The organism is Streptomyces xylophagus (assembly GCF_000716435.1).
Lineage (GTDB): Bacteria > Actinomycetota > Actinomycetes > Streptomycetales > Streptomycetaceae > Streptomyces > Streptomyces xylophagus.
The window spans coordinates 1-92,251 of the sequence record NZ_JNWO01000030.1 but is presented as its reverse complement, the minus strand read 5'-3'; the positions used below and the strand labels follow the sequence as shown (position 1 = coordinate 92,251).

86 protein-coding genes and 4 pseudogenes are annotated in these 92,251 nt (G+C 68.7%); 66 read left to right on the top strand and 24 right to left on the bottom strand.

The features are described 5' to 3' along the window. From OO70_RS42795 to OO70_RS42660, 29 genes are all read left to right on the top strand, one after another. Positions 1 to 1,123: amino acid permease (locus tag OO70_RS42795; RefSeq protein WP_043684382.1), on the top strand; the 1,123-nt coding region annotated here is incomplete at its 5' end. Continuing rightward, complete coding sequence (locus tag OO70_RS51495) at positions 1,120 to 2,205, top strand: type I glutamate--ammonia ligase (RefSeq protein ID WP_051742139.1); 1,086 nt, start codon at positions 1,120 to 1,122, stop codon at positions 2,203 to 2,205. The genes OO70_RS42795 and OO70_RS51495, both read left to right, overlap by 4 nt. A 363-nt stretch (positions 2,206 to 2,568) precedes the next feature. Beyond that, a complete protein-coding gene (locus tag OO70_RS54140; protein ID WP_106971870.1) occupies positions 2,569 to 3,066 on the top strand; it encodes a zinc-dependent metalloprotease in 498 nt (165 codons plus the stop codon). Next, positions 3,059 to 3,256 (top strand): hypothetical protein, encoded by a 198-nt coding sequence (locus OO70_RS42785; RefSeq protein ID WP_043684379.1) that lies wholly within the window; start codon positions 3,059 to 3,061, stop codon positions 3,254 to 3,256. Before OO70_RS54140 ends, OO70_RS42785 begins: the two co-directional genes overlap by 8 nt. Then, positions 3,253 to 4,383: a hypothetical protein gene (locus tag OO70_RS42780; RefSeq protein ID WP_043684376.1), complete on the top strand. Its 1,131-nt coding sequence runs from the start codon at positions 3,253 to 3,255 to the stop codon at positions 4,381 to 4,383. The genes OO70_RS42785 and OO70_RS42780 overlap by 4 nt, the downstream gene beginning before the upstream one ends. Before the next feature lie 264 nt (positions 4,384 to 4,647). Beyond that, entirely contained in the window at positions 4,648 to 5,670 is a 1,023-nt protein-coding gene (locus OO70_RS42775; protein WP_043684373.1) for a thymidylate synthase, read from the top strand. Then, positions 5,628 to 6,716 carry a nucleoside-diphosphate kinase gene (locus OO70_RS42770; RefSeq protein WP_234337072.1) on the top strand — a complete coding sequence of 363 codons (1,089 nt, stop codon included), beginning with the start codon at positions 5,628 to 5,630 and terminating at the stop codon, positions 6,714 to 6,716. The genes OO70_RS42775 and OO70_RS42770 overlap by 43 nt, the downstream gene beginning before the upstream one ends. Before the next feature lie 22 nt (positions 6,717 to 6,738). Next, a complete protein-coding gene (locus tag OO70_RS42765; protein ID WP_043684421.1) occupies positions 6,739 to 7,932 on the top strand; it encodes a hypothetical protein in 1,194 nt (397 codons plus the stop codon). Further along, on the top strand, positions 7,929 to 8,534 hold the full coding sequence (locus tag OO70_RS42760; RefSeq protein ID WP_043684367.1) for a 3'-5' exonuclease: 606 nt from the start codon (positions 7,929 to 7,931) through the stop codon (positions 8,532 to 8,534). The genes OO70_RS42765 and OO70_RS42760 overlap by 4 nt, the downstream gene beginning before the upstream one ends. Next, positions 8,531 to 9,127, top strand: coding sequence for an AAA family ATPase (locus OO70_RS42755; RefSeq protein WP_234337071.1), 597 nt, complete (start codon positions 8,531 to 8,533; stop codon positions 9,125 to 9,127). The genes OO70_RS42760 and OO70_RS42755 overlap by 4 nt, the downstream gene beginning before the upstream one ends. Continuing rightward, positions 9,124 to 9,903: an aldo/keto reductase gene (locus tag OO70_RS42750; protein WP_043684361.1), complete on the top strand. Its 780-nt coding sequence runs from the start codon at positions 9,124 to 9,126 to the stop codon at positions 9,901 to 9,903. Before OO70_RS42755 ends, OO70_RS42750 begins: the two co-directional genes overlap by 4 nt. After that, positions 9,900 to 10,469, top strand: a complete 570-nt coding sequence (locus tag OO70_RS42745; RefSeq protein WP_043684358.1) for a hypothetical protein — start codon at positions 9,900 to 9,902, stop codon at positions 10,467 to 10,469. The genes OO70_RS42750 and OO70_RS42745 overlap by 4 nt, the downstream gene beginning before the upstream one ends. A 55-nt stretch (positions 10,470 to 10,524) precedes the next feature. Then, positions 10,525 to 11,235 (top strand): class I SAM-dependent methyltransferase, encoded by a 711-nt coding sequence (locus OO70_RS42740; protein ID WP_043684356.1) that lies wholly within the window; start codon positions 10,525 to 10,527, stop codon positions 11,233 to 11,235. Between the two features lie 12 nt (positions 11,236 to 11,247). Beyond that, complete coding sequence (locus OO70_RS42735) at positions 11,248 to 11,586, top strand: MazG-like family protein (protein WP_043684355.1); 339 nt, start codon at positions 11,248 to 11,250, stop codon at positions 11,584 to 11,586. 263 nt (positions 11,587 to 11,849) lie between these two features. After that, positions 11,850 to 12,086 (top strand): helix-turn-helix domain-containing protein, encoded by a 237-nt coding sequence (locus tag OO70_RS42730; RefSeq protein ID WP_051742137.1) that lies wholly within the window; start codon positions 11,850 to 11,852, stop codon positions 12,084 to 12,086. Between the two features lie 493 nt (positions 12,087 to 12,579). Further along, a complete protein-coding gene (locus OO70_RS42725; protein WP_043684350.1) occupies positions 12,580 to 12,777 on the top strand; it encodes a hypothetical protein in 198 nt (65 codons plus the stop codon). Positions 12,778 to 12,887: 110 nt separating this feature from the next. Next, positions 12,888 to 13,331, top strand: a complete 444-nt coding sequence (locus tag OO70_RS42720) for a DUF6093 family protein (RefSeq protein ID WP_158711590.1) — start codon at positions 12,888 to 12,890, stop codon at positions 13,329 to 13,331. Continuing rightward, the gene (locus OO70_RS42715; RefSeq protein ID WP_043684345.1) at positions 13,328 to 13,750 is read left to right on the top strand and encodes a DUF6093 family protein; all 423 of its coding nucleotides are present in this window, start codon (positions 13,328 to 13,330) and stop codon (positions 13,748 to 13,750) included. Before OO70_RS42720 ends, OO70_RS42715 begins: the two co-directional genes overlap by 4 nt. A gap of 101 nt (positions 13,751 to 13,851) precedes the next feature. Continuing rightward, positions 13,852 to 14,229: a hypothetical protein gene (locus tag OO70_RS54905; RefSeq protein WP_043684342.1), complete on the top strand. Its 378-nt coding sequence runs from the start codon at positions 13,852 to 13,854 to the stop codon at positions 14,227 to 14,229. Positions 14,230 to 14,233: 4 nt separating this feature from the next. Next, positions 14,234 to 14,671, top strand: coding sequence for an HK97 gp10 family phage protein (locus OO70_RS54900; RefSeq protein ID WP_043684339.1), 438 nt, complete (start codon positions 14,234 to 14,236; stop codon positions 14,669 to 14,671). Between the two features lie 58 nt (positions 14,672 to 14,729). Next, entirely contained in the window at positions 14,730 to 15,164 is a 435-nt protein-coding gene (locus OO70_RS42700; RefSeq protein WP_043684336.1) for a hypothetical protein, read from the top strand. A 131-nt stretch (positions 15,165 to 15,295) separates the two neighbouring features. Continuing rightward, positions 15,296 to 15,781 (top strand): phage tail tube protein, encoded by a 486-nt coding sequence (locus tag OO70_RS42695; protein ID WP_043684333.1) that lies wholly within the window; start codon positions 15,296 to 15,298, stop codon positions 15,779 to 15,781. 16 nt (positions 15,782 to 15,797) lie between these two features. Further along, positions 15,798 to 16,379, top strand: coding sequence for a hypothetical protein (locus OO70_RS42690; protein ID WP_043684331.1), 582 nt, complete (start codon positions 15,798 to 15,800; stop codon positions 16,377 to 16,379). 26 nt (positions 16,380 to 16,405) lie between these two features. Continuing rightward, positions 16,406 to 16,711 (top strand): hypothetical protein, encoded by a 306-nt coding sequence (locus tag OO70_RS42685; RefSeq protein ID WP_043684329.1) that lies wholly within the window; start codon positions 16,406 to 16,408, stop codon positions 16,709 to 16,711. Position 16,712: 1 nt separating this feature from the next. Further along, complete coding sequence (locus OO70_RS42680; RefSeq protein WP_043684327.1) at positions 16,713 to 21,542, top strand: phage tail tape measure protein; 4,830 nt, start codon at positions 16,713 to 16,715, stop codon at positions 21,540 to 21,542. Next, a complete protein-coding gene (locus tag OO70_RS42675; protein WP_043684325.1) occupies positions 21,542 to 22,441 on the top strand; it encodes a phage distal tail protein in 900 nt (299 codons plus the stop codon). The genes OO70_RS42680 and OO70_RS42675 overlap by 1 nt, the downstream gene beginning before the upstream one ends. A 15-nt stretch (positions 22,442 to 22,456) precedes the next feature. Further along, positions 22,457 to 23,386: a hypothetical protein gene (locus OO70_RS42670; protein WP_051742135.1), complete on the top strand. Its 930-nt coding sequence runs from the start codon at positions 22,457 to 22,459 to the stop codon at positions 23,384 to 23,386. A 55-nt stretch (positions 23,387 to 23,441) separates the two neighbouring features. After that, positions 23,442 to 24,545, top strand: coding sequence for a hypothetical protein (locus tag OO70_RS42665; protein ID WP_043684323.1), 1,104 nt, complete (start codon positions 23,442 to 23,444; stop codon positions 24,543 to 24,545). Then, positions 24,542 to 27,040: a hypothetical protein gene (locus OO70_RS42660; protein WP_043684321.1), complete on the top strand. Its 2,499-nt coding sequence runs from the start codon at positions 24,542 to 24,544 to the stop codon at positions 27,038 to 27,040. Before OO70_RS42665 ends, OO70_RS42660 begins: the two co-directional genes overlap by 4 nt. 277 nt (positions 27,041 to 27,317) lie before the next feature. Here OO70_RS42660 and OO70_RS42655 read toward each other — a convergent pair whose 3' ends face one another. From OO70_RS42655 to OO70_RS42650, 3 genes are all read right to left on the bottom strand, one after another. After that, positions 27,318 to 27,779 carry a hypothetical protein gene (locus OO70_RS42655; RefSeq protein ID WP_043684320.1) on the bottom strand — a complete coding sequence of 154 codons (462 nt, stop codon included), beginning with the start codon at positions 27,777 to 27,779 and terminating at the stop codon, positions 27,318 to 27,320. Between the two features lie 581 nt (positions 27,780 to 28,360). Continuing rightward, entirely contained in the window at positions 28,361 to 28,789 is a 429-nt protein-coding gene (locus OO70_RS54895; protein WP_158711589.1) for a hypothetical protein, read from the bottom strand. A 617-nt stretch (positions 28,790 to 29,406) separates the two neighbouring features. Next, positions 29,407 to 30,384, bottom strand: a complete 978-nt coding sequence (locus tag OO70_RS42650; RefSeq protein ID WP_043684318.1) for an ArsR/SmtB family transcription factor — start codon at positions 30,382 to 30,384, stop codon at positions 29,407 to 29,409. 285 nt (positions 30,385 to 30,669) lie between these two features. On the opposite strand from OO70_RS42650, the gene OO70_RS42645 reads away from it, so the two are divergent. The 29 genes from OO70_RS42645 to OO70_RS56340 all read left to right on the top strand — a co-directional run bounded on the left by OO70_RS42645 (position 30,670) and on the right by OO70_RS56340 (position 48,450). Further along, positions 30,670 to 30,993 carry a hypothetical protein gene (locus OO70_RS42645; protein ID WP_043684316.1) on the top strand — a complete coding sequence of 108 codons (324 nt, stop codon included), beginning with the start codon at positions 30,670 to 30,672 and terminating at the stop codon, positions 30,991 to 30,993. Positions 30,994 to 31,033: 40 nt separating this feature from the next. Beyond that, positions 31,034 to 31,882 carry a peptidoglycan-binding protein gene (locus OO70_RS42640; RefSeq protein WP_043684314.1) on the top strand — a complete coding sequence of 283 codons (849 nt, stop codon included), beginning with the start codon at positions 31,034 to 31,036 and terminating at the stop codon, positions 31,880 to 31,882. 31 nt (positions 31,883 to 31,913) lie between these two features. Beyond that, complete coding sequence (locus tag OO70_RS42635; RefSeq protein WP_051742134.1) at positions 31,914 to 32,168, top strand: hypothetical protein; 255 nt, start codon at positions 31,914 to 31,916, stop codon at positions 32,166 to 32,168. A gap of 179 nt (positions 32,169 to 32,347) precedes the next feature. After that, positions 32,348 to 32,935: a hypothetical protein gene (locus OO70_RS42630; RefSeq protein WP_043684312.1), complete on the top strand. Its 588-nt coding sequence runs from the start codon at positions 32,348 to 32,350 to the stop codon at positions 32,933 to 32,935. Positions 32,936 to 33,152: 217 nt separating this feature from the next. Beyond that, positions 33,153 to 33,497 (top strand): hypothetical protein, encoded by a 345-nt coding sequence (locus OO70_RS42625; protein ID WP_051742132.1) that lies wholly within the window; start codon positions 33,153 to 33,155, stop codon positions 33,495 to 33,497. A 23-nt stretch (positions 33,498 to 33,520) separates the two neighbouring features. Next, a complete protein-coding gene (locus tag OO70_RS42620) occupies positions 33,521 to 34,612 on the top strand; it encodes an AAA family ATPase (protein ID WP_051742130.1) in 1,092 nt (363 codons plus the stop codon). A gap of 277 nt (positions 34,613 to 34,889) precedes the next feature. Further along, positions 34,890 to 35,771, top strand: coding sequence for a PD-(D/E)XK nuclease family protein (locus OO70_RS42615; protein WP_234337070.1), 882 nt, complete (start codon positions 34,890 to 34,892; stop codon positions 35,769 to 35,771). An 89-nt stretch (positions 35,772 to 35,860) separates the two neighbouring features. Further along, positions 35,861 to 36,841: a helix-turn-helix domain-containing protein gene (locus tag OO70_RS54890; protein ID WP_158711588.1), complete on the top strand. Its 981-nt coding sequence runs from the start codon at positions 35,861 to 35,863 to the stop codon at positions 36,839 to 36,841. Between the two features lie 103 nt (positions 36,842 to 36,944). Continuing rightward, on the top strand, positions 36,945 to 37,394 hold the full coding sequence (locus tag OO70_RS42610) for a hypothetical protein (protein ID WP_043684308.1): 450 nt from the start codon (positions 36,945 to 36,947) through the stop codon (positions 37,392 to 37,394). Positions 37,395 to 37,475: 81 nt separating this feature from the next. After that, positions 37,476 to 38,126: a hypothetical protein gene (locus tag OO70_RS51490; RefSeq protein WP_051742127.1), complete on the top strand. Its 651-nt coding sequence runs from the start codon at positions 37,476 to 37,478 to the stop codon at positions 38,124 to 38,126. Continuing rightward, complete coding sequence (locus OO70_RS42600; RefSeq protein WP_043684306.1) at positions 38,126 to 38,344, top strand: hypothetical protein; 219 nt, start codon at positions 38,126 to 38,128, stop codon at positions 38,342 to 38,344. The genes OO70_RS51490 and OO70_RS42600 overlap by 1 nt, the downstream gene beginning before the upstream one ends. Beyond that, a complete protein-coding gene (locus tag OO70_RS54885; RefSeq protein ID WP_158711587.1) occupies positions 38,341 to 38,505 on the top strand; it encodes a hypothetical protein in 165 nt (54 codons plus the stop codon). The genes OO70_RS42600 and OO70_RS54885 overlap by 4 nt, the downstream gene beginning before the upstream one ends. A gap of 60 nt (positions 38,506 to 38,565) precedes the next feature. Further along, a complete protein-coding gene (locus OO70_RS42595) occupies positions 38,566 to 39,048 on the top strand; it encodes a hypothetical protein (RefSeq protein WP_043684305.1) in 483 nt (160 codons plus the stop codon). 69 nt (positions 39,049 to 39,117) lie between these two features. Then, complete coding sequence (locus tag OO70_RS42590) at positions 39,118 to 40,623, top strand: DNA cytosine methyltransferase (RefSeq protein ID WP_043684303.1); 1,506 nt, start codon at positions 39,118 to 39,120, stop codon at positions 40,621 to 40,623. Further along, positions 40,620 to 41,072 (top strand): hypothetical protein, encoded by a 453-nt coding sequence (locus OO70_RS42585; RefSeq protein WP_043684302.1) that lies wholly within the window; start codon positions 40,620 to 40,622, stop codon positions 41,070 to 41,072. Before OO70_RS42590 ends, OO70_RS42585 begins: the two co-directional genes overlap by 4 nt. A gap of 19 nt (positions 41,073 to 41,091) precedes the next feature. Next, complete coding sequence (locus OO70_RS42580; protein WP_043684300.1) at positions 41,092 to 41,796, top strand: hypothetical protein; 705 nt, start codon at positions 41,092 to 41,094, stop codon at positions 41,794 to 41,796. Continuing rightward, positions 41,793 to 42,140 (top strand): hypothetical protein, encoded by a 348-nt coding sequence (locus tag OO70_RS54880; protein ID WP_158711586.1) that lies wholly within the window; start codon positions 41,793 to 41,795, stop codon positions 42,138 to 42,140. The genes OO70_RS42580 and OO70_RS54880 overlap by 4 nt, the downstream gene beginning before the upstream one ends. Continuing rightward, on the top strand, positions 42,137 to 42,361 hold the full coding sequence (locus tag OO70_RS42570) for a hypothetical protein (protein ID WP_043684296.1): 225 nt from the start codon (positions 42,137 to 42,139) through the stop codon (positions 42,359 to 42,361). Before OO70_RS54880 ends, OO70_RS42570 begins: the two co-directional genes overlap by 4 nt. Beyond that, entirely contained in the window at positions 42,358 to 43,041 is a 684-nt protein-coding gene (locus tag OO70_RS51485; protein WP_051742125.1) for a hypothetical protein, read from the top strand. Before OO70_RS42570 ends, OO70_RS51485 begins: the two co-directional genes overlap by 4 nt. Before the next feature lie 115 nt (positions 43,042 to 43,156). Further along, a complete protein-coding gene (locus OO70_RS42560) occupies positions 43,157 to 43,459 on the top strand; it encodes a hypothetical protein (protein ID WP_043684294.1) in 303 nt (100 codons plus the stop codon). A gap of 81 nt (positions 43,460 to 43,540) precedes the next feature. After that, a complete protein-coding gene (locus OO70_RS42555) occupies positions 43,541 to 43,939 on the top strand; it encodes a hypothetical protein (protein ID WP_043684292.1) in 399 nt (132 codons plus the stop codon). A 158-nt stretch (positions 43,940 to 44,097) separates the two neighbouring features. Beyond that, positions 44,098 to 44,445 (top strand): hypothetical protein, encoded by a 348-nt coding sequence (locus tag OO70_RS42550; RefSeq protein ID WP_043684290.1) that lies wholly within the window; start codon positions 44,098 to 44,100, stop codon positions 44,443 to 44,445. Between the two features lie 29 nt (positions 44,446 to 44,474). Next, positions 44,475 to 44,759: a hypothetical protein gene (locus OO70_RS42545; protein ID WP_043684288.1), complete on the top strand. Its 285-nt coding sequence runs from the start codon at positions 44,475 to 44,477 to the stop codon at positions 44,757 to 44,759. A gap of 17 nt (positions 44,760 to 44,776) precedes the next feature. Further along, entirely contained in the window at positions 44,777 to 45,376 is a 600-nt protein-coding gene (locus OO70_RS42540) for a hypothetical protein (protein ID WP_043684285.1), read from the top strand. Positions 45,377 to 45,442: 66 nt separating this feature from the next. Next, the gene (locus OO70_RS51480; protein WP_051742123.1) at positions 45,443 to 46,501 is read left to right on the top strand and encodes a DNA methyltransferase family protein; all 1,059 of its coding nucleotides are present in this window, start codon (positions 45,443 to 45,445) and stop codon (positions 46,499 to 46,501) included. Between the two features lie 259 nt (positions 46,502 to 46,760). Then, positions 46,761 to 46,949: a DUF4314 domain-containing protein gene (locus tag OO70_RS42530; RefSeq protein WP_043684282.1), complete on the top strand. Its 189-nt coding sequence runs from the start codon at positions 46,761 to 46,763 to the stop codon at positions 46,947 to 46,949. Between the two features lie 66 nt (positions 46,950 to 47,015). Beyond that, entirely contained in the window at positions 47,016 to 47,864 is an 849-nt protein-coding gene (locus tag OO70_RS42525) for a hypothetical protein (RefSeq protein WP_043684280.1), read from the top strand. Between the two features lie 149 nt (positions 47,865 to 48,013). Further along, the gene (locus OO70_RS42520) at positions 48,014 to 48,307 is read left to right on the top strand and encodes a transposase (RefSeq protein WP_234337069.1); all 294 of its coding nucleotides are present in this window, start codon (positions 48,014 to 48,016) and stop codon (positions 48,305 to 48,307) included. Beyond that, positions 48,235 to 48,450 (top strand): transposase, encoded by a 216-nt coding sequence (locus OO70_RS56340; protein WP_234337073.1) that lies wholly within the window; start codon positions 48,235 to 48,237, stop codon positions 48,448 to 48,450. The genes OO70_RS42520 and OO70_RS56340 overlap by 73 nt, the downstream gene beginning before the upstream one ends. A gap of 4 nt (positions 48,451 to 48,454) precedes the next feature. Here OO70_RS56340 and OO70_RS42515 read toward each other — a convergent pair whose 3' ends face one another. The 4 genes and pseudogenes from OO70_RS42515 to OO70_RS42500 form a co-directional block, all read right to left on the bottom strand. Continuing rightward, positions 48,455 to 53,809 (bottom strand): ATP-binding protein, encoded by a 5,355-nt coding sequence (locus OO70_RS42515; RefSeq protein WP_043684278.1) that lies wholly within the window; start codon positions 53,807 to 53,809, stop codon positions 48,455 to 48,457. Beyond that, a complete protein-coding gene (locus tag OO70_RS42510) occupies positions 53,806 to 55,245 on the bottom strand; it encodes an esterase/lipase family protein (RefSeq protein ID WP_043684276.1) in 1,440 nt (479 codons plus the stop codon). Before OO70_RS42510 ends, OO70_RS42515 begins: the two co-directional genes overlap by 4 nt. Positions 55,246 to 55,838: 593 nt before the next feature. Beyond that, a pseudogene (locus OO70_RS56940) lies at positions 55,839 to 56,127 on the bottom strand (PIN domain nuclease); the annotation flags it as partial. Positions 56,128 to 56,804: 677 nt separating this feature from the next. After that, complete coding sequence (locus tag OO70_RS42500; RefSeq protein ID WP_043684272.1) at positions 56,805 to 58,916, bottom strand: LamG domain-containing protein; 2,112 nt, start codon at positions 58,914 to 58,916, stop codon at positions 56,805 to 56,807. Between the two features lie 570 nt (positions 58,917 to 59,486). Here OO70_RS42500 and OO70_RS42495 point away from each other — a divergent pair. Further along, positions 59,487 to 61,073, top strand: coding sequence for a COG1361 family protein (locus tag OO70_RS42495; RefSeq protein ID WP_234337068.1), 1,587 nt, complete (start codon positions 59,487 to 59,489; stop codon positions 61,071 to 61,073). 80 nt (positions 61,074 to 61,153) lie between these two features. Here the strand turns inward: OO70_RS42495 and OO70_RS42490 are convergent, their stop codons facing one another. Next, complete coding sequence (locus OO70_RS42490) at positions 61,154 to 61,723, bottom strand: zinc-binding dehydrogenase (RefSeq protein WP_234337067.1); 570 nt, start codon at positions 61,721 to 61,723, stop codon at positions 61,154 to 61,156. Between OO70_RS42490 and OO70_RS42485 the strand changes: the two genes are divergently transcribed. Then, a complete protein-coding gene (locus OO70_RS42485; protein ID WP_043684268.1) occupies positions 61,722 to 62,009 on the top strand; it encodes an amidohydrolase family protein in 288 nt (95 codons plus the stop codon). The two genes, OO70_RS42490 and OO70_RS42485, sit on opposite strands and share 2 nt — an antisense overlap. 55 nt (positions 62,010 to 62,064) lie before the next feature. On the opposite strand, the gene OO70_RS42480 is transcribed toward OO70_RS42485, so the two are convergent. Then, positions 62,065 to 66,069 (bottom strand): LamG domain-containing protein, encoded by a 4,005-nt coding sequence (locus OO70_RS42480; RefSeq protein WP_043684266.1) that lies wholly within the window; start codon positions 66,067 to 66,069, stop codon positions 62,065 to 62,067. Between the two features lie 252 nt (positions 66,070 to 66,321). Here OO70_RS42480 and OO70_RS42475 point away from each other — a divergent pair, with 252 nt between their 5' ends. The 4 genes from OO70_RS42475 to OO70_RS42460 are packed head-to-tail and all read left to right on the top strand — an operon-like array spanning position 66,322 to position 76,105. Then, entirely contained in the window at positions 66,322 to 74,952 is an 8,631-nt protein-coding gene (locus OO70_RS42475; RefSeq protein WP_158711585.1) for a ricin-type beta-trefoil lectin domain protein, read from the top strand. A gap of 11 nt (positions 74,953 to 74,963) precedes the next feature. Continuing rightward, a complete protein-coding gene (locus OO70_RS42470; protein ID WP_043684263.1) occupies positions 74,964 to 75,371 on the top strand; it encodes a hypothetical protein in 408 nt (135 codons plus the stop codon). 4 nt (positions 75,372 to 75,375) lie between these two features. Then, positions 75,376 to 75,579, top strand: a complete 204-nt coding sequence (locus tag OO70_RS42465; protein WP_043684261.1) for a hypothetical protein — start codon at positions 75,376 to 75,378, stop codon at positions 75,577 to 75,579. A 46-nt stretch (positions 75,580 to 75,625) separates the two neighbouring features. Further along, positions 75,626 to 76,105: a hypothetical protein gene (locus OO70_RS42460; RefSeq protein ID WP_043684259.1), complete on the top strand. Its 480-nt coding sequence runs from the start codon at positions 75,626 to 75,628 to the stop codon at positions 76,103 to 76,105. A gap of 1 nt (position 76,106) precedes the next feature. On the opposite strand, the gene OO70_RS42455 is transcribed toward OO70_RS42460, so the two are convergent. Next, the gene (locus tag OO70_RS42455) at positions 76,107 to 76,946 is read right to left on the bottom strand and encodes an NAD(P)-dependent oxidoreductase (RefSeq protein ID WP_043684257.1); all 840 of its coding nucleotides are present in this window, start codon (positions 76,944 to 76,946) and stop codon (positions 76,107 to 76,109) included. A 219-nt stretch (positions 76,947 to 77,165) separates the two neighbouring features. On the opposite strand from OO70_RS42455, the gene OO70_RS42450 reads away from it, so the two are divergent. Then, the gene (locus tag OO70_RS42450; protein ID WP_043684255.1) at positions 77,166 to 77,690 is read left to right on the top strand and encodes a hypothetical protein; all 525 of its coding nucleotides are present in this window, start codon (positions 77,166 to 77,168) and stop codon (positions 77,688 to 77,690) included. Positions 77,691 to 77,985: 295 nt separating this feature from the next. Here OO70_RS42450 and OO70_RS42445 read toward each other — a convergent pair whose 3' ends face one another. The 6 genes and pseudogenes from OO70_RS42445 to OO70_RS42425 form a co-directional block, all read right to left on the bottom strand. Next, positions 77,986 to 79,431: a GAF domain-containing protein gene (locus OO70_RS42445; RefSeq protein WP_043684394.1), complete on the bottom strand. Its 1,446-nt coding sequence runs from the start codon at positions 79,429 to 79,431 to the stop codon at positions 77,986 to 77,988. After that, positions 79,428 to 80,468, bottom strand: a complete 1,041-nt coding sequence (locus OO70_RS42440) for a rod shape-determining protein (protein ID WP_043684254.1) — start codon at positions 80,466 to 80,468, stop codon at positions 79,428 to 79,430. Before OO70_RS42440 ends, OO70_RS42445 begins: the two co-directional genes overlap by 4 nt. A 209-nt stretch (positions 80,469 to 80,677) precedes the next feature. Further along, positions 80,678 to 81,295 (bottom strand): annotated as a pseudogene (locus OO70_RS51895) (carboxyl transferase domain-containing protein); the annotation flags it as partial. 603 nt (positions 81,296 to 81,898) lie between these two features. Next, positions 81,899 to 82,642: pseudogene (locus OO70_RS51890) on the bottom strand (carboxyl transferase domain-containing protein); the annotation flags it as partial. Then, positions 82,635 to 84,080, bottom strand: a complete 1,446-nt coding sequence (locus tag OO70_RS42430) for an acyl-CoA synthetase (protein WP_043684391.1) — start codon at positions 84,078 to 84,080, stop codon at positions 82,635 to 82,637. The gene OO70_RS42430 and the pseudogene OO70_RS51890, both read right to left, overlap by 8 nt. 66 nt (positions 84,081 to 84,146) lie before the next feature. Further along, positions 84,147 to 85,193, bottom strand: a complete 1,047-nt coding sequence (locus OO70_RS42425) for a MerR family transcriptional regulator (protein WP_043684249.1) — start codon at positions 85,191 to 85,193, stop codon at positions 84,147 to 84,149. A 137-nt stretch (positions 85,194 to 85,330) separates the two neighbouring features. On the opposite strand from OO70_RS42425, the gene OO70_RS42420 reads away from it, so the two are divergent. Further along, positions 85,331 to 86,209 (top strand): ATP-grasp domain-containing protein, encoded by an 879-nt coding sequence (locus tag OO70_RS42420; RefSeq protein ID WP_043684247.1) that lies wholly within the window; start codon positions 85,331 to 85,333, stop codon positions 86,207 to 86,209. On the opposite strand, the gene OO70_RS42415 is transcribed toward OO70_RS42420, so the two are convergent. From OO70_RS42415 to OO70_RS42380, 8 genes and pseudogenes are all read right to left on the bottom strand, one after another. Continuing rightward, a complete protein-coding gene (locus tag OO70_RS42415; RefSeq protein ID WP_078651769.1) occupies positions 86,199 to 86,789 on the bottom strand; it encodes a hypothetical protein in 591 nt (196 codons plus the stop codon). The genes OO70_RS42420 and OO70_RS42415 overlap by 11 nt on opposite strands. Next, positions 86,677 to 87,636: an FkbM family methyltransferase gene (locus tag OO70_RS42410; protein WP_043684243.1), complete on the bottom strand. Its 960-nt coding sequence runs from the start codon at positions 87,634 to 87,636 to the stop codon at positions 86,677 to 86,679. The genes OO70_RS42415 and OO70_RS42410 overlap by 113 nt, the downstream gene beginning before the upstream one ends. After that, positions 87,633 to 87,842, bottom strand: a complete 210-nt coding sequence (locus tag OO70_RS42405) for a Trm112 family protein (protein ID WP_043684241.1) — start codon at positions 87,840 to 87,842, stop codon at positions 87,633 to 87,635. The genes OO70_RS42410 and OO70_RS42405 overlap by 4 nt, the downstream gene beginning before the upstream one ends. Further along, positions 87,839 to 89,266 carry a zinc ribbon domain-containing protein gene (locus tag OO70_RS42400; protein WP_234337066.1) on the bottom strand — a complete coding sequence of 476 codons (1,428 nt, stop codon included), beginning with the start codon at positions 89,264 to 89,266 and terminating at the stop codon, positions 87,839 to 87,841. Before OO70_RS42400 ends, OO70_RS42405 begins: the two co-directional genes overlap by 4 nt. 2 nt (positions 89,267 to 89,268) lie before the next feature. Then, positions 89,269 to 89,880, bottom strand: coding sequence for an IS607 family transposase (locus OO70_RS42395; protein ID WP_051742115.1), 612 nt, complete (start codon positions 89,878 to 89,880; stop codon positions 89,269 to 89,271). A gap of 33 nt (positions 89,881 to 89,913) precedes the next feature. Beyond that, positions 89,914 to 90,822 carry a DMT family protein gene (locus OO70_RS42390; RefSeq protein WP_043684239.1) on the bottom strand — a complete coding sequence of 303 codons (909 nt, stop codon included), beginning with the start codon at positions 90,820 to 90,822 and terminating at the stop codon, positions 89,914 to 89,916. 23 nt (positions 90,823 to 90,845) lie between these two features. Next, complete coding sequence (locus OO70_RS42385; RefSeq protein ID WP_043684238.1) at positions 90,846 to 91,595, bottom strand: class I SAM-dependent methyltransferase; 750 nt, start codon at positions 91,593 to 91,595, stop codon at positions 90,846 to 90,848. After that, a pseudogene (locus OO70_RS42380) lies at positions 91,592 to 92,251 on the bottom strand (condensation protein); the annotation flags it as partial. The gene OO70_RS42385 and the pseudogene OO70_RS42380, both read right to left, overlap by 4 nt.

Below are 92,251 nucleotides of genomic sequence, written 5' to 3'. Positions count from 1 at the left end.
CATGTCGCTGTTCGTCGGCGCCTGGCTCAACCTTCAGTGGGGCTTCACCCCCACCCCCGGCCGGACGCTGGCCATCTGCGGCGCCATCCTCCTGCTGCTCGCCGTGCTCAACCTGTTCGGGGTGCGGCTGGTGTCCGTGCTGAACTCGATCAGCGTGTGGTGGCACATCGGCGGCGTCGCGGCGATCGTCGGCGCCCTGGCCCTCGTCCCCTCCCGCCACCAGTCGGCGAGCTTCGTGTTCACCCACTTCGCCAACACCACCGGATGGGGCAACCCGCTCTACGTGATCGCCCTTGGCCTGCTGCTCGCGCAGTACACCTTCTGCGGCTACGACGCCTCCGCCCACCTGTCGGAGGAGACCGTCCACGCCCAGACATCGGCCGCCAAGGGCATCGTGTACTCCATCTTCTGGTCCTGGATCGTGGGCTTCGGGCTGCTCGCGGGGATGCTCTTCGCGATCCAGGACTACGCCGGCACCGTCGGCAGTGCGACCGGGGTGCCGCCCGCGCAGATCTTCCTCGACGCGCTCGGCCTGACCGGCGCCAAGATCCTCCTGCTGGTCGTGATCGTCGCCCAGTTGTTCTGCGCGAACGCGGGCCTCGCTTCCGCCTCACGGATGGTGTTCGCGTTCTCCCGCGACGGTGCCCTGCCCTTCTCCAAGACCTGGCGGCGGTTGAGCCCCCGCACGAAGACCCCAGTCCCGGCGGTGTGGCTCACGGTGGGCGTCGCATTCTGCCTGGCCCTGCCGTCGCTGTATTCGCTGACCGCGTACTACGCGGTCACCGCGATCAACGTCATCGGGATCACCCCCGCCTACGCCATCCCCGTCTACCTGCGCCTGCGCGCCGGAGACCGCTTCACCCCGGGCCCCTGGCATCTGGGCCGCTGGAGCAAACCCATCGGCTGGATCGCCGTGATCTGGGTCGCCTTCATCACCGTGGTGTTCTGCCTCCCGCAGGTCTCCCCGGTCACCGAGGACTCCTTCAACTACGCCCCCGTCGCGCTCGCGGCCGTCCTGCTCCTGGCCACCGTCGGATGGGCCACCCGCGGGCGGCGCAGCTACGGCATCCCCGAGTACGGGACCGCCAAGGAGCGCGCACAGATAGGGGAGGAGCTCGTATGAGCCAGACCCCCAACCAGCCGGAGGACGCCGCATTCGAGCTCCTGCGTGATCTGGTGGACCGCAGGATGGTGGACACCGTGCTGCTGGCCGTGCCCGACATGCTGGGCCGGCTGAAGGGCAAGCGGATCGACGCGGACCATTTCGTCGACCGTGTCGTGGCAGGCGGCGGCGACATATGCGCCTACATCCTGGCCACCGACGTCGACATGCGCGCGCTGGACGGCTTCGCCCTGGCCTCCGCCGACACCGGCTACGGCGACGTGAGCCTGCTCCCCGACCCGGACGCCGTCTACCGGCTGGCCTGGATGCGGCGCACCGCTCTGGTCTTCGCCGACGCTATTGGCCACGACGGACAGCCCGTCAGCGTAGCCCCGAGGCAGATCCTGCAACGCCAGCTCGACCGGCTCGCCGCCCGCGGCATCACCGCCCAGGTCGGCCTGGAAACCGAGTTCGTACTCAGCTACGCCGACGCCACAGTCCCTCACCACCACCCGCTGCGGCCGGTGTTCGACCGCAACCTCGACTACTCCCTCGACCACCCTCAGGTGCTCACCCGCTTCTTCGAGGAATTGCAGGGCGGGCTCGGGAGCCGGCGCGGACCCTCGCCGAACGGGCCGGGCTGGTGGCGAACTTCATGGCCGCACCCGCGACCGGCATCGGCAGCCGTCCCGGGAACCTTCGCGCCGACGACCTTCACCTGGGGCCGCGACAACCGCACCTGCGCCATCCGGGTCGTCGGCCGGGGCGAGAACCTCCACCTGGAAAACCGACTCCCCGGCGCCGACACCAACCCCTACCTCGCGCTCGCCGCAACCCTCGCCGCCGTCCTGGTCGGCTTGGACCACAAGTCCGAACCGCCCCAGCCCTACGTCGGCAGCGCCTTCGACGACCCTGAGGCACCGCCGGTACTCGGCTCGCTGCAGGAGGCGCTCGACGCCCTCCCCAACTGCCCCCTGCCTGCAGAGGACTTGCTCACCGCGGATGTGGCTGCGCATTACGCGACCGCCGCCGGCCATGAACTCGACGTCCACCGCATCACCGTGACCGACTTCGACCTGCTCAGAGGGCTCACCTCAGCCTGAGCGGCACCCAACTCCCCTGTGAAGCAGTCGAGTTAGGGCTCGCCACCTACGGGCCACCTCCCTGTGCTGGGTGCGCAGCTCTGGCTCCGTACTCGGCGCCGGGGAGCCGAACCCCCTTCGTTCCCCGGGACCAGACGGTGGCCCGGGGGACGAAGGGCCCCACGAAACCGACCAAACCGATTACGTCTCGACAGGACCATCTGTGACCCACACCCGTTTCACCGTGCTGGATGACACCCAGCGCCATCCCGACCTGGCCGAGCGCATCGGCCAGATCCTTCGCCAGGTGGCACCGACGGTGAACGAGATAACCGGCCTCCCGCTCCCCGCGGTGGTCCGTTTCCGCCTGCTGCCACCCAGGGCATGGCGACAAGAGCTCCGGCAGAACCACCACCGCATCCTCACCCGCGACATCGCCGACCTGGACCTGACCCCGGCAGAGATCAGTGCCACCCGACTCGGGCTCAAGATCGCGGCTTTCCCGCCGTCTGGGCCAGTCTCTTCCTGCCGAAACGGGGAGTCCTCGCGCCACCGAAGAGTGTCTCGACCATCCTGGAGGGGCACGCCACCTGGGCCGAACGGCAGACACTCAAGCGGCTGTTCGGCACAGCGGCCGATTTCCGGGAAGGACCCAAGTCCTGGCGTTACCGCCTGCACAACCGGGACATCGTCCGCCGCTTCGGCCCCAGGCGCGAAGCGTATGAGCAAGGCTCCCGCCTCATCGCACAGGCCGTCGCCGAACTCGGCACTGGCCTGGTCAACCAGATCTGGAAAGACCTGAGTCTCCTTCCCACCGAGAAGGAGACCACCGACCCCGCCGCCTGGATCCACCGCATCGAGCGGGGGCTGACCAGTGCGTGATCACCTGCCCCCTCTCACCAGCCTCGACGGCTCAGGCCGCATGGAGCGCATCACCGTCGTCGTGCTGGACCTGCTGTTCGACCTGGCCCAGCAATCCGCCCGCTTCGGCTCCGGCCCGCAGCCGTGGGAGTCACTGGCTGCGTACGACGGCGACGCGTTCGCGTCCTTTACCGCTGGAGGGCCGCGATGACGTCACTTCGTACCGAGCTCCTCGACCTCATGCCGAACCGTCCGGCCCCTGAGCCCTCAGAGCTCACCGACGCGCCCGCCCGCCGCGTGATACGGCACGTCATCGGGCTGATGCTCCTGGCCTGCTGCTTCCCCCTGATCGGCACGGTGCTGACATCCGGCCACCTGTACGGCCTGCCGTCGTCGTTGTCTGCACGGGCCAGATACCCAGTGATCTGCACCGAGTTCGCTGTCGCGGCCATCGTGTTCTGGTGGCTGTGCTGGCTGGTCTTCGCCCGGACCCCGCTCAGCCGGGTCACCCCCCGCCAGCGCCTCCTGCAGCGCGGAGCCGCTGTCCTGGCCGGGGCAGCGGGCATGTTCGCCAGCGCGCCGTTCCCCATCGCGCTCGCGCAGGTCGCCGGTCACGCCGTGTCCGGGTGCGTCCTGGCGTGGCTGGCCCTCGAAGTGTGCCGCTCCCACCGTGTCTCCTTGCGAACCGCCCTTCCCCGCACGGCAGTTGAGCGGCTGCGTGACTGGCAGGTCACGATCATGGTCTTCGGCGTATGTGTCGTCAGCGGCGCTCTCTCCTTCCTCCTGCTCCAGCTCATCCGCTGGACAGGGGCCGGCGTACCGGTCATGAAGGGCAGCCAGATGGCCACCGTCGGCGAAAACGACGTCGGGACCCTCGCCTTCGGAGTGGTGTCGACGGTGGCGCTGGAGGACGTGGTGATCGTCGCCGCCACGACCGCTCTGCTGACCGCGATACGCCGGCCCGCGTGGCAGATCTACACCCTGGTCTGCATACCCGAAGTCCTCCTGCACGCCTACCTCGGGCTTCCCGCCATCGGCATGCTCGTGTTCGCCGCAGGCCGTGTCTGGCTGTACCGGCAGTACGGACGCCTCCTCCCCTTCACGGCCGCCCACTTCACCCTCGACTTCGGTGGCGGCGGCCTCATGCTCATGCAGCGGTTCCCCTTCTGGTACCGGCCCGCCCTGGTTTACCTCTTCGGCGTGCTGGTCTTCTTGATCGGGAACCGTCTGGGGAAGGCGGCGAAGGCGGCTCGTGCAGATGAACAGCCCCCGCCCGTCACGCCGGACGCTGACACCCCGCAGTCTGACGAGCATCCGGACCGGGTGAGTATCCGATGACCCCTGCCCCCGGTGTTCGCGAGGCCAGCGGCCGTGGTGCCGGGGTGGGGTCCAACTCCCGCTGCCGGGCGGCGGGTTCACCTTCGCCCGGCCGTGCGGCAGCACCAGCCCGTCGCGCGCCCGCCCCTCGGCGATCCGGCAGCGGCGGACGACAGACCGGCAACTGCACAGGCACCCCTCCCGGTGCTCGCGGCGTGTGGTGCCGCTCGGGCTGGGACGGGAGCGCCCACCTCACTATCCGTTTCCTCATTTTGGGAGAGTGCCTTGCTCACAGCGCCGCCATTCGACAGCGTCGAGGGTGCCTACCTTGCTCTGCTGCGTCTCACAACCGAGCAGCCGGACTACCGGATTGACGCACGCGGCAATGCCGCCCGTGAAGTGATCGGGGTCAGCTTCCGACTCGCGGATCCCCGTCAGCGCCTGACGTATCTGGCCGAGCGCCGGGCGAATCCGGTGTTCCAGTTCGCCGAGGCTCTGTGGTACCTCGCCGGCCGCCGGGACCTGGAGATGATCGGCTACTACTCGACGTCCATGCGCGCCAGCAGCGCCGACGGCGTCCGTCTCGGCGGATCCGCCTACGGGCACACGCTGTTCAGCCCGATCCGCGGCGGCCGGTCCCAGTTCGACCAGGTGGCGGAGTTGCTGCTGAACGAGACCGACAGCAAACGCGGCTACCTGCCAGTGTTCGCGGCGAAGGAACTCGCCAACCTCAACAACCCCGACGTGGCGTGCCTGGCCGGGCTGCACCTGCTGCTGCGCGAGGGGCGGCTGCACATGGTGTGCAACATGCGGGCGAACGACCTCGACTGCGGACTGCTGTCCGACGTCTTCTCCTTCACGATGATCCACGAGTACGCCGCGATCCAACTCGGCCTGGAGCTGGGGACGTACACGCACACGATCGGGTCCGCCCACGTCAACGACACCGACGCCGAGCGCGTCACACGCGTCCTGAAGGAGGCGGACTCCCGGTCGGCGCCGCAGTCCTTCCCGTTCCCGGCGATGCCCCGCAACACCACAACCTCCACCATCGCGGACGTCCTGCACCACGAACACGTGCTCCGTACGAACCGGCGAGGCTACAGCGCCGGGCACATTGCGGGCCTGGACCTGGATCCGTACTGGCAGCAGGCGGTGCTGCTGTTCGAGCTGTACCGGCAGATCCAGTACGGCCAGACCGAAGCATGCGACCCCGACGTCCTGGCCGCACTCGATCCCGGCCTGCGCTGGCTGATGGAGCACAAGTGGCCTCAATTCATGGTGAGTTCGGACGGCGGTTCGCGGTGAGCGGCGGCCGGCCGATGAGCGGCGCGGTGGTCGAGGGCATCGACTTCGACCGCTGGGCGGTCATCCTGTGCAAACCCGACGCCGTGGCGCGCGGCCTGGTCGACCAGATCCTCAAGCGGATCTCCGCTGCGGGCGTCGCGATCTCGGGCCGTCTGGACCTGATCGCCGAGCCGTGGCAGCCGCACGTCGTCTACCGGGATCTCCTCGCCGACACCGGGCGCCGTCATCTCCCCGATCTGCCGGTGTGGATCGATGCCGCGTTCGCGGGCCAACAGGTCACCGTGGCGCTCGCGCACGGTGAACCCAATCTTCATGCCCGGCTGCGGCAGCTGGTCGGGCACACCGATCCGGCCCGGGCGGCCATCGGCACGATCCGCGGTGACCTGGGCGACGACAGCCTCACCGCGGCCGGGGAGGAGAGACGTCTCGTACGCAACCTCATCCACACCAGCCACGACGCGGCCAGCGCCCGCCGGGAGTACGGGACCTGGTACGGGCCGGGCCGCCGCCTGCAGATCGCCGACTTCGACCGCTGCTCGGTCATCCTGTGCAAGCCGGATGCCGTCGAGCGCGGCCTCACGGACGCCGTCCTGGCGCGGATCGAGGCCGCCGGCTGCACGATCGCCAGCCGCCGCACCGTCCTCGTGCAGCCGTGGCAGGTCCATGTGCACTACTGGGATCTCCTCGTCGACGCGGACCACTTCCCCGACCGGGACATCCCCGCCTGCCTGGACGACGCCTACGCGGGCAAGGCCGTGACCATCGCCCTCGCCTACGGCGAGCCCGGCATCCACCTCCAACTGCGGCAGCTGATCGGCCACTTCGACCCACTGCGGGCGGCACCCGGGACGATCCGCGGCGACCTGGGCCACGACAGCCTGGAGCGCGCCCTCGAAGAGAAACGCCTCGTCCACAACCTCGTGCACACCTCGGACGACGCCGGCGCCGCCCGCCGCGACTTCGGCACCTGGTTCGGCGCCGACCACCGCACCCTGCTCACCGCCCCCGCCTCTATTCCTGCTCAACCCCTGGCCGCCGACCGCTGAACACGCCTATGTGGAGGTCCTGATGACCGTTCCCGTCGTACCGCGCCGCCGCCTGCTCCCGCTCCTGACGGAGGAGCAGATCGGTGAGTTGAAGCCCGCGCTCGCCGACGCGATCGAGTACCGCAAGTCGGGGTTGTCGCTGAACCACATCGTCGGCTGCCCCCTGGAGTGCGGCTACTGCGTCCGCCACCTCTTCGACAACTTCGGCATGAAGACGCCCAAGCGCCTGATGAGCGACGAAGCCGCCGTGGCCGCCCTGGTCGGCCACCCCTACTTCCGGCCCCACCGGACACCGATCCAGCTGTTCAACCGGGCCACGGACCCGATGCTGCCCGTGGTCAAGCAGCACCTGTTCGCCGTGCTGCGTGACCTCGACGACCGCGGCCTGACCAACCACGTCCTGGTCATCACCCGGTGGCGCGTAAGCGCCGAGGACTGCGCGCTCCTCAACTCCTACATGAACCTGCGCCTGACCATTCTGGTGACGCACTCCGGCATAGACGATCCGGCCATCGAGCCGGTCAACTCCACCTACGCCGCCGACAGCCTGCGCATGCTCTACGAGCACGCGGACCGCTACCGGACCGTCCTGTATTGGCGGCCGATCGTGCCGGGCCTCAACGACTCCGACGAGCACCTGGAGCGGGCCCGCGAACTGTCCCTGCACGCCCACGCCACCGTGTTCACGGGCTTGTTCTTCCGCGACGAGATCAAGGCCTACTACGAGGCGAACGGCCTGCCGACACCGTACGGCGGGACGGCACGGCGCAAGATCATGCCGGAGCTGGCCGAGCAGCGGATCATGGCAGCGTACGCGTCCAGGAATGAGCCCGGCGGCGCACCGTGGGGGACCTTGTTCCTCAAGACGAGCTGTGGTGTCGCCTACGCGCACGGTGAGGCCGACTACAACGGCCACTTCGGAATCAAGGAGCTGTGCCGCATCTGCCCGCCCGCGCAGATCGCCTTGTGCAAGGGGGCTTGGATCACGCCGGATCTGGCGGAGGTCACCCGGCAGGCGCGCGCCCTGGGGGCGATCGGCGACGTTGAGATCAACGAGCGTGCCATCGTCGTGGAGGGACTGGACGAGCCGCCCCGCTACTACCTCCAGCACGGCTTCGGCTACCAGTGTCACGACCGCAACAAGCCTCATCGCTACCGCCAGCATGGCCGGGCCCCCATCGGCTGGGAGGCGGAGAACGGATCCACCACGCCATGAACTTCGCCTCCTGGCCCACGCTGCTGGTCGTCGACGTCGAGGGCAACGGCACCAACCCGCCCGACCTCGTCGAGATCGCCGCCCTGCCCGTCCGCGCCGGCATCCCCGACACCTCCACGGCCGGAGCCTGGCTGATTCGCCCCGAACGGCCGGTCACCGCGCGCGCGGCCGGCATCCACGGGCTGACCAACGAGTTCCTCGCCGACAAGCCCGTCTGGGCCCAACTCACCGTCGAGGTGGGCGAGTTCCTCGGGCAGGACTGGATCTGCGCCCACAACGCCTACGTCGACTACCGGGAGTTGCACCGCCACCTCCCCACGTGGCAGCCGGCCGGGGTCGTGGACACCCTGCGCCTGGCCAGGGCGACGTACACCGACCTGCCGTCCTACACCCTCGATGCCTTGATCAAGCACGTGGGGCCGGACCTGTCGCAGGTCCCGCGGGTCGGTCGGCACCGCGCGACCTACGACGCGTATGTCACCGCTCAGCTCTTGCTCGCCATGGCCGAGCACTACGGGAGTTGGGACCAGTTGATCGCCGTGGCCGTGCCGCCCTCCCTGCCCGGCGCTCCCCAACCAGAAGAGGACCCCACCCTGTGGTGACCACCCACCAGCCCATCCGTATCGGCGTGCTCGGCACCCACTCCACCGGCAAGACCACGCTCCTGAAGCGCATCGAGATGGAACTGCGCGCCGAAGGAATCACCGTGGGACGCACCGGTCGTCTCGGCAAACGTGCCGCGGCGGCCGGCCTGCCCAAGATGGAGCGTCACACCGCCTTATCCACCGAGTGGATCATCACGCAGGGGGTTGCCGACGAGATCGCCGCCATCGCCCAGGGCGCCGAGGTCGTCCTCCTCGACCGGGCCGCCCATGACGCCCTCGCCTACTTCCACGCCGCGCTCGAATACCGCGGTGAGACCGCTCCCCGCACGGAGCATGAGCGCCTCAATGTGCTGGCCGCCACCCAACTCCCCAAGTACCACCTGCTGTTGGCGACCGTCCTCGACGAGAGCGTGCCCGTTGATGCCCGCCATGCCTACGACCCCCGCTACCGGCGCCTCGTCGACCAGCAGGTGCACGAGCTCCTGGACCGCGACGACATCCCCCACCTTCGGGTCCACAGCGACCCCGACAGCCAGGCCCACATCGTCGACGAAGCCGTACGCAGCTGCCTGACGGAGGCCCTCGTATGACATCCGCGCTGCCCGGGGGCACCATTGCCCTCGCCGGGAAGACCGTCTCCCGCCTCGGCCTCGGGACGATGCGCCTGACCGGTCCAGGCACCTGGGGCGAGCCCGCAGACCGCGAGAGCGCGCTCAGCGTCCTGCGCCAGGCCGTCCACACGTACGGCATCAGCCACATCGACACCGCCGACGCCTACGGTCCCCACACCGCCGAACAGCTGATCCGCGACTCCCTCTACCCCTACCCCGAGCACGTACTGATCGCTACGAAGGTCGGTTTGGTGCGTCCCGGGGCGGGCCAGTGGATGCCCCTCGGCAACCCCTACTACCTGCGGGCCTGCGCGGAGGCCAGCCTGCGCCGCCTTCGCGTGGAGCGGCTGGAGCTGTGCTACCTGCACCGCATCGATCCCGAGGTGGCCCTCGACGACCAACTCGCCGTCCTGAACGCTCTCCAGGACGAGGGCAAGATCGGGCACATCGGCCTGTCGAAGGTCACCCCCGAGACCATCCGCCTGGCGGGCAAGAGCCTGCCCGTCGCCGCTGTGCAGAACGTCCTCAACACCACCGACCGCTTCGACGACGCGGTGGAGCTGTGCGGCGACCTCGGTATTCCCTACGTCGCCTACCGACCCCTCGACGCCGGCCTCCTCGCCCGTACGAACGGCCCCGCCGCACCCCTGCAATGGCTCCTCGACCACGGCAGCCACATCGCCCCCATCCCCAGCACCAGCCGGCCACACCACCTCGCTGAGATCGCGGCAGCAGTACAAGGAGGCCCCCAGTGACGCCCGCCACTGCCGCGATACCCGCACGGCGCAGCGTCGCCTACGAGGACTGGAGGCCACCGGTCGTCGGCGTCGCACTCCTGATACCGGTCGGCGTCGCCGGCCTCGCCGTCGCCGACCTGCACGGACTGCTCATGCTGCCCGTCGGCGACATCCGCACAGGGCAGTCCCCACGGGAGGCGGCTGAGCGGATTCTTACTTCCGGCGACGTCCTCCCGCACCTGCGCCGAGTCCTGGTGGACCAGGTCCAGATGCGACGGCGGAAGGTCATCACCCACGTGCTGGCCCCCACTCCGACGACCTGCGCGGCCATAGACCGCCTGGTCTACCGCGACCCCCGGGCCACCCTGCGTGTCATGCCCACCGTCCAGTTCATCGGCGAGGTGCGGCCCGAGGCCAGGCTGAGGACTCTCGTTGCCCTGCAAGCTCTCGCCACGGGGACGACAGCCTGGATTGACGGCGGCGTGGTGCGGGCCGGACTCTCCGCGAAACAGGGCGGGTACAAGGACCTGGTGCACGCCGGCGGCCCGTACACCGAGCTCGTCGCCCTCGACAAGGACGGGTGAGCCCGTACCTTCCCACTGCTGCCGCAGCCCTCAACACGACCAGGAGAAGCCAGAGTTGACCGCGCAACCGGTGAACAAGGAGAGCTGGGCCCGCTACGGCCAGATGCAGTTGGACCGCGGATACGTGCCACCCGTCCCCGACCGCATCAGGTGGGGATTCTGGGACGGCGTCGGACCGGGCGACGGCGTACTGGGACCACTGCGCGGAAAGCGGGTACTGGCCGTCGGATCCGGCCCCGGCCACGACGCCGTACACCTCGCACGCGCGTACGGGGCCCTCGTCGACGCGGTCGAGCTCTCACCCACTCAACACCAGCGGGCCGTCCGGTACTTCGGAGACGAACCCGGCGTCCGTTTCGTACAGAGCGATGTCGTCGAGCACCTGCGCACCGCCAAACCGTACGACGCGGCCTACGCGACCGGCACCCTCGCGTGCGACGATCCCCACTACCTTCTACCGGCCCTGCGCGACGGCCTCGGCACCGGCGCGCCGCTGGTCTTCTCCGCTCTGCACACCAACCTGCACGGACACGGCCCGTCCCCCGCCGTCACACCCCGGCAGGAGATGATCCGCATCCGCGATCAGGAGCCCATCCCCCTGCAGATGTGGGTGCTCACTCCGCAGCTCTGGGAGGACGTCCTGGTCGACTACGGCTTCCGCGTGGAGGCGATCGATCTGCTGCACGCTCCCGACGCCGACGACCCCGTCGTCGTACAGCTCGTCCGCGCCCACCGGACCTCGCCCAGCCTGTCCCCACGAGACTGAATCGAGACCCACATGACGGACACCTGGCAGACGATCGAACAGCTCGCCCAGCGTCTGGAAGACCACTCCACACTCCCGAGGGAACAGCGCATCCTCCTCCAACTCCTCAAGATCCAGGAGGAGGCGGGCGAGGTCGCCGAAGCCGTGATCGGGGCCATGGCACAGAACCCCCGCAAAGGCCACTCCCACACCTGGGAGGACGTCGAGTCCGAGGTCTGCGATGTCATCGTCACGGGCATGGTCGCACTCGCCCGCATGAACCCCGAGGCCCCTGCCGTCTTCGCACGGCACATGGAACGCATCATCGCTCGGGATCTGAGCCGGGCCAACGACGCGACGACCGCCCAATAGCCACACGAACCGCAGGTGTAACAGATGGTGGCGGTTGACGTTCCGGCAGTGAAGGGGTTGGCCATTCGGTGAACCCCGCAGCGCCCCGGAGGAACGGTGACGACAGGTACTGATCCGGTCGGCTGGAAGGCGGCCAGCCCCTCATCATCGACTCGTAGAGGCGGCCTCCAACCTGCACACGAACTGGGCGTGCGGGCCCCGATCAAGGCGAAGTAGCCGCCGATGCGAGCTACGTCGAGCACTTCAAGACCGAGCTGGCACGCGTGCTTCTCGAACTGCGCAAGAAGCGCGGCTGGTCGGTGTACGACCTTGAAGAGTGCGCCGACGTCAGCCGTTCAACGCTGTCGCGGATTGAGCGAGCGGAAGACAGTCCGACGATGACGGTTTTGGTCAAGGTGTGCTTAGCGTACGGCTGCTCGGTGTCGCACCTCATGGCGGAAGTCGAGGCCCGACAGCCCGTGCCCGAGTGCCCCGCAACCTCCGTTCCCTTGTCCCAGTGAAGGCGGCGAACGTCCAGCGCACCTTGGCGAACTTCCCCCGGAGAGAGCCCACTTACCGCACAGTCGTCCTATGCCGACGTTCTATACGGAGGTCGCCGCCGCAGAGGGGGCGTGGACTCGATCGCTGCGACTGCCCGCCCCTGCCCCGGTTATGCGAGTCCGGCACGCGCTTGTCGAGCTGGCTCGCACCTGGCCGGTAGCGGCCTTCCTGCCAGGTGCGGCCGACGACCCCGTGGCCGAGATGGTGCTGTACAGGGACCCGAGCCACACGCACGGCACGCCGGATGCGCGGGCATGCGCCGCCGCCGTGCGCCGACTCGTCGCGGCGACTGGATGGACCCCGGTCCCCGGGCGCGTACTTGACGGTGTCCTTGTCGGTCGCGGCCTGCGTGAGGGATATACCGCCGGCGCGACCGAACACCCGCCCGGAGAAGTCGCTGACCGGCTTCTTGCCGCCAGCGCGACGGGATGGCAATGCCGTACGGCCCGGCTTGTGTCCGCGCGCCTCGTCGGCCACGCCGTCCACTGGTACGCGGAAGACGGCGTCGTCGTCCACGCGGAGGACCGGCTGTTACCCGCAGTCGAGAACGTCGCCCTCAACTGCGCCCAGCACCGGTACGTCGTAACCCACCTGACCGAGCAGCGCACGTACGCACTCCAACAGCATGCCGACCGCGGTTCGTCAACTTGAGCGGACGGTTGGTCGTCTCCACGGGACCGGCATCCAGTGAAAGCTCGGGCAGTGGTGAAGTGCCCTTGGGGCAACCGGAGTTGTCGGCGCGGCCCAATAGAGTCATGACCATGAGTACACCCACTGAAGGGCTGACGCTGGGGGCCGTCAGCGCCCTGGTCGAACGCAAGATTCTTACCGACACCGTACGTATCAGCAGAGCGGGCGAGCCGATCTTCAACCCGGACACAGGCCAGTACGAGCCCGGCCCGCCCATCATCATCTACGAAGGACATGGCGGGATCTTCCCCAACGGTGATCCAGGGATCGTCCTGCACCTGGAAGGCCAGGCGTACGTCGACGACTCCACGTCGAAGTACAAACTGATCACGCCTCTCGACGCCCCAGTGGCGTCGCGTGAGGACACAGTGAGCGTTGTCAACGCCGCCGACCCGGCAGCGATCGGCCGTACGTGGCGGGTCCTCGACGTCGGGCAGACCTCCACTCTGGCCGTGGTCCGCACGACGTTCCTGGACCAGAACACCCAGTCCAGCACGTCGGGCAGCACCTCGTGAGCACGCCGATCGACACCGAGGCGGAGCGGGAGAAGCTGGAGTCGACACTGCTGGTGGACACGGTACGGATCACCCGCCCAACGGGAACTCCCCAACTCGACCTCTCGACCGGCCTCCTGGGTTCTGTGCCGACGGAGTCGGTCTACGAGGGACCGGGAGCTGTCCTGTCCGGCCACGGACAGGTCACCGCGCAGCATGTTCTCGGGCGGGAATGGCTGGACGACACGGTCAGCTGGTATCGGCTCCTCACACCGATCTCGGCGCCCGTTCCCGTGCGGTACGACCGCGTGGAAGTTGTCGCCGCAGCGGGCGAGCACGCGGCGACAGCGAATCGGGTGTGGCAGGTCCTCGACCCGTCGGAGGCGTCCACGGTCGAGATCGTTCGGGTGACCCGTCTCGACGAGATCACCCCTCCGTAGACGGTCGGCGAACTGGGCTGTCACCGGATACCCGTAAGCTCAGATAGGTGCCAACACATCAGATTTCAAAACCTATCTCTTCCGAGGGTGAGCCCCTGTCGGTGCGCGTCACCGGGCAGGGGCATACCGCCGTCGTGGCGATCGGCGGTCACGACGTCTCCCGGGACCTCGCTGCATACTCACTGGCCCACCGCGCGGGCGACGTACCGCAGATGGTCATCGAACTCTCCCCGAGATCCACGGCCACCGGTGTGTTCGAGGGCCTGGCGCACGTCGTCATCGGAGACCCGCCGGACCCTGGCCCGGCAGCGGCTGCCTTCCTGTCCGCGATCAGTCCCACCGAACTGGAGAAGGCTGCGCTCGACCGTCACGACCTCATGGACGGCCGCCCGCACGAGCTCACCCGCGCCATGCTCGCCCTCCTGCGGGAATGGGCCCTCGGTCAGTGGGGCGAGCCGGAACCGGAAGACGGGCAGTGAGTCAGTGGCGTCCTCACTGAATCCGCACCCCAACGCCCATACTCTTGCGGGCGCCTACTCGAACGCGTTCCAGATCGCCGCCCAACTCGACGCCAGGGCCGCGCGCACTCTGCCCGAGGCCACCGCCGTCGTCCAGCACTACGCGATGTTGCTGGAGACCAGGATCAAGGCCAAGGCCAGCGGCAGGCCGGGACCCAACGCACCCACGGGCGACTACCGGCGCTCCTGGACGCACGAGGTGTCTACGGACGGGCTCTCCGTCACGGCGGTCGTCGGCACGAACAAGCCCCAGGCCGGGCGCCTGGAGTACGGCTTCGTAGGGGCCGACAGCCTGGGGCGCGTCTTCAACCAGCCGCCCTATCCGCATGTCGGGCCAGCTGTCGAGGAGATCCGGCCGCTGTTCATCGCCGCGCTCGGCGACACGATCGACGACGACTCGTGAGTGGCCGCCACGCCGCCTGGCGATAGATCACCACCCCCGAAGGAGAAGAGGAGGAGTAGTGCCCGTCTCCGGCAGAGAGGTGTCCCTCGCGATCCAGAAGACGCTGGCCACAGCAACCGCCCGGAGCTGTGGATACGGGACCGCCCCCACGGCATCAAGTACGCCTACCGGCGCCACGATTCCCTACAGCGTCCTCTACCCGCTGGGCGTGACTACGAGCGGCCCGCCGTACGGTGACGGCGACGCTGACGCCCGCGTGCTCGTCCAGGTCACCTCGGTCGCCTCAACCGCCGAACAGGTCGAGTGGATGGCCGACAAGGTCCGTACCGCGCTCCTCGCGCGCTTGAGCGGGACCTACGTCAACACCATCACCATCACCGGCTACATCGTGATCGACCGCGAGCTGGACAAGGAGGAAGGGATGTCTGTCAGCGGTGGCGTATACAGTTATGTGCAGCGGTACGTCCTCACTGTGACCACTCTCGGGTCCTGACGTTCCAGCTACCTCACCGCGGAGGCATCTCGCGGACGCCCGGCCACCCGGCACGGGCCGATTCCCCCTTCATGGGGACCGGCCCGGCGTGTGCGCGCTCCGGAACACCGGTTCCCGGAGAGCGAGAATCAGTGTCACAGCAGCGGTTCACCCGTCGCGGCACCACGAAGTTCTTCTTCCTGAGGGACATCGTCTCGAAGGAACTGATCCCGATCCGTCCGGAGCTCGGCGGCACCAACGGGACCGACCTGTCCCCGGCCATCAGCGACATCGAGGGCTTCGCCGTCGAGAACACCCCCATCGATACACCGGACTTGGCCACCGAGTTCACCGGCAACATCCCCGGTGAGGACAAGGCCGACAACTCCAGCCTCACCTTCTACGAGGACAAGGTCGACAACGCCCTGGAGACGCTCCTCGCCAAGGGGACCGAGGGCTACGTGGTCATCCTCCGAAAGGGCGACATCCCGGCCTCGCAGTCCATGGACATCTTCCCGGTACGCGTCGGCTCCCGGTCGAGCACGTACACCACCGCCTCCGAACCGGCGAAGTTCAAGGTCAGCTTCAACGTGACCGGCAAGCCCGTCCAGGACGTAGCCGTCCCGGCCGCGGCCTGATCGGCGGGGGTGCTGCATGACTACGACTTTCGTTGAACCGCCGGCCGATGCCGTCGCCCGCGATCCGCACTGGGCAGCCAAGATGGCCCGCCTGCGGGCCCGTCGACTTCCCGAGCGCGCCGTCTCCTTCCTCGACGACCAGGACCTGAAGCAGCGCGTGACCGACGCGGCGCTCGACATGGCCAAGGCCCGCACCAGCGCCGTCGGCAGGGCCTCCGAGATGGAGGTACCAGGCGACGCGCGTGAGAAGTGGGCGCTCGCACAGCCGGAAGTGCTGGCCGCCCAGGCCGCGCTGGACGAGGCCCGGCGAGCCCTGGGAGCCGGGACCCTCACGCTCACCTTCCGGGCTCTGCCGCGACCCGCCTGGGAGCAACTGCTTCGTGAACACGCCCCCACGGAGGAACAGGCGGATCTCGGCCACGAGTACAACGTCGAGACCTTCCCCGCCGCTCTCGTCTCGGCCTCCTCGGTGGACGGTATGAGCGAGGCGGAGGCGCAGGAACTCCTCGACAGCTGGAGCGACGCGGACGCCAAGGCCCTGTTCACGGCCGCGCTGCTGGTCAACCAGACGATGAGGGCCGACCTGGGAAAAGGCTGATCGCCGACGCCCAGTTCAGGGCCGAGATGGAGCTGTGCCACGCCTACGGACTCCCGCACTCGCAGTTCACGGGTGCGGGGGACGGCCGGTGGACGGCTTTGGACCGGGCGAAGGCGATGGCCTACCTCGCGTACCAGCGCAGCGTTTGCGAGACCTGCGGGACCCGGGCGGCGGAGTGGGACGAGAGCCAGGGCGGCGACCGCTTCGCGTACGTGGCCGAGCCCTACCGCTGTGTGGGCTGCGAGGTCATCGAGATGGAGCGCGAACACATTCCTGATGGACCAGATGCGCGGGGGCTCAAGATCGGGCTGAGGCCCAGAGAGGCATCCTGACGTGGCTGGTGCCTACACCCTGTACGTCAACCTGCTCGCATCCACCGGTGGACTGTCCACCGGCCTGCGACAGGGAGCCACCCAACTCCGGGCATTTGATGGGCAGTTGGACGGCACGGCCGCCCGGCTGAACCAGGTACGCGTGGCCGGTGACAATCTGGCCCGCGCCCAAGTGGCCGCGTCCGCGCAGATGGTTCGCTCTCAGGCGCAGGTGGCTCAGGCCGTGCAGCGGACCACCGTGCTCCAGGAACGCGCCGGCCGTGCACAGGCGGTGGCGGCGACAGCTGCTCGTCGTACGGCAGCGGAACAGGCTGCGGTGGCGGCGACGGGAGAGCGAGCCGCACGGGCGCGGGCCCTGGCGCAGACGATGAACGCCCGTGCCCAGGCCACGGCGGGCGCCGGGGCCGCAGCCGCCGCACGTACCGCCGCTGCGGCTGAGACGGCCGCCGCCCGCGCTGCCCAGGAGCACGCCGAAGCCCAACGGCGTGCGGCTGCGGCCCAGGCCACGGCGACGCGCGCCACTGGCGTCGCGGCGTCGGCCGATGCCCGTGCTCTGTCCGCAGCCCGGATGCGGGACGAGGTGCAGACCACCGCCGCACGCAACGCGCAGCGACAGGCTCAGCAAGTCGCGCGGGCCGAAGCCCAGTTGGCCGCCGCGCGGAGCGCCCAGGCTGCACGAACCGCGAAGAACGGCCTGCTCATCGGTGCCGCGCTTGGTGTCGGCGTGGCTCAGGCGATCTCGCTGGAGCGGGCGATGGCCAACGTGCTGACGATCTCCCAGCAGATCACCTCCGAGAACGTCGGAGCCTTCACCGACCAGATCGTCGAGTTGTCCACCGAGCTGCCACAGACAGCCGACCAACTCGCCGACGGCCTCTACCAGATCGTCTCGTCGGGCTTCGACGGCGCGGACGCCATGGAGATCCTCCAGGTCGCCGCTCGGGGCGCGTCGGCTGGCCTGACCACTACGGAGACTTCTGCCCGCGCTGTTCTCGGGGTGCTGAACGCGTACGGCATGTCGGCGTCCGACGCCAACGACGTCATGGACGTGATGTTCCAGACCGTCAACTACGGCGTCATCTCCTTCGAGGAACTCGCCCAGCAGCTCGGTGACGTCGTACCGATGGCGGCGGCGGCCGGCGTCGGGTTCGACGACATGAGCGCCGCGCTCGCCGCGATCACGCTGACCGGCATCCCCGCGGCCGAGGCCGTGACGGCCCTGAACATGCTCCTCACCCGCGTCATGAAGCCGACGCAGGATCTCAAGCAGGCCATCAAGGACCTGGGCTACGAGTCGGCCGCCTCCGCCGTCGAGCAGGACGGCTTGTACGTGGTCGTGAACAAGCTGAATGGGGCGGCGGGCAACACCGCCGAGGGCATCTCGAACATGTGGAAGGACATCCGCGCCACACGTGCCGCCCTTGCCCTGGCCTCCGCCGGGGGAGAGAACTACGCCAACACCTACGCGGGCATCGCGAACGAAGTGTCGCGCGCCGAAGCCACGCAGAAGGCGTACGCCCTCCAGACCGACACCGTCACCGGCCAGTGGCAGTTGGCCTCCAACCAGGCCCGCGCGCTCGCCATCGACGTCGGCCGAGCCCTGCTCCCGGTGCTCAAGAGTGTTGGGTCCGTCGTCCACACCGTCGTCGGCAGTATCGAGGACCTGCCCGGACCGATGAAGTCCGTCCTGGCGATGGTCGCCGCGTCCGTTGTGGGACTGCTTCTCCTCCGGGCTGCCTACACGAAGGTCACCGTACAGATCGCCGCGTTCCGGGCCGCCCTGGCCGCCGCTCAGGCGGGCGGGGCCGTGATGCCCGCCGTGCTGGCGGGTACTAGCCTCGCGGTCACCGGCCTGGCCGCTGTCCTCACCCTTGGCATCGCCGGATACGCCGCCTATACCGCCTCCAAGCAGAAGGCGAAGGACGCGACCAACGAACTGGTCCAAGCCTTGCAGCAGGAGCGCGAGGAGGCGACGACCGGTGCCAGCATCAACAAGCTGTACGACCAGCTCACCGCCGACGGCGCGCTGGAGGACCTGGAGAAGGTCGGCATCGGCACCACCGAGGCGATCGACGCGATCACCTCCGGCGGGGCCAAGCTCGCCATCCTCCAGAGCCGCCTTCAGCAGGACTCCTACGAATACTCGCGTAAGGCGAAGTCCGGCGATGCACCCGGCGACTACGAGAGCATCACCGAGTACTCCAAAGCGGAGAAGACCCTCGAAGACCGCCACAAGATGTGGTCCGAGGCGGTCAAGAAGGAAGCCGAGATCGCCCAGCAGAAGGCGATCGTCGAGGCGAAGATCAAGCAGCAGGCCAAGACCAACGGCGGCATCTTCGACCTGTTCTCCCTCGCGGACATCGACCGCACCGGTGCGCCCGAGATCACCGACGAGATGAAGGCCCTCGCCGAGGCCGTCGGTGACGCCGTCGACCCGTCCCGAGCCTTCAGAGACGCACAGACCGCCGCGGCCGAGGCGATGCGCAAAGCCGGGAAGGACGCCGACACCGCCAAGGTCAAGCTGTCCGACTACATGAAGGAGCTGCACAAGCAGCTCCAGGCGCAACGCGACTTCCAGGGCAACCTGTCCGAACTCGCGGTGTTCGGCTACGACGACCTGGCCGACCACTTCGCGGAACTCGGCGTGGACGCCGCACCGATGCTCAACGAACTCGTCGGACAGCTGAAGAAGGGCAAGACGAAGGTCGCCGACGAACTGCGCGACATCGTGACCGAGGACGCAGAACGGTCCACGGAGGCGTACCGGCTCGGCCTGCAGAAGACCGCCGAGATCACCGAGAAGTACGGCAAGGAAATCGGCCGCGCCTGGGCCAAGGCGTCGGAGCGCAACGACCCGGCCGCCTTCCAGAAGGTCACAGAGCAGATGGCCCTGATCGATCTGCGCAAGGCCGTGAAGAAGTCCGTGGGCGACGCGCGCAGCGAGTTCGACCGAGGCATGGACCTCCTCGCAGACGTCGCCAAGAGGAAGGGGAAGGACGCCGCCGGAGCCTTCCAGGACGCCCTTCTCTCGGGCGACACCGAACGAGCCATGGACACCCTGAAGAGCATCTGGGGAGCGGACGTGCCGATCGACGCCCCCGACCTGTCGAAGGTCGTGGCCGCGTTCTCCAAGGCAGGAAAGGACGCGAACGCCGAATGGTCCGGGGCCCTGGACCTCATCCGGCAAGTCGCGGACACCAAGGGCACCGACGCCGCCGCGGCGTTGACGTCCGCCCTGCTCTCCGGCGATATGGCCGCGGTCAAGGCGCAGCTCGACGCCATCGGGCTGTCGGTCCAGAACATCCCCGGCACCAAGTCGGTCACCGTCAGCGTTTCCACGAACCAACCGCCGCCCGTGGTCATCCCTCTCGTACTCAAACGGCAGGCCACGTCCTGGGACCGCGACGGCAACGGTGTCCCCGACTCCATCCAGGCCCCGAGCAAGCAGGCCAACGGCTCCGTGCTGGAGTTCTACGCTGGCGGAGGTGTCCGTGAACGCGAGAGACACGTCGCTCAGATCGCGCGGCAGGGAACCTGGCGGGTATGGGCCGAAGAGGCCGCGGGCCCCGAGGCGTACATACCGCTCGCCCACAACAAGCGCACCCGGTCACGGGCAATCACCGAGGAGGTCGTCCGGCGCCTCGGCGGCAAGAACGTCGACTGGTACGCCGACGGAGGACTGACCGGCTGGTCCTACAGCTCCTCGGGCTCGACAGAGCTGGTCTCGATCTCGTCGGTCCGCGCGGACTCCATGCGGACGGTGAAGAAGGGCGGCAAAGAGTCCGAGGTCTTCGACCTGAAGCTCTTCGAGAAGAACCTCGACAAGGCGGTCAAGAGCGCCCAGCGGTGGCGCAAGGACCTCGCCACCGTCGCCCGGCGCGCTGGCCAGGATGTCGCTGACGCCCTGGAGGACATGGGCGAGGACGGCGTGGAGCTCACCCACAAGATGGCCACCGGCAGCTCCAGGTACGTCACGGAGATGACCAAGGACCTGGAGAAGCTGGGCGTGGTCGCACGAGCCACGCTGTCCGACTACACCACCCAGCTCAAGCAGGCCATCAAGGACCAGGCCGCGTTCGAGAAGAACCTCTCCAAGCTCGCCGCCCTGGGCTACGGCGACCTGGCGACGATGCTCGCCGAGCAGGGAGATAAGGACGCGGAGGACATCGCCGCCGAGGCCGCCAAGTCCCCGAGCAAGGCCAAGAAGGCCAACACCCAGGCCAAGGCCGCCTCGAAGGCCATCCCCGACGACGACCTACCGGACCTCGTGGCGATCATCTCCGCGATCACCTCCAGCAAGGTCGGCATCCACGCCGTCGCCGAGAAGACCGAGCTGGACGAGGACCGCATCATCGAGATCGCCACGCTCGGCCGGACCCGGATAAAGGACGAGCTGGGGAAGAAGGCCACGCGCTTCCTGTCCGACCTGGACAAGGCCAACAAGCAACTCGCGTACGAGGACGGTGGCATCCGTACCGGCCTGTACGCCACCAGCAACGGGATCATCCGCTTCGCCGAGCCGTCCACCGGAGGAGAGGCGTACGTACCGCTCGGCGTGAACAAGCGGCGATCGGCGACGGCCGTCGTGGCGGACGTGGCGAACCGGTTCGGCTACCAGCTGACCCCCGCGGGCGACAGCGGCCTCGTACGACTCGTCGACGCCCGGCCCGCCCCGGTCCAAGTCGTCGTCGTCCGGGAAGAGCGACCTGCCGCGCTCGTCGGGTCCATGCCCGTGACCGTCAACGGCGGCGCCGACGCCAAAGCGGCCGACCAGGTCGGCACGGAGATCATGCGGCGGCTGCGGAACGCCCAGAGAGGAGGCCGTATCTGATGGCCACGATCACCCAGGAGTGGCAAGTCGACTTCGCAGGCGTCCTCATGGGCCCCGGAACGCCGTACCCGATCAGCGAGATCACCGGACTGGGCACGCCCGAAGTCCGCGTCCAGGACGTCGAGTTGCCCACCGAGGACGGCTCATTCCCCGGCGTGGACTACTACAGCCCGCGCACGGTGACGATCGAGGCCGGCATCCGGACGCAGGGTGACCCGCAAGCCGCTGCCGACGCGCTCGCCGCGCTCGACCAGGCCGCCGCCGACCCGGCCGTGCGGAAGACAGCAGGTGCCTTGCAGACACTACGGCTGCTGTGGCCCGGACGCGCGAGTGCCAAGCAGCTCTACGGCAGGGTCCGCCGAGTCGAGGCCGTGTCCATGGCCCAGGCCGTCTACGGCTGGATACCCGTGACCCTGGAGTTCGCGGCCACCGACCCGCGATGGCACGGAGAGCTGGAACAGCAGACCACGATTCCTCTCGCGCGCGACGACGATGAGGAAGGCTTCACCGCTCCCGTGACCGCGCCCATCACGACCGGCGTGGCCAACCCCGAGGAACGGCCCGGCTGGGTCACCAACGCCGGGGACCTTCCCGCCTGGCCCTCCCTGAAGATCAAGGGCCCGGTCGTGAACCCCCGCATATGGATCACCGAGACAGGTCGCGTCCTCGACCTGTCGCTGACCATCGGCGAGAACGACACCCTCCAGATCAACACGCGCCCCGGTACGCGCTGGGTGCTGCGCAACGGCGCCAACGCCGCGTACGCCCTGTCTGCCGTGTCCCGTCTGGACCTGTTCCAGATCCCGCCCGGAACGAGCGAAGTCCGCTGGACCGGCGCCGACTACACCAACTCCACCCGACTCGCGGTGTCGTGGCGCGACGCCCACACCGCCTTGTAAGGAGAGCACTCTCAGATGGCACTGATCCAGCCGCCCATGCTGACGCACGGCGGCACCCACCCCGCACGCGCCTTCCGGATGATGGTGCGCGATCTCGCGTCCGGGAACCAGGGCGTGACCGAAGGCAACGACTTGAAGGTCAGAGAGTGGTCCACCTCCGGTGCCGGCGTCCGCGTCGGCGACGGCTCGGCCGTCGTGACCGGAGCCGCCTGGGGACAGGGCTCCTACACGCAGTACAACGTGGGCGACGCCATCGTGCCGATCGCCCCCACCGGTTCCTCAGCCCGATCCGACCTCGTGTGCCTGCGAGTTGAGGACCCGGAGTATGAGGGCAACCGCGATCCGGCGGCCGACGAGATCGGCTACTTCCACGTCGTGTCCGGCGTCTCCGCCACCGCGAAGGCAGTCCCGGCCGGGATGACGGCGATTCCGCTCGCGCGCCTCGACATCCCGGCGAACACGGCCACCATCACCAACGCCATGGTCACGGACCTGCGGCTGATCGCGAACCCCCGACGCGAACGGACGCTCTACACCGCCTACCCGAGCACGCTGAACCGGCTGGTCGCGCAGAACGGCCAGTGGTACAACTGGCCGGCCGCCGCTCGCTGGAAGGTCCCGATCCCGAGCTGGGCGACGAGCGCCAAACTGCTGGTGACGCTCGCGGGCCTGCGCCTTTCGGAATCCGACGTGTTCGCCAACATGCAGACCTCCTTGGGCACCGACACGGGGCAGACCACCGCCATCGACGACGACCAGGGCGCCAACATCCGCCGCAACACCGTCGTCCTCGCCGACACCATCACCCTTGCTACGGCCTTGCGCGGCACCACCCAGGAACTCTTCGTGCGCACCCAGCCCTCCAAATCCGAGTGGGGCAACCTCGGCGTCGACGCCGCGACGTCCCTGATCGCCGACATCGAATTCACCGAAGGCGTCGTCTGACCCGACACCGGCACCACCCACATCACGGCGCGGGGGAGAAGTAGGAACGCGCCTGATGGCGTCGCCGTCGTACCGCTACCTCACCACCGACGCACTCACCAACAAGGTCCTCGCCTGGGACCTGCCCCTGACCGGCGTCGAGTTCGGGCCCGCACTGTCCGCGACCGGCAGCCTCACCGGCGCGGTCGAACCCCGCCTGGCCCACCTCGTCCGCTCCCAGCTCGACCCCGGCAACACCAAGATCTATGCCGAGCGTGACGGCCGACTGCTGTGGGGCGGCCTGATCTGGCGAGCCGACCCCCAGGGCCAGAAGCTCACCATCGAGGCCTCCGGCTGGGGTTCCTACCCCTACCGGCGCTACGACCTCCACGGTCAGCTGAACGCGCGCGGCCCCTACACGTACGCGGACCCGTGCAAGGTCATCCGCGACGTGTGGGCGTACTGCCAGGAGACGCCGGACGGCCAGCTCGGTATCCAGGTCGACGACACCACCTCGAAGGTCACCGTCGGGACTCCGGAGGACCCCTACCGGATCGACTGGTGGGACACCCCCTCGCTCGGGGACGTCGTCTCGGACATGGTCGCCGTCGAGGGCGGCCCCGAGTGGACCGAGGAAGCCACCTGGCAGAACGGCACGCCGCAGGGCCGCGTCCGCATCGGCTGGCCCCGCCTCGGACGGCGCCGCACGGACATCCACTTCGAGTCCGGCGTGAACGTCGTCAAGGCGGTCCCGGTCGAGTACGACGCCGACAACCTGGCCCAGGTCGTCATCGCGCTGGGCGCCGGCGAGGGCCGCAACCGTCGACGGGCCGTCGACGCCGTACGGGATGGGCGGCTGCGCCTGGAGCATCTCCTCGAGGTACCGGAGGAGAAGGCGAACGACCGGCTGGCCGCACGCGCCCGCCAGGAGCGCATCTCCCGCCAGGTCATCGGCGAGGTCACCGAGATCACCGTTCGCGACCATCCCGCGGCCCGCTTCGGTTCCTGGCAGATCGGCGACGACGTGCGGGCCCGGGTCCACGACCAGTGGACCGACTTCGACGCCTGGTCCCGCATCGTCGGCTGGCAGATCCAGCCTGCTTCCGGTGACACCCCCGAGCAGGCCGTCATCCAGCTCCAGCGTGCGGACCGCTTCACCTACGGGGGAGGCACCGCGTGAGCAGCGACATCGCACGCCTGGCCGCCCGAGTCGCCGTCCTGGAACGGCAGTTGGCCCGCACGACCCGCACCGCCCGCATGGCGTACTCGTCCGTCGAGGACGGCGCGATCGAGGTCTACGACCAGGACGGCACCCTGCGCGGCAGCATGGGCCTCCAGGACGACGGCACCGTCGCCTTCGTCGCCCACAACGGGCCGCCGCCCCCGACCCCCACGCCGCCCGTCGTGGAGTCCGCGCTGTCCGGGCTCACCGTGACCTGGCCCGGAACGTGGTCGGACGCCGAGACCGCTCCGCTCGATCTGGCCGAAGTCCAGGTCTACCTGTCGACGACTGCTGACGCCGAACCGGACACCACCAGCCCCGTGGCCGCCTTCCACACGGCCGCCGGCGGAAGCATCACCCTCGCCAACGACACCTACACCCCGCTGTGGGTGCGCCTGATCGCGGTCAACACCTCCGGCACGGCCGGACAGCCCTCGACCGCTGTGCAGGGCCAGGCCCGCAAGGCCGTCCCCGACGACCTCGTCAACGCGATCATCGACGAAACCAAGCTCGCCCGTGGCGCGGTCACCGACGCGGCGCTCGCCCTCGGGGCCGTCAACTCCACCGCGCTCGCGGACGGCGCGGTGCTCGCCGAGAAGCTCGCCGCCAACTCCGTGACGCTGGGCAAGGTCGCGAGCGGCGCGGTGACCGCCGACGCGCTGGCGGCCGACTCGGTGATCGCGGGCAAGGTCGCGGCCGATGCCATCACGGGCCGGGAGATCGCGGCGAACTCGGTCACGGCGAACGAGATCGCCGCCGCATCGATCGCCACGGACAAGCTGGTCGTCGCGGGCGGTACGAACGTGCTCAGCGACCCTTCGTTCGAGGGCGCCTACACCGCGGCGATCGCCACGACCGTATGGTCCGTCGTCTCCGGCGGCAACGGCTCATCGAAGGCCCTGCGCGTCGACGCCACGGCGACGGCCGCCACGACACGGTCCCTGAACCTCACGTCGATGCCGATCCTGAGCGGAGAACAGCTCTACCTCGCCATCGACGCCAACGCCTCCGCCGACTGGGCGGGAGGCGCGCTCAAGTTCTACGCCCGGTGGCAGGACGGCACCGGCGCGACCGTCGGCTTCGGTGTCGCTCAGGTGGACGTCCCGGCTCGCGGCACGTGGCAGCGGCTTGCCGCCACGGTCACGGCGCCGGCCAACACCACTGCGGCCACGGTCTGGGTGGAGACGTACCAGTCGACCGCCGGATCCGTGCTGTGGGACAACGCAGTCGTCCGGCCAGTGGTACCGGGCGTGCAGATCGCCGACGGCGCCATCACCGCGCCCAAGATCCTCGCCGGAGCGGTGACCGCCGAGAAGATCGCGGCCCTGGCCATCACGGCCGAGAAGATTGCTGGACTGTCCATCACCACGGACAAGCTGAACGCGTTGTCCGTCACGGCGGACAAGATCGCGGCCAACGCCGTGACGGCAACGAAGATCTCGGCGGGCGCAGTTGAGGCGACCCACATCAAGGCCGGGGCGATCACGGCGGACAAGTTGGACGCCGACGCCATCAACGGCAAGACGATCAACGGGGCCGTCCTCACCGGCAGCACCCTCCAAACTGCCGCGAGCGGACAGCGAGTTGTCATCAGCCCCGGAAACACCAATCCGGAGACCGGATCGATTGAGTTCTACTCCGGCAGCGCCGATGAGTCAGCACCGGCAGAACTCAACACCGCGATCGGGTACGCCTCGGACTCCTCCGGTACCTACGAAGTCCCGAGCGTCTCGCTCAGTGCCCCCAAGGTGACTGGTTCGAGCCAGGAAACAGGGGTTTTCCTCCAAAGCCACGTGCCGGGCTACTCGGGAGGAGTCTTCAACCTCTACGCAAACGAGCTGAGCGGCAACGGAGTTGCCTACATCAACGGGTACGGCGCTGATACATCGGCCGCCGGATCATCCATCGAGCTGCACGTCCGTGATGCTCCGTCTGCATCCGCCCAGGCCACCGCCAAGCTCACAACCAACGGACTCGCGATCGACCGAGACCTCAGCGTCTACGGCAAATACCAGGGACGCGGATTCGTCGCACAGAAGACTCTCGCCGCGAACGTCACGTTCTCCAGCACGGAGACAGCCCTCATCACCACCGGCAGCATCACGTTCAAGACCGGCCGCGCCTACCGTGTCTCCCTCTGGGCACTGCACAACGCGGCCAGCGACAGTTACGCGCTCTACCGAATCCGCAAGAACGCCGTGTCCGGCACGATCTACAAGGACCAGATACGGGTCAACAACCTGCAAGCCTCCACAGCGAACGCAGCCGTTTCCGTCCAGACCATCCTGACCAACACCACCGGCAGCGACGTCACAACGGCACTGTGCTGGACCGGAGTTCAGGGTGGAGTCGCACAGACGTGGACGCTCGCCGCGAGCAGCAGCAACGTCGCCTATCTCTTGGTGGAGGACTGCGGGTCCGCCGATGACTACGTCGGCCAGGCCATCACGTAACTTGATCAGCAATCCATTCCAACCTCACGCCAGGAACCGCCAGGTGCGGTTCGGCAGCGGTCGTGGACAGGCCGACTTCAACGATAAGACACTGGATGGCCTGGCGCCGCCACCATCAAGCCATCGCACGAGCCTGCCACCAGCGCCGACACACTCTTCAGACCAGCCATGACCAGAACTACAGCTGCCGTGACTGAACCCCAAATTCGATCAGATACATGTCTGGTGACGAGGACAGCGCAGACGGTCTCCGAGCGAGCCGGGGCCGTCGGCGCGTTCATTGGATCGAGACGGGCGGACTGCAATGAACGGCCCCGAGCGAGGATCCCCAATTGAACTGGAAACAGACCTCCGCCTGGTAACCGCTGCCGTTCCATACATTGCCGTTGTTGCTGACCACACCGGATGCGAGGGGGACGATGCTGGTGGCGCGATACCACCCCGTGTTGTTGACGTTCCGCTCGGTCCAGAAGTCGCAGGTGTAGCCGCTGTTGCCGTTAATGTAGGACGCGTAGGCAAAATTGCCGGCCGGGTCAACGTCCAAGTTGGCGTCCGACTGGTAGATCTTGCCCTCGCAGTAACCGACGCCCATGCCTTCATAGACGTAGCAAACACTTCCAGTGGTCGAACAGTCGGAGATGATGGCCGCGTTGGCCGTTCCGGACAGACCGATGAGGGCCGAGCCCGCGAGCAGGACCGGGGTCGCGAATACGACGATTTGGCGAATTCTCTTCCGCATGATTTCCCCACCTTAGCTTCTCGCTTATTACCTCGGCCGGTCATGGGACTCTGCCGGCCACCGGCACAGCAAGAAGCCTGCCGCTACGATAGCCGCACCGCCATACTTTTTCGGCTGTACTTAAAAGACCAGGTCAACGGACGGAATCCGGCGTTCCGGCGTGATCGATAGTGCCGGCCCGTCCTTGGAGGGGATGTCCCGGTTCGGCAGATTGGCGCCTTCCTCACCCCCCGCCCGCGGCTGGCGAAGGCCCCTGGCTACCCTCGGACTCACCGGATAAATTCGGACAGACCCCGATCATGCAAGGGACCCTGACCTGACCGCCCGAACGCGGCGATTCGAGCGGAGGGTGGTGGAGCCGCGTGATTACACGCCGACGCACGAAGTTCCGCTAGGAACTGTCCTGTTATCCCCCGTGGATCAGTGTGCGGTGCAGCTGCGGTTCCTCACGGGTGGAGGGCATCCAAATACCGCCGGGAGTTTGGGGAAACCCCAAGCTGTCCTGGCGTGTTCGCACGCGCCGACAATGCGGCGATGTGTCGGAGCTGGCATCGTGCGCCCTCAGGAATTACGGAAAGCCCCTAGTTGAAGAAAGTCAAGGCTGGGCTCGGGATCGACGATGCATCGCCGTCAGACAGGTAGATTACGGTGATGTTGCGATAGACGTGGCCGTTGGTTCCTTTGATGGGGAACGGCCCTTGGTGTCCTGTGGCGCAGCTAATGGGATGGATGGTCAATGTACTTGCCGTGTAGTCGATCAAGTGCAGTTCTGCTGCGGTGCAGCCCGGGTCTTTGGTGATGTAGGTGTCGGGTTCCAGGTTCGCGCCGGACGCGCTGATGCAGGACGACACCACGACGCCTTCGGTCCCTCCCTGGGCGCACCCGCCGCCGGAGGAGGCAGGGGTTATGGCGGCATTGGCCGCAACTGGCGTCGCGGCTACACCGACCAGGGACCCGGCGAGTACGGTCAGTGTGGTGAGGGCGGGACGGAGGCTACGGCTGTAGACCATGATCTGAACTCCTTTGGGTGGGATCCCGGAAACGGCGCGCTTCACAGGGTTTCGCTTCTCGCGCGACCTTGCGTCCGGGACAGGCATCGACAGAGGAACTGCGCAGAATGCACGGGAAAAGCCTCCGCGGCACCCGCCATGGGGAGCTGTCTGAATTCACCTTGCCGCCGGTGGGTCAGGCTGTCCATGCTGTTTACCCAGAAGGAAAAGGCCGAGTTCACGCGTGCGGAATCACATACTCCACATTCATGTTACTCGGCTGTTCCGGCGCGGAGGCTGCCGTGTCGGCCCGTTCTCCGAAGAGGGCTTTGGCGTGGCCTAGTGGTCCCCGGTTCGTGTTCCTCCGAGGCCGGCGTGTGTGGGGGCGTGAGGGGCGCTGGCATTGCGACGGAGGCTGGCCTTGATGCCCTTCGCTCCCGCCGTGGGAAGGGCTCTCGTGACGCGGTTGCGCCGGGTGGTCATGGCCAGGGGTGTCACCGACCTGACAGGCCGCCACGAACCGTGCCGCACATGACAACGTCAGCCCTGCATCGTCCGCCCGTTGAAGCGCCGCTGACTTAGCCGCATCGGGGTAGCCGATCGAGCTCATCAGTCGCCGCGACCTCTCCTGGACGCATTCATCTTGGGGCAGCGCGCAGTAGGGATGCACCGAGAGGTGTGAGGGTGTGCAGGACCGATGGACCGTGCCGGTGGCTGCTGATGAGGCCCGCGTCGCGCAGGGCGGTCGTGTGCTTGCTGGCGGCCGGCGCCGAGACGCCGGCCGCGCGTGCGAGTTCCCCGGTGGTGGCTCCAGCTGCCGTGGCCCGCAGCACGAGGGCCCGGGTCCGGCCCAGCAGTACGGTGAGGGGTGCGGTGTTCGTGTCCCTGGGGGCGGGCTCCTCGTGGAGGAGGGGGTAGACGAGTACTGGCGGCAGCAGGGGGTCCGCCAGCGCGATCGGCCATCCCCAGCAGAAGTACGACGGCACGAGCAGCAGCCCGCGTCCGCCGAGGTGGAGATCGCAGTCATCGGCGGGATATTCGACATGCAGTACGGGGGCCCGCCATCGCATGGTGGGTCCGAGGCCGCGCAGAAGTGCCTCTGCGCCGCCGTGCAGAAGTGCTCGGGCCCGGATCGACCGCTCCGCGTCGATCCGGGCCTGGGCGTGTTCGCGGTAGGGCGCGATGGCCGTGTCGTAGTACCGCCGTAGGCAGTCGGCTATGTCTTCGCGTACGTCCCGTTCCACCAGGCGCTCCGCCCAGGAGGGCGCGGTCGTGACGTCGGCGAAGTGCCTCACTTCACGCCGGATCCGGTCCGGCGGAGTCGTCACGATGGCCGCGAGTCCCGCGTCGAGGCCGTCCGCCGCCTCGGCGGGATTGAGGAAGTCTGGGTAGTACGTGGCTCTGGGGAACAGCGGTATGAGCGTGGTGCGCACCATGCGGTCCAGCCCGGTCTCGGCCAGCCGCTGCCTGGTGTCCCGGTACCACCCGGCGTACGCCCACCGCCCCTGCCGGGTCTGGAACCTGCACAGGCTCAACCCGATCTCCCACAGGGGATCCGGCTCGGCCGCCATGCGTGTACGCGCCAGGTCCGCGTCGGTGAAATGGATACGGAGCATCAGATTCCCCTCCGACCTGGTTTTTGACAGCCAGTTGGATCAGCATGCTCATGCCCACGCTGCGTCGGCAGCCTGCTTTACGGGTCATTGGCCTGTCCTGCACCTGGACAAGAGGTAGTCGCGGTGCGCGATCAACCCGGTGAGCATGAGCGCCGTGAAAGAGGGCGGTGAGTCTTGGGTAACGGCTCGGCTTCCGCTGGTGTCTCGCGCCTTCGCCGTCCACAGGCAGTTACTCGTCCCGCATAGACTGATCTTCAGCGGCGCGGGGCTGCCGAAGGGAGCGCCGTGACCGCGCCGCCGGGACAGGACCCCACGCCGTGGGAACTGCTGCGGGCCATGCAGCAGATGCGCGACGACCTGCGCGCCGACTTCGCTGCCTTTAGCGCGCGGCTCGCCGAGATGGTGACGAAGATCCAGTACGACGCCGACCGGCGGACTGACGAGGTACGGCTCAAAGCCGTCGAGGACGACATCGCCCAGATGCGGCGCGAGCGCGAGACGGAGCGCCAAGAGGCCCGCGGTGTACGGCGGTTGGCTCTTACCGCCCTCGTGGCCCCGATCGTGGTGGGCGTGATCGTCGCGATCGTGACCGGCAAGCTCGGACTGTAGGCTCAGAACAGCAGGCGCGGGGGAGAACAAGGAACGCGCCATGCCTGATCTCTGGCTGCCTGGAGCTGAGCGGCATCCGCTCAGCGACACCGCACCCACCGATACGCAGTACGACCCACGCGTCATCTGGCACATCACGTGGGACAAGAACGCCACGCTGGCCAAGCCCGCCGATCTCGTGTCGTTCGACAAGCTCGTGCAGTACTTCACCGGCAGCGGCAAGGGAGTCGCGCCGCATCTGCTCTGGGATCCCTTCACGGGCAGGACCGCCCAGTTCTATCCGGCGAACAGCCGGTCCAAGTCGGTCGTCGACACCGCCGGCGGCACCCGTACCAACCGCACCGGGAAGGTGTGCCTCCAAGTCGAGACGCTGTTCTTCCCGTACTGCCGCGTGAAGGGGAAGGCATACGCGACCGTCCGGGACACTCCGGCCACGGGACTCGACAAGATCCTGGCCTGGGCTCGGAGTTGGGGGGTGCCGGACGTCTGGCCGATGGGCGCCCCGACCTGGAAGGCGAACCGCAGCGAGCATGTCTGGGAGACGGAGGGCGGGCACTACGGCCACGGCCAGACGCCCGAGAACACGCACACGGACCCGGGCCCGATGCCGAAGTGGCCGACCACGACGTCGACGACGCCCAAGCCGGGTCCGCCGGTGTTCCCCGGCCGAAGCGCCTTCGGGCCCGGCAAGTCGAACGTGTCGATTCTCCTGCTGGGCCAGCAGCTCGTGCGCAAGGGCTACGGCAAGCACTACCGCGTCGGCCCGTCCCGCGACTGGGGCGAGGCGGACCGCCTCAACGTCGTCGACTTCCAGCACGCCCAGAAGTGGACCGGCTCCGACGCCGACGGCTACCCCGGCCCCGAGACCTGGCGCCGACTCTTCGCCTGATCCCTCTGACCAGCCCAAGGAGCACATCCCCATGAACCTCTACGCTTCGCTGCTGCGCACGGGAGTTCCGGCCGCGGTCGGCTGGCTCGTCGCGGTGGTTCTCCGCCACGGACTCGATCTCGACGCCACGGCCGTCACGGGAGTCCTGACCCCGGTCGCCATCTTCTCCTACTACGGCGTCTTCCGGTTCGCCGAGGTGCATCTGTCGCCGCGGTTCGGCTGGCTGCTCGGCTACGCCCGTCCGCCGAAGTACGAGAACACGACGCTGACCCTGCCGCGTACCTGACCCACGATGGGTGACGTCGAGCAGTCCGAGAGCCCAGCATGGAAGAAGACCCCCGTCTTGCGACGGGGGTCTTCGACCTCTTGGAGACTCCACCCTATCGTCTCTTTGGCGGGGGCGGACTCTGCTTCCACGTTGGTTACAATCTATATGCAGATGTGACGTGAGCTGGAGGCGATGGAGTGGCAGAGGACAAGGCGCCGGCGGGAAGGAAGCCGTACCTGGCCGGCAGGGTCGAGTTCGCCGCGCTGTACGACGTGAGGCCGCTCCAGGTCAGCCAGTGGATCAGCCGGGATCACACCCTCGACTACCGCCACGCCAAGATCATCAGCGGGTCGCCGTACTGGCTCCTCCAGTTCGTGAAGGGCTTCGGAGAGACGACCCCGCGCCCGAAGCACCTCAATTGGACGGAGCTTGAGCGGCTGACCAAGGGGCAGGACCCGGGCTACTGGGTGAGAGAGGTTGAGCAACTTCCCCCGCTGGTGGGTCAGGCCGAGTTGGTGGCCCTGTTCCGACTGCCGTCCGGCGAACTCCTGCGCAGGGCAATCAGCACAGGCCGCTTCCGGCCCGCCGACTACACCCTGTCCGGATCGCCGATCTGGCTCTTGGAGCCGGTCGTTGCAGATGCACCCGCACTACAGGCGGGCGCGCGCGCGGTGGACTGGGCGATCGACGACAAGGTCTTGGCTGCCCTGCGTGAAGGCACCTACGACGGGCCCGGATCCAGGATCGTGCCGCGCGGCAAGGCTGCCAGAAAGGCCGCTGAATAATCGCAGGTCAGAGGCTTGCAATTCTTGATTCAACCCCTGATTGCATATAGAATAGAAGCGCACCTGAGGGGGTGCGCTTCATTCATTCAGGGGGGATCATGTGTCGACCCAGGGGGCCACCGAGGGGGCCTCGGTGATGTTGTCGATCGACAATCCCTCCACCCAGAGATAGATTCCAACACTCCAATGTGTTAGGTCTATCTCTGAGGGGGGAGCCTTGCTGATCGAACAGCCGCCGTTGTTCGGCACCATCCAGCCCGTTCGCCACCCCGCCGATGTCGGCAGCCTGACCATCCAGCAGCGATTCGAGGCGTTCCACGCGCTCAACCCCTGGGTTCTCAGGGCGCTGGTCCGGATGACCGCCGACTGTGCGGAGAAGGGGTTCGGCCGCATCGGTATCGGGATGCTCTTCGAGCTCCTGCGCTACCAGTACGGCGCGGCGACCCGAGGCGACGAGTTCGCGCTGAACAACGACTACCGCTCCCGGTACGTACGGCTCCTGCTGGCCGAACACCCGGAGTGGGCAGCCCTCTTCGAAGTCCGGGCCCTGCGCACGGACTGACCACGACCTCTTGGAGCCAGATCGTGAACGCACCGGCGGGCACCGCAAAGCCGCCCGCAGTCCAGCTGAAAACACGCAAGCCGACGGGGATCGTCCCCTGGCCTCTCCTCCTCATCGAGGGCGAGGAGGGCGCGGGCAAGACCTACTCGGCAGCACAGTTCTCCAGCAGCGACCGCATCGGCCAGATGTACTGGATCGACCTCGACGAGGGATCCGCCGACGAGTACGCGGCCATCGACGGCGCCAACTATCTGATCATCGAGCACGACGGCACCTACCGAGACATCCTCGAACAGGTCGAGGCCGTGCACGCCGAGGCCAGGCGCGCGGCGGCAGCCGGAGAGGCCCCGGTCGTCCTGACCATCGACTCGGGATCCGCGCTGTGGCGGATGCTCACCAACTGGACCTACGAACGCGGTCGCCGGACGCGCAAGAACCGTGCGCTGCTCCAGGAGGACCCGGACGCCGCGTTCGACATCGGCCGGAACCTGTGGAACGACGCCACGGAGCGGTGGAACAGGATCATCTACCTGCTGCGCACGTTGCCCGGCATCGCCATCGTGTTGGCCCGAGGCAAGCAGGTCAGCGCCACGGACGACAACGGCCAGCCGATCCAGAACAAGAGCGAGTGGAAGGTCTCGGCCCAGAAGGACCTTGGCTTCGACTCGTCGTGCTGGGTGCGCATGATGCGCAACGCCGACCCGCAGGTCATCAAGGTCCGATCGCTGCGGATGCGCGTCGAGCGGAACAAGCCGCTGCCGCTGCGGGACTTCAGCATCGAGGACCTGGTCTTCAACAAGCTGGGCTGCTCCGTTGAGTCCCAGCCGCGCATCATGCCCGCGCTCGTCGGCGATCTCGTACAGCCCTGGCTCGCCCGCATCGCCGGCCTGGCGGACAAGAAGCTCCTGGAGGCGCTGTGGCGGGCCGTCCCGGATCCGGTGAACCGCCTGAGCCACGACGAGATCCTCACCGTCCGGGCCGCCGCCGAGCAGCGCGCCGCCGAACTCGACAGCCCCCGGCGGGAGATGGGGGAGGGACCACTGTCCGACGCCGACAAGCTCCGTGCCGCCGCACAGCGCAAGGCCGCCGAGCAGGACGCGGATGCCGAGCAGTGACCGCCCACGCTGACCTCTTGGAGAACTCCCCATGTCCGTAGCCACAGTTGACGGCATCGCACCTTCCATCTGGGATGCCGCACACGACGTGGACGCACGCCGTCCTCGCTCGCGTCAGACACAGCTCGGCGCGTCCGACACCGTGTGCGGCCGACGCGCCGCCTACATCCTGCACGGCATCACACCGACAGATCATCCCGACAAGCGAGCGGCGATCCTCGGAACGTTCATTCACCATGGGCTGCTTGAGTCTGCGCGCACGGAGTACGGATGGCTGGTGGAACGCAGTGTCCAGGACAACCTGATCCGAGGACATGTCGACGTCGTGCAGCTCGACGCGGCGACCGCTGCTCGTCTGCCTGCTCGTCATCGGCCAGCGATACCCGCCGACGTCCTCACTGTGGAGGACGTGAAGACCAAGTCCACATACCTGTGGGACCGCGTTCTTCGCTACGGTGCCACGGCCGCCGAGCTGCGGCAGGTCCAGCTGTACGCGGGCGCGCTGTTCGAGGTCGGGTTCGAGGACGTTCCCGGCCAGCGGTACCTGTCCCGCCTGGGGCCACTGAACATCGGTCGTATTCGCTTCCGGTTCATCAACCGGGACTCCGGCGCGGAGCACGTCCAGGAGATCGACTTCGACCCGCAGCGCGCGGCGGAGGCCCAGTGGTGGGTGGAACGTGTGCGCGAGACCGGCAACCCCGAAGAGATGCCCCGCGACTTCAACGGCCCTGGTCTGGACGCCATCTGCGACTACTGCCCGTTCCGCTCCCTGTGCTGGTCCGGGACAGCTCCGGGCGTGCCCGAGCAGACCGCGCTCATCCGCAACGACGCCGACCGCGAACAGGCGCTCATCGACTACGTGAAGGGACACGAACTCGCCAGCGAGGGCGACAGGGTCAAGAAGTTCGCGCGCAAGAAGCTCGATCAATCCCCGGAGGGGATCTACGGCCCCAACAAGCTGTCCTGGCGCGGAGGCAACGACGAGGAGAAGGACGACGTGGAGGCGATGGTCGACCTGCATGAGGTCGCCGGAATCCCGGTTCCGATGACGCCGGACGTCAACCGCATGGTCAAGAACCTCAAGGACGCAGGGCTGGCGATCCCCCGGCGGAAGACCGGCAAGAGGACGCCCGCGGTCATCAACGTCGCGCCGGCCTGACTCGACTCCGATGAGTCTCAGCCCCGCCCGGGAGCGACCGGGCGGGGCACCCCGTCCTGCCGCCGTGCCTGTACCGCCCAAGGGGAACCGTGTCCATCCAACTGATGATCGCTGCGGCCTACTTGCCGCCTGACGTGCTCAGCCAGAGCCAGAAACTCGCCCTCATGAAGATCGCGGACAGCGCCGACGACGAGACGAGACTCGCGCGCCCCGGCCTCACCCGTCTCGCGGCCTGGGTCGGCGTGACCGACAAGCGCGCCATCACCATCGTCACGGAACTGATAGCCAAAGGACTTGTCGAACGCGTGGAGACCGGCAAGGCGGGACGCGCGGCGGTCTACCGAGTCTTCCCCCTCGGGGTACCGCTCGCACCGACCACGTCGGAGCTCAAGGAGCGCCTGGCGGCCCGCAAGGCTGCTCCGAAGAATGCCAACAAGGCCCGCTCCGGAGTCGCGCGTTCGGCCCCGGCCAAGCCTGCGATGACCTATCAGGACGTCGAGGACCGCGAGGCTGCTCGCCGAGAGAAGGCCGGATCGCCGCAGGTCGAAGCTGGGTTCCACGCAGGGAACCCAGGTGAGGGGGCAGGGTTCCACGGGGGGAACCCAGACGGTCAGGACAGCCGGGTTCCACCCGTGGAACCCGGTGAGTTTCACGGGTGGAACCCACTGGGTTCCACCGGTGGAACCCCTTCCTTTCCTGGTTCTTCCTCTGTCCTTCCTTCCCCCCCTACCCCCACGGCTGACGCCGCAGGGGAGCCCGCTTCCGCTTCGCCAGACGACTCCGCCCCGGAGCGCGGGGAGCCTCCTCAGGGCTGCACGAAGCACCGGGGGCGCCCCGCTGCCTCCTGCCGTGGATGCGGCACCAACCCGCGCACAGGGCGCCGGAGGGAGCAGGAGGAGGCCAAGGACGAGGAACAGCGGAAGCACGGGCGCTTCTGGGATGAATGGCACGAGGACGCCGCCAGGCGCCGCCGACGGGTCGAGGAGCATCCGGAGGCGACCGAAGAGGCGCGCAGAGCTGTGCGCGAGGCCGTACGAGCGCGGAGGGGCGGCAGCCAGGGAAAAACTTAGACTCCCGAAAGAAAATTTCGCCGGAAATATGGACATCCCCGGCAATGCATATAGAATAGAACCAGAAAGAGGGGGAGGGGCCCCTCTTCACCGGAAGGACGACATGGACTACCTGCCCACACTTCGCCACTGCCACAACGGCGCGATCGTGCTCGACAGCGGCGCTGCCGCCCGCGAGCAGATCCACAGCCTCGCCGACCTCTACCGCCAGGACCCCGAGGGTGTCGGTGACATCCTCATCCGGATCGCCGACTTGAAGGACCTGGTCGACTGCGAGCGACACCTCGGCGGACTCGGGTACGCGAAGCCGGTACGGGACGAGATCGTCGGCGAACTCCTCGACGACATCGGCGGCGCCGAGATCCACCTCGACCACCGCGACAACCACAGGGCGCTCATGCAGGCCCGCGAACTCGCCCACCAGGCGCAGGACATCGCCGACGTCGCCGGTCAGCGCGTCGACGAACTGGAGGCCCTGACCGCGCGAGCCCGGCAGGTGCGAGAGGGGCAGCGCGCAGCGCCCCGGCTGGTGTTCATCGCCCGCCCGTGGTGAGCGCGGGCGGCATCAATTTGCCTTGATATAGATCCCAACTCTGTACTGTTGACTGGCGCACGACCTCTTGGAGAAGGAACTGTGAGCAACGACCTGGCGCCGCTGGCCCCGATGCCCGTGCACAACAACACCGAAGACCCGCTCTGGCTGGACCTGTGGAGCGCGTACGAGCCGGTCATCACCGCGCTGCGCCGCATCCCGCTCGTGACCAACGTCGAGTCCGGGAACGCGTTCGCCATCACCGCCGAGCTCACCGACGGCTCGCACCTGTGGATCTCCTCGGTCGAGGACCTGCCCATGGACCCAGCCGCGCTGGAGGGCTTCCACGTCAAGCGCCGCCACGACGACAACCCGAACATCGACGAGGTGCTCTACGACTCCACGGAGAGCGGAGAGCAGGCGGAACACGGCAACAGCACCGTCCCGCTCATCCAGGCCATCACGGCCTTCGTCACCGAGCGGCGCCTCGCGCCACGCGTCATCGACCTGATCTCCGTCCGGCTGGGGGGCGTGACAGCGCAGCGCCTGCCGGTGTCCAAGCTGCTCCACGGCCCTCTCACCGACAACGGCACGGCTCTCTTGGAGTACGCCAACGTCGTGCGCGCCATGGCGGCGAAGGGCTGGACGTGCGTCCACGCGCAAGGCGGTACGGACTGGCCCCTCACGGTGTGGGAGCTGAACGACGAGGTCGGCATCCTCTACCTCGCGTCCACCGGACAGGTGATCGTCTGATGGCGGACACCGAAGCGGTCCCGCCGAATCCGGCGGAGGACACCGGCAAGCGCCGCTGCGCCTGCGTCATCGCCCACCCGCAGGACGAGGCCGAACGAGCCCGAGCCCAGGCCGCGTTGGACAACGGACTCGTGACCAACGACGCCCACGGGGTCTTCGTCGCGTGCATGCAGCTCCTTCAGCCCTGCCCGGCTCGCTACGAGGTGGTGGCGCGGTGACCGAACTGCACGCGCTGTACGCACTGCTCGTACTCGCCCTCGGTGTCGGTGCCGGCCTCACCGTGATCGTCATCGCAGAGCTCCGCTGGGAGGCCCGCAGCCGGGACCCGCGCCGCACGACGCACGGCGAAGTCCACCGCCGCCACGCCGCCCACCGCTGATCGCGCTGCCCGGCCCGACTCCGGGCCGGGCAGCCGCAGACCTCTTGGAGAACACCCCCCGTGGGATACGACATCTACATCCAGACCTCCGATGGAAAGCCCGCCGAAGGGGACCAGAACTACTTTCGGTTCGCCTACACCGCGATGCCGCGCGCCCTCGACGCGATGAACAACTTTGGGATGCTCGTCGAGCTGCCCAAACCGTCATACCCCCAGCTGACCGAATACGGGCTGGAGGGTGTGACCCACCGGCCCGGCACCAAGCTCGACGAGAGCACGGCGAACCGCATCGCCGAATTCCGGACCGCCTACCAGGCCGTCAAGGATGCCTCCGAGGCGGCGCCGACCGGCATACCCAGGTACAAGCTCTTCTACAACGACGCCTTCCTCGTGACGGTCGCCGAGATCACCGCCGCCCTCACCGCCTATGACGCCCACCCAGGCGTGGCCATCGCCGAAATGCCCGTGGGCGACCCGGTGTGGGGGCACTGGATCACCTTCCTGCGCCGTGCGCAGGCACACGGCGGGCTCCGCACTTACTGATCTCGGCTGTCGCCCGGCCCCGCGACGCAGGGCCGGGCGCGCAGGACCTCTTGGAGAACAACTACCCACATGGCCACGTGGATTGACCTTTTGTGTGGCGCGGGCGGCAGCAGCACTGGACTTGTTGAAGCCGGGCACGAGCTGTTGCTCGGCATCAACCACTGGCGGCTCGCGATCGAAACGCACGCCGCCAACCATCCCAACAGCGAGCACGCCGTCATGACGCTCAGCGACGGCTTCCCCATGCGCATGCTGCCCAAGGCCGAGGCCCTGTGGGCATCCGTCATCTGCACCGAGATCAGCCCCGCGGGCGGCAAGGCTCGAGAGACCAACCAACTCGATCTCCTCGACCTGCTCGAAGAGGAACGCGACGACTGGGAGTCCCTCACCAAGGACGCCTTCGAGGCGACCCGGGTAACCGCATGGTGCGTGGTGCGAGCCGCTGAAGCCAAGCGGTTCAAGGCCATCGTCGTCGAGAACGTCGTCGAATTCGGCCTGGACTGGATCCTGTTCGCGACCTGGCTCCAAGCCATGGAATTGCTCGGATACCAGTACCAGATCGTGTGCGTCAGCAGCGCCCACGTCGGCGACGAGGTCAACCTGCGCGCCCCGCAGTGGCGTGATCGGATGTACGTGGTCTTCACCCTCAAGACCATGCGCAAGCCCGACCTGGAGCCCAGGCCACTTGCTCCCTGCGTCGACTGCGGTGAGGACGTGTACGCCGTCCAGTCGTGGACCAAGACCGATGGCCTGCGCATCGGGAAGTACCGGCGCGACTACATCTACCGCTGCCCCAACACCCGTTGCCGCCACGCCATGGTCGAGCCGTACGTACGCCCGGCCAGCGACATCATCGACTTCAGCGACCTTGGGAAGCGGATCGGCGACCGCAAAAAGCCCCTCGCGGACACCACCATGGACCGCATCCGCGCGGGCCGCCTCAAGTTCCCCTGGCGCCCGTACTCGATCTCGCTCACCCACGGCAAAGACGGTGGGGACAGGGCGTACGCCGTCGAGGACCGGCCGATGCCCGTCCGGACGGTGAAGCAGGGCGATGCGCTTCTGGTACCGACCGGCGGCTCGTGGAACACCGACGCCGTCCCCGTCGACGTGCCGATGCGTACTCGCACCACCCGCGAGAGCGAAGCCCTGCTGACGATGGACCCGTTCATCATCGAGTACCGCAACCACGCCACCGCCAGCCCCGCGAGCGACCCGCTCAGCGTCGTCACCGCCCAGGGCAACCACCACGCCCTCGTCACGCACGCCGGCACAGTGCCTGACCGCGCGCGGAACACCCTCGTCGTGCCGTACCGCAAGGCCGCGGTGAAGACGGCCGCCGAACCCGTCCACACCCTCTCCACCCGCGACTCAGCCGCTCTGGTGCAAAACGCCCCGGACATCAACGACTGCTACTTCCGGATGCTCAAGCCCCGTGAACAGCTCGAAGGGCAGCGGTTCCCCAAGAAGTACGTCGTCTACGGCAACCAGGCCGAGCAGACCGCGCAGGCAGGCAACGCGGTCTCGGTCAACGTCGCCCGGTGGATAGGCCAGCGATTGGAGCCCGTCCTGTGACCGGATCACGAACCCTGATCGGCACCCACGTCACCGACCACGCCCCATGCTTCGGCGACGAGGACTTCGCCGTTGCCGACGACAGATGGAAGAACGGCATCGAACTCGTCGCCATCTGCGAACCCGTCCTCTACGTCTGCGGCGGCTGCCCCTATCGGGCCGCCTGCATCCGGCAAGTCGTCCCAGCCAAAAGCCTGTTCACCGGCATCTGCGGCGGCCGGATCTGGCTCAACGGCGTGATCATCCACGAGCTTCCGGACGCCGACCCCACCGAGCTGCCAGCCCCGGTCATCCGCAAATCGTGCGGCACGGCCGCCGGATCTCGCGCTCACCGCCGGGCCGTAGAGCAGCAGTGCCCCCGGTGCCTGCCCCACTACCGCCCCGGACCGAACCCACTGGACGCGGAGGAGCAGGCCGCGCAGCAGCTCGAACTCCCCGACGCTCCCTGACCAACCGAGAGGAATCGCAGTGAACAACCTGACCGCAATATGCACCGGCACGCCGGACGGCTACCGGATTCGAGTTCTGGACGAGGACCACGGCATCTACTTGGCGCACCTCTTCTTCGACTGGGACAGCTTCCGCCCGGCCAGCGCCGGTCACCGGCTGATCGAGCACGGCTACATGATCCGGCCCGACGCCCGAACCCTGGACGCGGTGAACGGGTGGAGAGAGGTCCAGGGCCAGCCCGGAACCTGGACTGTGCCGGTCATGCCGACGAACGGGGACACCACAGAGACTTCCCCCATGGTTGCCGAGCGTCTTGCCGAGGCGGTCTCCCACTGGACGGAGGGACGCCACGACCAGGCCCGGGGAGTCCTGGCGGACCTCGCGCGGAACGGGACGCCCTCGCTGCTGTACGGCGTCGCGACGGGACTCGCAGTCATGGCGAAGGTAGCCTTGGCGAAGATGCAGGGACTCGATCCCGACACGGCGTCCTGGATCCTTCTGACTACAGACGGCAGCCGTCCCGAGGACATCCTCCCGCAGCCGCACCTCTTCGCAGCCCGCTTCATCATCGCGTTCGCCAACGGGGACACCGCGACCACGCTCGCCCTGTACGGGGCCGCTTTCACCGCGCCAGACCCCGAACTGTTCTCCCACTGTCTGGAGATGCTGCTCGCAGCGACCGGTGAGGCAGTACGCGCCGCCACTCCGGGGGCCGATCGATGACCAGCTCTGCCACCTACTCGCCCGACGGACTGCGCCACGATGTTGCCGACCCGGCGACATGGAGCGTTCGGATCTGCGCGGGGCGATGCGGGACGTGCATCTTCCGGCCGGGCAACCTGATGCGCCTGGAAGAGGGGCGCGTGGCGGAGATGGTCGCCAACGCCATCGCCAAGGAGGGGCACATCGTCTGCCACGCCACACTCGGCACCGATGCCCCGGCCATCTGCGCGGGCTTCGCGGCGCACCGCAACGGTCGTGCCGCTTCCCTCGCCCTGCGCCTGGCCCAAGCCCGCGTCCTTCGTACGGTCTGGGTCAACGTCGACACCAGAAAGGTGGAGGCGTGACCAGCGTGCTCGGACTGCTTGTCCTCCTTGTATGGGCAGCGGGAGTGGTGATCCTGGCGAACGCCTTCCGGAGGCTGCTGGCTCACGACCCGATCCTGCGACTGCTCTGCCAACTGCGGCCGGGCGCCGTCTCCTTGTACCTCGCGGTGGTCATCGTCGCGTGGCCGGCGGCGGTGGCGGCGAAGGCCCTGTCGGATCTCGTCGACCGGGGCCGCAGGTGACCCATATCAAGCCCGGACGGATCTTCGTTGCCTGCGACCCGCGGGACAGCATCCGTATCCGGATCGAGCAGTACGAGCCGGGGGACATGCGCGCCCTGGTCGCCGACGCCGCGACTGGCCGCAGAAGCCGCCTCATGCTGATCTCCGCCTTGCACACGTCGGCCTTCACCAACGCCGGCGTGCCGCGCCGGAGCGGATACGCCCCCGACCCAACAGAGTCCGCGCCGCCCACAGCGGTACCCCCGGTCGGCGTTCCGGGCGAGGAGGAACCGGACTGGTTCGAGGGGATGCCCGGTCGCCAGTTCAGGGTCGCGCTGCCGCCCCGGCTGACACTCCTGAACGCCAACCAGCGGCTCCACCACCACAAGCGCGCGGAGATCACCAGGGTGCTGAGGCGCGCGGCCTGGGCCGCCTCGCGCGCGGTGCCGCCCCTGGAACGGGTCCACATCATCGGCGTCCTGCACCCCGAAGACCGGCAGAGGAGAGACCCGGCCAACTGGTACCCCAGCTTCAAGGCGTGCGTCGACGGGCTCGTGGACCAAGGCGTCCTGGCCGACGACGACCACACGCGCGTCGTCGGCCCGGACATGCGCATGGGGCACGTGGTCGAGGGAGCGCGGCTCGTCCTCCACATACGCGACCTCACCCCTGCGGACGTAGCTGCTGACCTGCGGAAATAAAGTCCCTCGGTGATCAAGAAAATCCGCCGGAAATCTTGCCTCCCTCCCAAATGCATATAGAATAGAATCAGAAAGAAGGGGGAGCGGCCCCCTTCTTCAACCGTCAGGAGAGACCGTGACAGACCCCTTCAGTCTCGAGGGCATCCGCCAGCGCCTGGGCGCCGAGCAGATCAGCTCCGCCCAGGCGGACCGGCTGGCCGAGGCCATCGCGGAATCCCTCCAGCGGACCTGCGAGGAATGGTTCCCCGGCACCGACTACGACAACTGGCGGCAGATGCTCCCCGAGCCGCTGCTCGACGTCCTGGTCCAACTCCTCACCTGGGACGAGGGCGGTCGCATCGTGGCCGACTACATGCCCACCGCCGCAGCCACCTGCATCTTCCTGGACCTGCAGAACCGTCCCATCCGCGTCGGCTGACGCCGTCAACGACTCCGTCCGGCGGCCGGTGACCACCGCATCCCGGCCGCCGGGCGGCCTTACGCCAAGGAGGCGTGTGAAGTGCAAGACCCCTGCCCGCTCGCGGACCGGCGGGTGTGTGAGGCCACCCGCAACCTCGCCCGCGCCGTACTGCGGCGCATGGCCGTGACGGCGGTGGCAATCGAGCCGCGCATCAGGACTCTCGTCGCCACCCGCGACGAGCCCGGCTATGCCCTGTTGAGTCTGCATAGCGACGACGGTCGACTCCTGCTGCGGTTCGACCTGCTGAAGCGGCCGGACCCCATCTGGGACAAGCTCACCGCCGATCTGTGCTTCCTCGCTCGGCTCGCAGATCTGCGCACTCACCCGCCCGGCTACTACTTCGTCCACCCGATGGCCGACGAGCGCGACATCGCCGTCCCTCTCCCTGCCAATCCCCGCGGCCTGCCCCCTCGCGAGATCGGTCACCTCCGGTGGTAGTCGTCGGCGAGGTTGGCCGCCCTGTCGGCGGAGCGCCGCTCGTGGTCGACATCGGCCAGGGCTGACCCCCCGTGCTTGTTCGCGGGGCTGCAATACCCCCTGAATGCATATAGAAAAGAAGCATCTGGGGCCCCGTTCATCCTCAACCGGAGGCATCCGTGCCCGCTCGCCCCTCGGTACCGGTCATCAACACGCCGGACCACCACTTCGGTGCGATGTTCCTCATCCTTATCGCCCGCGCGCCCGACACCGCCACGCTCCGCGCCGCCAAGCGCCTCGCCGACAGCGCAGCCGTCGCCTCCTGGGCGCTGCGCCCCGGCGACCTCGAACCCCTCACCGTCGAGCAGTACCGGGAGCTGCTCGCCTACGCCGCCGCCCCCGAAGTCCTCGACCTGGCCCTCTACCTGCGCGGTGACAGGAAGCAGATCCGCACGCTCATGGACCACATCGGCCGAGAGATCGCGGAACTCCTCACCCACTACTCCGCGCCAGACCCCCAGGCCTGACGCTCGCCCCTGAACACCAAAGGAGAGCTATGACCAGTCCACCCGCACGGCAGTGGTGGGTCATCTACCGGGAGCCGACCCCCGCACAGATGGACGTCGTTGCCGTCGAAGCCCCTCCCGAGGGTGACGCGGCCCACGACAAACGGTGCGCCGAACTGGAGACATCCGGCCAGCTCGCCTATGTCATCGCCGCGCCCGACCAGGACGCCGCCGCAGAGATCGCCGGCCGGATCTGGGCCGAGGAACTCGTCACCAACCCGGCACGCCACGCCGCCGCAGAGGCATACCTCGCTGCCAACCAACGGCCCAAGTAACCCCATTGGAGACTGACATGAACCCCGACATGCTGAAGGACCTGTGCGCGAGCGTCGTAAGCCGCTTGAGCCTCCGCCCCACCACGGTCGAGGCCGCGCTACTGGTCACCCTTCACCACTTCAGCGGTGAGTCCCGCGACCCCGCCGTGGCCTACATCGGACTCACGCCCGATCAGTACGTCCTGCGGTCCCTCTCGACCCCCCGATTCGAGGCCACCCTCGCGAGTGCCGCCCTCAAGGCCGAGGGCCGAGAAGCCGACGCCCGCCTGAACTGGGAGGCGTTCGTGCAGCGAGAGCAGGAAACAGCCAGGCTTGCCCACGAGGCCATACCGAAGACGGCTCTCCTCGCCGACGCCGACGCTATCCACCGGATCGGTCGTCAGCTCGGTCTCTGCGCTGAATGCACGGACCGGCTCGTCACCGGCGTCGTGCTCACCCTGGCGCTTGGATATCCCTACCGCCTCGCTGATCAATGGCACCTCAGCCTCACCGATCTGCTCGCCCAGGTCACCACCGAGGAACTGACCGAGCTGTTGCGGCACGCCGCGCACACGGCGGCGGGTCGCACGGAAGAGGCCGCCGCCACGCTCCGGCGCCTACGGCGCACAGTGCGCTGACCTTCCCCCGTGGCGGCCTGCGGGCCGCCACGGGATGCCTCGATCGAACCGAATCCAGGAGACCGCATGAGCCAACTCGACCTGTTCGCCAACGCCAGTGAGCCCGAACAACAGCCCGCCCCAGCCGCCCCCGAAGCACCGCCGCGCAGATTTCTCACCGATCTTCCGCCGGCGCCCCAACCCGTCACGATCGCCACCCAGCCCCGCCCCGCGCTCGCCGCGGTCAAGCGCACGCTGGGCCAGTACCGCCCGTCACAGAGGAACCCGCACGCCCACGCCTTCGACCTGGCGGAGGCCGTCAGCTCGGCCTGGCACCACGCGCATGGGGGGAGCAGCATCGAAATCCCCATCGGTACCGTCGCCGCGCTCGCCCTGTGGCCCCTGCGAGGCCCGGACGCGTACCTCGCCGCCGACTGGTGGCTCAGCCTCGACGACGCCGAGCTGCTGGCGGCCTTCCGTGAGTGCTGGGCCCGCATGTGGATCATGCGCCCCGACCTCATAGACCGGGCCACGCCCCTCCACAAGTGGGTTGACGACGAGGAGCCCGATGCTCGGCGAGCCGCCGCCGTGCGAGCCGTCGTCGAGACCGCGATCACCAACGGACTCCTGCATCTGACCACCAGCGACGACCCCGATCTCCGCGCCACCACCGACGTGATCGGAACCCTCCTTGCCGTCATGCGCTCCAAGGGTGCTCACGACGCACTCGCGGAGATACACACGCCACCGGACGTCGCCTACCTGATGGCCAGGATGGTGCTCGACGACAGGCCGCTTGAGCCCGGCATGAAGTTCGACGAGCCCGCGGGCGGCACCGGCGGCATGTATCGCGCCGCCGTACAAGTCATGCGCGAACGCGGCATCGACCCGCACCAGTTCGGATGGTGCCTGACGGACATCGACCCCATCGCAGCCGCGGGCGCCGCCGTCAACGCGATCCTCTGGGACCTCGGCCCGCACGTACTCATCGGGTGCGGCGACACCCTGCACGAAGGCAACGTGTACGCCAGGGCCGCCCGGGAGGCGCTGGAGTCCCTGGAACGGCGCGATCGGCTGCACTCGCATGCCGTTTTCCTCTCTGCCATCCAGAAGGTCGAAGCCCTGATGCGCGATGTAGCGGCCTGACCTGCGGAAATTGCCTTATTCGATCTTGAACTCCCCCCTGAATGCATATAGAATAGAATCGGAAGGGGGGCATGGAAGAGCCACCGTTCACATTCCCGTACTGCCGGAGCCACGACATCCGGTGCCAGAAACCGGGCTGCGAGGCATGCGCCTGCGACCACTGCTTCGACTGCGGAGCCTGCCCCACCGAAACGTGCGACCACGACGCCTAGCAGTCGACCCACCACAACTTCCCCAACACATCACGACTGGAGCGCACATGACCTACAAGCAGGGCGACCGCGTCGCCCTCGTACACACCACCGACACGCACACCGAACTCAAGCCCGACGACGAAGCCACCGTCCACCGGTTCGACGCCAACCTCTCCATGCTCTACGTGAGCTGGGACACCGGCTCCACCCTCTCGATGCTCCTCGACGACGGCGACGAAGTACGCCCCGCGTAGCCACACCGGGCCCGCCCCGGCAGGGGTGGGCCCCGCTTCACCCGCAGACCTCTTGGAGAACGACACATGCTCATTACCGACGCCGCAGTCCGAGAAGCCGCGGCCAACCTCGCCCAAAGCCTCGGCGGAGACTGGGCGATCGACGCCGCAGCACCCGCCGACGGCGCAGCCCACCTCGTCTACAGCGACGGACGAGGCATCAGCTTCCGCCCCATCTTCGGCGGAACCACCGTCCAACTCTGGATCACCGGCAGCGCCGCACCCCCGCTCCCCGACCACGCCCTCCGCGAAGCGCAACTCGCTGCACGCCTGGCCGAAGGGCACCGCTACAACAAGGCGACCACCCTCGTCACCGAAGCCGACGAAGATCCGGAACTCATCATCCTGCGCACCCTCGAAGATGACCTCCTCCCCGCCTTCGACTACAAACCCCGCTACGTCGGCCACCGGCCCTGGAAAGACCTGTTCGACAAGGCACTCACGCAAGTGATGGACGAAGCCACGCCGGCCACGGGCACCTCGCTGCGAGACTGCGGCCCCGAAGCCCACACGACGCCGCCCGACGTCGGTGAAGACGCCGAGCCCTCGACCGACACCGAATCTGGCCCCGTCGCCGACAACGACCCGGTGATCGAGCCCGATCCGACCCCAGCGCCCGACGGTGAACAGCAGGCCGACACCCGCGCCTTCGACGAGGTCCAGGAGGAAGGCCCACCACCCGCCGAGGAGCCCGACTCCGAGACTGCGCAGCCCCCGAGTTCCGAGCCTGAAACCGACTCCGCCTCGGAGTCGAGGCCCTCCGGCGAGAGTGGCAGCGAAGCGGATACTCAACCGGCAGCCGAGATCAGCCCCAACACGAAACGGCGCCCCCGCAACCGCACCCCCAAGCGCCGGCCGAAGACCAACTCCACCTGACCACGTACGACTCGACCGGGGAGCGCGGCACCCGCGCCGCGCTCCATCCAGGAGCAACCTCGCAGCTGTCGGCCGACCAAGGGTCTGCTGCAGGGTTGGGTGACAGGTTGACCTGTCCGACCTCTCAGGTTCCAGTTCTGGTGGCCGGGATGATCTGCGTCCGACCGGGTCGCAAGACCAGGCTGATCTACCGGACGCAGACCTACCGGGGCCGTACCGGCGAGAAGAAGGGCTTCCGGGCCCGCGAGTTCGCGGACCTGCTTGCCTCCGCTCGTCGGCAGCTCGGCGGTGCCCCGCTGATCGTGGTGTGGGACAACGCCAGCACCCATCACGCCAAGGCCCTGCGGGAGTTCTGCGACCGCAACAGTGACTGGCTGACCATCGCAAGCTCCCTCCCTACGCGCCCGACCTCAACCCCGTCGAAGGCGTCTGGGCCCACCTGAAAAAGTCCCTGGCCAACCTCGCACCCCACACGATCGAAGCCCTCGCCCCGCTCGTGAAGAACCGTCTACGCAGCATCCAACGCCGACCGGAGATCCTGGACGGCTTCATAGCCGGGACCGGACTGACACTGGAGTCTCCGTAGCCTGTCACCCCACCCTTTCAACCTCAGCGTCAGGGTCGATGAGGTTGGCGAGTTCTTCTGCGCCATTTAGCCCAGTGGCGTTCTGGGCGAGGGTCCGTAGGCGGATGGCGTGGGCCCGACGCTGAATCTCTGTGCCGTTACTAGCTATCACCTGTGCGAGATTTCTGGCCTGATCAGTCTGATTATCAGCCGTCGCTATGATGGCGAAAAATAGGGCTCCGTTGATGCCAATAAACGGATTGGCGTGGGCCTGCAAAATTAGGCGCAGGCGCGGGATGTTTGCTTCCTCGATGGCGTCGAAAGCATTTTTAGATGCCGCCTCTTGGTCAGTGACGATCTCGAAGATCTGGTCGTGTGACATCTGGATAGCGAGTTGGAGAATGGCGAGATGTCGACGGGCGATCAATGTATCCGTGTTGGCGAGGAGTACTTGAATCTCGACTTCACCGAGGGCACTTTTATGCTCGTTTAGAAAATTCTTAGAGCTCGTCCAGTTGGGGCTTTTTATCCAATCTTGGAGTAGGTGTCGCCTGTCATGATCTCTCTTTCCTTGATCCAAGACGTCTTTGAGGCTGCGGGTGTCTGCTTCGGCCAGGGTGATGGAGAGGCGGTCGACGGCAGGGTTATCCGGGAATAGGTCCTTGACCAGGCGAAGTTGGTCACGAAATTCTTGTTTCTGGAGCCGGCCCGCGTGTGCACGTAGGAAAACTTCGGTGCTGGGCCAATCAGTGATTTGAGTCCATTGGTTAAGAAAATCTAGCGTTTCCTCGGGCAACGGTTGAGTGGCCCATTCGGGGAGTTGCGGGTCGCTGAAATTGAGGCCTACTGCGACATGGCGAATTTGTTGTCGCGCTCTCCGTAGCGGTTTTGGGAGTCCTATCGCAGCGGATTGGGCCGCCTGGATGAGTTGGTCTAGAGCAATTACATTTCCGGCTTCAGAGGTTTCGGCGACGTACTCGGCGTAGTGGGCCCGGAGTTCTGCCTGCGCCAATGGGAAAAGCGAAAAATCATTGATAGCAGCTTCCAGGACGGCGCAGACGATTCGCATGTCGTTCTGTTGGCTAGAAAAATTCTTGAGGGAGATGGCGAGCTGGGGAAGATAGGGGGTGGGGTTGGTTCGGGCTAGGGTGACGAGTATCTCGACGGCTTCGGTGCTGGATTTCAGCGCGCCTTCAGGATCTCCGGCCTCGCTCTTGTCGACAGCGAGGTTATTTAGGGCGCTAGCGAGATAGGGCAGGATGTTGGCGGGGTTGGAACTGGACAAGGTGCGGTAGTGGGCGACCGCTTCGGAACTGGATTCCAGTGCTCCGTGGTGGTCCCCGGCGTCTTTTTGTGTGGAAGAAAGATTGGAGAGAGAGCCGGCGAGGTTGGAGAGGAACGCCGCAGGGTTGGCTTGAGCCAGAGTGCGGAGGATCTTGACGGCCTCGGTGCTGGATTTCAATGCCCTCTCCCAGTTTCCGATTCTCTTCTCACGCAGGGAGAGGTTGTCGAGCGAGGTCGCCAGGTCGAGGAGGTGGACGGTGGGGTTGGCTCGGTCCAGGGTGCGAAAGATTTGGACGGCTTCGGTGCTGGAGGTCAGCGCACCTTCGTCATTCCCGGAGTCGCTCAGTCGCGCCGAGAGGCTATTGAGGGACATGGCAAGGCTTGGTAGGTGGACGGCGGGGTTGGCCTGAGCTAGGGGGCGTAGGAGCTGGATGGCTTCGGTGCTCGATGCCAGTGCGCCTTCGCGGTTCCCGACGTGGCTCTGCTGGACCGAGAGGTTGTTGAGTGAACTGGCGAGATGAGGAGCGACAGTTGTGGGGTTGTCCTGGTTTATGGCCCGGAACATTTGGACGGCTTCGGTGCTGGAGGCCAGCGCCCCCTCATGGTTTCCGGAGTTGTCCTGTAGGACCGAGAGGCAATTGAGGGATATGGCGAGCTGGAGTAGGTGAACGGTGGGGTTGGCCTGAGCCAGGGGGCGTAGGAACTGGACGGCTTCGGTGCCGGAGGCAAGTGCACCCACGTGGTCGCCAGCATCATTCTGCATCTGAGAAAGGTTACTGAGGGAAGTGGCGAGGCCGGGGAGAAAAATGAGGGGGTGGGCGAGGGCAAGGGCGCGTCGGATGCTGACAGATTCGGTGATAGAGGCCAATGCGCCTTGCCAGTCACCGGTATTCTTTTGTGAGACAGAGAAGTTGTTCAGGGCCATGGCGAGATTTTCGCTGAACGCGGCGGGATTGATGTCAACCAGCTCGCGGAATATTTGAACGGCTTCGGTGCTGCATTCCAGTGATTCATTCCAGTGCCCGACGTTGACCAGTGAACCGGAGTGATTGTTCAGGGACTCGGCAAGGGATGAGAGGAAAAAGTCTGGGTTTGATCCGGCCAGGGTGCGGTAGTGCTTGACCGCTTCAGTGCTGGATTCTACTGCTCCATTCATGTCCCCGGCTTTGCTCTGCGAGCTAGAGAGGTTACTGAGGGACAAGGAGAGATCGGCGAGGAAGGCGTCTGGGCATGATTCAGCCAAAGAGCGGAGGTGCTTGACAGCTTCAGTTCTGGATGCTAGGGCAGATTTCCAGTCTCCGATTCTGTCCTGGTGGTTGGCTAGGCTGTTGAGGGAGTTGGCGAAATCAGGGAGGAAGACCGCCGGGTTGATTCGGGACAAGGCGTGGAAGTGGGTGACTGATTCGGTGCTGGATTTCAGTGCCCCTTCATGGTCGCCGATGCTGCCCTGCTGGATCGAGAGGTTGTTTAGCGAGGACGCGAATTCGGAGAGGAAGGCGCCTGGGTTTGAGCTGGCCAGGGTGCGGTAGATCTGGACAGATTCGGTGCTGGACGTCAATGCCTCATCTAGTTTAGCGTTTTTGTTCTGGTGGCCGGCGAGGTTATTGAGCGCCATAGCAAGGTTAGGGAGGAAGACCTCCGGGTTGGATTTAGTCAGTGGTCGGAGGATATGAACGACTTCGGTGCTGGATTTCAGTGCTCCATTCCAGTTCCCGATGTTGCGTTGTGCGATGGCGAGGTTGTTGAGGGAAGCGGTGAGTGTGGAGAGGAAGGCCGCTGGGTTGGATTTAGCCAGCGGTCGGAGGTTGTGAACGGCTTCGGTGCTGGATTTCAGTGCCGCTTCATGGTCGCCGATGCTGCCCTGCTGGATCGAGAGGTTGTTTAGCGAGGAGGCGAGTTCAGGGAGAAAGGCAGCGGGGTCTTTTTTGGCAAGGAAGCGGTAGTGGTTGACGGCCTCCTCGCTGGACGCTCGGGCTCCTTCCCGGTCCCCTGCCTCAGATTGACGGCGGCCGACACGTTGGAGAAGTTCAGCGATCTTTTCGAGTGCGGGGGCAGGTTCGGCACGCGCCAAGTCTAGGCGCCGAGTGTCGGTGTCCAGTCCGAGACCGGGCAAGCCGACGGTCGTGAAAGGGATAGCGCCGGAGAGGTCGTCGATCCAAGAGGGCGGCGGAGTGCTCTTGACAAATCGGTTGAGGGTGGCCAGCGCGGTGCCGCCCTCTTGGGCAGCGATCTGCAGGATTGGTTGCCAGCGGTGCGTTCCGTTGCCCACCCAGTCAGCGGCCATGTTGATTGCTACGCCGGGGTTGGCCGTGGCAACGCGGTTCAGCTGACGCAGTGCGGCCAGAAGCGGTTGAGGCTCCAGAGCCTCCAAGGCGCGCGGAAGAAGTTCGGGGTCGCCACGTAGTTCCTGCATCGTGAGATGGTCGGCGATGGGGTCCGGGCGTAGGGCCAGGGGTTCGCCAGGACCTGGCTGCAGGCAGGTGGTGAGGGTGGTGCGGATGGTTTCACGCCACTGAGCGTCCTCGGCGAGTTCTTCTACCGTGCGGAGCGCGGCGGTGGTCTGGGCGCGATTGGTAGGAGTGCGCAGGGTCAGGCAGGCGACAGCCCGGTTGAGTACGTCCACCGGGGCGTCACCGGTGCTGCCACTGATCCTCTGATAGGTCTGGGCCCAGTAACCGCGTTCGTGGTCAAGGACCTCCTCGTACAGGCCTTCGCGGGTGGTGGGAAGGCGACCGGGGCTGCGGGCGGAGAGGAATGCCAGCAGGATGTAGTCCAGCGTCGTCCATTCGACCGGTGCCGCCTCCTTGGCTGCCGCCAAGTCGACCGAGCCAGGCTCTTCGCGGAAGGCCTCTACCGCGCGGCGGAAGAGGGCGGAGCCGTCGGGGTGTTCGGGCGGCAGTTCCAGCGGCTGGTGCTCGCGGCAGAGGTGACCATCTTTTGTCCATGCTCTGCGCAGGGTGGTGAGCCACTGGCCGGTGGCGGCGCGGGCGGTCATCACCACGACGGCGGGGGTGGCGCCTCGTTCGGTGCGGCGTTTGAGGATGGTCAGCAGGCGCTGGGCGTCGGCGGCGCGGGCTTCGGCGTAGTCGAGGACGATCAGGGTGGGGGAGACGACGGTGCCCAGCCAGTCGTCACCGTCACCGGCTTCGCGCAGGTAGCCGGTGTACCAGCCTTCCCGGGTGGCCAACCGGTGGGCGAGTTCGAGGGCGAGGCGGGTCTTGCCGGCGCCGCCGACGCCGTGGATGAGCGCGATCCCGGTGTGCGGGCCCGCGGCGATGGTGCGGCAGAAGTGGGTCAGGACGGTCAGTTCGTCGCGGGCCTGGAACGGCACCACCGCATGCTCGGCCTTCAGCACCTCCAGCGGCCGGTGCACTTGCGCATCCAGTGCCACGTACGGGGACCGCAGCGGGTTGTCGCTGGAGCGGCCGCTCGGCGTGTGGGTGTCTTGCCGACGCCAGGCGCGGCCGACGTCCACGGCCAGGCGCCACGTCCACTCGGCGGCGTACCCGGAGCCGGTACGGACGGCGTCCCCGAAGGAGGCGCGGGCACCCCGGATCGGGGAGCTGGGCAGCGGGTGGGTGATGCCGACCGGATCCACCAGCAGCAACGCCCGCGGAGGTCTGCCCACCTCCTGCTGGACAAGACCGTCCCAGCCCTCGGGGCGGGCGGTCCACACGTCCGCGTCCGGCACCTGGAAGGTGTCGGGGTCGGGATCGCCGATCCACACGCCGAGCAGGGCGTGCGCGGCCCGCCCGGTCTCAGGCGGGTCGAGGATCACGACGAGGGGGTGCAGGCCGGCGTGCAGACAGGCCCCGGCCATGATCAGGGCCAGGTCCAGGCAGGTGGCGTGCCTGGGACACCACAGGACCTCGCCGGGTTCCCGGATGACCTGACGGTCCGTCTCGTCGGACGGGGCCTCGTGGGAGTAGGTGATGCCCTGTGCTGCCAGCGCCTCGTAGACGGTCTGGGTCTGGGCGATACGGCTGCTGGCCGGCGGGCCGGGCAGACGCACCAGCGCGGCAACCTCGTCCGGCAGCACGTACTTGGCGAGGGCGGCGGGCTCGCCCTCCAGGGACCAGCGGGGCCAGGTGCTCATGGGGCGATCACCGCCACCGCGTCCGAGGCGTTCAGGTCGCCGATACCCGGCACGGCCTGCACCACCACGTCGACGTCGTACAGACCGGGCGACTGGCCGGGCAGCTCGGTGAGATAACTGCCGCTCTGCTCATCCCAGTCCAGCCGGACCTCGGCCAACGGCGTGCGCGGACCCTCCACCGGCCGGACGGTTGCCCACACCGCGAGAGAACCCGCGGCGGCGGACAGCTCTTCCGGCAGGTGATCGCCCAGCAGCCGTACCCGCAAGGGAACGGGCTGCCCTTGGCCGTGCAGTTCGTCCAGGTCCAGGCCGAGCGCGGCTTCCCGCTCGTCGCCGCGCGCGGCCAGCAGCGTCTTCTTGGACTCATAGGCCTCGGCGAGCGTGGGGATCCACTTCGCGGAGGCGATCGGCCCGTGCCGATCTCGGGTGCGCCAGTCGCGGGTGGTGTCGTACCCGCTCATCTCCACCGGCACCGCCGAGATCGCCGGGACCGTACCGTCCCCGTGGTCCTTCTCCCACCCTCCCAAGTCCAGCCAGGCGGGCAGTTGCTTCTCCACGGTGAGAGTGCTGCCGTCCCACTGGGCGGAGCCTGCGGTGGCGTGGCTCCAGCCCAGCCGCGGCACGATTTGTGGTTCCGCCCCCGTACGGGGTATCTCCTTCCAGCTCTGCTCGATGTCTTGGTGCATCGCGAACCCCGCCTTGGCCAACGCGCTCAGCCCCGGTACGGGGAGCTCGTGGGGATAGCGGGCTGTCCCGGCGACGGTGTCCCAAATCATGCGGTAGCGGGGCATCAGTTCCGCCACCGACGGCCACCCGCGCAGCAGTTCGCTGGCCCCGTCCAGTCGCATGCCCGTCACGCGGACGCCGTTGGCCAGCAACTGAAGGGCTTTCGGCGCCCCTCGGTGCGGGGTGCCCAGGGTCACCAGCGCGCGGCACAGCGGCCACCCCTCCAGCGGGCCCAGCCAGTACCGGGCCACCAAACCGCCCAGGGAATGGGCCAGGATTACCACCCGCCCAGCCCGTTCGGATGGGCTGAGGTCCCTCAGTCGATCGTGGACGTCGGCGGCCAGCTGTTTCGCGGCATGCGCGACCCCGAGACGGAAGTCGTATGGGAACAGCACCACGTTCGCGTCAGGATTGCGGCGATCGGGATGACCCATGTCCATCACCACACCAGGCAGGGCTTGAAGCCCCGCCCACTGGCGCTCATAGCCCGGGACCACCGTCCAGCCCGGCAGCAACCGCTTGGATCGGATCAGTCCCACCGGCCGCAACGGCTCGTCCACCGCCAGCCGCCCCGGCCGCGCCAGCAGCCCCGCGATATCGCCGAACCCCGCATCCCACACTGTCTTCGCAGCCCTCTTGCCCGCCGCCGGCCGCTCCAGCACGCTGCCGCCGATCCCCGGCAGCACGTACACCAGATGTTTGCGTTCCATCCCCCGCCCCCGACTCTCCCTTGACCGGCACGGTCAGCCTCGCACCTGCCCCGACAACCATCCGCGGTCCGACCGGCCTCATCCGACCAAGGTCGAATGCGCGAGGCGCGGAGCCGAACAGATCAGCAGCCAAGGACAGTTCGGGGATATCACGCATACGAGTGGTGTGGCAGCGTTATGCCTGCGAATAGCCCGGACGGGTAGCGGGCTCCATGCGTTGGAAGGTGAATCCGCTGCGGGCGAGTTCGAGACACGCTCCCGAGCTGGGGCGATCGTCTCGGAAGCTGGTTGAGATTGTCCTTCCAGGACGCGTTCTGGACGTAGGTTGGACACAAGGATCGGAAAAGACTGACAAGGGCCGGGAAGGACTGAGGCTCCAAACCTCGTCTGACCTGGGAAAACGGCCAAGATGGGCATTGATCGACAAGGGTCGCCAAGATCCTCAAAGGACTCATAATCCGTCGGCCGTGGGTTCGAGTCCCACCCGCCCCACCATGCACGCCCGTGACCTGAGGAAACGTCTCATCTGGGGTGTGGATTCAGGAGTTTGGGCCACGGGGTTGAATCCGCTGCTCGTCGGTGCCGCGCGAGCTCTACTGCCTGAGGTCGATCGTGCGGACCGGCTGGCCTGTTGTGCGGGCGATGGTTTCGAAGTCGCGGTCGTCGTGGAGGAGGGTGAGTCCCGCCTATTCCGCGGCTGCGGGAGCGCCGATAGACGCCGTCGGGTATGGGGCACCAGGGGTAGTGGGCGTCGAGGGCCGTCTTCAAGCAGGTGTGGTCCGTAGCGGAGCGGGCTGAGTAGAGGACTTCCAGTTCGGTGATGTCGCAGATCGCGACGAGGCCGGCGGCGATCCTGTCGTCCCATTCGGCGGTGTTCTGGCGGAGGGGGACGGTCGCCGTGCCCGCGCTCGTGGGGTGGTATGCGCGCTAGTCCAGCAGTAGGCCGATGTCCAGAGCGCCCTCGGCCACCAGTTCGCGGGCCTCGTCGAGTGTCCGCAGGTGCCGGTAGCGGGCCGTGACTTCCCGCGGCGCGGTGTTGGGTGCCGCGGCGGGTGGAGGGCATGGCGGCGTGGGTCCTTGTGCCGGATTACCGGCGGATCGTGGCGGTGCTGGAGTCGGAGGTCGGCCGGGAGGGCATGCGCTGCTGGCAACTGGCCGCAGTCCTGGGGCTGGAGGTCGTCCCGGCGAGGGGGAGGGGCTGCGTCACCTGGTGCGTGACTACGAGACGTTGCCGGCCGGCAGTCAGGCCGGAACCGGCAGTAGCGGCCGCACCACCCGCCACTCCGCCTCCGTTACGTCGGAGCCCTCGGGATGAGGTCCGGCCCGTCCGCCGCGTTGCCGAACCTGTGCGCGAGGCCGTCACAGGACAGGGACGCCGAGTCGGACTCCACACACGCGGACGCGAGAGATCGCGGCAACAGGGCCTCCTGGTGATCGGTTTGGTTCGCAACCCCGAACTACCAAGAGGCCCTGCTGTCATGCATCGGCCCTCACGCGATCACCCGATCACGAACCCTGTTCGACCAGGCCAGTCCCGTGATCGACAAGCGGATGACGTCTCAGCACAGACAAGGATCCGTGCCCAACCCCAGGCCGCGGACGTCGCCGTCCCTCAGCGCGCCGGCGTAGGCCTGTACCTCGTCCACGTCGCCATGCAGGTACTCGCCCCAGCCGTCACCGGACCTGGCCCGGCCGATCTGGAGGGCACCGGTGCTGTGCCAGCCGTTGGGGAGGCTCGCGGTCGCCTGGGCGTTGGTGTAGCCGTCGACGTAGAGCTTGATCGTGTCGGTGGCGTCGTCGTAGACCACGGCGAGGCGATGGCCCTGGCCCTCGCCTCCGTCCGCGCCCACGATCTGGGACACCACCTTCTCGGGGGCTCCGGCCTCGTCCTTCTCCGGCATCACCAGTTGCCAGGTGTACGTGGACGGGTCGTAGCGCACCTTGAAGGCGTCGGTGTGCTCGCCTGCCTGCGAGAGCACGGTCATCGGGTGAGCGGGCTCGGAGTCCGCGAGGCGTACGACGACGCCGAGAGTGAAACTGTCCCCGGTGTCCACGACGGGCCCGTCGGTAGCGGCGTACCCGCTCTCGCCGTCCAGCCGCAGATGCCCGTCGCCGACGAGTGGCGGCGGCACGTAGGTGCAGTCCGGGTCGATGTCCGGGATGCAGGAACTGTCGGAGCCCCGGTAGATCGAAGCCCCCGTGCCGAGCCGCAGCGGCGCGCCGTCCGACTGTTCGGGGCTCACACCGTCCGTCGCGTTCTCCAGCGACCAGTGGCCGAGCAACTTCGGCTTGCGGTACGCCAGTTCGGCTACCTCGTCCGGCACCACGACCCGGTCGTGAACCTGTACGTCACCGATGTCCCCGTGCCACTGGTCCTCATAGCCGGCAACACCGAGGGCGCGCCCGATCTGGAAGGCGCCGGCCGCCTCGGCGGGAGTCGCGTCGGCCGCGGTCCCGGTCTCGTGGCCGTTGACGTACAGCCGTGCCTTTCCGGTCTCGGCGTCGTACAGCCCCAGCAGATGGGTCCACTCGCCGGTCTCGGGGGCGCCGCCGGACACCTGTGCGCCGCCGATCGTGAACGACCAGGTGGGCCCGGAGTCCTGGTGGCGCAGCCCGAGGTCGAAGCCGGGCGCCCCGTCGGCATCCTGACTGAGGACGGTCATGTCCCGGTCGGTTTCGGCGGGCCGTACCCACGCGCTCACCGCGAAGGTCTTACGGAGGTCGGCCGCCGGGGCGTCCGGGGTGAGAAAGCCGTCGCCGCTGCCGTCGAGGCCGACCGTGGCGGTGGCCGTGGTGCCTGTGGGCGCCGGGCCGCCGAAGGTCACCCCGGTCCCGGCACGGGCGGCGGTGCCGGTCTCGGCGCTGGCCGAACTGGAGTCCGCCGGGTCGTCCAGCTTCCAGCGGGCGACGGGAGCGCGGCCGGCCTGCACGTTGAAGTTGTAACGCGACTCACCGCTGCTTCGGCCCGACCGGTCGATCGCGCGGACCGTCAGCGACTTGGGTCCCGCGGAGAGCGGCAGGTACGGAATGGTCACGGCCGCGCCCGGCCGCGCCGCGGAGACGGTGCCGTAAGGGCCGCCCACGAAGCCGTACGTGTACGACACCACGTCGTCGGACGGCGAGTCCATGGTGAAGTGGCCGTAGACGCCCACTCCGTCCACCCAGAACACGTCCTCCGGGGTGGGGTATTCGGGAGAGGTGATCGTCGCCTTCTCCGGGCTCACGTCGTCGTACACGAACGAGCAGACCGAGCCGTCGCCCTCGTCGCTCCACGTGGAGGTCGCCTTGCCGTCGTTCGCGCGGACATGCCAGGAGACGACGGTGTTCGCCGGGATGTCGTTCGGCATCGTCCAGTACTGGCGCAACCCCGAGGAAAGAGTGATCGTGGTGTAGGTGCGCTGCTGTTTCACTCCGGCCGCGTCCGTCCACCAGGCTTCGAACTCGCCACTGAGCGGGCTGGATTCGGAGGGCTGGTTGTCCTCCTCCGGGTCGTACAGCACTGCGCTGAGCCTGGGAGGCGCCGAAACGTATGGCGTGTCGTCACCGGTCGCGCATGCCTTGCCTCCCGACTGGAGGTCTTGGACAAGCGGCTGATTCGGCGGCAGGTTGTCCACCGCGTACGCCGTCCCGGCAGCCGTGGCCAACAGCGCCGCCGCACAGCTCCCCACCACCGTGCGTCTGCGTCTGCCTGTCCTTGTGAACCTGGTCAAGTGGCCCTCCCCTGTGAGTACTTGATGCTCGTGGATCGCACGAGCGCCTGAAGCTAACAGAGACCACTGACAGCACGGAAAGGGTTTCCTGGCCGGCCTGTTCCTCGTTGGAAAAGAAATCCGCTGTGCCTGGTTTCGAGGCCAAGATGGGCATGGATCGAAATGGGCCGCTGAGATCCTCGAAGGACTCATAATCCGTCGGCCGTGGGTTAGAGTCCCACCCGCCTTACCTGTGCAGGTCTTTGACCTGCGGAGACGTTTGTTTTTGGGTGTCGGAGCGTCAACTTTGCCCGAACGGGGTGAATCCGCCCGGTGTGAGCCGTTGGACGTCGAATTCGGGACGCTCGCAGGACACCGGGACGTATTCGGGCGCGGCTGTCCCCGCGTTGGTCTGTGTCGATTCCCGGTGAACTTCTGGCCGTCGGCTGTCGCTGGTTCGGGTGCTCCGGGGAGGTTTCCGGAGCGCAACCCGTCCGTCGGCTGACGGACGCTCGGGCGCAACCTTCCGGTGTTCTGGCGTGTCCACGTAACGTGCTGACGATACGTAGAACATGGCGGACAGCGGCGGCCGCCGCTTTCGCGACCGCCGTTATGGCGGTCGCGACCCCGGCCGCGCACGCCGCCGGAGCGACGCTCGTCCTGGACGCCCAGGAGAACTACTACCTCCCCACCGAGGGCGAGGGCCCGAACCTGGGCCTCGGCATCACCGCCTCGGGCGGGGACGCCCATGACGTCTCGGTCGCGGTCGACGCGTCGTCCCTCGCCGGGAAGGCGACGATGGTGGTCACGGGGGACTGCGTGAGCACCGGCACCCTGAAGGTGAGGTGCGACGTGGGCCCGCTGTCGGGCGGGGAGTCGATCGACCCGTTCTTCCTGAAGCCCACCGCGGCCGCCAAGGCGGGCGACACCGGTGCCATCACCTACACCGCGACCGCCTCCGACGCGGCCACCGTGACGGGGAAGACGGACGTCCTGGTCGGCGGGCCGAAGCTCGTCGCCCGGCCCTACCCGGCGCTGAAGGGCATCGCGCCCGGCGCCGGCTTCGAGCGCACCCCGGCCTTCGCCGACACCGGAACAGCCCCCGCCGACAAGGGCGTCATGCTGCTGGTGCAGGACTCGGAAGGCGTCTCTCTCGCCCGTGACCACTCCAACTGCCACTACGCGGACCGGCCCGACGTCGGTGCCTGGTGCCGGTTCGACACCCCGGTCGCGCCCGGCGCGGCCTACGAGACGGACGCGCCGCTGCGCTACACCGCCGCCAAGGACACGATGTACGGCTACAACAGCTACGTCGTGTGGCCGGTCGGCGGCACCGCGCCCGACTCCTTCCACCCGTCCGACTTCCCCGGGACCGGCACCGGCGCGCCGCTCGGCCTGAAGTCCGTCGCCTCCGGCTCCGGATTCACCGGCTCCGGGTACGGCACCTTCGCCACCACCCAGCACGCCGACTACCAGGCGCTCGGTGACACGGCCGAGGGCAAGGTCGGCAAGACGGTGAGCATCACCCTGGGCGTGCGGAACAACGGGCCGGGCTGGATGAACTTCCGGTGGATGGACGCCGACAACTCCGGCACGTTCGTGGTGACCCCGCCCGCCGGCACCACCATCACCGGCGCCCCCGGCCCCGGCGAACAGGGCGACCCCGGGCCGCGGTGGAACTGCACACCGGGCAAGGCCGGCGCGAAGAGCTACACCTGCGACATCGCCAGCACGGACTTCAAGCCAGGCGACTCCGTGACCCAGGAGTTCACGGTGCGGATCGACCGGGTCGTCCCCGGCGCGACCGGCAGCGTGCGGGCGGTGGAGAACCCCGAGTACCCCAACCGTGACGACGACGCGTCGAACGACACCGCGGCGATCACGGTGAAGGCCACCGGCTCGGCGACGTCCAGCCCGTCACCCAGCGCCTCCGCGTCCCCGTCGGCCACGGCCACCGCGAGCCCGTCCGGCTCCGGGGCGGGAACCAGCGGCGGGACGACGACCGGCGGCGGGCTCGCCGCCACGGGCGCGGACGGAGCCCTGCTGCGCGCGGGCACCGCCGCCCTGCTGGTGGCGGGCGGCGCGCTGGTGTTCCTGGCGGCGCGGAGGTCACGGCGGCAGGGCGTCGGCGGCCGATGAGGCGTTCCGTCACCTCGCGAACCGCAATAGCGAAGATGGGGATTGATCGGCATGGGGCCCGAGTTGAGGGTGGCGGACCCTCAACTCGGGCCCCATGGGCGGACGGTGAGGACCGGCTTGCCCAGGGCGCCGCCCGCCTCGGCGTCCATGTGGGCCTTGGCGACCTCGGCGAGTGGATAGGTGCCGGCGATGTGGGCGCGCGGTCGACCGGAACCGGCGAGCGTGGCGATGCCGGTCATGGCCGCACGCTCGTGCTCGACCACGATGTTCGTGGCCCGGACCCCCAACTCGGCGGCGCGCCGGGTCACTTCGTCGAAGTCGACGGGCAGGCTCGACACCAGGACGCCGCCCGGCCCGAGTGTGTCCAGGGAGCGCAGCCGGTCGGTGCCGCCGACCAGGTCGAGGACCACGTCGAGGACCACGTCGATGTCGCGGGCCTCCTTCGCGATGTCCGCCGCGCGGTCGATGGCCTCGTCCGTGCCCAGGCCCCGTAGGAAGTCGTGCTTGTCGGCGGACGCCGTGCCGATGACGTACGCGCCGCGCGCCTTGGCGACCTGCACCGCCAGATGTCCCACGCCGCCGGCCGCCCCGAGGACCAGCACCCGCCGGCCGGCTCGCAGGGCGGCGGTGTCGACGAGCGTCTGCGTCATGGGGCGGGGGCCGGACGACGCGGACATCGATCCGGCGCACGTGGCGGAGGTGCTGCGCGGGCTCTACTACGAGACGGCCCTGGCCGGAAGTCGCAACTCCCTGCTGCCGACGCTCGAAGTGACCTCGCCCGACCACATCCTGTTCGGCACCGACTGGCCTGCGACTCCGGAGCCCATGGTCGTGCGCAACATCGAGAACCTCACCGGCTTCGACGGCTTCACGGGGGACCAACTCCGGGGCGTGGAACGGGAGAACGCGCTCAGGCTGTTTCCGAGGTTCGCGTGACGCCGGGTGGCGCCCCGCCCCGGCCGAGCCGGAGCGGGGCGCCGTGTCCCGGTGGTCAGTCGAGTTGGGTGACCTTCGGGGTGTCGCCTGCTGACGCGGCGTCTGCCTGGGGCAGGGCCGTGGGGTAGACGCGGATGGTGCTGATCGCTCCGTTGGTGTACTCGCCGTAGGCGCCGGAGGACTGCTTGCGGCCTATCTGTACGGGGCCGGTGGCGTTCCAGGGGGTGTAGGTCCAGTCCTTGGTGCCCGTCAGTCTGCCGTTGACGTACAGGCGGAGCTCCTTGGCGCCGGCGTCGTAGACCCCGACCAGGTGGGTCCACTGGCCCGCGGTCGCCTTGCTGCCGTAGACCGCTCGCCAGGCGGCGGTGGTCGTGTCGGTGCTGTGGCGGCCGAAGGCCCAGACCTGGGCGCCCGCGGAGTAGTACAGCTGGAAGCCGTTGTTCACGGTGCCGTTCTGGGAGAGGAACGTGCTGTTGGTCGTGGTGGAGAGCGAGTTGAGCTTGACCCAGGCGGACACCGTGAAGCTCTTGGACGTGTCCACGGCGGGGCCGCTCGTGGCGCCGTAGCCCGTGGTGCCGGTCAGGTTGAGGGACTTGCCGCGGGTGCTGTCGGTCGTCCAGGAGTAGGCGCCGGACAGGCTCGCGTTCAGGGTGCCTGTGCTGTCGGCGGTGGTGGTGCCGGTGCCTTCGGCGAGCTTCCACCAGTGGGTGGCGGTGTCCGTGACCGAGCCCAGCGAGACCGGGGCGGCGAAGTCGTAGGTGGGCGGGAAGGTGAGGACCGGGCTCTGCCGGTAGTTGTACTCGACGAGTTGGCCGAAGGCGTTCACGGTGTAGAGGTCGGGCATGCCGTCCGGGGCACCGGGGTTGGTGGCGCCGAGGCCGACGGGGCTGTTGACGTCGCCCGGTGAGGCGACCACGGGGTACGCCGTCGGCGGCAGCGTCAGCCGCAGGCCGGTGTGGACGGTGGGGTGGAGCAGCGCCGGGACCAGGGTCGTGGCGTCCACGGTGATCGGGTAGCTGTAGAGCTCGCCGGTCGCCTTGTCGCGTGACCACAGGACCGGCTGGCCCTTGAAGGTGCCCGCGGCGATGAGGGTCTGGCCGGTCCAGTCGCCGTCGCCGAGCAGGATCGGGTTCTTGAGGTGGTAGCCGCCGTCGGACTGGTAGATCCACAGCTCCTTGTTCTCGACGGTGATGACGGCGGGGTAGTCGGTGGTGTTGCCGAACACGTTGCCGGGCGTGATGAGTTGGCTGATGTTCCAGGTGTGGCTGTCGTAGTCGGTGCCGCGGCAGCGGGTGTCGTCCGCGACGATGTCGGAGGTCGCGCAGGCGTCCTTGGTGATGAGGTCGTAGCGCTTGCCGATGAAGCCGCCGAGAGCGGAGTACGGCGCCCTCGGGAAGGACGCGTCGTCCACCGGGTCGAGGTCGTTCTTGACGACGTAGAACTGCTTGGTCGTCGTGTTGTACGCGAAGAGGTCGTCGCCGTTCGCCCCGTGCAGGTTGCCGCGGTGGGCGATCAGGTAGTTGTTCCAGCCGGAGCCGTCCGGTGACTCGTCCTTGGTGGACACGGTGACCGGGCCGTTGACCGGTGGCGCCGTGTCGACCGGACCGGTCTGGACCGGGGCGGCGGCCTGGGCGGGGTCGTGGTCGCCCGGGATCAGGTCGAGGTCGCCCGTCTTCGTGGTCGCGAGCAGGTCGGGCACGCCGTCGCCGGTGATGTCACCGGGCTTGATCGTGGTTGCCGGGTTCCAGGGGACGGTGAAGGTGTAGCCGTAGGGGCTGGTGGAGATGTTGCCCGCCTTGTCGACGCCGGCCACGTACAGCGTGTGCACGCCCCAGTCGCGGATCGGGACGGGGATCGTGGCGGTGGACCTGCCCTGGCTGTCGGTGCCGGTGGCGTCGACGCTCTGGCCGTCTGCCGCGGTGGGCGGGGAGTCGAGCTGCCACAGGAAGGAGGCGATGCCGCTGGACTTGCAGGGGCCGGGGTCGCAGCTGTCGTCGCTCGCCGGGCTGTCGGCGTCGGCCACGGTGAAGGGGGTGGTCTTGCCGGGACCCGCGGTGACCACCGGGTCCGCGGTTCCCGAACCGACCGGTGGGAAGGACGAGTTGCCGGTCACCTCCGGGGTCGGCGGGGCCGTGAAGTCGGTGGTGAACCAGCAGTGGTCGGACTTCCCGGAGGTCAGGTCGGAGGTCGAGTCGTCCTCGGCGTAGACGTCCCAGCCGTACTGGTGGCCGTCCTTCAGCGTGGCGCCGATCTTCATCGCCGCGTCGGTGCCGGAGGCCAGGAACGCGCTGTCCGGGGTGGACACGGACGCGCCGCTGCCGTCGCCGTCGGGGTCGACCGTGCGGTCCCAGACGTAGTAGTGCGCCTTGACGTTCTCGCCGGACATCTGGGTGGTGACGGTCGAGTGCAGGGTGATGTTGCTGCCCGCGTCCGAGTAGGTGGTGGCGCCGATCCAGCCCGGGCCGCTGGTGGTGCAGGCGGCCGAGGCGCCGGTGGCGGTCGGGGTGATGCCCAGGTCGGTCGGTACGGCGGGCGGGATGTCGAACTCGGTGGTGAGCGTCAGCGAGGTCGACATGCGCAGATAGTCGTCGTTGCCGGAGGTCTGCGACTCGTTGCCGTACAGGCCGATCGTCCAGGTGTTGGGGGCCGCGCCGAAGGTGCCGTCCGCGTCGTAGCCGTCGCCGTCCTGGTCGGCGATCCTCTGGGCCTGCTTCCGCACGTGGAAGATGGCGGTGCTGTTGCCGCACGAGCTGCCGGAGTTGAAGCCGCTGGGCACGGTGTCGGTCACCGGATCGAAGGCGCTGTCGTGGGTGCCGGGCCGCGACAGCCAGTCGGTGCTCGCACTGATCGCGTTCACGGTGTGGAGCGTGATCGGCTGGTTGTGCGTGCAGTCGTAACTGGCCGCGAACTTGGTGGAGACGGTCACGTAGGCGTCGGAGACGACGAACGACGGATGCAGTTTGCTGGTGTCGATCGCCCAGTACGACCGCTCCAGGCCGTTGCCGCAGGCGCCGCCCCACTGCTGGTAGCCCACGCCCTGGCCGTTGGTCTGCGCCTTGTCGTACTGCGGCGCGTTGTCGCAGGTCGAGCTGGAGTAGATCTCGGTGTAGTGGCCGGCCGTGGAGGAGGCCGGATTGGTGTACGGGTCGATGTACACCGGGAACCGGGTGTCCGGGTCGGTGAGCATGCCGGCGTCCGGGGTCAGCGTCACGGCCTTGCTCGTGGCGGCCATGGCGACCGGGACGGTGGTGGCGCCGGGGCCCGGACCGCCCACGGAGGACGTCTGGCCCGGGGCCTGGCCGTCCGGCTGGCCGGCGGGCGCGGTGCTGCCGGAGTCCCACATCAGCGGCTGGGGGCTGGTGTAGGCCAGGTCGCCGTCGGAGGCCGTGGCGCTCAGTGTGTCCGCGTCGGTGGTCGCCAGGGTGAGGCCGTGGGTCGTGGCGGCCAGCGCGAGATTCTTCAGCCGGGGGTCGGCCGCCGCGGCGGCGGAGCGCACGATCAGGACGTCGCTGAAGCCGCCCTGCTCGGTGACGGACACCGACAGGTCCACGCCGGGCAGCACCGACGGGTACAGCGCGGTGTCGCCGCCGACGCTCGGCGCGGGCAGGGTGAACGGCAGGGTCAGGCTCATGCCGGGCCCGTCGGCGTGGGTGAGGGTGACCAGGGGTCCGGTGCCGCCGCCGGAGAGGGTGACGCCGTTCGGGGTGGCCCTGGGCGCGAAGCCGCCGTGGGCGTCGGCGACCAGGGTGGCGTCCAGCGGGGTCCAGACGCCGTCCTTGAGGACCCGGGTCGGCAGGACGCTGGTGGTGTTGGCGAAGGAGCCGTCCGGCAGGGCCTCGGTGGTGGAGTCCTGCGTCGTCAACGCGTCCACCGGGACGGACTTCCCGCCTGCCATGGCCTGTGCCTGCGCGGCCAGCAGCGGATCCGGCGCGGCGGCCGCGGCGTCGGCGGCGGCGGGCAGCACCGGCAGGGCCGTCAACAGGCCCAGGGCGGTGGCCAGTACGGCCAGTCGGCGGGCGGGGACGGCGCGTCTGCGGCCGCCGGATATCGGTGGTCTCACGGGCGGGCTTCCTTCGGGTCGGGTGGGCCTCGGGCGGCAAACGGCGCCTGGTCAGGGCCGGTTGTCGGACGGCACTGATCATTTCGGCACAGAAACTGCACAGGATTTGTCAAGTAAAGGCACGGTCTTTCCATGGAAAGCGCAAAGGGTCTTGAGCCGTGATCATGGCGGTACTTAGCCTCCGCTGGATCACTCACCCGTGTGGTCAGACGATGTGACGGCCCACCAAGGCCGTGCTCCGGGGGGTTGCACGTGAGTGGCAGACGACGCTGGTTCGCGGGCGTGTGGCATCGAAGATTCCTTGGCGGGCTCGGTCTGTGGGCCGTTCCCGTCGCCCTCTTCGCGCTGCTCCTGCCGGTCGTCGTCGCCACCGGGTTCGGCACCCCCGGCTTCCTCCCCGGCCACTCCGACGACCCCGCCTTCGGCCATCACGGTGGCTTCGCGTTCGACGGCACGGTGTGGAAGCCGAAGAAGCTCCCGGCCACCCCGGCCGTGGGCGCGCACCTCCTCCAGCCGAAGGCGTCCGCGCACCCCAAGGGGTACAAGGCGCTGGGGACTTACCGGGCACGGGCGGCGCAGTGGCCCAAGGCCGGTACGGCCACCGTCGCCCTGGGCGGCCACGGCACCGCGAAGCCCGTCAGGGCCGGCGACCTGCCGGTCTGGGTCGCGCCCGCGGGCAAGGGGACCGACGCCGGCGAGCTACGCGTACAGACCGCGTCCCACGCCCAGACCCTCAAGGCCGGGGCCAACGGCATGCTGTTGGGCATCACCCCGTCCACCACGGCGTCCGCGCACGGCAAGGTGAAGGTGGTCGTCGACTACGCGTCGATCGCCAAGGCGTACGGCGGCGGTTACGGTTCGCGGCTGCGGCTCGTCCGGCTGCCGGGCTGCGCGCTGACCACGCCGGAACGGCCGGAGTGCCAGAAGGGCACCCCCGTCGACTTCACCAACCGCGCCGGCGCCGAGCAGCTGACGGCGACGCTCACCCTGGGCCAGGCGGCCAAGAGCGCGACCACGACGCCGACTTCACCCTCGCCCTCCGCGTCCGCGTCACCCACTTCGTCGCCCTCGTCACCCTCTTCGTCCCCCTCGCCCTCCGGCGACACGACCGGCCCGCAGACCATGTCGGAGCGCACCGCCCCGCTCACCGCGACCGCCGCCGCGGACACCACCGCACTGGCCGTCACCTCCGGCACCTCCGGCTCCCAGGGCGACTACGGCGCCACCGCGCTCTCGGCCGCCGGCACCTGGCAGGCCTCCGCGACCGGCTCGTTCACCTACGCCTACCCGGTCTCCGTCCCGGCCGCGATCGGCGGCAACGCACCCTCCGTAGGCCTGAGTTACGACTCGCAGTCCGTCGACGGCGAGACCACCGCCCGCAACTCCCAGTCCTCCTGGGTCGGAGACGGCTGGAGCTACCAGGTCGGCTCGGTGGAGCGGAGCTACCGCAGCTGCGGCTCGCTCCTCGACTCCGACGGCAAGAAGATCCTCAAGGGTTCCGGCGACGAGTGCTGGGGCGGAGACAACGCCACGCTGTCCTTCGGCTCGCACTCCGGTGTGCTGGTGCCCGACGGCGTGGACGCGGGCGTCACCGGCGAGATCGAGCAGTGGCGGCTGCAGGGCGACGACGGCACCGTCGTACAGGAGTTGTCCGGAGCCGCCAACGGGCTGCACGACGGCGTCTACTACCGGGTCCTGACCACCGACGGCACCGCGGCCTACTTCGGCGCCGACCACGCGCCGAGCGGCCCCGGCACCGGCGCGACCATGTCCGCGAACCCCGCCGACGACTCCACGCACTCCGCGTGGGGCGTGCCGGTGCTGCACCCGCGCTCCTCGGACCCCTGCAACACCAGCGCCAAGGGCAAGGCCTCCCAGTGCGACAAGCCCGAGGGCTGGCGCTGGAACCTCGACTTCGTGGTGTCACCGACCGGGTTCGTGCAGCGCTACGACTACACCACCGACTCCAACTACTACGACCTCGGCGGCGGCCAGGCGGGCGAGACCGACGACCCGGACGACACCGGCACCCTCACCTCGTACACCCGGGGCGGCGCGCTCACGCTGATCTCGTACGGCTACACGCTCGCCGACGAGAAGGCAGGCCGTACCCCCGCGGCCGAGGTGGACTTCGGCCTGGCACAGCGCTGCCAGACCACCTCCTCCTTCACCGACTGCTCGGCCGGCAACCTCAAGGACTCGACCGCCACGCACTGGCCGGACGTGCCCTGGGACCTCCACTGCGACGCGACCGACAAGACCAAACTCCCGGACGGCGCCACCAAGGTGCCCGACGACGTGTGCGTCACGTCGGGCCCCAGCTTCTGGACCACCACCCGCCTCGACTCCATCACCACCAAGGTCCATGTGAAGGCGACCGACCAGCTCACCGCGGTCGACTCCTACAAGCTGGGCCAGGTCTACTCGGACGCGGGCGGCACCGTCGACCCGGTCAGCGGCACCACGGTGGACCCGAAGGACGCCGGGATGCTCCAGGCCGTGATGTGGCTGCAGTCCGTCAAGCACACCGGCAAGGACACCTACGACAACGGCAACGACGACATCGCCCTGAACCAGGTGTCGTTCACCGGCACCGAGATCGACAACCGGGTGAACGACGACAACCCGGCCGCCCCGCCGCTGTACCGGCCGCGCATATCCAGCGTCCAGACCGAGACCGGCGAGTCGATCGCCGTCGAGTACAACTCGGCGCCCTGCGCGGGCAAGACGCTGTCGATCGCCCACGCGGACAGCAACACGAACTCCTGCTACCCCGTCTACTGGAGCGTCCCCGGCGCCTCCAAGCCGATCGCGGACTGGTTCAACAAGGTCACCGTCGACAGCGTGGCCGTCTCCGACCTGACGATCGCCGGCCAGTACAAGCCGGACGCGCAGAACAACCCGGCGGGCTCGGAGACCCAGGTCTCCCACTACAGCTACGCGGGCCCGGCCTGGCACCGCGACGACTCGGCGCTGACCGACGACCAGTACCGGACCTGGGACCAGTTCCGCGGCTTCCGCACGGTCACCGTGCAGACCGGTCAGGCACCCGAGCCGGTCACCCAGCAGACCACCACCTACCTCCAGGGCATGGACGGCGACCACCTGGCCGACGGCACCCGCCGCTCCGTCACCGTCGACGCCAAGGCCGGCGGCAGCACCGTGCTGAGCGTCGCCGACGCCGACCAGCTCGCCGGCACCACGCTCGAGGACGACACCTACACCCAGGCGGGCGGCACGGTCGACGCGGTCAGCGTCAACGGCCCGTTCGCCTTCGCCACCAGCGCCTCGGCCAAACAGTCGCCCTGGACGGACTGGACCCAGGAGGACAACCCCGGCGACACGAAGCCGGCCCTGTCCACCCTGCCCGACCTCACCGCGCACCGGATCTCCACCAGCAGCTCACGGGAGTACGAGCGCCTGGCCGACGGCAGTTGGCGGCACACGACGACCGACACGTCGTACGACAGCCAGGGCCGGATCTCCACCGTCAACGGGCACGGTGACGGCACCGATCCGAACCAGGAGAAGTGCGCCACCACGACCTACGCGAGCCCGCCCGCGTCGAACTCGATGATGCTGTCCTACGCGGACCGGGTCACCTCGGTCATCGGCTCCTGCGGAACCGCGGTCGGTGCGAGCAGCCTGCTGACGGACAAGAAGATGTACTACGCGGGCGACGGCACCCTCTCCGGCCTCGGCACCTTCGGCCAGGTCACCGCCACCGGGCAGGTCACCGGCACCCAGACCGCCACCGGCTTCACCGGCTCCACGGAGAACTGGCAGACGACGTCCGCCATGGACTACGACGGCGCCGGCCGTGTCACCGACGCCTACGACGCCACCGGGCAGAAGACCCACACCGACTTCGCCCCGCCGTGGAACGACTCCGGGAACAACACCAATGCCACCGGCAAGACCTCGACCAACAGCCAGGGCTGGAAGGTGAGTTCGACCCTCGACGCACTGCGCGGACTGACCCTGGAGAGCGTCGACGCCAACGGCCGCACGACCGACATGACGTACGACGCGCTCGGCCGGCGCACCGCCGTATGGCTGCCGGGCCGGGACAAGTCGTCCGGTCAGAGCGCGGACGAGACCTTCGCGTACGCGATCGACCCCGGTGCCGTCCCCGCCCCCGGCGACACGATCACCCAGCCGGGCGCCCCGACCTCGGTCACCTCGAAGACGCTGCGCGAGGACGGCACGTACGCCACCTCGATCACCCTCTACGACGGGATGCTCCAGCCGCGCCAGACCCAGTCCACCGCGATGGGCGACTCCGACTCGGGCCGGATCATCTCGGACACCTTCTACGACTCGCACGGCTGGCAGACCGCGTCGTACGCCGGCTACTCGGACCCGGCCAACTCCCCGTCCGCCACTCTGTACGCGGCGAACGAGAACCAGATCCCGTCCGAGACCACCACGACGTACGACGGCGAGGGCCGCCCGCTGCGGCAGACCCTGTGGCACCAGGCCGTCGAGCAGTGGCACAGCTCCAACAGCTACCCGGGCGCCGACGAGGTCGACACCACGGCGCCTGCGGGCGGCCGGTCCACGGCCACCTTCTCCAACGCCGTCGGCCAGACCACCAGCACCGTCGTGAAGAACACCGGCTCCACGGCCACCCTCACCGGCGGCTCGGTGATCCCCTCGGGCACCTCCCTGACCTCCGACAGCGTGCGGCTGACGATGCAGGCCGACGGCAACCTGGTGCTCTCCGCGCTGGCGACCGGCAAGACCCTCTGGTCCTCCGGCACGAGCGGGAACACGGGCGCCTGGGCGAAGTTCGGCACGGACGGCAACCTCGCCGTCTACAGCACGGCGGTCGCCCAACTGTGGACCACCGGCCTGACCGCGACCACCGGCGCCACCTTCCAGGTGCGCAACGACTCCACGGCGGCCGTCGTCTCCTCCGGCGGCTCGGTGCTGTGGAAGCAGGGCACGGCGGGCGCCGTCCCGGCGGCCGACTCCACCACCCGCTACACCTACACGCCCGCCGGGCAGATCGACACGGTCAAGGACAGCGCGGGCAACTCCTGGTCGTACAAGTACAACGCGCTCGGCCAGAAGACCTCGCAGACCGACCCGAACGCCGGAAAGACCACGTTCGACAAGTACGACCTGGCCGGCAACCTGCTCCAGTCCACCGACCCGCGCGGCCAGGCCCTCTCCTTCACCTACGACTGGGACAACCGCCCCACCGCCGAGTACGCGGCCGCCTGGTCGGCGAGCCCGGACCCGACGAAGCTGCTCGCCTCCCGGGTCTACGACACCCTGGAGAAGGGCTACCAGACCTCCGCGACCCGCTATGTCGGCGGCGCCTCGGGCAAGGCCTACACCCAGACGGTCACCGGCTACAACACCGCCTACCAGCCGCTGGGCACCACCCTGACGATCCCGGCCGCCGAGGGCTTCGCCGCGGCAGGCCAGACCAGCGCGCCCACGTCCGGCACGGTCACCTACACCTCTTCGTCCCGTTACACCCCGAACGTCGGTCTGCTGTCCACCACGCACTACCAGGCGGACGGCAACCTGCCCGCCGAGGACATCGACTACGGCTACACCCAGCAGGGCAACCTCGACGGCATCGGCGGCTTCATCAGCTCCGCCAACACGCCCGCCTATGTGGACACCACCGTCCACGACGCGTTCGGACGCGTCCTGCAGACCAACTACGGGCCGACCGGCAAGGAGCTGGCGACCTTCGCCCAGTACGACGGCACGACCGGACGGGTCACGCAGACGTCGAGCATGCTGCAGACGTCCACGACCGCCCTGGACGTCGTCAACCTCCGCTACAACCAGGCCGGCGAAGTCACCGCGATCGACGACCTGCAGAACAACACCACGCACGACACCCAGTGCTTCACCTACGACTCCTTCCAGCGGCTGACCGCCGCCTGGACGGACACCGCGGGCATCACCGACCCGAACGCCGCGACGGTCGGCGCCGTCGGCGGCTGCACCACGGCCAGGGTGCAGACCGGCACCACATCCCCGATCAAGACATCCACGGTCGGCGGTCCCGCCCCGTACTGGCAGACCTACACCTACGACCAACTCGGCGACCGCACCGGCACGGTCACCCACGACACCACCGGCAACGCCCTCAACGACACGACGCAGAGCATCAGTTACCCCGGCACCGACGGCACGACGCCGACCACCCTGCCCGACCAGGCAGGCGCGGCCACTCTCGCCAACCCGGGCACCGGCACCGCGACCACCACCCCGACGTACACCGATCCCGCCTACGCCAACGTCAACGCGGGCGACACCATCAGCCGCAAGGTGACCTCCACCGGCCCGCTGTCCACCGCGTTCACGATCTCCGGCGGCGGCAAGCGGTGCGTCGAGGACGCGGGCGGGTCGACCACCGCCGGCGCCAAGGTGCAGATCGCCACGTGTGGCACGGCCACCAGCCAGAAGTGGACCATCGGCACCGACGGCACGGTCAAGGTCCTCGGCCTGTGCCTGGACACCACCGGCAACGCGACCACCACGGGCACCCTCGTGGTGATCGACACCTGCAAGACGGACGCCACCCAGAAGTGGAAGGTCACCACCACCGGCACCCTGGTCTCGGCCGCGAACAGCGCGGTCTGCCTGACCGACCCGGCGGCCTCCGCCACCGCCGGCACCCAGCTCACCCTCGCCACCTGCGGCGGCAGCGGCCAGACCTGGACCGGCGCCGCCACCGGCGCGATACCGGCGGGCCAGAGCCAGACCTTCACCTACGACGCCGAGGGCCGTACCGCCACCATCGCCACGACCTCCGGTACCCACACCAACACCAGCAAGTACCTGTACGACGCGTCGGGCGACCTGCTGGAACAGACCGCCGCCGTCGACGGCACCGACAAGACCCGCATCCTGTACCTCTTCGGCGGTGCCGAGCAGATCACGCTCAACGTCTCCGCCAAGACCTGGACCGGCCTGCGCAACATCACCGGCCCCGACGGCACGACGGTCACCCGCTCCAGCAGCGGCTCGGTCAGCTACCAGATCGCCAACGGCCAGGGCACCTCCACCACCGCGATCGACGCCTCCGCCCTGACCGTCACCCGCCGCGCCTACGACCCCTGGGGCAACCCGCGCGGCACGAAGCCGAGTTCATGGGTGGCACCGGACGAGAACCAGGGCTTCCTGGGCCAACCGGCCGACGCCACAACGGGTCTCAACGTGCTCGGTGCTCGTGACTACGACCCCGTGACCGGCCGCTTCCTCACCCCCGACCCGATGTTCGAACCCAACGACCCCAACCAGATGGGCGGTTACACCTACGCGGGTGACAACCCGTCGACCGGGGCGGACCCGAGCGGTCTGATGCTGGTGAACGACGGCGGCGGGGGAGCCGGCTGCGACGCCAAGTGCGCTTCCGCCAACGACAAGGCGGCCGCCGACACCAGCACCTCCAGCGGTCAGAAGAAGCACCACAGCGGAGGCTGCCACGGCTTCTTCGGCTGCGCCGGGCACTACTTCAAGAAGGCCCTGCCCGTGGTCGCGACCGTGGTCACGGTGGTCGTCGTGGTGGTCGCCGTCGCGGTGGTCGTCTCGGCCTGCGCCGGAACCGTGGTCGCCGCGCCCGCCTGCGTACTCGGCGCGGCCGAGGGCGCCGGAATGATCGGCGGCATGTTCGGCGGCGACTGCGCGGCCATGGGCTGTGGCGGAGCTGGCGGATTCGCCGCGGAGGAGGGCGACTCACCGCCCGCCGGAGGCGGCGGCGACGCGGCCCCCAAGGCCGCAGCGGAACCGGCCCCGCACGACGGCTCCGGCAGCTCCGGCGGCTCGGGCGACGCGGCGGGCGCGGCCAGCGCGGGCAAGGACGCCACGAGCGACGCGGCCGGCAAGAACGCGGCCGAGCCGAAGGAGTCCGACGTCCAGCAGGACGCGGCGGCCGCACGGAAGGCATCGGCGTCCTCGGACGCCCCGGGCACGGGCAACTCGGGGACCGAGGAGGCCACCTCGTGCAGCTTCTCGCCGAAGACGCCCGTCCTGATGGCCGGCGGCACGACCAAGGCGATCGCCGCTATCAAGACCGGTGACAAGGTCGAGTCCGCCGACGCCGGTACCGGCAGGCACTCCGGCACCCGCGAGGTCGTCGCGACGCTCGTCCACCGCGACAGCGACCTGATCGACGTCATTGTGAGCCTGGGCCACGGCCGTACGGCGACCCTGCACACGACCTCGAAGCATCCCTTCTGGGACGTCACCCTGCACACCTGGGTACCGGCGGGCAGGCTTGCGCCGGGACACGCGCTCACGGCGGAGGACGGTCACAGCGTTCTGATCGCCGGGGTGCGGGCGACGGCGGGCACGGCCTACCGGTACAACCTGACGGTTCGTGAGCTGCACACGTACTACGTGGTCGCGGGCGGGGTGCCGATCCTCGTCCACAACGTCTGCGGCTCGAAGATCGAGGACGGCGATCATCTCGTGCTGGGAGTGAACGGTCCGCACAAAATCGGGGACAACCTCGCTAAATCGCTCAACGAGCAGGACGGTGGAAATCGCTTCACGCTCAACCGCAAGAAGCCGTGGGGCGATGTGAGCGACCTCAATGAAAGGCCGAACTGGATGAACGCGGTCCCGGACGCCGCGAACAACCCGCGCGTGCGGATCACGTTCAGTCTGGACGGTCTGCTCGACAAGGAGGGCAATGAGTTCGGGTCCGCGCAGGAGGCGTTCGACGGAACGCTGCCACGCGGCCGGGCGCTTGCCGGCGCCAACTGGCGGCAGGCGCAGAAGAGTGGAAACCAGACGGCCTGGGAGCTCGGAGTGGTGGCCCGTTCGGTTATTCTGGGGCGCCGGGAGTGGTCGTCAATTGAATGGTATTGGGGCGGGGAAAGTGTTCAGCTGGACGATCCTGGCTGGTAGGAGTGACAGGCATGGCTGAGTTCGTCAGATCGGGCCGGGCGTTCCAGATCTGGAACTACGACCCTTCGCACCGGCAGCTGATCATCAGAAGCGATCCGTCCCGGCTGGACGGCACGACAACTCGCGTGGAAGTGTATTTCGGCCACGTCGAATTCATGCTCGTACGGCCGACTTACCATTCGCTTCGTGTCCGTCTGGCTCCTCCTGTAGAATTCCGGAGAATCTCTGAGTTCGCCGGAATTCCGGCGGAGGACTCCGATTCGACATATCTGATCGATCCCGAGGGAATGAGCTTTGTGGTCTCCGGGCGGCCGTCCTGGCGGGAAGCCGTGCGACGGAGAAATGATCCCGCGCTCTTCGATTTCTCGGAGGAATGGCCGCCGAGTTACGAAGCGCAGTGGGGGAGTGTGGAGGAGTGACGTCATGGCGTACCTGATCATCGGCTTGGTGGCCGTCCTCGCCGGTATCCGCGCCCTCGGGCTGCGGCGCAGGCAGTTGAGCGCGGCCGCGGCGCCGTCGTCGTCGGTGATCCTGCGGCCGGCGGTGCTGGCCGGTCTCGCCGGGCTGGCCTTCGCGGGCGGGGTCTTTCTGCTGTTGGGCGGGATCCTGGTGCTGGCCCAGGGCTGACCGCCCCGGGGTGAACAGGCGCCGCGGCACACCCGTACCCCCTGTCGTGACCCACCAGACACCGCAGTCATCACCCCGAGCCCACGCCGCCCGCCTGCGCCGAAGCGCCGCACTCGCCCTGCTCCCGCTGGCCGTGGCCTGCGGCGGGGGCGAGGATGTCGCGGAGGAGAAACGCAAGTCGGCCGGGACCTCGGTGACCGCTGCGCCCGAAGCCGGCGTCGTCGCCCCCGCCAAGGTCGAGGTGATCGCCGGCCTGACCGGCTGCACCGCCGAGATCCGGATCGAGGCGGAGGAACTGCGCGAGGGCCAGTGCCGGACAGGGCAGGGCGAGTACCGGATCACCACGTTCCCCGAGGAGCGGTTCAAGGAGACCTGGCTCGACACCGCTTCGATGTACGGCGGCAAGTACCTCGTCGGCACCCGCTGGGTCGTCAGCGCGTCGCCGGAGCTGTTGGAGGGGTTCCGCTCCCGACTCGGCGGAACCGTACGGGAGTTGCGTCCCGTCGCGCCCACGACGGCGCCCTGAGTCACCCCTCCGTGCGGAGGTGGGCCAGCACCTCCTCCACCGGCAGGTCGAAGCGGTCCTTGTCGTCGTTCCACCGGCGCAGCACCGTCGCCGCGCCCTCCGCGAGGGCCGGCGGCAGGCCCGCCGCGCGCAGGGTGTCCGCGATCTCCTCCAGCTCCGGCGCCCAGCGCCACGCGCGGGCGGCGACGCTGGGCAGCTGGTCCGTCTCCGCGAGGATGTTGGACGTCAACGAGCCTGCCTCGCGGGCCAGTTCGGCCGCCACGCCGTGGCTCGCGGCGAGGGCGTGCGACACGGCGGCCAGGGCGCGGGCCGACTTCTGGTACGAGGCGTAGGCCATCTTCAGCGCCGACGCGGCACCGATCTCCGCGTCGAGGGGGCGGGCCAGGACCTGGGTGTCCTCGAACACCCCTGCCACGCGGGCGACTTCCTTCGCGTCGCCGCTCAGATAGAGGCGCGGGGCGCTGCCCGGTCCCGGCGGGCCGCCGACGATCGAGCCGTCCAGCATCGGTACGCCGCGCTCCACGCACGCCGCCGCGATGCGCCTCGTACGGTCCGGACTGATGGCGTTGGCCTCCACGTACACACCCCGGAAAGGGCGCGCGAGAACCTCGTGCGCCACGTCCTCCGCCGCGTGCGGCGGGCAGACTGACAACACGAAGTCGCTTGCCTCCAGGGCTGATTCGAGGGACTCGGCCGCCTCCAGGCCTGCCTCCCGGGCCCGTTGGAGGCTGGCGGCGCTGCGGCCGGTGGGGACGTACAGCACCCGGGCACCCGCAAGTGCCGCCTGGCCGCCGACTTTCGCGCCCATGGCGCCGGGATGCAGAAGCGTCAACGTGGTCATGGGTCTCACGTTAGGCGGGGACCGTCACCGGCCCCGGGCCGCGGTGCCGACAACCAAGCGCGAGCCATGACTTCCCCTCCGTCGGTCCCTGCGTACTGAAACATTCAACAAAGGGATCTTCGGGACCGGCAAAGGGCTCTACCCGCATAGATGATCCCGGTGCTGTCATGCTCACGACCGCCCGGAATTCCTGCCGGGCATCGCTCCGGGAGAACCCCCATGCCCCACATATCCCGCTCCCTGGTCACCGCCCTCTCCTCCCTCGCGCTCGCCGCCGCCGGCCTCACGGTGGCCGCCGGCACCGCGCACGCGCAGAGCTGCAGCCAGGACTACCTCCCGCTCCCCGACCCCAGTTGTCAGCCCGGGGACTTCAACCCGGACGTCACCCAGTCCACCATCGACACCACCATCTGCGTCTCCGGGTGGACCGCGACCGTCCGGCCCTCCAGCTCCTACACCACCGCGCTGAAGAAGAAGCAGATCGTCGAGTACGGCTACACGGACACCAGCACCTCCGACTACGAGGAGGACCACTTCCTCCCCCTCGAACTCGGCGGCGCCCCCAAGAGCGCACTCAACCTCTGGCCCGAGCCGGAGTACGGCACCAAGACCGCCGCCAACAAGGACACCGTCGAGAACAAGCTCAAGAAGGCCGTCTGCGCCGGCACCGTCACGCTCTCCGACGCCCAGGACGCGATCCTCACCGACTGGACGACCGCGCTGTCGGACCTCGGCCTGAGCTGACCCTCTCGCCCGACTCAGGGGCCGGTCTCCTCCCTCGGGAGGAGCCGGCCCCTTGTCGCTCCTTCCCGGGAGGCAGGCCAAGTGCCTCCGCAAGGGCGATGTTCTTGAGCGTCGCGAGGAAGAGTGTGGGGCATAGGAGAGGGGCATAGGAGATATGAGCCTCGGGAGGGCGCCATGAACCGACAGATCCGTGTTCGCGTGATTCGCCGGCCCGCCGCGCCCCGCGACGACACCATCGACCGCAGGACGCCCTCGGGCCGGATCCTGCCGTACTGACGCCTCGTCGGCCCCGCTCTCACAGGGGCGACTGCCAACTCACCGTCGTGCCATGACTATTGCCGCTGTCGTCACCGGTGCCTCCGTCGTCGTACACCTTCAGTCGTACGGCGTCCCGGCCGTCCGGCAACGGCGTCGTCACGTCGACCGTGATCTCCAGGCGGGAGACGCCGGGGCGGCGGGACGCGGCGGTGAGGGCGCGGCGGAGGGTGGTGAGGAGTGGGGCCGTCACCTGGTCGGGGACGAGGGTGTCCACCGGGCCCTTGAAGCGGGTCGAGGGCTGGAAGCCGAGCACGGCCGACGCGCCGGCCGTCTCCCGAAGTACCTTGCCGCGGAAGGTCGTTGGGGCCTCGGCCGGTGGCTGTTGCAGGGCGAAGATCGCCGTGCGGACCTCCTGGATGGTCGACTGGAGTTCGTCGACGGCGCGGCCGAGGAGTGCGTGGGCCGGGTCGGTCGTGCCGGCTCTGCGCTGTGTGGATTCCAGCAACATGCCGGTGGCGAACAGGCGTTGGACCACCAGGTCGTGCAGATCGCGGGCGATGCGGTCGCGGTCCTCGTAGACCGCGAGGCGTTCGCGGCTGTGCTGGGCGTCGGCCAGGACCAGGGCGAGGGCGGCCTGGGAGGCGAACTGCGTCGCCAGCAGACGTTCTACGGCCGTGTAGGGGCGGTCGCCCGGGCGGCGCGGGAGGGCGAGCGTGCCGATGAGGCGGCCCTCGGCCTGGAGCGGCAGCATCATGCTGGGGCCGAACCGGTGCCGTACATGCGTCGTCATGCGCGGGTCGGTCGCCGAGTCGTCGATGAACACCGGTTCGCCGCCCAGGAGTTGGACGAGGACGGGGCTGCCGGGCTCGATGGTCGTACCGACGATGTCGCCGGGGTCCTCGTAGGTGGACGCGGTGACGATCTCCATGCCGCCCGCCTCGGTGCGCTGCAGGATCACGCCCGCGGCGGCGTCGGCGAGGGCCCGGGCGCCCTCCGCGACCGTCGCCAGCGCGTCGGCCGCCGTCTCGCCGGTGAGCAGGGCGGTGGTGACGGCCGCCGCGCCCTCGATCCAGCGTTCGCGCTGCCGGGCCGTCTCGTACAGGCGGGCGTTGCCGATCGCGATGCCGGCCTGGGCGGCGAGGACGCGCAGGAGCTGCTCGTCCTCGGCGGTGAAGGGGGCGTCGTGTCGTTTCCCGGCGAGGTGGAGGTGGCCGAAGACCTCGTCGTGGACGTGGATCGGGACGCTCAGGGCGCCGGGGGACGGGGGCGCGACCGCGCTCGTGCGGATCTCGGTGAGGCCGTCCTGCCCGGGGTCCGTCGTCCCGAGCGCCGCGTACCGCGCGCCGGTCAGCTCGGCCGCGCCGTCCACGATGTGCTGGAGCGTGGTGCGCAGTTCGAGCTCGGAACCGACGCTCAGGACGGCTTCGAGGAGGCGGGAGAGATCGGGGGCGCCGTCACTCGCCTCGGCCGGTTCCGGGCTCAGGTGGTCGCCAGCGGGTCCAGGACCAGCGGCTCGATCTTGCCCTCCAGCATGTAACCCAGGCCCTGTACGGCGCACACGTCCGGCCGCTCCGCGATGTGCACCGGCATGCCGGTCGCCGCGCGCAGCATCTGGTCGAGGCCGGGGAGCAGGGCGCTGCCGCCGACCATCATGATGCCGCGGTCGACGAGGTCGGCCACCAGGTCGGGCGGGCAGTTGCGCAGCACCCGGCCGATACCGTCGAGCACGGCGGTCAGCGGCGTCTCGATCGCGTCCCGTACGGCCGCGGTGTCGACCTGCACGGAACGGGCGAGGCCGGTCGCCACGTCCCGCCCGTGGATCTCGGTCAGGGCCGGGCCGTGCGGGGTGAGTCCGTTGCCGGACAGCGCGAGCTGGAGCGGGCGTACGGACTGGCTGGGGAGCATCAACTCGTGCTCGTGGCGCAGGTGTTGCACGATCGCGTGGTCCACGGCCTCGCCGCCGACCGGGATGCGTTCGGCGGTGACGATGGAGCCGAGGGAGAGGACGGCGACCTGGGTCGCGGCGGCCCCGCACACCATGATCATGGTGGCCTCGGGCCGCTCGACGGGGAGCCCGCACCCCACGGCGGCCGCGATCAGCGTGTCGACCAACTCCACCCGGCGCGCGCCGAGCCCGACCAGCGTCTCGATCGCGGCCCGCTGGGCCAGCGGATCGGCGTCGTGCGGGGTGCAGGCGGCGGCCCGCAGCCGGGGCTTGCGGCGCAACGCGCGGCGGACCTTGTCGCCGATCAGATGCCGCAGCATGCGCTGCGCCATCTCGATGTCGACGACGGTCCCACCGGAGACCGGTCGCACGACCCGGATGTAGTCGGGCGTACGGCCCGTCATCTTCTCCGCGAACTCTCCTACGGCGATCAGCGCGCCGGTCCGCGTGTTCACGGCGGCGGCGGACGGCTGGTCGACGACGAGCCCGGCGCCCTTGACGTAGACGCGGGTGCGGGCCGCGCCCAGGTCGACGGCGAAATGGCAGCGTCGCAACTGCTCCAGACTGACGGTCATGGCAGGGTCTCCCGAGAACGCGGACCGGGGCGTCGCCGGGTGGCGGGCCTCTTTCGCATCGTGCGGGGGTGGGGGAGCGGGCGCGCCTTGTGGTGGGCCGGGCGGGGTGCCGCTAAATGGGGGTATTTGTCTGTTATGCCCGAAATGAAGGCTAGGTAAGGGGCAGTGGAGGGTGCTCTCGTGACGCGGCGTCGGCGAAGCCAGGTGACTCAGACGGGCCCCGTCCGGATCACCCCCAACTCCGCCAAGTCCTGCGGCCGGATGCGGAGTTGATCGGCCGTTGCCTCCACGTCCTCCGGCGCCCGCTTCAGGATCGCGGCGGCCGCCTCCGGGGCGATCACCGAGAAATAACTGTCCGGTGTGGCCCAGGTGTTGCCCGGCGCGGCCAGTGCCAGCGCGCCGCCGGAGCCGCCCTCGCCGATCAGCAGCGTGGTGAGCGGGACCCGGGCCGACGCCACCGCGCCGAACAGATCCGCGATCGCGGCCCCCGCGCCCTGCCGCTCCGCCTCGGCGTCGTTCGCCGCGCCCGGGGTGTCCACCAGCGTCAGCACCGGGATACCGAGCCGTTCCGCGAGCCGGATCAGCCGGGCGGCGGTCCGATACCCGGCGGGACGGGTCGCCGTCCCGCCCTGCGCGGCATACGCGACCGTCCGCCCCTCCCGCTCACCGAACCCGCACAGCATCCCCGCGTCGGTGCCACCGCACCGGTCACCGCTGATCGCCAGCCGGTGGGTGAAGTAGACGTCCAAGTACCGCTCAGCGCGCGGCCGTTGAGCCGAGCGGGCACGCCGCACGGCTTCCCAACCGCTGCCCGGGAGCCCGTCCGCGAGGTGCCGCACGGCCGCGTGCGCGGTCGCCGACGCCTCGGCCGGGCTGAGCTGAGCCGACGGGGCGTGTTGCTCTGTCTCCCGCCCGGGCGCCGGGAGGCCGGCTTCGGGGTGCTGGGCCGGTGGGGAGTCCTGCGCCGTGTCGCGGCCGGTCGAGGGAGTGTGGGTCGTGCCGGGGGTGGGTGACGCGTTCCCCGGTCCGGTTTCGGGGTGCCGGGGTGGTCGGGAGCCTTGCGTCGCGTCTTGCGCGGTCACTGGTGAGTCGGTCGCGCTGGGGGTGGGTGACGTGTTCTCCGGTCCGGTCTCGGGATGCTGGGGCGGTCGGGAGCCTTGCGTCGCGTCTTGCGCGGTCACTGGTGAGTCGGTCGCGCTGGGGGTGGGTGACGCGTTCCCCGGTCCGGTTTCGGGGTGCCGGGGCGGTCGGGAGCCTTGCGTCGCGTCTCGCGCGGTCACTGGGGAGTCGGTCGCGCCGGAGGTGGGTGACGCGTTCTCCCGCCCGCTCCACGGGAGGCCGGTCTCGGGGTGCCGGGCCGGTAGGGAGTCCTGCGTCGTGTCTCGCGCGGCCACCGCCGGTGGGTCGGTACCGAGGGTAGGTGACGTGCCCTCCCGCCCACTGGCCGGCAGGCCCTCCGCGTCGAGTGCCGCCGGCACCGGTGCCTGTCCCGCCCACGGTGTGGTCAGCAGCCGTAGCCACCTTCCCAGGGTCTCCCTCAGGGCATGCGGTTCTACGATCGCGTCGGCCGCGCCCGCTGCGACCTGGGCCTCTGCCGTGTACGCCGTGGGGTCCGCGTCGGGTGGGCGGACTCGGGAGCCCGCGAAGCCGACCTGGGCGCCGGGCAGGGCCAGGATCACATCGGCGCCCGCGCCCAGGGTGGCCCAGCCGCCGCCCGTGGTGGGGTCGCGCAGTACCGCGATCTGCGGGAGGCCGGCTTCTCTGGTGAGCGCCGACTGCCGTGCCACGCGCTGGAGTTGGGTCAGGGCGATCATGCCCTCCTGCATCCGGCTGCCACCCGTGGCGATCAACGGCACCACCGGCAACCGGTGTTCACGGGCATACACGTAGGCCGCCTCGATGCGGTCTCCGGTGCGTTCCCCCAGCGAGCCGCCGAGGAAGCCGAACTCGAACGCGATCAGCACCGCCCGCGTGCCCGCCACCGTCGCCGTGCCGCACACCACCGACTCCGACTCGCCGGTGCGGTCGGCGGCGCGGGCGCGCGAGGCGTCGTAGCCCTGCCAGGCGAGGGGGCCGTCGGGCTTGGACTCCTGTGCCGGGTACGGGAGTTCGGTGAAGGTGGTGTCGTCGGTGACGACGGCCAGGGTCTCGCGGGCCGAGAGGCGCTCAGCCATCGGTCAGGGCGCGCTTCAGGATCTTCCCCATGTCGTTGCGGGGGAGTGCGGAGAGGTAGTGGACGACGCGGGGGCGTTTGTGCGGGGCGAGGCGGTTCGCCACGTGATCCGCCAACTCGGCCAGTGCCGGAGGAGATTGGGGGTCCGTCGGGACGATCCACGCCACCACCCGTTCGCCCAGGTCGGGGTCCGGTTCGCCGGTGACGGCGGCCTCGCGTACCCCGGGGTGTTCGAGGAGCGCGTTCTCGATCTCGCCCGCGCCGATCTTGTAACCCCCGCTCTTGATCAGGTCGGTGGCCTTGCGGCCGACGATCCTGACGTAGCCGTCGGGGTCGCGTACCGCCATGTCGCCGGTGCGGAACCAGCCGTCGGCGGTGAACGCGGCGGCCGTCGCGTCGGGCCGGTTGAGGTACTCGGTGAAGAGGTTCGGCCCGCGCACCTGGATCTCGCCCACGCTCTCGCCGTCGTACACGGGGAGGGGTGTGCCGTCCTCCTCGACCAGGCGCAGGTCCACGCCCGGCAGCGGGACGCCCACCGTCCCCGCGCGTGGCTCACCGTCCGCGCGGACACTCGTGTTCATCAGGGTCTCCGTCATGCCGTAGCGCTCGATGACGCGGCGGCCGGTCGCCGAGGTGATCCGCTGGTGGTCGTGGACCGGGAGCGCCGCCGAGCCTGAGACCAACAGCCGTGCGCGGCCGAGGGACTTGGCCAGCTCGGGGTCGTCGGGGAGCGTCTCCGCGATGCGGTGGTACATCGTCGGCACGCCGAACAGCATGGTCGCGCCGTCGTTCAACTCCCGTGCCACGCCCTCCGTGCTGAACCTGCCGAGGTGCCGCACCGAACCGCCGCGCCGCAGCGGGCCCAGGATGCCCAGCACCAGCCCGTGCACATGGAACAGCGGCAGCCCGTGCACGAGTACGTCGTCGCCGGTCCACTGCCAGGCGTCGGCCAGCGCGTCCAGCGTCGCGGCGATCGCCCGGCGCGGGATGACGGCGCCCTTGGGCGGGCCGGTGGTGCCGGAGGTGTAGACGACGAGGGCGGGGTCCTCGTCGCCGGGGGAGACGGCCGGACCCTCGCCCCCGACACCCCGCACCTCGACGTCGACGCGCTCCAAGTGGCGTAGCGGAGAAGGGAGTTCGTCGCCCGGTGCGGCCAGGATCAGGGTCGGCGCGCTGTCGTCGAGGATGTGACCGAGTTCCTTCTCGCCCGACTTCGGGTTGAGGGGGACGGCGGCCAGGCCCGCCCGGAGTACGGCGACCACGGCGACGGCCGTCTCCAGCGAGTTCGTGGCCCACACGGCGACCCGGCCGGCGCCCGCGCACCGGGCCGCGAGGGCGTCCGCCGCCGCGCCCAGCTCCGCGTACGTCAGGGAACGGTCACCGAACCGGAGAGCGGGCTGCTCGCCCGGGTTCGCCAGGGCCGGAAAGAGGGGGGACACGGACACGCGGCGCACTCCTTGGTCGTCGGGGGCAACGGTCCCCGGACGCCGGGGACACCCCCGTTCCTACACCACGTCCGCCACCACACAGCTGACGTTGTCCGGACCTCCGGCCTCGTTCGCCGCGTCGACCAGGGACCGTACCGCCTCCTCCGGGTCCGGGCTCGCGGTGAGGAGTTCACGGATGCGGTGCTCCGGGACGACCGCGGTCAGGCCGTCCGAGCACAGGAGGTAGCGGTCGCCGCGCCGGGCGTCGTGGAGTTTCAGGTCGGGGGCGCCGGTCGTCAACGCCTTGAGGAGCAAGGTGCGTTGAGGGTGGGAGCCGGCCTCCTCCGGGGTCAGCCGGCCCTCGTCGATCAGCGACTGGACGACCGAGTGGTCGTGCGTGATCCGGAAGAGCCCGCCGTCGCGCAGCAGATACGCGCGCGAGTCCCCGATGTGCACGAGTGCCAGCTTCGAGCCCGTCCACAGCAACGCGGTCAGCGTCGTGCCGTTCTCGCTCGGATCGGCCACGTCACGGACCGCCTCGGTGGCGCCCCGTACCGCCTCCTCCAGGAGGTTGAGCACATTGCCCGCAGGCACCTCCTCGGTGTCCAGGAAACGCAGCGCCTCCACCGCCGCGCTGCTCACGGGCGCGCCCGCCGGACCGAACCCGTCGGCCACGGCCAGCAGCCGCGCGCCCGCGTACGCCGCGTCCTGGTTGGAGGGGCGGACCAGACCTCGGTCCGAGTGGGCGGAGTAACGCAGTTCGAGCATGGTGGTGTCCTTTCCCGGTACGGCCGTCACGGCCGCGAGATGGTCGACGAGGAACCCGGCGAGATCCCGCCGCTCGGCCGTGTCCGCCTCGACCCGGGCCCAGAAGGCGCGGATCTCGCGGGCGGCGGCGGCCGGTTCGAGGGCGCACACCTCACGGATACCGGCCAGCGGCATGCCCAGCCGCCGCAGCCACGCGACCAGCCGCGCCCGCTCCAGCTGCTCCACCGCGTAGTACCGGTAACCGCTGTCGGGGTCCACGCGCGCCGGCCGCAACAGCTCAAGCTCGTCGTACAGCCGCAGCGCCTTCGGCGACAGCCTGCACGCCCGCGCGAAGGCCCCGATCGTGAGCATGTTCATGTGTGCCTCTGTCTCCTCCGGTTCCGCCACCGATGCTGGGGCTTCACCAAAGGGGAAGGTCAATCCGGTTGCCGCGGTTGCGGGGGTCATGGTTAACCTGCGGATCTGTCCACAGTCGGCATCCGGATGGAGACCCCGTGCCCCGTATCGCGCTCGCCACCTACGACCCCGGACCGAAGCCCAGCAAGGACCGTGACCTTCCGGTGCTGGTGGAGGCGTTGCGGGCGGCCGGGGCCGAGGCCGTCGCCGTGCCGTGGGACGACGCCGGGACCGACTGGGGCGCGTACGACCTCGTGCTCATCCGCTCGACCTGGGACTACACCTGGCGGGTGGCCGAGTTCGTGGCGTGGGCCGAGCGGACCGCGAAGGCGACACGGCTCGCCAATCCGGTCCAGGTCGTGCGGTGGAACACCGACAAGCGCTACCTCGGCGACCTCGCGGCGGCCGGCGTGCCCGTCGTACCGACCCGCTATCTCGCCGCCGGTGACCCGGCCGACCTCCCCGACGACCACGAGTACGTCGTCAAGCCGACCTCCGGCGCGGGCGCCCGCTTCGCCGCGCGCTACACACCCGACGAGCGCGAGACGGCCGTACGACAGCTGGAGCGGATGCACGCGGAGGGGCTCACCGCGATGGTGCAGCCGTATCTGACGAACGTGGACGTCAGTGGGGAGCGGGCGCTGCTGTTCTTCGGCGGGCGGTTCGTGCACGCCTCGCGGAAGGGGGCCGTGCTGGCGCGGGGCACGGCCTACGACGACGACAAGGTGTCCCACCCGGACCTGGAGCCGTGGACCGCGACCGAGGCCGAACTCTCCGTCGCCGAACGGGCGTTGGCCGCCGTACCGGACGCGCCGGAGCTGCTGTACGCGCGCGTGGACCTCGTGGACGGGCCGGACGGGGAGCCGTGTGTGATGGAACTGGAGCTGGTCGAGCCGAATCTCTTCCTCGATCTGCATCCGGGGACGTCGTTGGCCGCGGTGGTCGAGGCGATTCTCGCGGCTGCCGTCACTCCTTGACCGCCGTTCGTTGCAGCAGGCCCCAGGTGAACTCGGCCGCGCACTGGTGTCGTACGCCTTGCGCGTCCGGGGCGGTGAAGGCCAGGCCCCAGCGGGTCGGAGCCGTGCCCTCCAGGGGGCGGACGGGGGCGAAGGCGCGGGCCGCCTCGTCGACCGTGCAGGACCAGGGGGTCAGGTCCTCGAGAGTCTGGAGGGCGGGGCCTTCGGTGCCCGGGGCGCGGACCAGCCATTCGTTCCATACGGCGCCGTTCGGGGCGGTGAGCACCTCGAAGCGGAGGTCGGGCCAGAGGGGGAGGGGCCACTGCCAGGCCTCGCAGTCCAGGTCGCCGATCCGACGTTTTACGGATGACTCCGGGGTGCCGAGGATCTGGCGGTACCGGGAGGCCGCGGCCCGGCCTCTCGGGGAGTGCAGCATCGCCTGCCAACGCTTGTTGGCCTCGCGCATGTCGGCGATCGAGGCGCCCAGCTCATGACGGGCGTCCTCGACCAGGTCCGGGTTGTGGTCCGCCATGCGGCGCAGCAGGACCAGTTGGAAGTCGAGGGGGCTGAAGGGGCCGGCGGGGCGTTTCGCTTCGGGCATGCGATCCATCGTCGCGCACGGCACTGACACCGGCATCGGCACCGGCACTGGCACCGGGGCTGCGGCCGTCGGGCAGGAACAGGACCGAGTTGACGTAACGGGGGCCGCGCGCGAAGGGCAGGACGCGGCGCAGCAGGCCCTGGGAGACGACGTACGAGGTGAGGGCCTGATGTGCTTCGAGGGGGAAGGCGGACAGGCGGACCCAGTCGCTGTTCCGGTCCGGGAGGACCCAGCCCTCGTAGCCGAGCAGCGACAGGTACGTCACCACGGGCGCGATCGGCTGGATGCGTGACTCCAGTTCGACGAATAGGGCGGGGTGGTCGCGGGCCAGGAGGCCGGTCGCGCCGTGCAGGACGGCCAGTTCGTTGCCGTCGACGTCGATCTTGATGAAGCCGACGTCCTTGAGGCCCAGGCCGTCGAGGGTGACGCAGGGGACGTGCAGGGCGCGGGCGTGGATGTCCCGGCGGACCAGCGAGGACACACCCCGGTCGCCCTCGTCGTCCGGGGGCAGCCACAGGCGGGCGGTGCCGGGGCGGTCCGAGGCGGCGGCCGGGATCACCATGGCGTTCGCGGGGGCGGCGGAGGCGAGGAGCCGCGCCAGGTGGGGGACCGGTTCGATGGTCACCACCTGGCGCGCGTGTCTGCAGAGGCGGTGCGTCCAGGGGCCGTACCAGCCGCCGACGTCGACCGCCGTGCCGCAGTCGGGCGGCAACAGGTCGCCCAGGCGGGCCAGTTCGGGTTCGAAGCGGGGGTAGACGGCGCGGGCGGTGGCGGCGACGAGCCGGGTGGGGAGGAGGGGCGCGAGGCGGGCGGTGAGCGTGCGGGGCACGGGAGTTGTGGGGGTCATGGGGCCATCCGTTTGAGGAGTTCCTCGTGTTCGCCGTCGTCGGTCACTTGCTCTCCGGACGAGGGCAGGAGCTGGGGGATGCCGTCGACGATGGGGTAACGGCGGCGCAGGCGCGGGTTGTACAGGGCGTCCGTGGGCAGCAGATGCAGCGGGCCCTTGTCGAGCGGGCAGGCCAGGATCTTCAGCAGGGGGTCGTCCGGGTTCATGGGGGAGTCAACTGCTTCCTACTGCTTGAGCATTGCTGCTCGGATCGGATCATTCGCTCTCCGCGCCCGAGTACGGCGCTGGAGTCCTGGACCGGCAGTCTGGTCCGGTGGCGATCGGTCCGTTCCTGGATGATCTGCTTCACCCGTGTATGCGGGGTGAACAGGGTGATGTCAGGGTCACCGTCTCGTTCCAGGACGTTGATCGCAGCCGCGTGGTCCGCTTGCCACAGGTCCCCGCACCGAGTGCAGTGAAGCCGGTCCCCTGAACGAGATCCGAGGACCTTGCAGCAGGGGGCGACTTGTGACGTGTAGGCCGCGTTGACCAGCGTCAGCGCAGAACCTCTGCGCTCTGACACGGATGCAAGCGCCTCTGCTGTGACGCCTTTGGTCCAGGCGGCGAGGCGGCGGTTGGTGTTCTTGCCAAGGTTTTTCTGGGACGCGAAGCGGGAGGTCAGGTCTTCGGCTACGACTTTGTCTGCCTTGTCGATGACAGCGTGGGCGGCGGTGAAAGTTATGGTGCGGACCTGGGATTCGAAGCGCTCTCGTCGCCGGTTGCGCTTGACCAGACCCAGGTTGTTGCGGTTGATCCGGTCGGCCTTGGCCCGGTTTCCGGCCCTACGGGCTTTCTCGGCGATAGCTCGGATCTTGGCTCGGCGGGCGTTCTTGGCTTTGAGGAAGTCGGACTCGGTCCTCAGGAGGTCGCCGAGTTCTTCGCCGTGGTGGTTGCCGTCGGAGTCGGTGAGGACTTCGGTGTATCCCTTGTCCACTCCGACTGTTCTGTTTCCACAGGGCCGGGACTCGGTGAGGTCCGGTGCGTCGATGGTGTAGTGCACCTCGACGCGGCTGCCTCGAAGGATCAGTCGCAGTGTCCCGGTCGGGGCGACCGTGGTGTTCAGCGGGATAGTGATCATCTTCCGGCGTACCAGAGACGGCACTGCAAGCCAGATGTTCCCCTCCTCGGAGAGGGAGAACGCTTTGTACTGGTCGCTGCGTACCACAATCTGATTCATGGTGTGGCTGATGCCGTGCTTGCTGTGGTCGCGCATCTGCCGCGCCAGGAACGGATCACTCGTCCACTGGTCGTACTTGAGCGCGGTGTAGGCAGCCTTGCGTTCTTCCTCAGTGTGGTATCGACGGTGAATGGCCTTGCGCACGACAACTTTTGCGGCCTCACGGGCAGCTTTGATATCGGCTACTGCATCCCGGACGGTTTCTTTCCACGCATTGGCCAGTACGCCGAAGGTGGCGGCGGTCCCGTCTGTCATCCACGCGTCACGGATCGCCCGATCGGAGATTCCGACACCGCCGACCGAGCCATAACGTCGCCATACCAGGGCCCGCACCCGCCCGAGGCGACATGCCTGCTCGGAGAGATGTGAGTACTTCCCCGCGTTGAGGTTCTTGGAATATGCGATGCGGGTCACCTTCACCGCCCACCGCCGGTGAGTTCGTCTTTGAGGATCTTCTCGTAGCGACGCAGTTCGTGCAGGTGGCAGGAGAAGGTGTGCACGATCGCCAGTAGATCCTCTACCAGTTCCTGCCGTGGCGAGATCGACTCGACATTCGCGATGACGATTTCGCAGCCGTGTCGTTGGGCGGTGTGCTCGATCAGATCGAACCCGAACCGGGCGAGACGGTCCTTGTGTGCGATGACCAGCCGCGCAATCTCTCCCTGTTCGATACGGTCCATGAGCGCGAGGAACTCTTTGCGGCGCAAGTTCATGCCTTCGCCGACTTCCTGCACCCAGTCGTCCACCGCGATACCAGCACCTAGGCAGAAGGTCTCCATAGCTGCCAATTGGGAGGCCAGGTCGTCCTTCTGGCCGGGCGAGGACACCCGGCAGTAGACAACTGTGGCCCGCGAAGAGGCGTCGAAGCCGGGCCGTAGAACGGCAAGCACGTCGGACTCTTCGAAATATCGCTGTCCCGTGGATGTGCGCCTGGGCCTGATGCGGCCCTCGCGCTCCCACCGTCGGATGGTCTGAGGCGACCGCCCGATCCGGGATGCGAACTCGCTGATCCGATATATGTTGCCCATAGGGAGCAACTATGAGCAACAGTGCGCAAGAAATCAACTGCTAGTCGCCTCTTCCTTGGTCGCAGCAGGTGGCTGGGGTGCGTCGTCGTGCTTCGGCATGGTCAGCAGGACGGTGACCGCCAGTACGGTGCCCCCGATCCGCAGGGCCAGTCGCAGCGGGTCGTGCGGCAGGGCCTCGCCGAACGAGAGCGTGCCGAGCACCGCCGTGAACAGGCTCGTCACCGTCGTACAGACCGGCACGATCAGCGAGGCCCGGCAGCGTTGCAGCGCCGCCTGGGACATGACCAGGCCGAACGCGCCCGTGAAGAGAAGGAGATAGGGGTACGGGGACTTGAGCAGGGCAACTACCGCCCCTCCCAGGTCACTTGTGGTCAGATAGCTCGACACCCCCTTGATGGCGAGCGAGCTGACCCCGTACAACAGGCCCACCGCCACGCCGTATTCGACGCCCGTGGTGGGCAGCCGGTGCCGGTGGCCGGCGCTGCGTTCGGTGGACCGGTACAGCCAGACGCCGGCCGCCAGCGAGGGCACGCACACCAACAGGATCAGCGGATAGGGCGCGTTGCGGCTGACGTGGTCCGAGCCCTCCTTCAGCGACAGCACCACCATCAGCAGCGCGACGAGGATCGCCGCCAGCGCGTACCGTTCGCGGCCGCTGGTCTCCTCGCCGAGCATCCGCGCGGACAGCAGCACGAGCAGCACCAGGCCCGACACGAAGATGCCCTGCGCGGCGGCGATCGGCAGCGTCCGGTACACGGCGAGCTGCGCGCCGAACCCGGCGGCGAGCGCGAGGGACCCGCCGATCCACAGCGGGCTGCCGACCACCAGCCGTAGCAGCCGCAGTGGTTGGCGCACCGTCACCTCGGGCAGGGCCGCCAGCGCCCGCTTCTCCAGGACGAAGCCGGTGCTGTACAGCACGTTCGCCAACAGGGCCGCCGCCACCCCCCACCACACGGCCGCGCCCCCTACGTCTTCCGCGCGTGCAACAGCAGGATCGACGCCAACTGCGGTCTGGCGCACGCCAGTCGGTCGAGGAGGCGGAGCGCTCGCGGTACGCCGTGGAAGGGCGCGCCCTTGAGTCCTACGACCTCGAAGCCGGCCGCGGTCACGAACTCCCGCAGCGCACGCGGGGTGTAGAGCCGCAGATGTCCTACGACCTCCTTGCCCGGGCGGCCGTGGATCGCGCGCAGACTCACCTCCGAGAACACGGGCTGGACGCCGGCGAGCAGCAGGACGCGGTTGTACCAGGCGGCCAAGTTCGGTGTGGACAGCATGAGATGGCCTCCCGGGCGCAGGACGCGGCGGATCTCGGCGAGCGCCGTGTCCGGGTCGACGAGGTGCTCGATCACCTCGCTGAACAGCACGGCGTCGGCGGTCGCTGTGCGGAGTGGTAACGCGGTGAGTTCGCCGCGGACCGTGTACGGGAGGTGGGTGCGGGCTCGGGTGAGGGCGTCCTGGGACCAGTCGACGCCGACGATCCGGTGGCCGGCGAGGAGAGGCGCGGCGGTGGCGGCCGCGGTGCCGTCGCCGCAGCCGATGTCGAGGATCGTGCGGGTCTGTCGGGGGGCCGTGGGTGGGCCCAGGGCGGTGGCCAGGATGCGGGCCTGGCGGAGCGTGCGGGAGGGGCCGGAGGCGACGGGGACGGCGGGGTTCTCGTAGAAGTCCCGGAGGTCGCCGTGTATCGATGGGCGGTGCGGGGGTGTGGTGGTCGTCATGGCGCGTGCTCCTCCGTCGTGTGCAGGTAGTGCTCGAACAGGTCGCGGAGGTGGGCGCCGTCGCCGGGGCCGAGGAGGGTGCGGGACCAGCGCAGGGCCACGTGCAGCTTGCCCGCGGTGGAGGCGGTCGTCACGGTGAGGCCGCGGGGCATGCGGGCCGGGGCCGAGAACCAGACGGCGTGCGCGCGGCCCGCTTCGCCGCCGAAGTCCAGGGTGTACGGGATGCGGCCGATGTTGCTGAGCAGGGTGGTCGAGGTCCAGGGGGCGGCTGCTCTGCGCAGTCCGCGGGTGAGGGTGGCGCGCCAGGCGACGGGGACGACGGGGGACGTCAACAGGGTTGCGCCGTGGCCGAGTTGGGGGCGGGGGAGGGCTTTGAGGGTGCGGGTTCGGATTGCTGTGCGGTGGAGTAGGTCGCCCATGCGGGCGGGGTCTGCTCCGGTGGTCAACTCGTCCGGGGCGAAGGTGACTTCCACGAGTCTCGTGCCGTTGCCTATCGGCATGTCCGTGTCCCGGGAGCGGTCGTCCACCGGCATCGTGATGCGCATCGGGCGGGGGTGTTCGCCGTGTTCGCGGTTCCAGTGGGCGATCATCAGGGCCGTCGTGACCATGAGTTGGTCGTTCACCGTGTACGGGGAGCCCTTGGGGCGGTGCGGGAC

Coding starts and splice junctions, on each gene's coding strand:
- OO70_RS42415 (WP_078651769.1), bottom strand. CDS start 86,789: ATGCCCGAAGCGAAACGCCCCGCCGGCCCCTTCAGCCCCCTCGACTTC.
- OO70_RS51480 (WP_051742123.1), top strand. CDS start 45,443: ATGAGCCAACTCGACCTGTTCGCCAACGCCAGTGAGCCCGAACAACAG.
- OO70_RS54140 (WP_106971870.1), top strand. CDS start 2,569: ATGGCGACAAGAGCTCCGGCAGAACCACCACCGCATCCTCACCCGCGA.
- OO70_RS42640 (WP_043684314.1), top strand. CDS start 31,034: ATGCCTGATCTCTGGCTGCCTGGAGCTGAGCGGCATCCGCTCAGCGAC.
- OO70_RS42530 (WP_043684282.1), top strand. CDS start 46,761: ATGACCTACAAGCAGGGCGACCGCGTCGCCCTCGTACACACCACCGAC.
- OO70_RS42485 (WP_043684268.1), top strand. CDS start 61,722: ATGGGGCGGGGGCCGGACGACGCGGACATCGATCCGGCGCACGTGGCG.
- OO70_RS42750 (WP_043684361.1), top strand. CDS start 9,124: ATGACATCCGCGCTGCCCGGGGGCACCATTGCCCTCGCCGGGAAGACC.
- OO70_RS42590 (WP_043684303.1), top strand. CDS start 39,118: ATGGCCACGTGGATTGACCTTTTGTGTGGCGCGGGCGGCAGCAGCACT.
- OO70_RS42425 (WP_043684249.1), bottom strand. CDS start 85,193: ATGAACATGCTCACGATCGGGGCCTTCGCGCGGGCGTGCAGGCTGTCG.
- OO70_RS54880 (WP_158711586.1), top strand. CDS start 41,793: ATGACCAGCTCTGCCACCTACTCGCCCGACGGACTGCGCCACGATGTT.
- OO70_RS42600 (WP_043684306.1), top strand. CDS start 38,126: ATGGCGGACACCGAAGCGGTCCCGCCGAATCCGGCGGAGGACACCGGC.
- OO70_RS42690 (WP_043684331.1), top strand. CDS start 15,798: ATGACTACGACTTTCGTTGAACCGCCGGCCGATGCCGTCGCCCGCGAT.
- OO70_RS42675 (WP_043684325.1), top strand. CDS start 21,542: ATGGCCACGATCACCCAGGAGTGGCAAGTCGACTTCGCAGGCGTCCTC.
- OO70_RS42410 (WP_043684243.1), bottom strand. CDS start 87,636: ATGACCCCCACAACTCCCGTGCCCCGCACGCTCACCGCCCGCCTCGCG.
- OO70_RS42685 (WP_043684329.1), top strand. CDS start 16,406: ATGGAGCTGTGCCACGCCTACGGACTCCCGCACTCGCAGTTCACGGGT.
- OO70_RS42385 (WP_043684238.1), bottom strand. CDS start 91,595: ATGACGACCACCACACCCCCGCACCGCCCATCGATACACGGCGACCTC.
- OO70_RS42450 (WP_043684255.1), top strand. CDS start 77,166: ATGCCCCACATATCCCGCTCCCTGGTCACCGCCCTCTCCTCCCTCGCG.
- OO70_RS42455 (WP_043684257.1), bottom strand. CDS start 76,946: ATGACCACGTTGACGCTTCTGCATCCCGGCGCCATGGGCGCGAAAGTC.
- OO70_RS42655 (WP_043684320.1), bottom strand. CDS start 27,779: ATGCGGAAGAGAATTCGCCAAATCGTCGTATTCGCGACCCCGGTCCTG.
- OO70_RS42510 (WP_043684276.1), bottom strand. CDS start 55,245: ATGGAACGCAAACATCTGGTGTACGTGCTGCCGGGGATCGGCGGCAGC.
- OO70_RS42635 (WP_051742134.1), top strand. CDS start 31,914: ATGAACCTCTACGCTTCGCTGCTGCGCACGGGAGTTCCGGCCGCGGTC.
- OO70_RS42610 (WP_043684308.1), top strand. CDS start 36,945: ATGGACTACCTGCCCACACTTCGCCACTGCCACAACGGCGCGATCGTG.
- OO70_RS42670 (WP_051742135.1), top strand. CDS start 22,457: ATGGCACTGATCCAGCCGCCCATGCTGACGCACGGCGGCACCCACCCC.
- OO70_RS54895 (WP_158711589.1), bottom strand. CDS start 28,789: ATGGTCTACAGCCGTAGCCTCCGTCCCGCCCTCACCACACTGACCGTA.
- OO70_RS42395 (WP_051742115.1), bottom strand. CDS start 89,880: ATGGGCAACATATATCGGATCAGCGAGTTCGCATCCCGGATCGGGCGG.
- OO70_RS42720 (WP_158711590.1), top strand. CDS start 12,888: ATGAGTACACCCACTGAAGGGCTGACGCTGGGGGCCGTCAGCGCCCTG.
- OO70_RS42545 (WP_043684288.1), top strand. CDS start 44,475: ATGACCAGTCCACCCGCACGGCAGTGGTGGGTCATCTACCGGGAGCCG.
- OO70_RS42780 (WP_043684376.1), top strand. CDS start 3,253: ATGACGTCACTTCGTACCGAGCTCCTCGACCTCATGCCGAACCGTCCG.
- OO70_RS42490 (WP_234337067.1), bottom strand. CDS start 61,723: ATGACGCAGACGCTCGTCGACACCGCCGCCCTGCGAGCCGGCCGGCGG.
- OO70_RS51495 (WP_051742139.1), top strand. CDS start 1,120: ATGAGCCAGACCCCCAACCAGCCGGAGGACGCCGCATTCGAGCTCCTG.
- OO70_RS42440 (WP_043684254.1), bottom strand. CDS start 80,468: ATGACCGTCAGTCTGGAGCAGTTGCGACGCTGCCATTTCGCCGTCGAC.
- OO70_RS42735 (WP_043684355.1), top strand. CDS start 11,248: ATGACGGACACCTGGCAGACGATCGAACAGCTCGCCCAGCGTCTGGAA.
- OO70_RS42470 (WP_043684263.1), top strand. CDS start 74,964: ATGGCTGAGTTCGTCAGATCGGGCCGGGCGTTCCAGATCTGGAACTAC.
- OO70_RS42665 (WP_043684323.1), top strand. CDS start 23,442: ATGGCGTCGCCGTCGTACCGCTACCTCACCACCGACGCACTCACCAAC.
- OO70_RS42650 (WP_043684318.1), bottom strand. CDS start 30,384: ATGCTCCGTATCCATTTCACCGACGCGGACCTGGCGCGTACACGCATG.
- OO70_RS42520 (WP_234337069.1), top strand. CDS start 48,014: ATGATCTGCGTCCGACCGGGTCGCAAGACCAGGCTGATCTACCGGACG.
- OO70_RS42525 (WP_043684280.1), top strand. CDS start 47,016: ATGCTCATTACCGACGCCGCAGTCCGAGAAGCCGCGGCCAACCTCGCC.
- OO70_RS42515 (WP_043684278.1), bottom strand. CDS start 53,809: ATGAGCACCTGGCCCCGCTGGTCCCTGGAGGGCGAGCCCGCCGCCCTC.
- OO70_RS42540 (WP_043684285.1), top strand. CDS start 44,777: ATGAACCCCGACATGCTGAAGGACCTGTGCGCGAGCGTCGTAAGCCGC.
- OO70_RS42765 (WP_043684421.1), top strand. CDS start 6,739: ATGACCGTTCCCGTCGTACCGCGCCGCCGCCTGCTCCCGCTCCTGACG.
- OO70_RS42465 (WP_043684261.1), top strand. CDS start 75,376: ATGGCGTACCTGATCATCGGCTTGGTGGCCGTCCTCGCCGGTATCCGC.
- OO70_RS42760 (WP_043684367.1), top strand. CDS start 7,929: ATGAACTTCGCCTCCTGGCCCACGCTGCTGGTCGTCGACGTCGAGGGC.
- OO70_RS42405 (WP_043684241.1), bottom strand. CDS start 87,842: ATGAACCCGGACGACCCCCTGCTGAAGATCCTGGCCTGCCCGCTCGAC.